The following is a 95,819-nucleotide window of genomic DNA, read 5'->3' as shown; positions in this document are numbered from 1 at the left end:
GGTCACAGGTTCGAGCCCTGTTAGTCCCACCATTCGCGGCCTGGTAGTTCAGCTGGTTAGAATGCCAGCCTGTCACGCTGGAGGTCGAGGGTTCGAGTCCCTTCCAGGTCGCCAACTTAATTAAATACGCGGGAATATGGCTCAGTTGGTAGAGCAATTGACTGTTAATCAATGGGTCACAGGTTCGAGTCCTGTTATTCCCGCCATTGTATCTGCGGGAATAGTTCAGTGGTAGAGCGTCACCTTGCCAAGGTGAAAGTCGCGAGTTCGAATCTCGTTTCCCGCTCCATAATAAAATATGGGTGCATAGCTCAGCTGGATAGAGCAACGCCCTTCTAAGGCGTGTGTCCGGGGTTCGAATCCCTGTGCGCTCACCATTTTAAAAGTTTCACATTAGTGAAACTTTTTTTTTATAAAATAAACTATATATTAAATAGTTTGTATATACTTAGATGAATATAGTATAATACATAGTGTAATAGTGCAAATTATTAATAAATCTCAAATAGGAGGAACAAATTGTGTTGGATATGAATTCCTTTTTCGGTGGATTTTTTGATATGATATTTAGTATGAGTCTAAATGATATTATAGATATATTAATAGTAGCGTACATATTTTATAAGATATTTATGTTCATTAAAGATACTAGAGCAGAACAGGTTTTAAAAGGAATTGTTTTGTTATTTGTAGCTACACAAATTAGTGAAATTTTAAAGCTACATACATTATATTGGCTATTAATAAAAGCTCTTGATTTAGGTTTTATAGCTGCATTGGTAATATTTCAACCAGAACTTAGAGCAGGGCTTGAACATATAGGAAGAACAAAATTTAATTTCTTTTCGAAGAATAGCATAAGTACATCAGAAGAAATTTTTAATAAAACAATAGAAGAGATCGTAGAAGCATTATATTCTTTATCTAGACAGAAAATAGGGGCTCTTATTATATTAGAGAGACAAACTAAAATAGGAGATATAATAAATACAGGTACAAGTATTGATGGTGCAATATCAAGACAATTATTGATAAATATTTTTATACCTAATACTCCTTTACATGATGGAGCAGTCGTTATAAGGGATGCTCAAATAAAAGCAGCGGCATGCTTTCTTCCGTTAACTCAATCGAAGGATTTGAGTAAGGATTTAGGTACTAGACATAGAGCAGCAGTAGGAGTAAGTGAAGTTTCTGATTGTATATCATTAATAGTATCAGAAGAAACTGGAGATGTATCTATAGCTAAATCAGGTAAACTATATAGAAATATATCAAAGGAAAGAATGATTAATATATTAAGAAGTAATCTAAAGGTTACTACTCAAGAAAAAGGCTTTTTTAAAGGTGGGATATTTAAATGATAAATAAATTGAAAAATAATTCTAAAATAAAGATTATATCCCTATTAAGCGCTATGGTACTATGGATGTATGTTATGGCAATTGTAGATCCAGAGGAAACTAAATTATTTGAAAATATACCTGTTACAATAACTAATAAAAATGAATTAAATGAAAGAGATCTTGTTATTTATCCAGAACAAGAACTTACAACTAATATATATGTTACTGGGAAATTATCCAATCTAAAAAAAGTAACAAAAGATGATATAAATGTATATGGACAAATAAATAATCCTCTGGAAGGAAATAATGAGATATATTTAAAAGTATCTACTTCTCAAAGAGTAAACTATGATTTTAAAAATCCAGTTATGATTGTTACTTTAGAAAAAATTATTAGTGAAGATAAAAGTATAAAAGTAGATATAACTGGTAGTGGAAAAAATAATGTAGACAATATTATGTTACAAGATAATATAGATAAAGTTAGTGTATCTGGACCAAGAAGTTTGGTTAATAAAGTAAAAAGAGTCGTAGGAACAGTTAAAGTTAATGGAGAACTTAATGATTTTTCACAGAGTATAAAGTTAGAGCCAGTAGATGCTAATGGTAAGGTTGTAGAAGGGATAGAATTAGAAAAAGATTCAGTTAACGTTAATATAACCTTATTAACTCAAAAGACTGTTCCAATAACATTAAAGTTACCTGATAATAGCGAATCAGGTGTAAATTATACAATGAGTCAGAATACAGTAACTATAAAAGGTAAAAAAGATATTGTAGATTCTATAAATGATATAGAAACTCAACCTGTAAAGTTATCTGAAATCTTACCTGGAACAAGTAAAGATATATACTTACAAGTTCCGAGTGGGATAACTATAGAAACAAAGTATATTACAATAAAAAAGAATTCTGAAGAGAATGCAGTAGCAGAATATACGTATACAGCTGAGAATATAGAAATAAGAAACAATACAGAAAATATAGATAAAAGCAAAATAAAATTTCCTAACAGTATTAATGTTAGTATAGAATACTTACAAAGTATAGGCTCAATAAATAAAGATGATATAAAGTTATATATTGATTTAAATGAAGTATCCTTAGAAGATAATACTTGTAAGATAAAATATGAATCTATATATGAAATAGAAAAAATAAATATAGATCCGGATATTGTAACTATAGAAGAGTCATAGACTTAGTAATAAGATGCAACAATAATCATAAATAATTATTGTTGCATCTTATTTATTATATATGCTATAAAATTGTATATTATAAAATAAAGTAATATAATATTAATCGTTTAACTTTAAAGTATATGAATTACTCTATAGTGTAGATTTTAAATAATTATATTGTTCTTTTTCCCTATCTGTATTAAAATGTCTTTATGGATTAAACTAAGAGAATAATACAATTTAAATATACATAATAATATACTTATACGTTTTTTCTTTTTGAAAGGAGATCTTTAATGAGAAAATATTTTGGAACAGATGGAGTAAGAGGGGTAGCAAATACAGAACTTACTTGTGATTTAGCATATAAATTAGGTAGAGCTGGTGGATATGTATTAGCTCAAGGAAAAGATAAAGTTAAAGTAATAGTTGGTAAAGATACTAGAGTTTCAGGGGATATGTTAGAAGCAGCATTAGTTGCAGGTCTTATGTCTGTAGGATGTGATGTTGTTATAGTTGGAGTAATACCAACTCCTGGTGTTGCATATTTAACTAAAAAATATGAAGCTGATTGTGGAGTTGTTATATCAGCATCTCATAATCCAGTTGAATACAACGGTATAAAGTTCTTTAATAAAGATGGATACAAACTAGATGATGCAGTTGAGTTAGAAATAGAAGGGTATATAGATAATATAGAAAAAGTAGATTATCATCCAGTTGGTGAAAAAGTTGGAAGAAAAATATTTGTTCATAACGCTCAAAGAGATTATATAGACTATTTAAAATCTATAGTAAATGTTGATTTTAAAGGATTAAAGGTAGTGCTAGATTGTGCTAATGGAGCAGCATATAAAGTTGCACCAACAATATTTAGCGAATTAGGAGCAAATGTAGTAACTATAAATAGTGAACCAGATGGAAATAATATAAATGATAAGTGTGGATCTACACATCCAGAAAAATTACAAGAGGCTGTTGTTAAGCATAAAGCTAACTTAGGTCTTGCATATGATGGAGATGCAGATAGATTAATTGCTGTTGATGAAAATGGAAACATTGTAGATGGAGATCATATAATGGTATTAAGTGCTATACATTTAAAAAATAAAGGTAAATTAGCACAAGATACTTTAGTAGTTACAGTCATGAGTAATATAGGACTTACTATAGCGGCAAAAGAGCATGGTATAAATCTAGCTACTACTGCTGTAGGAGATAGATATGTATTAGAAGAAATGAAAAATAGTGGATATAACCTTGGTGGAGAGCAATCAGGGCATATGATATTCTTAGACTATAATACAACTGGAGATGGAGTTTTAAGCTCTTTAGTATTAGCTCAAATAGTACTAGAAGAAGGCAAAAATTTATCAGAACTTGCAGCTGTAATGACTCAATACCCACAAGTATTAGTTAATGCTAGAATAAAAAATGAAAACAAGAATAGATATATGGAATATCCAGAGATAAAATCTGAGATAGAAAGAATAGAAAAATTACTAGATGGATGTGGAAGAGTCTTAATTAGACCATCAGGAACAGAGCCATTAGTAAGAGTTATGTTAGAAGGTAAAGAGGAAGGTCAAATAAAAGAATTAGCAACAAACTTAGCTAATCTTATACAAGAAAAATTATCATAATTTTTAAGGTGAGTACAAAAATAAAATTTGTGCTCATCAATAAGCGCCAGAACTTAGTTACTAGCGACAACGAATTGATATTATAAAACTAAGTTGACGAGGTCAGAGTTTATCGAATTGTCGGCGGATGCTCTGCGGTGAGTTCACCATCGAAAGAACTTTCTTAAAATATAGGAGTAATTCTATACACAAAGGGAAGCTTAAGTGAATAATATATGACCTAACTCTAAAAATATAAATAATAATATTTTTAGGAGGAATTTAATATGTGTGGAATAGTTGGATATTTAGGACACAGACAAGCAACAGAAGTTTTAGTAGAAGGACTTTCTAAATTAGAGTACAGAGGATATGATTCTGCAGGAGTTGCAGTTAATACTGGAAATGAATTAGAAATAAGAAAGTTTAAAGGAAGATTAGCAATACTTGCTGAAGATTTAGAAAAATCTCCAATATTAGGTGGATTAGGAATAGGACATACTAGATGGGCAACTCACGGAGAACCATCTGATGTAAACTCTCATCCTCATTTTAATATGGATAGAACAATAGCTGTTGTACACAATGGTATAATAGAAAACTACATGGAGTTAAAAGAAGAATTACAAGCTGAAGGTGTTGTATTCTTATCTCAAACAGATACAGAAGTTGTAGCTCATTTAGTAGATAAGTACTATGAAGGAAATTTACTAGATGCTGTTTATAAAGCAACTGAAAGATTAAGAGGAGCATATGCTTTAGGTGTTATATGCAAGGATAACAACAATGAATTAGTTGCAGTTAGAAAGGATAGTCCATTAGTTGTAGGTCTTGGAGAAGGTGAAAACTTTATAGCATCAGATATACCTGCTATATTAAAATATACAAGAAATGTATACTTTTTAGAAAATGGTGAATTTGTTCATATAGTTGGAGATAAGTTAACTATATTAGATGAGAATAGAAACGTTGTTGAAAAAGAAGTTACAGAGATAACATGGGACGTAGAAGCTGCATCTAAAGGTGGATATGAGCACTTCATGTTAAAAGAAATATACGAGCAACCAAACGGTGTTAAGGAAACATTAATAAGAAGATTAAATGATAATGGAGAAATACAATTAGATGATATAAAAATGACTAAGGAAGACTTAGATAAAATAAATAAAGTTTATATAGTTGCATGTGGTACTGCATATCATGCAGGTCTTGTTGGTAAATTTGCTATAGAAAAGTTTGCAAAAATACCAGTAATAACAGATATAGCATCTGAATTTAGATACAGAGATCCATTTGTTGACGAAAATACTTTATTAATATTAGTAAGTCAATCAGGTGAAACAGCAGATACTTTAGCATCTTTAAGATATGCTAAGGAAAGAGGAGCTAGAATATTATCAGTAACTAATGTTGTAGGATCTTCTATAGCTAGAGAATCAGATGATGTATTCTATACTTGGGCAGGTCCAGAAATATCTGTTGCATCTACTAAAGCTTATACAACTCAATTAGTATCATTCTATATGATAGCATTAGATTTTGCTATAAAGAAAGGTACTATAACAAGAGAATTCTACAATGAAATGATAGATAAGTTAAAAGAAATGCCAGAAAAGGTATCGAAAGCTTTAGAGCAAGAAGAATATATAAAAAATGATGTTGCAAAAACATTAAAAGATGCAAATAGTGCTTTCTACTTAGGTAGAGGATTAGATTACAACTTAGCTATGGAAGGTGCATTAAAGATAAAAGAAATATCTTATATACATGCAGAAGCTTTTGCTGCTGGTGAATTAAAGCACGGTACAATAGCATTAATAGAAAAAGGAACTCCAGTAATAGCGATAGCAACTCAAGAAGAGTTATTCGAAAAAATGGTATCTAACATGGAAGAAGTTAGAGCTAGAGGAGCGTATGTAATAGCTATAGCTCAAGAAAAGAATACAGAAGTTGAAAAAGCTGCTGATAAGGTAATATATATACCAAATGTAGATGATATAGTATCTAGTATATTAACAGTTTTACCACTTCAATTATTATCTTACTATGTTGCAGTTGAAAGAGGTTGTGATGTAGATAAACCAAGAAACTTAGCTAAATCAGTAACAGTTGAATAGATATAAAAATAATTTATAAAAGTATATCCTCCTTAAAGTTGTCAATAATTTAAGTATGAAATGATAATTTTAAGGGGGATTTTTAAATGAAAATAGTTAAAGTTATAGCTAGTTTTTTTATACTAATGTTAATAGGCATATTTATTTCATATGGGGACACTGATAATAGTGGATATGATAAATTTTTGGAAACATTTAATAATACACAAGCAGATTTTAAATTTTATAATATAAAAGCTAATGGATTAATAAATTATGATATAACTAAGAATGAAATAAAAGATATATGCATAGATATAATTAATGACTTGGGTTTAGAAGAAAGTGATATAAAGTGGGAAGAAAAATGGGGTGAAAAAGAAAAACAGATATATATTCAATCAAATAATTCTAATAAAAGCATTTCTATAATTGGGATTAAAAAAAATAGTAATGAATCATATATAATTGTTGACATATTGGACAATAAGGTATATAAAAATATAGTGGATATTTATACAATTCTTGAGAAATCACTATATAAATATTCAAATATCGTTGATATAAGTACATGTATATCGGGAGAGTTTTCTAAAAAATTACAATTTAGCAAATATGATGATATTTTCCAAGAAATATTATATAATATGAGTGCTGAAGAAATAGATAGAGTCGAAAGCGAGAACATGGTATCTATTACAGCATATAGTGAACTATTTGATGAAAATTATTTAGAGTATTTAGGAAATAAGATAAATTTAAATATAGGAATTAGGTATAGCGAGGATGATGATAAAACATTAATATACATAGCTACACCGATTATAAAACTAGATTATTGATAATGAGGAGAGAATAAAAATATGCCTAAGATATTAGTTAAAAAGAGTAATCCGCTTAAAGGAAGCGTTAAAATAGATGGAGCAAAAAATGCAGTATTACCTATAATAGCAGCAACATTATTAGCAAAGGGAAAGTCTACATTAAATGGAGTTCCAAATTTAAAAGATGTACATGTTATATCTGATTTATTAAGACATTTAGGAGCAGAGGTAGAGTATAATAATAATACTTTAACTGTAGATGCTACTAATATAACAACATGCGAAGCTCCATATGAGCTTGTAAGAAAGATGAGAGCATCTTTCTTAGTAATGGGACCATTACTTGCAAGATTTAATCATACAAAGATATCTATGCCAGGTGGATGTGCTATAGGAACTAGACCAATAGATTTACATCTAAAAGGATTTAAGCACTTAGGTGCTAAAGTTGATATGGATCATGGATTTGTAGAAGCTACAACTGAAAAATTAGTAGGTAATAAATTATACTTAGACTTCCCATCAGTTGGTGCAACTGAAAATATAATGATGGCAGCAGCACTTGCAGAGGGAACGACTATAATAGAAAACGCAGCAGAGGAACCAGAAATAGTAGATTTAGCAAACTTCTTAAATGAAATGGGTGCTAATGTAAAGGGTGCTGGAACAAACACGATAAAAATAAAAGGTGTAAAAGAATTAATAGGAACAGAGCATAATGTAATTCCTGATAGAATAGAAGCGGCAACATATATGGTTGCAGCAGCTATGACTAAAGGTGATATAACTATAGAAAACGTAATAATGGATCATTTAAAGCCTGTAACAGCTAAATTAATAGAAGCAGGTTGTGAAATTATCGAAATGGAAAATGCAGTTAGAGTAATAGGTCCAGAAGTTTTAAAACCTATTGATATAAAAACTTTACCACATCCAGGATTCCCAACAGATGTTCAAGCTCAATTTATGGCTATGCTTACTGTTGCAAATGGAAGTGGAACTGTAATAGAAACTGTATTTGAAAATAGATTTATGCACGTTGCAGAGTTCAATAGAATGGGTGCAGATATAAAAATAGAAGGTAGAAGTGCAATTGTTAAGGGTGTTAATCAACTATACGGTGCTAAAGTAAATGCTACAGATTTAAGAGCAGGTGCTGCACTTATATTATGTGGTCTTATAGCTGAAGGGGAAACTCAAATAGGTGAAATATACCACATACAAAGAGGATATGTAGATATAGATAAGAAGATAACTGCATTAGGTGGAAACATACAAATAATAGAAGATTAATAAATAAAATTTTATAGTAATATAATATAAAGGGTTATTCATATACTTTAAAGATAAGTAATCTAAGGAGGAAAAGTATATGAATAACCCTTTAAGAATTTTAGCAGGAGTAATAGTATGCTCAGTTACATTACCAATATTTTTAAGTGTAGTCTCTTATGATGATATAGAAACCAATACTCCTCAAAAACAAGAACAACTAATAGAAAAAAAATCATCCTCAAAATATATAAATTATGAAACGGTAGATAAAGATTCACCTAAAATTAATATATACAACCATAAAACAGGAAAAACACAACAAATGGATATAGAAGAGTATTTATATGGGGTACTTTCAGGAGAAATGCCTTCAGATTTTAATATAGAAGCATTAAAGGCACAAGCTGTTGCAGCTAGAACTTATGTTATGTATAATCAAGAAAATGAAACATCTAAGCACAAAGGTGCAGCTGTATGTACGGATTATACTCATTGTCAAGAATATAAAAGCTATGAAGAATTAAAAAAATCCAAAGGTGAAGATTGGATAAAAAACTCTTATCCTAAAGTAAAACAAGCAGTAAATGAAACAAAAGGACATATCATAACTTATAATGGAGAACCTATATTACCATTATATTTTTCAACATCATCAGGAAAAACTGAAAATAGTGAAGAGGTATTTTCAACTGAATATCCATATCTAAGATCGGTAGATAGTCCATATGATAAATATGCACCAAAATACGCATCTACATTAAAAATAAGTAATAAAGATTTTGTAAGTAAATTAAAAAGTACATATAGTGATATAAATATAACTCAAAATAATCTTAGCTCTCAAATTAAAATATTAAATAGAAGTGATGGGGGATCCGTTGAAAAAATAAAATTAGGGAATAAAGAACTTACAGGTAGAGATATAAGAAATATATTAAATTTAAACTCAGCAAACTTTGAAATAAAATTTGACACTAACTCTCTAGACTTTGTAGTAAAGGGATACGGACATGGAGTAGGAATGAGCCAGTGGGGGGCTAATGGAATGGCAGAAGAGGGATATAAATACTATGAAATACTATCTCATTACTATAAAGATACAACAATAAAGGATTTATATTAAAGTATTAAAAATAAATGTAAAAAAGTGATTAAATTGTATAAAATTAGAAAATAAGGCTAACAATACAGATACACAATATATTTGGAGGTGCTGTATGAAGAAAAAACTATTAGAAAAAGATGGTTTTTACTTGGCTTTATTTGTATGCATATGTTTAGTAGCTATTGGTGGGGTTTGGTTTACAAAAAATAATGTAGATGAGTTAACTTCAAATGATTTATTTGTAAATAAGACTAACGAAAATAGCAAAAGAGACGAAGATGAAGTACATTTAATAGAAAAAGAAGCAGAAAAAGACGACTCTATACCTACTTCAACTGAGTCAAAGGAAAACTTAGAAAAAGCCAAAGAAAAACAAGAAAATAAAAGTTCAAAATTAAGTTTCTTAGGGACTAAAGTTGTTAGAGAATACTCTGAAAAAGAACCAAGTTATTCAAAAACATTAGATTTATGGGAAATACATAAAGGTTTAGATATAAGTGCAGATAAAGGTTATGAAGTAAAATCTCTATTAGATGGAAAAGTAGTTAATGTATTTAAAGATGATAAACATGGAATATCAGTAAGAGTAGAAAGTGCTAATAACGTAGTAGTTGTATACTCTAACTTAGATGAAAAAACTAATGTTAAAAAAGGACAGGAAGTTACAGAAGGTCAAGTATTAGGTACAGTTGGAAATACTACTTCAGTTGAAAGTGAAGATGGAACACATGTACATGTAGAAGCTTTTAAAGGTGAAGAATCTATAGATCCTATGACGCTTCTTAAATAAAAATAACTTAGCTTATATTGTCAACAAATATACGTTACTAAAAAATATAACAGACTTTAATCAAAAATGATTGAGTCTGTTATATTTTTTGCTTAACTCACATATATATCATTAAGGTTAGTATGTGAGGAGGGAATGTAGTGAGGTCTCATATAGAGGAGCGAGCAATCGTTGTAGCAAAATATATACTAGAAAAGAATACTACAGTAAGACAAACCGCTAAGACATTTGGTGTGAGTAAAAGTACTATTCACAAGGATGTTACTGAACGATTAGAGGAAATAAACCCAACCCTTGCAAAAGAGGTTAAAATGGTTTTAGAAAAAAATAAATCTGAGAGACACATCAGAGGTGGAATGGCAACAAAACTTAAATATGAAAAAGAAACGAAAAAAGATGTAGGGTGATACCTACATCTTTTTCTTGACTTAAATAAAGTTTTTGTATATTTTGTATAATAGGAGTTAAAAATAAAAAAGGAGTTGAAGAAATGTCTAGAGCAGATATAGGTATAGATTTAGGTACGGCAAATGTACTTGTATATGTTAGTGGAAAAGGAATTGTTCTAGAAGAACCCTCTGTTGTAGCAATAGATAAGAAAGATAATTCTGTATTAGCAGTAGGTGAAGAAGCTAGGAGAATGATAGGAAGAACGCCAGGGAATATAGTTGCAATAAGACCTTTAAGAGATGGTGTTATATCAGATTATGATGTAACTGAAAACATGTTAAAGTATTTTATAGATAAAGTCGTAGATAAAAAAGGATTTGGTAGATTCTTTATGCCTAGAATAATGGTATGTGTGCCTACTGGAGTTACAGAAGTTGAAAAAAGAGCTGTAGAAGAAGCAACAAGACAGGCTGGTGCAAGAGAGGTATATATAATAGAAGAGCCTATAGCGGCTGCAATAGGGGCAGGAATAGATATATCTCAACCTCATGGAAATATGGTTATAGATATAGGAGGAGGAACAGCAGATGTAGCTGTAATATCTCTAGGTGGAGCTGTAGTAAGTGAGTCTATAAAAATAGGTGGAGATAAATTTGATGAGGCAATAGTAAGGTATATGAAGAAACAACATAACCTTCTAATAGGAGAAAGAACTGCAGAAAAAATAAAAATAGAAATAGGTTGTGCATATAAAAGAGAAGAAGAGAAAACTATGAGAGTAACAGGTAGAAACTTAATTACTGGATTACCTTATGCCATAGAAGTATCTTCTTCAGAAATGTTAGAAGCTTTGGATGAGTGCGTTGAGCAGATAGTGGTTACGGCACATGTAGTACTAGAAAAAACACCTCCAGAATTAGCGGCAGATATAAGTGATAGAGGTATAATTATGACAGGTGGAGGATCATTATTATACGGATTAGATAAAAGAATAGAGGAAAGAACAGGTATAAAGGTAATAGTTGCTAATGAGCCATTATCTTGTGTAGCTGCGGGAACAGGAAAGGCACTTAGTTCAATAGATTTATTAAAATCGGGTGGAACATTTAATAAAAAATAAAATATAAATAAAAAATCCTGCTCTAAATGGAATAAACTATTTAAAGTAGGATTTTTTATTTTTGTATTTAAGTTACGTTGAAAGTAAAAGTGATAAAGAAATAATCTCGGCTAATTCTAGAATGAAACTAAGTCTGATACTATTAAATGAAAATCTATTATTTTCATCTATTTTATCTACTATACCTACTATTGAATAGTTTCCTATTTGAGGTAATTTTTTACCTACTCCTTTTCCGGGCAAGATAGGGCCTTCTCTTATTTGTATATTGCCTATACTGGTTTTTGAACCTAAACACGCATCTATAGCTAGAAAGTTACCTTTAGGATGGGATTTTTTTATATGTTCAATAGATTCATATATATTTAAAGCATGGATAGGGTTATCTAATGTACCGTAGACAGGGTATTTGAAGTCGCTGTTTTTTAACATTGTTCCAACTAAAGGTCCAAGTGCATCACCTATAGCTCTATCTGTTCCTATACAAACTATAACTGTATTTTCATCAATTACATCTTTAATAATTGAGCTTAACACCTGTACTACATTTTCTTTTTTATAATTTATTTTGGCTAAATACATAGGAACCCCCTTTCCAAAAAAATATATGAAAAATTTATATAAAAAATACCTATCTTTAAGGTTTAATAAAGTAAATTTGAGAGTTAAATTTATATATAATCAATTTGCAATAGATTAAGAATTAACTAGTTTTATAGTATAAAACTAAAATATATAAAACTAAAAAATAAATTATTATATAATATATTGACATTAGAATAAAAAGGTAGTAAAATTTATTATATTAACATAAAAAATAAATATTTCTTGATTACCTTATCAAGAGAGGCGGAGGGACAGGCCCTATGAAGCCCAGCAACCACCCATTAGGGAAACGGTGCTAAATCCTACAAGATTTTATATCTTGAAAGATGAGGTTAGTTAATTAATGTATTTATATACGAAAATTAACCTCTTCTTACTAAGAAGAGGTTTTTTTATTTTCAAGATACGTATGAAACTAACCACCTTGTGATAATAAATATATGTGAAAAATTTTAGGAGGATGGATNAACCTCTTCTTAGTAAGAAGAGGTTAATTTTCGTATATAAATACATTAATTAACTAACCTCATCTTTCAAGATATAAAATCTTGTAGGATTTAGCACCGTTTCCCTAATGGGTGGTTGCTGGGCTTCATAGGGCCTGTCCCTCCGCCTCTCTTGATAAGGTAATCAAGAGAGGCGGAGGGACAGGCCCTATGAAGCCCAGCAACCACCCATTAGGGAAACGGTGCTAAATCCTACAAGATTTTATATCTTGAAAGATGAGGTTAGTTAATTAATGTATTTATATACGAAAATTAACCTCTTCTTACTAAGAAGAGGTTTTTTTATTTTCAAGATACGTATGAAACTAACCACCTTGTGATAATAAATATATGTGAAAAATTTTAGGAGGATGGATTATGGCAAGACATTTATTTACATCAGAATCAGTAACAGAAGGGCATCCAGATAAGATATGTGACCAAATATCTGACTCAATATTAGATGCATTATTAGAAAATGACCCACATGCTAGAGTTGCTTGTGAGACAACAGTAACAACAGGATTAGTATTAGTAGCAGGAGAAATAAGTACTAATACTTATGTTGATATACCAAAGTTAGTAAGAAAAACAGTAAAAGAAATCGGATACGATAGAGCTAAGTATGGATTTGACTGTGACACTTGTGCTGTTATAACTTCTATAGATGAGCAATCAGGAGATATAGCAATGGGTGTGGATGAAGCTTTAGAAAATAAAAAAGGTGAAGTAACTGAAGATGAAATAGAAAAAATAGGAGCTGGGGACCAAGGTATAATGTTCGGTTTTGCTTGTAATGAAACAGAAGAATTAATGCCTCTTCCAATATCATTAGCTCATAAGCTATCTAGAAGATTAACAGAAGTTAGAAAAAATGGAACTTTAGAATACTTAAGACCAGATGGGAAAACTCAAGTTACAGTTGAATATGATGGAAATAAAGTAGTTAGAGTTCATACTATACTTATATCAACTCAACATGGAGAAGAAGTTGATAATGAAACAATAAGAAGAGATTTAATAGAGCATGTAATAAAAGCTGTTATACCTGCAGAATTACTTGATGAAGAGACTATAATATATATAAATCCAACAGGAAGATTCGTTATAGGAGGTCCTCAAGGAGATACAGGTCTTACAGGTAGAAAAATAATAATAGATACTTATGGAGGATACTCTAGACATGGTGGTGGAGCATTCTCAGGAAAAGACCCTACAAAGGTTGATAGATCAGCTGCTTATGCTGCAAGATACGTAGCTAAAAATATAGTTGCTGCAGGACTTGCAGATAAGTGTGAGATAGAATTAGCTTATGCAATCGGTGTTGCTAGACCATTATCAGTATTTATAGATACTTTTGGAACAGGAAAAGTTTCTGAAGAGAAATTAGTTGAATTAGTTAATAAGAACTTTGACTTAAGACCAGGTGCAATAATAAGAGATCTAGATTTAAGAAAGCCAATATACAAGCAAGTTGCTGCGTATGGACACTTTGGAAGAAATGATTTAGACTTACCATGGGAAAGAACAGATAAAGCAGAAATATTAAGAAAAGAAGCATTAGGAGAATAATTTAAATAAATCCTAATTTATACACCCCTTAGAGTAAATTTACTTTAAGGGGTGATTTTATTTATTATAATAAGGTATAATAATTACAACTTAAAACAAGTATAGAAATAGTAATTATTGTAGGAGAATAAATATGGAAAGAATAGAAGGAATGATAAGTGATATAGTATTTAAAAATGAAGATAACGGATATACTATAGCTCACTTAGCTAATTCAGATAATGAGATTGTTATAGTAGGATGTATGCCTACTTTATCTGTAGGAGAAAGTATTGAAGTAGAAGGAAAATGGGTAAATCATAAGACATATGGAACACAATTTGAAGTAGAAAAATTTATGCCTATAACTCCATCTTCCTTAGAAGGAATATATGTATATTTATCATCGGGAATGATACATGGTATCGGAGAGAAAATGGCAAAACGGATAGTAGATAAATTTGGAGTTGATACTTTAAATGTAATACAAAATGCTCCCGAAAGATTAAAGGAAGTAGAAGGTATTGGAAGTAAAAAAATAGACCAAATAGTAAAAAGCTATGAGGAAAATAGAGAACTTAGAAATATAATAATTGAACTATCTCCATATGGAATTACTCCAAATTACTGTATGAGAATATATAAAAAATATAAAAATAAAGCAATTAAAATAATAAATGAAAATCCATATAAATTAGCAGAAGATATAAGGGGAATTGGATTTAAAATAGCAGATAATATTGCTAATAAAATAGGTATTGAAAAAGACTCTAAAGATAGAGTATCACAAGGAATTTTGTACACACTAAATCAATCGTTAGGAAATGGGCACACCTATCTACCAAAGCATATTCTTTTACAAGAAGCATCAAAGTTACTAGAAGTAAAATCTACAATAATAGAAGAATGTATAATTTCATTAGCATATGATCAAAAAGTTCATATAGAAAATGTTAATGGAGAACAATTAATTTATTTAATACCATATTATTTATCAGAAAATGGAGTTTGCAAACAAATAATAAAGTTATCACAGTTTGAATTTGAAAACTTAAATATAGATATAGATGAAGAAATTAAGTATGTAGAAGAAGAAAATAGTATAAAACTGGCTAAAAATCAATCATTGGCGGTAAAAGAAGCTATAGAAAATGGAGTAGTTATAATTACAGGTGGACCAGGAACTGGTAAAACTACAACTATAAACACAATAATAAAAATATTCGAAAATAATAAAAAAGAAGTTATATTAGCGGCACCAACGGGAAGAGCTGCTAAGAGAATGAGTGAAACATCAGGAAGAGAAGCAAAAACTATACATAGACTACTAGAAATGGGATATGCAACAGATAGTGAAGAGCTTCAATTTATGAAAAATGAGGAAGACCCTATAACTGCAGATGTAATAATTATAGATGAAGTATCTATGGTAGATGTTTTACTTATGTATAGTTTACTTAGAGCGATAAAGCCAGGAACAAGACTTATATTAGTTGGAGATAGCGACCAGTTACCATCAGTAGGTGCAGGAAATGTTTTAAAGGATATGATTGATTCAAATGTAATAAATGTAGTTAGATTAAATGAAATATTTAGACAAGCTAGAGAAAGTATGATAGTAGTGAATGCTCATAAAATAAATAAAGGAGAGCCATTATTTTTAAATAGTAAAGGTAAAGATTTTTTCTTTTTAAGAAAAGGAACTAATGAAGAAGTTATAGAGGAAATTGTAGGGTTAGTAAGTGAGAGGCTTCCAAAGTTTTATAAATTAGATAAACTAAAAGATATACAAATACTTTCGTCTATGAGAAAAGGTGATTTAGGAGTAATAAACTTAAATAATGAATTACAAAAATATCTAAATCCACCACATAAGTTTAAAGTAGAAGAAAGTTTTCAAAAGCGTATATTTAGAGTTGGCGATAAAGTTATGCAAATAAAAAATAACTATACTAAAAAATGGGAAAATGAAGATAAAAGTGAGAGTGGTGAAGGTATATACAACGGGGATATAGGATATATTTATCATATTGATAAAGAGAATAAAAAAATATATGTCTTATTCGATCAAGTAAAAATCGTATCCTATGGATATGATGAATTAGATGAACTAGACCATAGCTTTTGTACAACTATACATAAAAGTCAAGGAAGTGAGTTTCCAGTAGTAGTTATACCTATAACATGGGCTCCACCAATGTTACTTAGTAGAAATTTATTATACACAGCTGTAACAAGAGCTAAAAAGTTAGTTGTACTAGTTGGGGATGTAAAATATTTAGAATATATGATAAAAAATAATAGAACTAATGATAGATATTCTAATTTATCGTATAAATTAAATAAATTTAGGGAAGAAGGATTATTGATAAAATAAATATGATACAAAATATTTTTTTGAATTTGATTACTAATTTAATTAATGTATTTTTAGATTTTTTATACCCTGAAAATATAAGTTGCATATTATGTAATTGTTCCATAAGCAAAAATACTACATACTCTATGTGCAAGGATTGTTTTAGTAATATAAATTTTATATTAGACGGATGTATTAAATGTGGTAAGCCTATAATTAATTATTCTTTAGAAGAACAAAGTATAGATGGTTGTAGTTATTGTTTAAATAAGAGTTTTTACTTTGATAAAGTAATATCTTGTGTAGAATATACAGAAATTAGTAAAAAAATAGTTTTTGGACTAAAATATAATAATAAGACTTATTTGAGTAAATATATTGCAACTATAATGAAAGAGAAATTAGATTTAGAAAATATTAAATTTGATTATATATTATTTGTTCCATTACATAAAAAAAGATTAAGACAAAGAGGGTTTAATCAAGCTGAAAAGATAGCTATGGATTTAAGTAAGATAGTAGATATACCTACTGTAGATAATATATCAAGAAAATATAATACAAAAAGATTATATAAATTAGGTAAAGAAGAGCGAATTAATGAATTAAAAAATGCATTTATGATAAAAGATAATAGAATTGATTTAAAAAATAAAAATGTATTACTTGTAGATGATATATTTACGACAGGTTCAACGGTTAATGAAATATCAAAGATTTTAAAAATAAATGGAGTAAATAAAGTTTTTGTATCTACTTTCTTAACTAGAACAGATACATTTTATGTTAAGGCATAATTTTCTATTGACATAATTCATTTAAAATATTAAAATAAGTTAGTAATATTTAGGTCTGTGGTTGAAAGTCCAAGCCAGTCGCAGGCAAAGGGATCCACGTAAGTCAACACTAAAAATGGGGTTGATGATCATGGTGCGGCTTAGAAGTAAGACCTACCGGTATAAAATCGAGAGAGCTAGTAGTGCGGCAAACCCAAGCGAACCCTCCAGTAGGCGAGTGTGGGGTCAAAAACCAGGTCAGCTAAATATTCAAAAGTACCTTTTTAGGTGCTTTTTTTTTACAAAAAATTTGATTATATATTATAAAATTTGACATAAATACATAAATTAGTAACAACTTAAGTTGAAATTTGTGGATATATATAATGTTAAAAATAGCTAGAAATACACAAAAGTAAGACTTATTAACAATTTTATCCACATTATCAACAGGTATATTAGTGGATAATAATCCACATTGTTAACAGTTATTATTAAATTAAATAAATCTTTATTTAGTTGAATATATTAAATTATAAAAGCTAACAATAAAATAAAGGGTTTTATAACAGATATATAGAATATAAAAATAAAGTATAAATATTTATACTGGTATAACTGAAGGGAGATGTTCTTATGAATATAATAATATCTGGAAAACAAATGGATTTAACAGATGGAATAAAAAATGCCATAGAAGAGAAATTAGGAAGATTGGATTTCTACCTTCATCCAGCAACAGATGTAAAGGTTACAGTGAGTGCTAAAAAAGCAAGACAAAAAGTAGAGGTTACAATAATACCTATAAGTGGTCCGATAATAAGAGCAGAAGATATAGAGGAAAATTTATATGCAGCTATAGATGTTGTATATGACAAATTAAATAAGCAGTTAAGAAAATATAAAAAGAGACTACAAGATAGACATCAATCAAATGAAAGTATAAGATTTGATGCGATAGAGGATATAGAAGAAAATGATTATTCTTCAAATGAAGATAATTTAGATATAGTAATAAAAAGAACTAAGAAATTTGGTGTAAAACCAATGAGTCCGGAAGAAGCTGTTTTACAAATGGATTTATCAGAACATGATTTTTATATGTTTAGGAATTCTGAGTCAAATGGTATATCTATAGTATATAGACGTAAAAATGGTGGATATGGATTAATAGAATCGGAATAATATAGTATAAATAATTATAAGAGCTATTGATAAATTTAAATGTCGATAGCTTTTTTTGAGCAAATAATATTACATATAGTATTTTTATGGTAAAATATATAGATATTATATAAATGTACGAGGAGAGATTTTAAACATGGGTTTTTTAGATAATTTATTTAATATGGCAGATAAAAAAGAGCTAAAAAAATTCAACAAGATAGTTGATAGCATAGATTCATTAGAGCCAAAATTTGAATCTATGTCAGATAAAGAGCTTAAAGACATGACAAATGTATTTAAAGAGAGATTGGCAAATGGAGAAACATTAGATGATATACTACCAGAAGCTTTTGCCGTTGTAAGAGAAGCCTCTAAAAGAGTATTAGGAATGAGACACTATAGAGTTCAACTTATAGGTGGAATAGTTCTTCATCAAGGTAGAATATCTGAGATGAAAACAGGAGAAGGTAAAACTTTAGTTGGAACAGCTCCAGTTTATTTAAATGCTCTTACAGGTAAGGGTGTACATGTTGTTACAGTAAATGATTACTTAGCAAAGCGTGACAAAGAGCAAATGGGAAAAGTATATGAGTTCTTAGGAATGACTGTTGGGGTAATAGTTCATGGACAAGATCCACAAACAAGACGTGCACAATATCAATGTGATATAACTTACGGAACAAATAACGAATATGGATTTGACTACTTAAAAGATAATATGGTAATTCATAAAGAGCAAATGGTTCAAAGAGAATTAAACTATGCTATAGTGGATGAGGTTGACTCAATACTTGTTGATGAAGCAAGAACACCACTTATAATATCTGGACCTGGAGATAAATCTACTCATTTATATTCAGATGCTAATACATTTATATTAACATTAAAGCCAGATGATTATGAAATTGATGAAAAGCAAAAATCAGTTGCGTTAACTGAGTCAGGTATACAAAAAGCAGAAGTTTACTTTAATGTTGAAAATATAACAGATATAGCTCATATGGAATTATATCATCACATAAATCAAGCATTAAAGGCTCATACAAATATGAAAAAAGATGTTGATTATGTAGTAAAAGATGGAGAGATAATAATAGTTGATGAATTTACAGGAAGACTTATGTTTGGTAGAAGATATTCAGAAGGATTGCATCAAGCTATAGAAGCTAAAGAAGGATTAAGAATACAAAGAGAGTCTAAAACTTTAGCTACTGTAACATTCCAAAACTATTTTAGAATGTATAATAAACTTGCAGGAATGACAGGTACTGCTAAAACTGAGGAAGAAGAGTTTAAGGCTATATACAAAATGGATGTAGTTCAAATTCCTACAAATAAGCCAGTACAAAGACAAGATTTATCAGATGCAGTTTATAAAAATGTAGTTGGTAAATTTAATGCAGTTGTTGAAGATATAATAGAAAGACATAAAAATAAGCAACCTATACTTGTAGGTACTGTATCAATAGAAAACTCTGAATTAATATCTCAATTATTAAAGAGAAGGGGAGTGAAGCATGAAGTATTAAATGCTAAATACCATGATAAAGAAGCTGAAATAATAGCTCAAGCTGGTAGATTAGGTGCTGTAACTATAGCAACTAATATGGCAGGTCGTGGTACAGATATAGTACTAGGAGGTAACCCAACATTCTTAACTAAAAAAGAAATGAAGAAGTTAGGATATGATGAAAGTGTAATAAATAAAGTAGATGCTTCTTTAGAAGGTATAGATCGAGAAGGTAACGAAGAGTTATTTGCAGCTAGAGAAAAATACGAAGAATTATATAAAAAATATAAAGAAGAAACAAAAGCTGAGCAAGAAGAAGTTATGAAAGCTGGAGGGCTTGCTATAATAGGTACAGAAAGACATGAATCTAGAAGAATAGATAATCAGTTAAGAGGACGTGCTGGTCGTCAAGGAGACCCAGGTAGCTCAAGATTCTATATATCTTTAGAAGATGATCTTATGAGATTATTTGGAAGTGAAAGAATATCTAGTGTAGTAGAAAAAATAGGTCTTGAAGAAGATATGCCTATAGAACATAAAATGTTAACTAAATCTATAGAAGGCGCTCAAAAGAAAGTAGAAGGTAGAAACTTTGGAATAAGAAAGCACGTACTTCAATATGATGATGTTATGAATAAACAAAGAGAAATAATATATGCTGAAAGAAGACGTGTTCTTGAAGGTGAAAACTTACAAGAGCAAATAGAAAATATGATTCATTCTTTAATAGAAGAAGGTGTTATGTCATACTCTCAAGATGGATTTGATGCAGAAAGATTTGTAGAGTATATGTATAATTTATTCATGCCAAGAGGAAGCATAGAAGTTTCTGATATAGAAAATCTTAAAACAGAACAAGTTATAGAAAAAGTATTTGAAATAGCTATGAAGATATACAATGGAAAAGAAGAAAGAATAGGATCAGATAGAATGAGAGAAGTGGAAAGAGTTGTACTTCTTCAAGCAGTTGATAGCCATTGGATAGATCATATAGATGCTATGGATCAATTACGTCAAGGTATAGGTCTTCGTGCAATAGGTCAACAAGACCCTGTAATAGCATATACTGATGAAGGATTTAATATGTTCAATGAAATGAATGCTCATATAAAAGAAGACACTATAAAATACTTATTCAATATAACTATAGAAGAACCAGTTGAAAGAAAGCAAGTTATAGATGTTGACCATTTATCATCTAATGTAGATGAAGATGCTAACAGTAAAACAGTTAGAAAAGAAGATACTACAGGAAGAAATGATGACTGTCCATGTGGAAGTGGTAAAAAGTATAAAAAATGTTGTGGAAGATAATTTTGGAGGACCAAAATGTTAAATATACAAGAGTATAGAAGTAGTATGGAGTGTATGACTTCAAATATAGAAGAATTGAGGGATTCTCTTTGACATTGCTTCATTATTAATTAAGATACAAGAAAATGAAGAGAAAATGAATCATCAAGATTTCTGGAATGATAATGAGTTAGCTCAAAAAGTGCTACAAGAAAACAAAGGTTTAAAAGAAACTGTAGAAGAGTACAATCAATTAAAAGAATCTTTAGAAGAGATAGAAGTATTAATTGAAATAGGCTTAGAAGAAAGTGATGATTCAATAGAAAAAGAAATAGAAAAATCTATATCAAATCTTGAAAAAGAAATTGATAGGGTTAGAATAAAAACTCTTTTAAGTGGAGATTATGACAAGAATAATGCGATACTATCTATAAATGCAGGAACAGGTGGACTTGATGCTCAAGATTGGGCTCAAATGTTACTTAGAATGTATATAAGATGGGCAGAAGCTAAAGGATATAAAGTTAAAACATTGGATTTACTATCAGATCCAGAAGCAGGAATTAAAAGTGCAACACTTCATATAGAAGGGCTTAATGCTTATGGATACTTAAAAAGTGAAAAAGGAGTTCATCGTATTGTTAGGATATCTCCTTTTGACCCTTCTGGAAAAAGACATACATCTTTTGCATCTATAGATGTTATACCAGAATTAGATGATAGTATAAATATTGATATAAATCCAGCAGATTTAAAAATAGATACCTATAGAGCATCTGGAGCAGGAGGTCAGCATGTAAATACTACAGACTCAGCTGTAAGGATAACTCATATACCTACAGGTGTAGTTGTACAGTGTCAAAATGAAAGATCTCAACATAAAAATAAAGATACTGCTATGAAGATGCTTATGGCTAAACTTATAGAATTAAAAGAGCTTGAACAAAAAGAGAAAATTGAGGATATACAAGGAAAGTATTCTCAAATAACTTGGGGAAGCCAAATAAGATCATATGTATTCCAACCATATAAGCTTGTAAAAGATCATAGAACAAACGCTGAAATTGGAAATGTAGATAGTGTTATGGATGGAAACTTAGATTTATTTATAAATGAGTATTTAAAAATGAATAAGTCTAAAAATAGTTAAAATAGGGGCTTGAGAATTTAATTCTCAAGCCTTATTTAAAAGTATAAATTTAAACGAAAGAAGAGTGGGTTTTATGAATATAAATGATATTCTAAAAAAGGAATTTAATCTTAGAGATGAACAAATAAATAATACAATAAAACTTATAGATGAAGGAAATACTATTCCTTTTATAGCTAGATATAGAAAAGAAATGACTGGAGAAATGAGTGACGTTACTCTGAGAGCTTTTTATGATAAATTAATATATTTAAGAAATCTTCAAAATAGAAAAGATGATGTAATAAGAATAATTGAAGAACAAGGAAAGCTTACATCAGAAATAAAAGTAAGTATAGAAAAGGCGAATACTCTTCAAGAAGTAGAAGATATATATGCGCCATATAAACAAAAGAAAAGAACTAGAGCAACTATAGCAAAAGAAAGAGGATTAGAACAACTAGCATTAGATATATTAAATAAAAATATATCTAATATAAATGAAGAAGTATCTAAGTATATAAATCCAGAAAAAGATGTAAATTCAGTTGAAGATGCTATTAAAGGAGCTAATGATATAATAGCTGAAATAGTTTCTGATGATGCTAAAATAAGAAAATATATAAGAGAGCTTGCATTAAGAGAAGGTGTAATAGTAACAAAAAATTCAAATGAAGAAAAATCAGTTTATGATATGTATTATGATTACAGTGAGTCAGTAAAAACTATAGCACCACATAGAGTATTAGCAATAAACAGAGGAGAAAAGGAAGATTTCTTAAAAGTAAAAGTAGAAATCAATAATGAAAAAGTAATAAACTATATAATAAATGAATATGTAAATGATAAGAATTTAAAAAATAAAGAAGTAATAGTTAGTGCAATAGAAGATTCATACAAGAGATTAATTTTCCCATCAATTGAAAGAGAAATAAGAAATACTCTTACTGAAAATGCACAAGAAAGAGCGATAAGTGTATTTGGAAAAAATGTAAAAAGTTTATTACTTCAAGCACCAGTAAAAGATAAGGTTGTTATGGGATTTGACCCTGCATTTAGAACAGGATGTAAGATAGCTGTAGTTGATAAAAATGGTAAATTATTAGATACTACAACTGTTTATCCAACAGAGCCACAAAATAAAGTAGAAGAATCAAAAAAAGAATTAAAAGCATTAATTGAAAAATACAATATAGATATAATCGCTATAGGAAATGGTACAGCTTCAAGAGAATCAGAAAAGTTTGTATCAGATATGATAAAAGAAATAGATAGAGAAGTTCAATACATAATAGTTAGTGAGGCTGGTGCATCAGTTTACTCTGCATCAGAGCTTGCAAATGAAGAACACCCAGACATAAACGTATCTTTAAGAGGAGCCATATCTATAGCAAGAAGACTACAAGATCCATTAGCTGAACTTGTAAAAATAGACCCTAAAAGTATAGGTGTAGGTCAATATCAACACGACTTAAACCAAAAGAAATTAGAGGGAGTATTAGACGGAGTTGTAGAAGATTCCGTAAATAGCGTTGGTGTAGACTTAAATACAGCGTCATACTCTTTATTAGAGCACATAGCAGGTATAAGTAAAACTATAGCTAAAAACATAGTAGCTTATAGAGAAGAAAATGGAGATTTTACTTCAAGAGCTCAAATTAAGAAAGTAAAAAGACTTGGACCACAGGCATTTACTCAATGTGCAGGATTTATGAGAATAGAAGGTGCTAAAAATCCTCTAGATAATACAGGTGTACATCCAGAAAGCTACGATATATGTAAAAATATGTTAGATATGCTTGGATATTCATTATCTGATGTTGAAAATAAAAATATATCAGATATAGATTCTAAAGTTGAAGCTATAGGTATAAAAGAACTAAGTGATAAACTTCAAGTAGGAGAAGTTACTTTAAAAGATATAATAGCTGAAATTAAAAAGCCAGGAAGAGACCCTAGAGAAGAAGGAATAAAGCCTATACTTAGAACAGATGTATTAAAGATAGAAGATATAACAGAAGGTATGATACTAAAAGGAACTGTAAGAAATGTAGTTGATTTTGGTGCATTTGTAGATATAGGTATAAAAAATGATGGATTAGTGCACAAATCTGAGATGAGTAAAGGATTTGTAAAAGACCCTATGACAGTTGTAACTGTAGGAGATATAGTTGATGTAAAAGTTATAGGTGTTGATATGAATAAAAAGAGAGTAGCTTTATCTATGAAAATGTAGTTAAAGCAGAGGAGATTAAGATGATATTTATAAAAAATGGAACAATAAATACAATCACTAATGGAATTATCAAAGGTGATATTTTAGTAGAAAATAAAAAAATAAAAGCAATAGGAGAAAATTTAGAAGTACCTCAAGATGCAAAAATAATAGATGCAGAAGGAAAACTAGTTTTTCCGGGATTTATAGATGCACATACTCATTTAGGTTTATGGGAAGATGGTATGGGATTTGAAGGTGCTGATGGTAATGAAGAAACAGATCCTATAACACCTCATCTTAATCCTATAGATGGTATAAATCCTATGGATAATACATTTAAAGAAGCTAGAGAAGGTGGAATTACATCAGTATGCACAACACCTGGAAGTGCAAATGTAATGGGTGGAGAATGTATAGCTATAAAAACATATGGAAAAAGAATAGATAAAATGGTTATAAAAAATCCTGTTGCATCAAAAATAGCTTTTGGAGAAAATCCAAAATCATGTTATGGTAGAGATGAAAAAATGCCACAAACTAGAATGGCAATAGCAGCTCTTTTAAGGGAGCATTTAAAAAAAGCTGAAGAATACCTAGAGCAAATTGAGTTATATATGGAACATGAGGATCATGATAAACCAGAATATGATATGAAAATGGAAAGTTTATTACCTGTTTTAAGACGAGAAATACCTTTTAAAGTTCATGCACATAGAGCAGATGATATTTTTACAGCTATAAGAATAGCAAAAGAATTTGATCTAAAGCTTACATTAGACCACTGTACAGAAGGACATTTAATAGTTGATGAACTTGTAGAAGAAGGATATCCAGTAATTGTTGGACCATCTTTATCAGAAAGATCTAAAATAGAATTAAGAAATTTAACTTTTGATACTCCAGCAATACTTTCCAATGAAGGTTTACAGGTATCTTTAATGACAGATCACCCAGTAATACCAGTACAATATTTGCCTGTATGTGCAGGAATAGCTGTAAAACATGGTATGAAAAAAGAAAAAGCACTAGAAGCAATAACTATAAATCCAGCTAAAATTCTAGGTATAGATGAAAAAGTTGGATCTATAGAAATTGGTAAAGATGCAGATATAGTTATATGGGATAATGATCCATTTGAATTACAAAGTAACGTATTAGTTACTATCATAGATGGAAAAGTTGTATACGAAAAATAATTTTCGAAGTGTAGATATATACTAGATATTTTATTAATTTGAGATTAAGGATATATTTTGATTATATTAAGTATTTTACCAATACACTTTTTAATATAAGAAAAGTTTATATTGAAAATTTTGTATTACTTTATTATTATATAAATATAAGGAAAATTAAATAGCGAGAAAGATCTTCGGGGCAGGGTGTAATTCCCTACCGGCGGTACAGCCCGCGAGCTACTTATGTAGCATGATTTGGTGAAATTCCAAAGCCGACAGTATAGTCTGGATGAGAGAAGAAAAGTTAATTTTTTGTAATGGATATTTCTATACATTTTTATGTATATTATATAACTTGTACTCAAAAAATAAGCTCGAAGATAGATCTCTTCGAGCTTTTATTTTTCCCTAATAAATTAAAATTAGGAGGAGTACAAAATGCAACAAACTATGAAAAGAACTAAATTTTTATCAACATCAACGCTTGTAAAGATATCAATACTTTCAGCAATTGGATATATACTTATGTTTATATCAATTCCATTACCAATGTTATTTCCAGATTTTCTAAAAATAGATATATCAGATTTGACAGCATTATTAGGTGGAATATCACTAGGACCTATGGCAGGGGTTACTATAGCATTTCTTAAAAATTTACTTCAATTTATAACTGGAATGTCAAATACAGGTGGAGTAGGAGAATTTGCTAACTTTTTAATAGGTGGATCTTTTGTTTTTACAGTTTCATATATATACTCTAAAAAAAGAGAGTTATCAGGAGTAGTTATAGGTCTTATAAGTGGAATGGTAATAATGACTATAGTAGGATGTATATCTAACTACTTTATAATATTACCTTTTTATGAAACAATAGGATGGCCAATAGAAACCGTAGTTGCAATGGGTGCAGCTATAAACCCAGTTATAGATAGTAAAATGAGTTTTGTAATATGGATGATAGCTCCATTTAATATATTAAAGTCTGGGTTAATCTCTCTATTAACATTACCGATGTACAAGAAAACAGAAAAAGTTTTAAATAGAGTTAAGTAATAAAAAATACCAAGTACTTTTATAAGTACTTGGTATTTTTAAATTAGAAGGGGATTATGATGCCTTAAAAATTGTGAAAATATAAGAAATGGATATATTAAATATAAATGTTTAGAATGCAAAGAAGAGTATATTTATGGACTCACATGTAAAACTGTAGTAAATGTGCAAGATTGTATTATTTAAAATGGCCAGATAAGCAAATAGATAATATGTTAAATGTAGCTCATAGACATGCTGTATATGGAGTGGTATCAAGTTATTATCAAGGAAGTTATGAAGTAGGATTAATAGCTGTAGTTCATACTTTTGAATCTGATTTAAAATCGAATTCACATATACATGCATTATTTACCGAAGGTGGAATAGGTAAAAATAACAAGGGGTTTAAGAAAGTATCCTATTATATATTATAAATTTATGAGAAAGTTTTGGCAGTAATTAGTGTTAGATATAATAAAAAAGAATTTTACAGATATAAGGACTAAAAGATTGGTAAATAAGTTATATAAAAAATATAATGAAGGTTTTTATGTAGATGCAAAAAGAGATTTAACTAATATAAAACAAGCTACAACATATATAGGTAGATATCTAGCAAGACCAGCTATCGTTGAATATAGAGAAAGTAGATATAATGATAAATCAGTTACATTCTGGTATGAAAATAAGAAAACTAGAAAGAAGATAACTGTAATTATAGATGTTTTAGAATTTATAGGTAAATTAACACAACATATACATCAGAAGGGGTTTAGAGTTATAAGAAGATACGGATTTTTTACATGCATATCGGTCTCTCCATTTTGTTCAATTTGCAATCTCGTTTACAATAATATCCAGATAACTCTATTTAACAATAAATTTACGCATAGATATATATTTTTTGAGGATTTTATGATACACTAAAGAGGATTTTATGATACACTAAAAAGGTAATTTATTACAATTTAAAATTTAAATACTAATATATAAAATAAGGGGGAATTTTATGTCTAAAAATTTTAAATCATTTATTATATCTTGTTTAATTTCTATATCAACTATAGGAGTTATGGGTACTACCTCATTTGCAGATGATATAGAAGGTACAGAAAGATTTATACCTATAGGGGAGGGAGAAATCAGTATGCCTTCAGAAAAGGAAAAAACAAGTGGGACTTTAAGTAGTCCTCATAAATCATCATTAAGTATGGGGAATCAGTTAATAGAAGGTAAATATAGGTCTTTTCCTGCGGGACTGCATACAATAAGTATGACAGTAACAGATAAATCTTCACCAAATTCAGGCATGCCAAATTATTGTAAAGTAACTTTATAAAAATCTAAATTAGGTGGAGTAACTTCTTTAAGTAGCAAAAAAATTGATTTACATAATGTTGGAAAAACATATTCAGCTTCTTTTACAAATCAAAGTGCAGGAACGTATAGATATGTATTTGATAATAGAGCTAGCACAATAGGAAATTGGGACCATATAGATTGGTTTGAATGTAATCCTGTAAAAATGTATGTTAAATAATACAAAATTAAAATATGTAACTATAAATCATTATAGGTACATATTTTTTTAATAAGGAGATAGAAAATGATAAACATATCATTAAGAAATATAAATAAATATTATAAAGATAAAATTATTTTAGATAATATTAATTTAGATATAGAAAGTTCTAATATTTATATGATTTTAGGAAAATCTGGAGCTGGTAAATCGACATTGTTGAATATAATAGGACTTCTAGATACACCTAATTCTGGAAATATATCTATCAAAGGTAAAGTTATTAAAAATTTAAGTGATAATGATAAAGCAGAAATACGTATGAAAGAGTTAGGCTTTGTATTTCAAGGATTTTTTTTAAATCCTAAATTAAAAGCATATGAAAATGTAACTATTCCAATGTATATAAATAGCCTATACAAAAATATAGATTTAAAAAATAAGTCTATAGAATTACTTAGAATATTTGGTTTAGAAGATAAATATAATAGTTTTCCAAATGAACTTTCAGGTGGAGAACAACAAAGAGTAGCCATAGCACGTGCAATAGCTAATGATGCCTCAATAATAGTTGCAGATGAACCTACTGGAAATTTAGATAAAGAAAATGAGCAAAAAGTTATGGAATATTTCCAATACCTATCCAGTATTGGGAAATCTATTGTAATGGTTACTCATAATGAAAATTTATTGGAATATTCAGATAAAGCTTTTTATTTAAGAAATGGTAAACTGGAGGAATTTATATTATGATATTAAAAAACTATATAAATATCTCTATAAAAAACATAGTTCGTAATAAAAAAAATACTCTTAAGATTTTTTCTATTACTCTTTTTTCATTTATATTATTTATTTTAACTACATCACTATCAGGTTCTTTAAATGATTTCATAAAAAATTCTATACTAAACACTATTGAACATAGAACCATAATGATAGATTATAGCTCTGTTCAAAATATAAATATTGAAAATAAAATAAATAATTTATTAAAAAATGACAGTTCGATAGTTGAATTTTATGAATATGAGCCACCAATTGCAGGAGATATAAAAAATTCTAAAGAACTTTTTAATAATAATAACAATAATGCTATATCTTTAATATCTGGATTTGAACAAAAAATGCCAGATATAATTGAAGGAAATCTTTTTAATAATAATGACCAAAATGTTGGTATAATACCTAAAAATTTCGATCCAACTGGAACTAATCAAGTTGAATTTAAAAAAGAAAGTATAAATTATTTAGATGGAAAAGATTTTTTAGGAAAAACTATGACTATAGAATTTAAAAATCCAATAGATGAACTATCAGGTTTTGAGTATAGTTTCAAAGTAATAGGGGTTTATGATTCAATAAATAATAACGACTTTCCGAGTGATGTGTATATACCCTATAATGATCTAAAAATAATTAATGAAAAGTACAACAATATGATTGATGAACATTATATAGATAATTCTAATGACTTTAAAACATTGATAGCTCTAGTAGATAATCATACGTCTGTTAAAAATGTAGTAAATAAATTAAGAGGAGAAGGAATAGATGCATTTCCAAAATCAACTGTAGGTTTATTAAATGAGTTATATAAAACAATCATTTATATAGGTACTATTATTTCTATTGTTATATTTATAATATCTATAATTAATATATCTCTAAACCATGTAAATGATTTAAAGAAGAGACAAAGTGAATTAGGAATGTTAAAAGCTTTTGGATATAAAAATAGACAATTAAAAAAGATAATCATTTATGAATCTACAATTATAAATATATTTAGTTTATTTATAGGATTAGTTGTTTGTAAGTTTATATTCTTGTTATTAAATACTATAGTAAAAAACTATTTAAGTATATATATGAGTGATCTTAACTTTGAAATTAATTTTATTTCTATTATAATTGGAATTTTTATAATGATTTTTAGTATTATATTGTCAAATTTAAAAAGTATTTCATATATAACAAATTTAGATCCAATACGTTCTATAAAAAGTAAATATTAATTATAGAGAATAGTATATGAAAAATATAATAAATTTATCATTATTGAATATTAAAAGAGATAAATCCAAAATAAAGATATATATTATTATAATGACTATCTTTATATCTTTAATTAATATTTTATTAAATACATCTATAATTTTAAATGAGAGTATTAACAGCATTTATATAAATAAAAAAAATATATATGTAGATTATGAAATGATAACTACTGTAAAAGATATAATTAATTCACTTATTTTATTAATAATTTTACTTACATTTATATTAATAAATATTTTATTAAAACAATCTATAAATGACAAATTTTTTGATATAGCAATTTATAAAAGTATTGGATATAAAGATAAATATATATTTCAATTACTTTTTTATGAATTATTTCTAATAACTACGCTTAGTTATTTATTTTCAATTGTTCCCTCATTTATAGGTATAAATTCTATTAATTTAATATTTTCAAAATTTAATATTCATAATAATTTTATTAATATAATGTGTGTATATCTAGCACCATTAATAAATATATATTTCATAATATATATTTCTTCATTTAATGCCTTTAGAAAATTAAAAAAAATACAGATTAGTACACTTTTTAGAGAAAAATAAAATTAATAATCTAAAATATAAAAAAGACTTTAAAAAATCCAAAAATATATCTAAAAGTTTTTAACTATATTGTAAAAGTAATTACAAATTTTATGTAACAACAATAAATAAAAAATTTACTTTGATTAATCGACACGCAATTGAAATATATCATGTTACCAAAAACTTCGTCAGTTGATAAGAAAAGAACTCTAAATATTTAGAGTTCTTTTCTTAATTATAAGTGGATTAGAGTGATTTTAACTCTGTGACAAAATTATAAAAAAATATTATAAAATAATAAGGTCATAATTGTTATATTTTTTTAAATAAAGTAAAAGGGGTTGGTATAAAATAAAGGAATCAAGGAAAAATAAAGATTAATATTAAAATGATAATTATAGGTGTATTTTCTGTAATTATTAATTTTATATTATCAAGATTATTTGTTGGGTATATTGATGAATTATTAAGGTCTAATTGGCAATATCACTTATTTGAAAATGAAAATTCATATATAGTATTTGCCAATTGTATTATGTTCTTAAATATATTATTAGAAATATTCTCAATGTATATTTATATTAAAATTAGAAAAATCTAATTTTAATATAAGGACAGTTTTAAGAAAATACGTTTTAAATAAGTTAAAAAATTTTAAATATATTAGAACATAAAATACTAATGCTTATATGGAAGCGATTAAATGGAGTTCAATCCATTGATAGGTATATCACTTAATAATACAATAATTTTTGTTTTAATTTTAATTGCAATATGTTATGAAGCAATAAAATTTATAAAAAATATATTAAAATAATAATTAAGCATCTATAATTGAGATGCTTTTTTTGCGTACAAGGAAATTATGATATGGAATTTTTTTAAGGATAATCTATAAATATAAATTAAAAAGCACTTACTTTCCGATAGTAAGTGCTTTAGGGGGAATAAGGAATATTTTAATTTGGGGGAGTAAATATCCCTTGTATCTTAAGTATGGTCACATAAATAAAATTATATACATAATTTAATAAAAATTTTTAAAAGTATATAATTAACAGCAGAAAGTATATATTATTGAATAAATAGTAGTCAATTGATATCAAAAAGTCAACAATAGCATGAACATAAACTAGAAGTACTTTATAATAATAAAATGTTATACTATAATAATATCTAGTTGATAATTATATTAAAGAAGACTCGTAATTTAATGGAGATGAAAATAATGGTTAAAATATATTTAGAAGATGAAAATAAAACTAAAGAAATTGGATATAAATTAGGAAATTTACTTACGCCAGGAAGTGTAATATGTTTAATTGGAGATTTAGGTGCAGGAAAAACTACAATGACTCAAAGTCTTGCTAAAGCACTAGAAGTAGATGATTACATAACAAGCCCGACATTTACAATAGTGAATGAATATGAAGGAAAAATGCCTTTATATCATTTTGATGTATATAGAATTGGTAGTAGTGATGAAATGTATGATATAGGGTATGAAGAGTATATAAATGGTGAAGGTGTATGCATCATAGAATGGGCAAACTTAATAGAAGATATACTTCCAGATGAATATTTACACATAGAGTTAAAATATAAAGATATGTCAAGAGAAATGATATTAAATCCAGTTGGAGAAAAATACGAAAAAATAGTTGAGGAGTTGACAAAATAATGAAGGTTTTAGGTATAGATACATCTTCACTGGCTACAAGTGTAGCAGTTATAGAAGATAATAAGTTAATATGTGAATATACAATAAATACTAAAAAAACACATTCTCAAAAGCTTATGCCAATGATAGAGAATATGCTAAATATAAGTGATTTAAATATAAATGAAATAGATTTAATAGCAGTATGTGAAGGTCCAGGATCATTTACAGGATTAAGAATAGCTATGGCTACTGCTAAAGCCATAGCACATGTAAATAATCTACCTATAGTAGGAGTAAATTCAGTAGAGTTATTAGCAGGAAATATGAATTTATGTGATAAAAAGATATGCTCTATATTAGATGCTCAAAGAACTCAAGTTTATATGGGGCAATATAAATTTAAAAATAATAGGTTAGTTGAGTTAAAAGGTGTAGATGTAATTGAAATAGATGAACTTATAGAAGAATTAAAAAATACTAATGAAGAATGGATTATAGTTGGAGAAGCCGTATATAAATACGAAGATAAAATTAAAGATATAGCTAATATACATGTACCAGCACCATCTCACAATGTAAGCAAGGCTAGTAGCTTATGCTCAATAGCTATAGAAAAATACAATAACAATATAGATGTTTATGATTGCTATAGCATAAACCCATTATATATAAGAAAATCTCAAGCAGAAGTCCAATATGATGAAAAAATGAAGAGGTTAAATGATGGAAAATAATATACTGATAGAGCAAATGACATCTAAAGATATTGATGGAGTTTTTGAAGTTGAAAAAAATTGTTTTGAACATCACTGGTCTAAAGATGCATTTAAAAAAGAATTAAATAATGAGGTTGCAAGATATTTAGTAGCTAAATTAGATGGGAAAGTTGTTGGATATGTTGGTATATGGTTTGTAATGGATGAAGGTCATATTACAAATGTAGCAGTTCATAGTGATTATAGAGGAAGAAAAATCGGAGATAAATTAGTACAAGCTTTAGTAGAGCTTTGTAGAGAAAATAATATAGTATCAATGACATTAGAAGTTAGAGTTTCTAATATAGTGGCACAAAATCTTTATAAAAAATATGGATTTAAGCTAGCTGGAATTAGAAAAGAATATTATAGTGATAACAAAGAAGATGCCATGATAATGTGGAATGATATAAAGGTGGTGTAAATATGAAAGACATAATAACATTAGCTGTAGAAAGTAGCTGTGATGAAACATCTGTTGCAGTTTTAAAAAATGGTAGAGAAGTTTTATCAAATATAATAAATACTCAAGTTGATTTACATAAGAAATTTGGAGGAGTAGTACCAGAGGTTGCATCAAGAAAACATATAGAAAATATAGATGTTGTATTACAAGAAGCTTTAGATAAAGCTAATATAGAATTAAATGATATAGATCATATAGCAGTAACTTATGGACCAGGACTTGTTGGTGCATTATTAGTTGGATTATCACATGCAAAAGCACTTGCATTTACCTTAAATAAGCCTTTAGTAGGAGTTAACCATATAGAAGGTCATGTAAGCGCAAACTATATAGAACATAAAGATTTAAAACCACCATTTATAACTTTAATAGTATCTGGAGGGCATACTCATTTAGTAGAGGTTAAAGATTATGGAGAGTATGAAATACTAGGAAGAACAAGAGATGATGCATCAGGAGAGGCATTTGATAAAATAGCTAGAGCTATGGGACTTGGATATCCAGGTGGACCGATAGTAGATAGATTAGCTAAAGAAGGTAATAAAAATGCAATAGACTTCCCAAGAGCATACTTAGATGAAGGATATGATTTTAGTTTTAGTGGATTAAAATCAGCAGTTTTAAATTATTTAAACGCTAAGAAAATGAAAAATGAAGAAATAGTTGTTGAAGATGTTTGTGCATCTTTCCAAGAAGCAGTTGTTGAAGTATTATCTCAAAAAGCTATAAAAGCAGCTAAGGAAAAAGGATATAACACTATAACACTTGCTGGTGGAGTTGCATGTAATTCAGCACTTAGAGATAAACTTACTGAATTAGGAAAAACAAATAATATAGATATAAAATATCCATCTCCAGTTTTATGTACAGATAATGCAGCAATGATAGGTTGTGCAGGATATTATAGTTACATTAATGGAAGAAGAGATGATATGAGTTTAAATGCGGTTCCAAATTTAAGAATAGGACAAAAATAAACTTATATATTAGATTTTATAAAAAGTTATAATACTCATACATTAAAAGCTAGATGAAAATATACATATTTCGTCTAGTTTTTTTATTATATTAAATTCCAATATAATAAATCTACGTTACTATAATTAAATGTCAAAATATGTAGAAAAATGTATTATTTTACTTTTAAAAATAGTATAATTATATAAAAACAAATTAGGAGGAAGAATATATGAGTTTATTACAAAAAATAGAAGAAAAAAGAAATAGACAAATAAAAAAAGATAAAAACAAAAAAATAGCTATAGCAACTGCAGGTGTGGCAACAGGAGCTGTAGTAGGAACAATAGCAGGTGTATTAATAGCACCTAAATCAGGAAAAGAAACTATAGAAGATGTAAAAGAAAAATCAAATCAAGTAAAAAATAAAATAAATGAAAATATAGAAGATACTAAATTTAAGGTAAAAGAGTCTAAAGATAAAATAAAAGAGTATTTAGCAAAAAGAAAAAATGAGAAAAGTGAAAATGAAATAGTTGAAATAGAGCCATTACAACTAATAGAAAATACTGAAGTAGCTGAAGAAAATACAGAGGTTTAAAATGTATATAGATTTAAAGATAATATATTTTATACTAGCTACATTAGGCTGTATAGCTCTTATATACATAATAATAACTTTATCTAATTTAAATAAACTTATTAAAAATTCTAATGAATTAGTAATAGATAATAAAAATAATATAAGAAATTCGTTATTAAAATTACCAGAAGTAATATCTAATTTTAATGATGTTAGTGAAAATATGAAGGATATAACTGAGGTAGCAACTGATGTTACAGCAGATTTTATTGTAACTAAAGAAAATATGAAATCAAATATTGAAGTAGTGACAGAAATACTTAATATTCTTAAAAGTATATTTGGAAAATAAAAATTGAAATATATTTAAGATTAATTTTAAAGATATCGTAAAAATATAATTAGTAGATTAAATAAGAATTATAAAACCTATACAGTAAATTTATATAATTTTACCGTATAGGTTTTATTTAATATTTTTAATTCATTTCTTTAACTATATTATTAGCCCATTTTTTAGATAAAGCTCTTGGTACACCAAATATAAACTTAACTATCTCTTCAGAATAGCTAAGAAGTACTAAAATATATATAGGAGCACCTTTGAAAGCTGCTACAAAAGTAAGTGGAATAGAAGCAAACCACATACATCCTAACTCTAGATATAAAGAATACTTTGTATCTCCACCGCTTCTTAATATACCTATTACAATAAGAGTATTAAATGCTCTTAAAGCTAACATTATACCCATTATAAAGAATATTTTTGTCATATCAGGGGCTAAATCACTTGATACACTAAACATTTTTAATAATATAGGAATATTTAATATTAATAATCCACCACAAATTAGTCCTACTATAACTACTAGTTTAGAAAACTTTTTAGCATAAATTATAGCAGTATCTATTCTATCAGCACCTAGTTCATTACCTAACATAATAGATGCACCAATACCGATACAAACAGAAGTTATAATAAAGAAATTACCTGTACTTGTAGCTATTTGGCTAGCGGCTATTGCTGAAGTACCAGCCTGTGAATAAGCTACAGAATATAGAATTGTACCAACTGCCCATGTAGTATCATTTATAAATACAGGTAAAGTTTTTGATATAAATGTATTTATAAAATCTTTGTCTATAAGTTTAAAGTCTTTTAAATTAAATTTTAATATATAATCCTTTTTTATAAAGTATACATAGCTAATTATTAGAGTAAATTCTACAATTCTAGCTATTACAGTAGCTAAAGCTGCACCTTTAACACCTAAAGCTGGTAAACCTAAATTACCAAATATTAAACAATAGTTTAATATGATATTAACTACTAGAGCTATAGAACTACAAATCATACCAAGCTTAGGATTTCTAACACTTCTAGAACCCATACTAAATACAGTACTAATAGCTATAAGTGGATAACAAAATACTATTATACTAAAATATTCTCTACATAATTTAATGACTTCAGGGTCTTTAGAGAAAATATTTATAATATTAGTTGGAAACAGAGTAGCTAAAAGTACAAATATGGCACTAAGTCCAACAGATAATAAAGTAGTAAAGCTAGTAGTCTTTTTTATATTAATTCTATCATTTTTTCCATAGAATTGAGAGATAAATACTCCAGACCCTCCAACAATACCTGATAATGCCATGTTAAATAAAAAGAAATATTGATTAGCAACCCCTATTGAGGCTACAGAAGTTTCGCCTAAACTACTTATCATAACTGTATCTATTATATTTACAGATGTAGATATAAGTTGTTGTATTATTATGGGAATACATAAGGAAATAAGTAATTTATAAAACTTTTTATTATTATCACTTAATGTAAATAATCCTTCCATTTCGTCACCTCTTTATATAAATTTTTATGATATAAATCATAACATAATAATGGTTTTATGTAACTATATAAAGACTATAATTAAAAAGAATCTCGGAACAATAATTTAATATTGTTCTGAGATTCTTTTTACTACATTAGGGACTCCCATTCTTCGTAAAGAGCTGATAATTTTTCTTCTAGACTAGCTTTTTGCAGGCTAACATCTTTAGATTTTTCAGGATTAGAGTAAACTTCTTCTTGACATAAAAGAACATCCATCTCTTCTATCTTAGCTTCAGTTTCTTCTATTTCTTTTTCTATATTTTGTCGTTTAACTCTATTTTTTTTCTCAGCTTCTCTTTGTTCTCTTTCTTTTCTTTTTTCTTCTTTAAGTTGAGTTTTTGTTTTTTCTTCTATTACTTCAACTGTATTCATTTCTTGAACTTGTTTTTTCTTTTCTATATAGTAATCATAATTTCCAAGATATTCAGTAATTCCATTTTCATCTAAAACCAATACTTTATCAACAACAGTATTTAAGAAATATCTATCATGAGAGATTGTAAATATAGTTCCTGTATAACTAGATAGGGCTTCTTCAAGAACTTCTTTAGAATCTATATCTAAGTGGTTTGTAGGTTCGTCTAGCAATAATAAGTTTGCATTAGATAATATAAGCTTAAGTATAGCTACTCTAGCTCTTTCACCACCACTTAAAGTTGATATCTTTTTAAATACTTCTTCACCTTCAAATAAAAATGCACCAAGCATAGTTCTTAAAGATGTTTGAGTTAATTGTTTGTTATCTTCCCAAATTTCATCAATAATAGTATTATCTAGATTAAGTGTTTTTTGCTCTTGGTGGAAATAAGATACGTTAACATTAGTTCCGAACTTTATGTCTCCAGATAAAGGAGTAATCTCATTCATAATTATCTTAAATAAAGTTGATTTTCCAATACCATTAGCACCGATAAGAGCAACCTTTTCTCCTCGGTATATATCTAAATTAAGATCTTTAAATAAAATTCTTTCTCCATACCCCATAGATATATCTCTTAATTGTAGAACATCATTTCCACTAGTAACAGAAGGGTTAAACTCTATTTTAGCTTTTTTTCTATAAGCCTCAGGTTTATCTAATACATCAACTTTTGCTAAAGCTTTTTCTTTACTTCTAGCTCTCTTTAAATGTTTTTCTCGACCGAAAGCTTTAAGTCTTTCTATTGATTCTTCTTGTTTCTTTATATCCTTTTGTTGATCTTCAAACTTCTTTAACTCTAGTTCTTTTTCTATAGCTGAAGCTTTAATAAAATCAGAATAATTACCATTGTAAGTTTTTAATTTTTTATTATGAATTTCGAAAATTCTATTTACAACTTGATCTAAGAAATATCTATCATGGGAAATTAATATTACAGTCCCTTTATATTGCTTTAAGAAAACTTCTAACCATTCTATAGCTTCCGAATCAAGGTGGTTAGTAGGCTCATCTAATAAAAGTAAAGTAGGTTTCTTTAAAAGAAGTTTACCTAATAAAACTCTAGTTTTTTCCCCTCCGGAAAGAATACTAATAGGTTTATCCATATCTTCATCGCTAAAACCTAATCCTTTTAAGACACCCTTTGCTTCTGATTTATATCCGTACCCATTCATATCAGAAAATGCCTCTAATTTATTAGAATACTCATTCATAAGCTTTTCTAGAGTGGTAGAGTTTGTATTTGAGCTTTCTTCAGAAATTTTGTGTTCTAAATCCCTTAGGTATTTTTCCATTTCTATTACATCTTTGAAAACTTCAAGAACTTCTTCAAGGATTGTATTTTCAGAATGGAAATTTGTATTTTGCTCTAAATAGCCAATTTCACAATCTTTAGAAGTATATATATCTCCGCTATCATAACCATATATTCCAGAAATTATTTTAAATAGAGTAGTTTTTCCCGTACCATTAACTCCAATTATACCGATTTTATCGTACTCATTTACTGTGAAATTTACGTTTTCTAATATAGAATCTATTCCAAAACTTTTATTTAAGTTATTACATGACAAAACAATCATAAATTTCTACCTCCTTAAACTACCTAAAATTATAATGTTTTGGTATAATATAATCAAGGATATATATTTTTTGTTTGGGAAACATAAAAAAAATGTTAAAAGTTAACTATCGGGAGGTGACAATATGGCAGAAAAAAACATATCTATGGCAGTAATAAGAAGATTACCTAAATACCATAGATACTTAGGTGATTTATTAGATAAAGATGTTCAAAGAATATCTTCTAAAGAATTAAGTGATATAATAGGATTCACAGCATCTCAAATAAGACAAGATTTAAATAATTTTGGAGGCTTTGGGCAACAAGGATATGGATATAATGTAGAAGCCTTACATAATGAGATTGGAAATATATTAGGTCTTAACAAAATATACAATGCAGTACTTATAGGAGCTGGAAATCTTGGTCAAGCTATAGCTAACTATGCTGGATTTAGAAAATCAGGATTTGAAATTAAAGCACTATTTGATGCAAACCCTAGAATGATCGGACTAAAAATAAGGGACTTTGAAGTATTAGACTCAGAAAATTTAGAATCTTTTGTTGAAGAGAATAATATTGATATAGCAATATTATGTATACCTAAAAATGGAGCACAAGATGTTGTTGATAGATTAGTAAATGTAGGAGTAAAAGGTATTTGGAATTTTGCACCTATAGATTTAGATGTTCCTAAAGGTGTGATAGTAGAAAATGTAAATCTAACAGAGAGTTTATTTACATTATCATACTTAATGAAAGAAAATGAATAAATAAAAAAGCTATCTTTATGTATAAATATACATCTAAGATAGCTTTTTATTTTTATTACTCTGGTTGAGGAGCGTCAACTGGACAAACTCCTGCACAAGAACCACATTCTATACAAGTGTTTGCATCTATAACGTATTTGTCATCTCCTGAAGATATACATTCAACTGGACATTCAGCTTCGCAAGCACCACAGCTTATACAAGCATCGTTTATCATGTAAGCCATTGTAAAATCCCCCTTATCATAAATTTAATATAATTATAGCAAAAAAAATATTTGTTTACAATTAATTTGTTGAATGTATGAAAGCTATTTATTATTATAGCGTTGGTATTTCATTAAATTAATAAAAATTATTATAAATAACTCATTGTGCTAGTTAAATTTTACAATAATAAAACTCTAACAAATATAGACCCGTAAGGTTAGCAGCATTAATCTAAATGTGGGTTAATATAATGATGGAGCTTAATAATTATTATATCTAAGAAATTGAAAATTTAATTTACTTATTTACTATAATTTATACATAAGAAGTATAAGTCAAAACTTAAATCAATAAAATAATGATTATTTAGTTATTCTTGATTTGTTAACAAATAGCATATTTTCCAAAATGTAAAGGATGCTATATTTATATAATTGATTAAAAAAATATATATATTATGTATATGAACGATATTTAACAGATACAGTTAAAAAAACTTAAAGTTTTTTAGAAAGTTTTTAAAATTAGTTTATAATATTAAGGAGTATTTTCTATTTTAAAATGAATTAATTTTCGACATAAAAAAACACATAAATGTGGAATTTATGTTATTAAATGACTTGAGACCCATAAATATCTTTACTTATAGGCATAATTGATATATAATATTAATTAAAGAATGTATTTTTAGGTGATACATTGGATAAAATAATTAATTTAATTAATTACAAATATTATATTTATACAAGATGTAAATTTAAAAATTATTATTAAAAATAGTCAGTTAATTTGTTAATATAAGAATACTATAGAAATTAAAAAGATAGATTACAAAAAAGTTACAAAAAATGTTACATATTAAAAATTTACAAAAGTCTTGTGTATTAGTATTTTATCCTAAATGATAATAGCACCTATAAAAATAACACATAAGGATATTATTTATGGTTAATTTTTGGAGGGAGAAATATTATGAAGAGAAAAATATTAGTACCAATGTTTGCATCAGTAATGGCATTATCAATGAATACAGTAGCAAACGCAGATCAAGTAGAAAACAATAACGAAAATGATAAAAATTCAGATAGAACTTTAGATTTAGGAGAATACCAAGAAACTACATATAAAACAGCAGTTGTTAAAGATGGAGTTGCTGTAAAGATAAGAAATAGTGGAGATGTTAAAACTGTTGCTTATACAGGAGATGAATTTAAAGTTATAGGAACTCAAGGAGAATGGGTTAAAGTTTCTTTAGAAGATGGAGAAGGATGGTTAGCTACTAGATACGTAGACATAAAAGAATCAATTGGATACGTTACAGGAGAAAAGGTAAACTTCAGAAAAGAAGCAAATACTGAATCTGAGGTAATAAAAGAGTTAGAGATAGGTTCTACAGTAAAGGTATTAGAAGCTAATGAAAACTGGTTGAAGGTTAAAAAAGGTGAAGATGAAGGATATATAAGAGCATTATATGTATCTGAAGAAGCACCAGTTATAGAAGTAGAAGAACCAGTTGTTGTTAATGAAACTCAAACTTCTAACACTCAAAGTAATAGAACTCAATCTTCAACAAGTTCATCGAACTCATCAAGTTCTAATAACTCTACAAATAGCAGTAATGGACAAGCTCAAAAGCCTGCTAAAAAACCTGCGCAAAATAACAATAGCTCATATAATCCACCAGCATCAAGTACATCATCTGTACAAGCTGTTTTAAATTTAGCGTACTCTAAAATAGGATGCCCATATGTTTGGGGAGCAGAAGGTCCAAACTCATTTGATTGTTCTGGATTCACATCTTATGTATTTAGAAATGCAGCTGGAGTAAGTTTACCAAGAACATCTAGCGCTCAGTCAGGATACGGAAGAACTGTAAGTAAGTCAAACTTACAACCAGGAGATTTAGTATTCTTCAATACTAGTGGTAAAGGAGTTAGCCACGTTGGTATATATGTGGGTGGAGGAAACATGATACATTCACCTTCATCAGGAAAAACAGTTAGTGTAACTAGTATAAACTCATCTTACTATAGTGCGAGATTTGTTACAGCGAAGAGAGTTTTATAATAATATGATATTACAGCCACCTATTTTTATAGGTGGCTTTTTTATATAACAATGAGAGATTATATATATTTATAAAGTGTTAATATATAAATATTAATAGAAATAATTTAATAATATGATTATAGAAATATTTATCTAAAATACTAATATAGAGAGATATTTTATTGGAATGAATTGGAATTAAATATATTGACTTTATAAAAAAAAGGTGTTAAGCTACTATCAGAATATAAAATTACATTAAAAAAAAACTTTTAAATTTAGTCCAGAGAGGCTAAAAAAGGAGGCTATAATATGTTATTAAAAGGAAGAAATTTAGTCAAGTCAGAAGACTTTTCTGTTGAAGAAATAGATCAAATATTATCACTATCTCAAAATATAATTGAGAACCCATCAAAATATTCTCGTGTGTGTGAAGGTAAATTATTGGCTACATTATTTTATGAGCCATCAACAAGAACAAGATTAAGCTTTGAATCAGCAATGTGCAGATTAGGTGGAAGCGTAGTAGGTTTTTCAGAACCTAATTCATCATCTGTGTCAAAAGGAGAATCATTAGGAGATACTATAAGAACAGTATCATGCTATGCAGATGCAATAGTAATGAGACATCCAGTAGCAGGTTCAGCTGAAGAAGCGACAAAATATACAGAAGTACCTTTTATAAATGCGGGAGATGGAGGAAATCAACATCCAACACAAACACTTACAGATCTACTTACTATAAAATCACTAAAAGGAAGTTTAGAAAATCATACAATCGGATTATGTGGAGACTTAAAAAATGGAAGAACAGTACATTCTTTAGTAAAATCTATGTCTAGATATAAAGGAATTAAGTTTATATTTATATCTCCAGATGAATTAAAGATGCCAAAGTATATAAAAGATGCTATACAAGAGCAAGGACACGCTTATTATGAAACAGATAACTTAGATGAAGTTCTAGGTAGTTTAGATATTTTATATATGACAAGAGTACAAAGAGAAAGATTTGAAAATCAAGAGCAATATGAGAAATTAAAAAATTACTATATACTAAACAAATCGAAAATGCAAAATGCTAGAAAAGATATGCTTGTTATGCATCCATTACCAAGAGTAAATGAAATAGATGTAGATGTAGATGATGATAAAAGGGCAGTATATTTCAAGCAAGCTAAATATGGAATGTTTGTAAGAATGGCATTGATAATGAAGCTTTTAGGAATTAAAGAAGTTCAAAATGATTTAGAAGAAGTAGCAATAGATTAAATATAAATTTAGACAAAACGTATGATGACAAGGGGAGAATGAATATGTATAAAGTGATTGAAAATAGATACATAGGGGAAGATATGTATCTTATGAGGGTTGAAGGTAAGTTTGAAGGAAAAATGGGTCAATTTTATATGTTAAGAGCATGGGATAAGTTTCCACTTCTTTCAAGACCAATAAGTATACATGATATAGATGAGAATAGTATAAGTTTTTTATATAAAGTTGTAGGAGAAGGTACTCAAATACTAAGCAAAGTAAAAGTAAATGAAACTATAAAACTAGAAGGTCCATATGGAAATGGATACGAAAAGGTTAAAGGTAAGGTTGCTTTAGTAGGTGGAGGAATCGGAGTGGCGCCACTTTACTTAGTTGCTAAAAATATAGAAAATTGTGATGCATATTTAGGATTTAGAAAAGAAGCTATATTAGAAGAAGAATATAAAGAAGTTTGTAAAGAAGTTCATATAGCTACGGGGGATAAATTTGTAACGGATATTTTAGATATTGAAAAATATGATTATATATTAACTTGTGGTCCGACACCTATGATGGAAAAGTTAGTTAAGATGACAGAAGGAACTAATACGAAGATAATGGTATCTTTAGAAAATCATATGGCATGTGGAGTTGGGGCATGTTTAGTATGTACTTGTAAGACACAATTTGGAAATAAGAAAACATGTAAAGATGGACCTGTATTCTGGGGAGAGGACGTGATATTTAATGGCTAATTTAGGTGTAAAATTCGGGAACATCGATTTTAAAAATCCAGTTGTTATGGCTTCGGGAACTTTTGGATTCGGCAAAGAGTATAATGAAATTTATGATATACAAAAATTAGGTGGAGTAAGTAGTAAAGGTCTTACTTTAGAAAAAAGAGATGGAAATAAAGGAATGAGAGTATGGGAGACTCCATCTGGAATGATGAACAGCGTAGGACTTGAAAACCCAGGTGTTCAAGGATTCATAGATAATGAACTACAATTTTTCAAAGATTTAGATTTAGTAAGAATAGCTAATTTAGGTGGATCAACATTAGATGATTATGTAAAAGGGGCAGAACTTTTAAATAATCAACCTATAGATATGATAGAGTTAAACATATCGTGTCCAAATGTAAAAGCTGGTGGAATGGCATTTGGTATAAAAAATGAAGTTGCAAGAGAAGTTGTAAGGGCAGTTAGAAAAGTTACAGATTTACCTCTTGTAGTTAAATTATCACCTAATGCTGAAGATATAGTTGGTATGGCTAAAGTTTGTGAAGAAGAAGGTGCAGATGGTATATCTTTAGTAAATACATTTAAAGCAATGGCTATAGATATACATAAGAGAAAACCAGTATTTGAAAATATATATGCAGGTTTATCAGGTCCTGCAATAAAGCCAATAGCTCTTAGAATGGTTCATGAGGTATGTAAAAATGTAAGCATACCAGTTATGGGAATGGGCGGAATAACTACAGCTCAAGATGCTATAGAGTTTATAATGGCTGGGGCGATGTGTATTCAAGTTGGAACTGCCAACTTCATGAATCCTAAAATAGGTCTTGAAATAATAGATGGAATAGAAGAATTCATGAAAAAAGAAGGAATAAAAAGTTTAGACGAAATTAGAGGTATATTATAATAATTAAAATAAACATATGAAAATTTTGGAGGACGTAAATATGAGTAAAGTTGATGTAGTAGAAATATTAAAGAAAAGTGATGCATTATTAGAAGGACACTTCTTGCTATCTTCAGGAAAGCATAGTAATAGATACGTTCAATGTGCAAAAGTATTAAGATTTCCTCAATATGCAGAGCAAGTATTAAGTACGGTAGTTGAGCAAATAAAAGATTTAGATATAGATTTAGTAGTAGGACCTGCAATGGGTGGAGTTATAGTTTCTTATGAATTAGGAAGACAATTAAACAAGGAGACTGTATTCACTGAGAGAAAAGATGGAGTAATGGAACTTAGAAGAGGATTTGAAGTTAAGCCAGGAGCTAAAATAATAATAGCTGAAGATGTTGTTACTACTGGAAAATCAACAATAGAAACTAAAGAAGCTTTAGAAAAATTAGGTGGAGAAGTTATAGGGGTAGCTTGCATAGCAAATAGAACTTCTAAAGATATAGGTATGCCTATATATAGTGCAATAAAGTTAGATATACAAGTTCATGATGCTGATGAGTGTCCTTTATGTAAAGAAGGAAATATAGAGTTAGTTAAACCTGGTAGTAGGGAGTTTAAAGAGCTAGGAATGTAATTAAATACAAAATGATAAAAGGACTTAGCAATTGCTAAGTCCTTATTTTTATTAAATAATATGTTTAAATTATTAAAAATATATCTATACAATTAATAAATTTACTTAGTAATGGTTAATAAATAGTTTTTAAATTCTTGTAAAAATATTTCAGTAGCTTTTGTAACATTTATATTTTTAGGTAAAATATAAGAGAAATTACGATTATAAGATTTGTCCAATTCTATAGTAATTAACTCTTTATTTTTAGCTGCAGGAGCAGCTACAAAATTAGATATTAAAGTTATACCAAGACCATTTCTAACAGCCTCTTTAACGGCATAATTGCTACCTAAAATCATTAAATTTTTTGGAAGTATTTTATTTGAGTTTAAAAATAGATTTAAGTATTCTCTAGTTCCAGAACCTTCTTCACGAGCTACCCAATTTTGATTTTGTAACAAATTAAAGGTAAATTTGTTATTAATCCAGTGAGGGTCATAAGGAACTGCTAAAACCATTTTATCTTCTGATAGATATTCTTGATTTAAATTGGGGTAAGAGGATACACCTTCTATGAATCCGATATCTAAAGTTAAATCTTTTAAATTCTCAGCAATTAAAGTCGTATTCTCGATAAGTAGATCAACTTCTATATCTGGGTATTTTTTACGAAAAATAGTCAGAAATCCAGGAAGAATATACTCTCCAATAGTTAAGCTAGCACCAACTTTTATAATACCTTTAATAGAATCTGAAATATCTCGAACTTCCATATATGTAGTATCTAAGATATGTAGAATTTCTTTTGCCCTGTTATAAAGTTTATAACCATTTTCAGTTATAACAATTGATTTATGTTTTATAGATCTATTAATCAAAGTAACACCATAGTAACTTTCTAAATTTTTTATATGTGTACTGACACTGGGCTGAGATAAATTTAAATATTCACCAGCCTTTGTGAAGTTTTTATGCTCTACTACAGCAACAAAAGTTTTTAACTCTTCAAACAATATAATACCTCCCAAACTTGATTTAATGATTATATCTATATTATACATATAGTCATTAAAAATATTAATAATTATCATATATTTTATCTATTTTACTTATAATAAGTAAACTTATATAATAATATGTGCTTAGTTTTAGAATTTATATTTATTTGATAATAATATGGAATGAATACAAACACAAATAACATTTTAAGAGGTGAGTCAGAATTTATGAGGAAAAACAATAAAATATTAAATGAAATAAAAGATATATTACCAGGACTTATAGTATCTATATCAATATCTTTAATTAGTATGGGATTATCAAAGTTTGCTCCGAGTTTAGGTGCAGGAACTATAGCAATATTTTTAGGTATGTTAGTAGGAAACTTATTCCTAGGGCAAAAAGTGTTCCAAAAAGGATATAAATTTTCTGAAACTAACCTATTATCATACTCAATAGTATTGCTTGGAGGAACTTTAAGTGTAACAAAATTAATGGAACTAGGATTTAACGGAATATTTTTTGTTATTATACAAATGACAATTACAATAGTTGGAGCGATGTATATAGGTAAAAAGTTAGGCTTTAGTCAGAACTTTAGAATGCTTATGGCAAGTGGAAATGCAGTATGTGGTTCATCTGCAATAGCTGCAACAGCTCCAGTTATAGATGCAAGCGATGAGGATAAAGGAATAGCTATTACAGTAGTAAATATAACTGGAATATTTTTAATGTTTTTACTTCCGGTTTTATCTGGATATTTATATAACCATGAAGTTGTAAGAACATCAGCTATGATAGGTGGAACACTTCAATCAGTAGGACAAGTTGTTGCTAGTGGAGAGATGGTTAATGAGCATGTTAAGGAATTAGCTACGATATTCAAAATTGTAAGAGTTATATTATTAGTTGGAGTAATATTTGTTCTTGGCCATATAAAACAAAAAACTAACCATGAAATAGTAGAAGAAGAAATATCAGATGTTAAAAAAGGTAAAATAAAAATACCATGGTATGTTATAGGGTTCTTTATAACATGTGCATTATTTACTTTAAATATAATATCACCAGAAGTATCATACTTATTTAAGGCTATAAGTAATAAACTAGAAATAATAGCATTAGCTGCAATAGGCCTTAGAGTTAATTTAAGAGAATTAATAAAACAAGGTAAATCAGTATCATTATATGCTTTATTTGTAGGTTCATTACAAGTAGTTACTGCTATAGCATTAATATCTATATTCTTATAATAATTAAAAATAATGCAATAAAAAGTATTTATTAAAACTATATGTATAAAAAGAAATACTAGGAATGTATATATTTACATTCCTAGTATTTCTTTTATTTTTTCACATAACATATCTAAATGCTCTGGATTATTTATTAAATCAACTTCATTTATGTTAACATATAAAACTGGTGACTGGTCATATTCAGAAATCCATTTTTCATATCTATTATGAAGATTTTCCCAGTATTCTATATCAACTGTTTTCTCCATATCACGACCTCTAAGATTTATTCTATGGATTATAGAATCTAAAGATCCATCAAGATATATCATTAAGTCAGGTCTTCTTAAATAAGGAACCATATCATTAAATAAATCTCTATAAGTTATATAATCCCTTTTAGTCATTTTTTCATTATCATATAAATTTCTAGCGAATATTTCTACATCTTCATATATACTTCTATCTTGTATGTTATTTAATCCGTTACTGTCTATTTCTTTTTGCTGCTTAAATCTTTGAGCTAAGAAGTATAATTGTAGATGGAAGCCCCATTTTTCTTGATCCTTATAAAAGTCTTCTAAATATGGGTTACCATCAACTTTTTCATAATGAGCTTCAAAACCAAGTCTTTCTGCAACTAATTTAGTTAAAGTTGATTTACCAGCACCAACATTACCAGCTACTGTTATGAATAAATCTCTATTTAAAGGCTTATTGCATTGATTTACTAATTTGAACATGTCGTTTTTCCTCCTAAAGTTGAAATTGCTTCCTCTACTTTATCTATGATAAATTTTCTATCTTCTTCTTTATTTAAGAAGTCTAAATTCGAATTATCAATTTCTATTATTATAGGTTCTTTACCCATAAAATTGTGTTTTATAGATAATGGGTTGAAATAATATTTATATTCCGTGCGTAATCCATCAATATAGTTTCTATCCATTTGTCTTTCAAAGCTTCTATCTCTCATTGCTATTCTTTTCATCAGAACATCTGTATTAGAATTTAAATATATTATAATATCTGGTTGAGGTAAGTCATTAACAAATATGTTGTATACCTGTTTATATCTATGGAATTGCATCTTATCAAGTGTTATACCTGCAAATATAAGGTTTTTTATTATATGATAATCACTTACAACTCCTTTAGATTTACTTAACACATTTTTTTCAGTATCTTCTAATTGTTTAAATCTATTAAATAGAAAAAATGCTTCTGTTTGCAAAGCATATTCTTTAATATCTGTATAAAATTTTGATAAAAAAGGATTTTCTTCGACTATTTCTCTTAAAAGAGTATAGCCAAAATGCTGGTTAAGTATATTAGCTAATGTAGTTTTTCCTACACCGATAGGACCTTCAACAGCTATAAATATACCTCTGTTATTCATATAAAATCACCCTCTAAAAATAATGTCTTATGTATTTTAGCAGAAAAGAAATTAAAATACTACTCTAGACTTTTTATTTTGCAGCATAATTTAAATTAATTCATTTAATTTATGAAAAATATGGGTAAATTAAAGATATAATAAATTTATAATAATTTTATAATAATTTACATTGAGGAGTATCAATTTATGAAGGTTTATGAACAAGATAATACAGTTATATTAGAAGATATAAAAGATTTTAATCCAAAGCACATATTTGAATGTGGTCAGTGTTTTAGATGGATTAAAGAAGATGATGAATCATATACAGGTGTAGCAAAAGGAAGAGTTATAAATGTTTCAAAACAAGGAGATAAAGTTTTTTTAAAAAATACTAATTTAGATGATTTTAATAATATTTGGTTTGAATACTTTGATTTAGGAACAGACTATGGAAAGATAAAAGATATATTAAGAAATATGGATGAACATTTAGAGAAAGCGACAGAATTTGGCGAGGGTATAAGAATTCTTAAACAAGATGGATGGGAAATGCTTATATCGTTCATAATATCATCAAACAATAGAATACCGATGATACAAAAAGCCATAAATAATTTATCTAGAGAATTTGGGACATATATTGGTGAATATAATGGAAAAGAATATTATGCTTTTCCAACTCCAGAACAATTAAGTAAGGCTAGCCAGGAACAAATAAGGGCATGCCAAACAGGATTTAGAGATAAATATATAAAGAGTACAACAGACAGTGTTATTCTAAACAATAAAAATATATCTGAATATACTAAGTTAAATACAGAAGAGTGCCTAAAGGAATTATTAAAATTTAATGGAGTTGGTCCTAAAGTAGGGGATTGTATAGCACTATTTGGAATGCAAAAGTATGATACTTTCCCTGTAGACGTATGGGTTAAAAGAGTTATGCAAGAATTCTATGTAGAAGAGGACCTAAGTTTACCTAAAATAAGAGCATATGCTATAGATAAATTTAAAGAATTATCTGGATTTGCACAACAGTACTTATTCTATTATGCAAGAGAGCTTGGTATAGGAAGATAATAAAAGGAGAATTTTTATGAGTGTTGGAGGTGTTTTGTTTTTAAGCTATTTAATTATATCTTATATCGCTGGTGCACTAATATCTATGACTATAATACTTGAAAATAGGGACCCTGCTAAAACTATGACTTGGCTATTAATATTTATATTATTGCCAGGCATAGGAATTGTGATATATGCGATATTTGGTAGAAATATAAGAAAAATAAAGATGCTTAGAACTCAAAAACTAGCAACAGATATAAAGGATAAAAATTTATTTGAGAACTTAGAGGAAATAGAAGAATTAGTAACATTAGAACAAAACTCTATAAGGAATAATATAATACTTAGCGATGTAGATGAGGAAGATTCTGCTAAGAAAAGAGTTATAAGTTTGTTATTAAATACAGGGGTATTTCCATTTACAACTAATAATAATATAGAAGTTTATACTGATGGAAATCAAAAATTTGAAAGACTTCTTAAAGATATAGAAAATGCTAAAGAATATATACACTTAGAATATTTTATAATAAAAGAAAGTGAAATAGGAACAAAGATAAAAAATGCATTAATTAAAAAAGCAAAGCAAGGCGTGAAGGTGAGAATTTTATATGATGATGTAGGATGCTGGAGATTTTGGTTTCATAGAAATTTCTTTAATGAAATGAGAAAGCATAATATACAAATTGAACCATTTATACCAAATAAATTTCCTATACTAGGAGGAAAGTTAAACTATAGAAATCATAGAAAGATAGTAGTAATAGATGGTTATATAGGATACACAGGTGGCATAAATATAGGTGATGAGTATTTAGGAATGAATAAAAAGTTTGGTTATTGGAGAGACACTCATATAAGAGTAGAAGGTACTTCAGTATATATGCTTCAAATGATTTTCTTAACAGATTGGTATTATACAACAAAAGAGATTCTCTTAACTAAAAGATTTTTCCCTAAAATAGGTCACTGCGGAAATAGTATGGTTCAAGTTGTAGCAAGTGGACCAGACAGTGATTGGGAGGCGATACATTATGCTTATTTTTCAGCTATATGTCAGGCTAAAAAAAGCATATATATAGAAACACCATATTTTATACCAGATGAAAGTTTATTAAAAGCTTTAAATAGTGCAGCTTTAAGTGGAGTAGATGTTAGAATTATATTCCCTAAAATAGCTGATCATAAAATTGTAAATACAGCATCTTATTCGTATTTTAGTGATATATTAAAATCTGGAGGTAAGGTTTATTTATACACGAAAGGATTTATACATTCTAAAGTTATAATTATAGATGATAAAATAACTTCAACTGGATCAGCTAATATGGATTTAAGAAGTTTTATGTTAAATTTTGAAATAAATGCATTTATATATGATAAAGAAGTAATAGATATTATGACTAAGGATTTTTTAGAAGATATGAAAAATAGTGAAGAGTTAAAATTAGAAGAGTTTAACAATAGAAGTATGATTAAAAAAGTTAAAGAATCAATAGCTAGGTTATTTTCACCTATATTATAAAAAAGTTATAAAAACTATTGAAAATTGGATATAATTAATATACTATAATAATTGTTAGCACTCTTAACTGGAGAGTGATAAAAAATATTATAGTATATTTTTATTTTTACATATAAATATTTACTAGGAGGTAAAATATGAAAATAAGACCATTAGCTGATAGAGTAGTTATAAAAAAATTAGAGGCTGAAGAAAAGACTGCAAGTGGTATAGTTTTACCAGGAACAGCTAAAGAACAACCACAAATGGCTGAAGTTATAGAAGTTGGTCCTGGTGGTATAGTAGACGGAAAAGAAATAACAATGGAGTTAAAAGTAGGAGATAAAGTTATATTCCAAAAGTATGCAGGTACTGAGGTTAAGATAGAAGGAAATGAATATACAATATTAAGACAAAGCGATATATTAGCAGTAGTTGAATAATTTAAGGGAGGGGTTAATCATGGCTAAAGAAATAAAATTTGCTCAAGATACTAGAAAAGCGTTAGAAACAGGCGTAAATAAATTAGCTGATACAGTAAAAGTTACTTTAGGACCAAAAGGAAGAAATGTTATATTAGATAAAAAATTTGGAGCACCTCTTATAACTAATGATGGTGTAACAATAGCTAAAGAAATAGAGTTAGAAGATAGATTTGAAAATATGGGAGCTCAATTAGTTAAGGAAGTTGCTACTAAAACTAATGATGTAGCTGGTGATGGTACTACAACTGCTACAGTTTTAGCTCAAGCTATAATAAGAGAAGGGCTAAAAAATGTAACAGCAGGAGCTAACCCAGTTTTAATAAGAAAAGGTATACAAAAAGCGGTTGAAGTAGCAGTAGAAGAATTAAAATCTCAATCTAGAACTATAGAAACTAAGGAATCTATATCTCAAGTTGCTTCTATATCTGCAGGAGATGAAGAAGTAGGAAAATTAATAGCAGAAGCTATGGAGATAGTAGGAAAAGACGGTGTAATAACTGTTGAAGAATCTAAGACTATGAATACTGAATTAGATGCTGTTGAAGGTATGCAATTTGATAGAGGATTTATTTCAGCATACATGGTTACAGATGTAGATAAAATGGAAGCAGTATTAAATGATCCATATATATTAATAACAGATAGAAAAATATCTAACATACAAGATATATTACCTATACTTGAGCAAATAGTTCAACAAGGTAAAAAATTATTAATAATAGCTGAGGATGTAGATGGAGAAGCATTATCTACATTAGTAGTTAATAAATTAAGAGGAACATTTGAAGTTGTTGCAGTTAAAGCTCCAGGATTTGGTGATAGAAGAAAAGCAATGCTTGAAGATATAGCAACACTTACTGGAGGAGTTGTAATATCTGAGGAATTAGGATATGACTTAAAAGAAGCAGATGTAACTATGTTAGGTAGAGCAGGTTCTATAAAAGTAACTAAAGAAGCTACTACAATAGTAGATGGATTTGGAGATAAAGTTGCTATAGAAAATAGAGTTAATCAAATAAAACATCAAGTAGAAGAGACTACTTCAGAATTTGATAAAGAAAAATTAATGGAGAGATTAGCTAAACTTGCTGGTGGGGTAGCTGTTATAAAAGTAGGAGCTGCTACAGAAGTTGAAATGAAAGAAAGAAAATTAAGAATAGAAGATGCACTTAATGCTACAAGAGCAGCTGTTGAAGAAGGTATAGTTGCTGGTGGTGGAACAGCTTTAGTTAGTGTAATACCAGCTTTAGATAAGTTAGTATTAGAACTAGAAGGAGAAGTTCAAATAGGTGCTAAGATAATAAGAAAAGCATTAGAAGAGCCATTAAGACAAATAGCTATAAATGCAGGTCTTGAAGGTGCTGTTATAACAGAAAGAGTAATTAATGCAGAGCCTGAGGTAGGATTTGATGCATTAAATGAAAGATATGTTAACATGATAGAGGTTGGTATAGTTGACCCAACTAAGGTTACTAGAAGTGCTTTACAAAATGCAGCGTCTATAGCTGGAGTATTCTTAACTACTGAAGCTGCAGTTGCAGATTTACCAGAAGCTGAACCTGCTATGCCAGGAATGGGCGGAGGAATGCCAGGAATGATGTAATAAAAAGAGTAGCGATTTGCTACTCTTTTTTATTTTTAAATTTTAAATAAAAACTTATTTAACTAAAATTAGATATTTCTTTAATGAAAGTTAGAATAATTGGAAGAGAATTTGCAAAATATATATTTGATATATTATAAATATCATAAAAGTTCACCTTAGGGAGGCATAAAATGAGCAAATTTGTTGATGAATTAAAAAAAGATATAGAAGGTATGGAAGCTCGTCATGAGCAACATAAAGAATTAAGACATGAAAAGCATGAAGAAAAGAAATTTGCTAGAGAGTTAAAGCATCAAATGAAACATGAAGAGCATGAAAAAGTTAAACAAGGTCGTAAGGTAGCTCATGAAGAAAAAAAAGAAGAAAGACACGCAAGACATGAAGAAAAGAAATTCGAAAAAGAGTTAAAACATCAGATGAAGCATGAAGAATAAAGGAAAAAAGATGGTTATACAAAATAGTAGAACCATCTTTTTCATTACATAAGATTATTTATTAAAGTATCTATAAGTAACTTTGTTAAATTCTTTAATTGGTTTATACAATTATTATTGAAATCTAACATATACTACTTTTAATCTAAACTAGTAGTGATATAATTTTAATATGTAATATATTGGGAATTTATTATTAGGAAAATTAACTAGTACAATGAATTAATTTTTTAATAATTAAACAAATACTGTAGAATATCAATAAGAGGGGAATTGTATATGGATTTAAGGAAATTATTACAAGATGTTAAAGATGGTTCTACTAATATAGACGATGCATTAAGTTCACTTAAGAACTTACCTTATGAAGATATTGGATATGCTAATATAGATCACCATAGAGAAATAAGAAATGGATATCCAGAAGTCATTTATTGTGAAGGTAAGAGCGATGAACATATACTGGGAATCATAAAACGAATGATGGAAAAGGGGTCGAATATATTAGGAACTAGATGTAGAAAAGAAACTTTTGAAAAAGTAAAAAGAGTTTATCCTAGTTCAGAATATGAAGAAATATCTAAAATATTAAAAATTAAGAATCATAAAATATCTAATATAGGTAAAGGAAAAATCGTAATTGTTAGCGGAGGAACATCTGATATACCTGTTGCAGACGAAGCTTACTATACGGCAAAATTTTTAGGTAATAATGTTGAAAGAGTTTATGATGTTGGGGTTGCTGGAATACATAGATTACTTAATAAAAAACATATATTACAAAGTGCTAGAGTAGTAATTGCAGTAGCGGGAATGGAAGGTGCATTACCAAGTGTTGTAGGTGGTCTTGTTGATGTACCTGTTATAGCAGTTCCTACGTCTGTTGGGTATGGAGCTAATTTTGGTGGCTTATCTGCACTTTTAACTATGTTAAATAGTTGTGCATCTGGTATATCAGTCGTTAATATAGATAATGGATTTGGAGCAGGATATTTAGCATCGATGATAAATAAATTAGATTAGACTTGAGATAGAATTAAGGGGGAATATATGGAAGAAAGAATACTTTATTTTGATATAGTTAATGGTATATCGGGTGATATGACTATAGCTACATTATTGGATTTAGGAATATCTAAAGAAGTTTTTCTAGAAGAAATAAATAAGTTAAATTTAGGTGATGAATTTAATATAAATATACAAGAGGAAAATGAAAATGGAATAGTAGGAACAAAGGTAGAAGTTATTACAAAGGAAGTAAATGCCCATAGACACTTATCCGATATATATGAGATTATAGATAAGTCTTCTCTTAATGAATATGTAAAAGAAAATGCTAAAAAGATATTTATGGTAATAGCTGAGGCAGAAGCTAAAGTTCATGGTACGACTATCGATAAAATACATTTTCATGAGGTTGGTGCAATAGATTCTATAGTAGATGTAGTAAGTGCATGTATATTAGTAGACTTACTATGTGTAGATAAGATATATGCAACAACAGTTCCAGTAGGGTCGGGATTTGTAAAATGTGATCATGGTATTATGCCAGTACCTGCACCTGCAACAATAGAAATTCTAAAAGATGTGCCTATAAAGTTAAATACAGTTAAAGGAGAGTGTACAACACCAACAGGGGCAGCTATAATAAAAACTCTATGTGATGATTTTGTAGATGTATTAGAACTTGAAGTTAAGCAAATTGGTTATGGAATAGGTCATAAGAAGTTTGAAATACCTAATATATTAAGAACTGTTTTAGGTGTAAAAAAAAAGAAGAATTTATATATGAGATAATCGCTAATATTGATGATATGTCTTCTGAAGTATATTCGTATATATACGAAAAATTTATAAATGATGGGGCACTAGATATTTACACTCAAAGTATATATATGAAAAAAAATAGACCTGCAATTAAATTATGTATTTTATGTAAGGAAGATGATTTAAATAAATTTATTGATTTAATGATATTACAAACTAGTACATTTGGAATAAGATATAGCAAGTATAATAGAGTAACATTAGATAGAAAGTTTACTAAAATAGAAACTGAATATGGTAAAATAACAGTTAAATTAGGCTACTATAATGGTAAACTAATCAGGATTACTCCTGAATATGAAGACTGCAAAAATATATCAATAAATAAGAATATTCCTTTAAATAGTTTAGTAAATAATATAAACTATTTGATAAATAAAAAATTTAATATAAATTATTGACATAAGGAATAATTTTTGATAAATTAATACTCAACTTAGTAAATACTTAATTAAATAAAGAATACGTCACTCGTATATACTCAGAAATAAGGTCTGAGAGTTTCTACCGAGATACCGTAAATATCTTGACTATGAGTGAAATTATTATAAATAGCATTAATTAAGTAAATATGTAGGCTGATGAATATCCCTATATATTGGCTACAAAAATGCTTAAAAAATCTGTATAGTAATTTCACTTTAAAAAAATGAAATTACTATGCAGATTTTTTTTATAACCACTTTAAAAACGAACGAAAATAATGTAATATTATAAATATATTCGTAAATTTAAGAAAAGGGGAGAAATAAAGATGGCTAAAATACTAAAAGAAGGCTTAACGTTTGATGATGTTTTATTGATACCACAAAAATCAGAGGTATTACCTAAGGATGTAGATATAACAACTTATTTAACAAAGAAAATAAAATTAAACATTCCCCTAATGAGTGCAGGGATGGATACTGTTACTGAATCTAAAATGGCAATATCTATGGCAAGACAAGGTGGAATAGGTATAATACATAAAAATATGTCTATAGAAGAACAAGCATTAGAAGTTGATAAGGTTAAGAGAAGCGAAAGTGGAGTTATAGTAGATCCTTTCTATTTGTTAAAAGACAATACTTTACAAGATGCAGATGATATAATGGCTAGATATAAAATATCAGGAGTGCCTATAGTAGATGAAAGTCATAAATTAATAGGGATAATAACTAATAGAGATATAAAGTTTGAAGATGACATGACAAAGAATATAGAAGATGTTATGACAAAAGAGAACTTAGTTACAGCTAAAGAAGGAGTAACTTTAGAAGGAGCTCAACAAATATTAAAAACTCATAAAATAGAGAAGTTACCTATAGTAGATGAAGAAGGACACTTAAAAGGATTAATAACTATAAAAGATATAGAAAAGAAAATACAATATCCTAATTCAGCAAAAGACGAACGTGGAAGATTATTATGTGGAGCTGCAGTTGGAATAGGTGCAGACCTTATGGATAGAGTAAGAGCTTTAGTTAAAGCTAATGTTGACGTTATAGTTTTAGACAGTGCACATGGTCATTCAAAAGGTGTTATGGATGCACTTATAAAAGTAAAAGAGACTTATCCGAACCTTCAAGTAATAGCAGGTAACGTAGCAACTCCAGAAGCAACAGAAGATTTAATAAAAGCAGGGGCTGATTGTGTAAAAGTTGGTATAGGACCAGGTTCTATATGTACAACGAGAGTTGTTGCTGGTATAGGGGTTCCTCAAGTTACAGCAGTTATGGACTGTGCAGAAGTTGGTAAAAAATATGGAGTACCTGTAATAGCAGATGGTGGAATCAAATATTCAGGAGATGTTGTTAAAGCATTAGCAGCAGGAGCTTCATTATGTATGATGGGATCATTGTTTGCTGGAACAGAAGAGAGTCCAGGAGAAATAGTACTATATAAAGGAAGATCTTATAAAACATACAGAGGTATGGGATCTATAGGAGCTATGGAAAAAGGTTCTAAAGATAGATATTTCCAAAATGATGCTAAAAAATTAGTACCTGAAGGCGTAGAAGGAATGGTTGCATACAAGGGAAAAGCTGAAGATATAATATTCCAAATGATAGGTGGAATAAGAGCTGGTATGGGTTACTGTGGAGCACCTACACTAGAAGATTTAATGGATAATGCAGCATTTATAAAAATAACAGCAGCATCTTTAAAAGAAAGTCATCCACATGATATAACAATAACTAAAGAAGCACCGAATTACAGCACACAAGGAGAAATATAGCATATGAAGCATGAGTTAGTATTAGTAGTTGACTTTGGAGGTCAATATAATCAATTAATAGCAAGAAGAGTAAGAGAAAATAACGTATATTGTGAAATAATACCTTATACTACAGATATAGAAAAAATAAAATCAATGAATCCTAAGGGGATAATATTCACAGGTGGACCTAACAGTGCATACTTAGAGGATTCACCTAAGATAGCTAAAGAAATATTTGAAATAGGAGTTCCTATACTTGGTATATGTTATGGAATACAAGTAATGTCTCATATATTAGGTGGTAACGTAAGAAAAGGAACAAATGCTGAAAAAGAATATGGAAAGACTGAAATAACATATAAAGAGTCTGCTATATTTGAAGGAATATCTACAAATATAGTATGGATGAGTCATACAGACTTAATAGATAAACTTCCAGAAGGATTTAAATCTATAGCACATACTAAAGATTGTCCTGTAGCAGCTATGGAAAATACAGAGAAAAAATTATATGGAGTACAATTCCACCCAGAAGTTGAACATTGTCAAGATGGAGATAAAGTACTTAGAAACTTCTTATACAATGTTTGTGGGGTAAGTGGAGATTGGACTACAGACTCATTTATAGCTGATAAGATAAAAGAATTAAAAGAAATAATAGGTGATAAAAAAGTACTTTGTGCTTTAAGTGGTGGAGTTGACTCATCAGTAGCAGCAGTACTTGTTCATAAAGCTATAGGTGATAACTTAACTTGCGTATTCGTAGACCATGGTTTACTTAGAAAAAATGAAGGTAACGATGTAGAAAGAATATTCAGAGATAAGTTTGATATGAACTTAATAAGAGTTAACTGTGAAGATAGATTCTTAGGTAAGTTAAAAGGAGTAACAGAACCTGAAGCTAAGAGAAAAATAATAGGTGAAGAGTTCATAAGAGTATTTGAAGAAGAATCAAATAAACTTGGAAAAATGGATTTCTTAGTTCAAGGAACTATATATCCAGATGTAGTTGAAAGTGGACATGGAGAAGCTGCAACTATAAAGTCTCATCATAACGTTGGTGGAATACCTGAAGATATAGAATTCCAAATAGTTGAACCTTTAAGAGAATTATTCAAAGATGAAGTAAGAAAAATAGGTTTAGAATTAGGAATAGATGAAGATTTAATATTTAGACATCCATTCCCAGGACCAGGACTTGGAATAAGAGTTATAGGTGAAGTAACTAAAGAAAAATGTGACATATTAAGAGAAGCAGATGCTATATACATGGATATATTAAAAGAACATGGTTTATACAAAGAGATATGGCAAGCATTTGCTACATTACCAGATGTAAAAACAGTTGGAGTTATGGGAGATGAAAGAACATATGCTTACTTAGTAGGTATAAGAGCTGTTACATCTTCTGACGGAATGACTTCTGATTGGTACAAGATGCCATATGATGTATTAGAAAAGATATCAAATAGAATAGTAAATGAAGTTGACGGAGCAAACAGAGTAGTTTACGATATAACTTCTAAACCACCAGGAACAATAGAGTGGGAATAAAAAATATACCGTATGATTCTAACTTAAATGTATTTTAATGAAGAATATAAAAAGAACTTTATAAAGTATTACTCGAAAAAATAGACAGTATTAGGAATATAAAATATGAATATTATGCAACCTATAATATATGAAATATTTAAAGACACTAGGAGGAAATTATGAAATTTAAAAAAATAGCAGCATTAAGTACTGCAGTAATAATGTCAGCATCTATGTTAGTTGGATGTGGTAATAATAAATCAAAAGAAAATACAGATAAAAGTTTTAAAATTGGAATGGTAGCTGATATCGGTGGTATAAATGATGAATCATTTAACCAAAGTGCATGGGAAGGTCTTCAAAAGGCTGAAAAAGATTTTGGAATAGAAGTAAAGGTAATAGAATCTAAGCAAGCATCAGAATATCTTCAAAATATGGAAAGTTTATTAGATGAAGACGTAGATATGGTAATAGGTGTAGGATACACTATGAAGGAAGATATAGAAAAACAAGCGAAAAACTATCCAGATAAGCAATTTGTATTAATTGATGAAACATATGATAGTATACCTGAAAATGTAACACCTATATTATTTAGAGAAAATGAAGCAGCGTACTTAACTGGACTTGTAGCTGGTAAAATGACAGAAAATAATAATGTAGGATTTATAGGAGGTATCCAAACTCCTGTTATATCTAGATTTGAATATGGATATAAAGCAGGTGTAAAAGAAGCAAATAAAGATTGCAATGTTAATGTACAATATGCAGGAACATTCTCAGATGCAGCAAAAGGTAAATCTATAGCTAATCAAATGTACGGAAATGGTTCAGATATAATACTTGCTGCAGCTGGAGGAACAGGATTAGGATCAATAGAATCTGCTAAAGAACAAAACAAGTATGCTATAGGTGTAGATAGAGATCAAAGTGACTTAGCACCAAAAAATGTATTAACATCAGCATTAAAGAAAGTTAATGTAGGTGTATATGATACAGTAAAAGAATTTGTAGAAGGTAAATTAACAGGTGGACAAGAAAAAGTTTATGGACTTAAGGAAGATGGTGTTGGTATACCAGAAACTACAAAGAATTTAGTACCACAATATATAATAGATTATGTTAACTCTATGATAGAAAAAATAAAGAATGATGAAATAAAAGTTCCAGCTACTGAAGAAGAGTATAAATCTATGTAAAAATAAATTAATAAGTGATATAAAAAAGCCCAATTAAGATTGGGCTTTTTTTATATGTAAAAATACGAACTATTTATAATTAATACATAAAAACATATATACAAATGTAAAAAAATGTTGAAAAATAATTTTTATTATAATATAATTATCCATGCGATTATAATAAAATACGAATTATATGACATATTAAAAATAAAATGTTAGGAGGATGACTATGCAAGCTACTCAAGTAACGAAGCAGAGTTTTCTAGATAAAACTTTCAAATTAAAAGAAAACAAGACAAATATAAGGACAGAGGTTTTAGCAGGAATAACAACATTCATGACAATGGCGTACATATTAGTTGTAAACTCTAATATACTTGCTGATGCAGGAATGGATAAAGGTGCAGCTTTTACTGCTACAGCGATAGGAGCATTTATAGGCTCATGTATAATGGGTATATTAGCAAATTATCCAGTAGCTCTAGCGCCTGGTATGGGGCTTAATGCATTTTTTGCATATACAGTAGTATTAAGTATGGGATATAGCTGGCAGTTTGCACTTTGCGCAGTATTTATAGAAGGTATAATATTTATATTAATGTCTGTAACAAATATTAGAGAGAAAATATTAGATTGTATACCTAATGTTTTAAAGGATTCAATAACGGCTGGTATAGGGCTTTTTATAGCTTTTGTAGGATTAGCAAATTGTGGACTTGTTACAAATGGAGCAACAATACTTCAATTAGGTAATTTACAAGATCCATTAGTGCTATTAACTATATTTGGTTTAATAGTAATATCTATATTACTTGCTAAAAATGTAAAAGGAGCATTCCTTATAGGAATGTTAATAGTATCAGCGGTGGGAATGGCTATCGGTTTAGTAGATGTGCCGAATGCAGTAGTATCTAGTGTACCTTCAATGAAGCCAGTATTCTTACAAGCATTATCAATTCCTTTTGATCAAATATTTAGTTTCGATATGTTTATGGTAGTACTTACATTCTTATTTATGGACTTATTTACTACAGTAGGATGTTTAGTAGGGGTAGCATCAAAAGGTAATATGTTAGATGAAGATGGAAAGTTACCTAGAGTTAAACAAGCACTACTTTCAGATTCGATAGCAACAACAGTTGGAGCATTACTTGGAACATCTACAGTAACATCATATGTTGAAAGTGCGGCAGGTATAGGAGAAGGTGGAAGAACAGGATTAACTGCAATAACAACAGGATTTATGTTCTTACTTGCATTATTCTTTGCACCAATATTTACATCAATACCAACACAAGCAACAGCTCCAGTACTTATATTAGTAGGAGTTATGATGGCAAGTTCACTTACAAAGATAGATTTTGATGATTTTACCAATGCAATACCAGCATTCTTAACATTTGCTATGATGCCACTTGCATACAATATAGCAGATGGAATAATATTTGGTATAATATCATTTACAATATTAAAATTAGTTACTAAGAAAAAAGAAGAAGTGAATATATACTTAATAATACTTTCTATTATATTTGTATTAAAGTTTATATTCTTAAATTAATAATTCAAGAGCTATCTCTATTGAGATAGCCTTTTTATATTTTATAAAGTTTTGATGTCATTATTTAAGTATTAAAAGATAATAGTAATATCGTTAAATGTCTAAAAACATATTTTAATTTATAATTCGTATTTTTAGATGATAATAAGTGATAAAGTTAATAAAATGATGAAAAATATAAAAAACAAATTATAATTACGAACTATAAGGTGAAAAAACAATAAAATACTTGCAAAAAATAGAACTATATAATATAATTACTAATGTAAGATTAGTTAACAAACGAACTATAAATTGGACGGAGGTAAAAATGCAGGCAATTCAAGAAAATAAAAAAAGTTGGTTAGATAAAACTTTTAAATTATCAGAGAATAACACTTCTGTAAAAACAGAAGTAATAGCAGGAATAACAACATTTATGACAATGGCATATATACTAGTTGTAAATGCTAACATACTTTCAGAAACAGGTATGGATAAGGGTGCGGTATTTGCTGCAACAGCAATAGCAGCATTTATAGGAAGTTGTGCAATGGGACTTTTAGCAAATTATCCAATAGCTTTAGCTCCGGGAATGGGACTTAATGCATTCTTTGCATATACAGTAGTTCTAGGAATGGGATATAGTTGGCAATTTGCTTTATGTGCAGTATTAATAGAAGGAATTATATTTATATTACTTACAATAACAAACGTTAGAGAAAAAATAATAGACTGTATACCACCTGTATTAAAACATGCGGTTACAGCTGGAATAGGATTATTTATAGCATTTATAGGATTAGCTAATGCAGGTATAGTAGTTAACGGAGCTACAATACTTCAATTAGGAAACTTAACAGATCCATTAGTATTATTAACTTTATTTGGTTTAATACTAGCTGGGATATTATTAGCTAAAAATGTTAAAGGAGCATTCCTTTTAGCTATGGTAGTTGTATCAGCAATAGGTATGGTAGCAGGACTTGTACAAATACCAAATGCAATAGTATCAGCTGTTCCATCAATAAAGCCGATATTTATGCAAGCTTTATCAGTTCCAATGGATCAAATATTTAGCTTTGATATGGTTGTGGTTGTATTTACATTCTTATTCGTTGATTTATTTGATACAGTAGGATGTTTAGTAGGAGTTGCTTCAAAAGGAGATATGTTAGATGAAAATGGTAAGCTTCCAAAAGCTAAGCAAGCATTATTTGCAGATGCTATAGGAACTACAATAGGAGCTTTAATTGGGACATCTACAGTAACTGCATATGTTGAAAGTGCATCAGGAATAGGTGAAGGTGGAAGAACAGGACTAACATCAATAACAACAGGAGTAATGTTCTTACTTGCATTATTCTTTGCACCGATATTTACATCAATACCAACGCAAGCAACAGCGCCAGTTCTTATATTAGTAGGAGTTATGATGGCAAGTTCGCTTACAAAGATAGATTTTAACGATTTTACAAATGCAATACCAGCATTTTTAACATTTGCTATGATGCCACTTGCTTATAGTATAGCTGATGGAATAATATTTGGTATAATATCTTTCACAGTTTTAAAATTAGCTACTAATAAGAAGAGTGAAGTAAACTTATCGTTAATATTACTTTCAATATTATTTATATTAAAATTTGTATTCTTAAAATAATAAACTAGCCTAGCACTAAAAAGTGCTAGGCTTTTTAATTTTTAAAGTTAATAATAATATACGAATTATTAATGAAGTTTTAAAGTTAAAGTTCGTAAAATACTTGATAATTTATGAAATATATAATAAAATATAAATATAATATTACGGAATACAAAGAATATTAAAACATTAATGGTTAATAATATTCGAATAGTTTTAACGAAAATGAATGACATATCATATTTATGGAGGGGTAAACATGAAAGTAGCTGTAATAATGGGGTCAAAGTCAGATTATCCTAAATTAGAAGATGGGATAAAGTTATTAGAAAGATTTGATGTAGAAGTTTCTGTAAGAGCACTGTCAGCACATAGAACACCAAAGCAATTAGTATCATTTTTAGAAGAAATAGAAAATGATACAGACGTAATAATAGGAGCAGCAGGAAAAGCAGCACATTTACCTGGAGTAATAGCTTCTCATACATTAATACCAGTAGTAGGCTTACCAATAAAATCATCGACAATGGATGGTTTAGATTCACTTTTATCAATAGTTCAAATGCCGCCAGGTATACCTGTAGCAACAGTAACAATAGATTCAGGTATAAATGCAGCATTAATGGCACTTCAAATTATGAGTATTAAATATCCAAAAGTAAAAGAAGATTTAGTTTTATATAGAAAAGAAATGGAAGAAAAAGTACTAGAAGATGATAAAAACTTAAGGGGGTAATTTATTATGTTATTATATGAAGGAAAGGCAAAAAAAGTATATTCTACAGAAAGTGAAAATGAGTTTATAGTTTATTTTAAAGATGATGCAACAGCATTCAATGGGGAGAAAAAAGCTCAAATATCATCAAAAGGTATTTTAAATAATAAAATTTCTACAATAATATTTGAAATGTTACACGAGAAACAAATCAAAACTCACTTCGTAAAAAAAATATCAGAAAGAGAAATGTTAGTTAAGAAAGTTGAAATACTACCACTTGAAGTAATAGTAAGAAATATAACAGCAGGATCATTCTGCAAGAGATATGGGGTAGAAGAAGGTATAGTTTTAGATGAGCCAATATTCGAATTATCTTACAAAAATGATGCATACGGAGATCCTATGTTAAATGATGACCATGCTGTAGCAATGAAATTAGCTACTAGAGAAGAATTACAATTCCTAAGAAATGAAGCCTTAAAAATAAATGAAATTATGAAGGAATTTTTCTTAAAAATGAACTTAAAGTTAGTAGACTTTAAATTAGAGTTTGGGAAAGATAGTGAAGGAAATATAATATTAGCGGATGAGGTATCTCCTGATACTTGTAGACTTTGGGATGTAGACACAAATGAAAAATTAGATAAAGACAGATTCAGAAGAGATCTTGGAGATTTAGTACAAGGTTATGAAGAAGTTCTTGCTAGAATGAGTAACTAGGAGGACATTTTATGTGTGGTATAGTAGGGATTTATTCAAATAAAGATATAGCTAAAGAATTATATTACTCTTTATATTCAATTCAACATAGAGGCCAAGAAAGTTGTGGAATGGCAATATCTAATGGTAACAATATAAATTATAAAAAAGATATGGGCTTAGTTGGAGATGTATTTAAAGAAAATGAACTAGCAAATTTAAAAGGAAATATAGGTATAGGGCATGTTAGATACTCAACAGCTGGAGGAAGCCATTTAGCAAACTGTCAACCCCTTGTTGGGAGATGTAGAAAAAGAGAATTAGCTTTAGCTCATAACGGAAATCTAGTAAATGCAAATTACTTAAGAGATATGCTAGAAGAAGATGGATATATGTTTCAAGCAAATTCTGACACAGAAGTGATTTTATATATATTAGCTAGATATTATAAAGGAGATATAGTAGAAAGTATAAAAATAACTATGGACTATATAAAGGGAGCATACTCTCTTGTAATAATGGGAGAAGATGAGTTAGTAGCAGTTAGAGATCCACATGGATTTAGACCTCTAGTATTAGGTAAAAAAGGTGATGAGTATATATTTGCTTCAGAAAATTGTGCAATAGATATACTTGGTGGAGAAGTAATAAGAGATGTTGAACCTGGTGAAATAATAGTTGCAAAAGATGGTAAACTTAAATCTTATTTCTACTCTGAAAATTATAAACCAGTTAAGAAAAGTTGTATATTTGAACATATTTACTTTGCAAGAAATGATGCAACTATAGATAATGTAAATGCATATGACTTTAGAGTTAAATGTGGAGAAGTATTAGCTAAAGATGAGGATATAAAAGCTGATATAGTAGTACCAGTTCCTGATTCAGGATGGGCAGGAGCAGTAGGTTATTCTAATGAAAGTAAACTTCCTTTAAGTGAAGGCCTAGTTAAAAATAGATATGTAGGTAGAACATTTATAAAACCTACTCAAGAAGAAAGAGAAATAGGGGTTAAGATAAAATTAAATCCATTATCAAATGTAGTAAAAGGTAAATCTATAGTTTTAGTCGATGATTCTGTAGTTAGAGGAACAACTTCTAAACTAATAGTAAAATCACTTAGAGATGCAGGTGCTAGTGAAATTCACTTAAGAATAACATCTCCTCCAGTACAGTACTCTTGTTACTATGGTATAGATACACCGCATCGCTCAAACCTAATAGCTTCAGGTAATGATGTAGAGTATATTAGAGAATATATAGGGTGTGATTCTTTAAAATTCTTAGATATAGATTTAATGATAGAAGCTACAGAAAATAAAGCTACTTTTTGCAAAGCTTGCTTTGATGGAGATTATCCAGTTAAGAAATTAGATAGGGAGGAACTACTTTCATGTTAACATACAAACAATCAGGTGTAGATATAGACGAGGGAAACAGAGCAGTAGATCTTATAAAAGGGAAAATAAAATCTACTTATGATAATAATGTAATAGGTGATTTAGGAAACTTTAGTGGACTATATAGCCTAAATGAATTTGTAGGCATGGAAGAACCAGTTTTACTTTCTTCTACTGATGGAGTTGGTACTAAATTAAGATTAGCTCAAATGATGGATAAACATGATACAGTAGGGATAGATTTAGTTGCAATGTGTGTCAATGATTTAATATGTCAAGGCGCTAAACCATTATTCTTTTTAGATTATATCGCTACTGGAAAACTAGTTGCAGAAAATATAGATCAAATAGTTGGTGGTATAGTAGATGGATGTAAAATGGCAGGATGTGCGTTAATAGGTGGAGAAACTGCTGAGATGCCAGGAATGTATGCTGAAGATGATTATGATTTAGCAGGATTTTCTGTTGGTATAGCAGATAAGGCGAAGATAGTTTCAGGTCAAAATGTTAAATCAGGGGATGTTTTAATAGGGATATCATCAAGTGGGGTACACAGTAACGGATACTCTTTCATAAGAAAAATATTCTTAGATACATATAACTATAACATAGATCAATATATAGAAGAATTAGGAATGACTTTAGGAGAAGTTTTATTAACTCCAACAAAAATATACGTTAAGTTAGTATTAGATTTATTAAAACGATATGATATAAAATCGATAGCTCATATAACTGGTGGTGGAGTTATAGAAAATATACCAAGAGTTATACCTAAAGGTTTAGGAATAGATATAAATAAAAATTCTTGGGAAAAGCCAGCAATATTTAAAGTAATAGAAAGCTTCAACGCTATAGATGAAAGAGAACTACATAAGAGTTTTAATATGGGAATCGGATTAGTTATGGTAGTTGAAAAAGATAAAGCTGAAGAAGTAGTTAATTTTATAAATAATAGAGAAGAAGAAATACATGTAGATGCAAAATATACTGAATTAATGAAAGACAGAGCTTATATAATAGGTGAAGTTGTTGATACTCATGAAGGAGTAAATTTATGTTAAACATTGGGGTTTTAATATCTGGTGGAGGTACAAATTTACAAGCTATTATAGATGAAACAAAATCAGGTGGAATAAATGGTACAGTAAAGCTTGTTATTTCAAATAAAGAAGACGCCTATGGTTTAGAAAGGGCTAGATTAAGTGGTATTAAAGCCATTTATGAAACTGATGAAGATAAAATAATAGGGCTATTAAAAGAAAATAACATAGATTTAATAGTTTTAGCAGGATATTTAAAAATAATAACTCCTAAATTTGTGGATGAATTTAGAAATAAAATAATAAATATTCATCCATCGTTAATACCTTCTTTCTGTGGAAAGGGGTATTACGGTGAAAAGGTACACCAAGGTGTTATAGATTATGGTGCGAAGGTAACTGGAGCTACAGTACATTTTGTAGATGAGGGAGCAGATACTGGAGCAATAATAATGCAAGAAACTGTAAATGTAGAACAAGATGATGATGCAAAGTCTCTTGCAAAAAGAGTTTTAGAAGTTGAACATAGGATTTTAAAAGAAAGTATAAGATTGTTCTGTGAAAATAAATTAAGTATTCAGGGTAGGAGAGTGTTTATAAATGAGTAAAAGAGCATTAATAAGTGTGACAGATAAAAGTGGAGTAGTCGAATTTGCTAGAGAATTAAACAATCTAGGATATGAAGTTATATCTACTGGTAATACATTTAAGATACTAAAAGAGAATGGGGTAAATGCAATAACAATTGACGAAGTTACAAAATTCCCAGAAATGCTAGACGGAAGAGTTAAGACATTAAATCCATATATACATGGTGGAATACTTTATAAAAGAGATGAAAAATCTCATGTGGATACTGTAAATGAATACAATATAGGTTCTATAGATTTAGTAGTAGTTAACTTATATGATTTTGAAGGAACTTTAAAGGCTGGAAAAAGCCATGAAGAAATGATAGAAAACATAGATATAGGTGGACCATCTATGATACGTTCTGCTGCTAAAAACTATAAAGATGTAACAATAATAGTTGATGTAGCTGATTATGACACTATAATAGAAAAACTAAAAAATAATGAGTTAACTTTAGAAGATAGAAAAAGGCTAGCTTATAAGGCATTCTCAACTACAGCAAGATATGATGCTCTTATATCTACTTATTTTGCTAATGAAGTAGGTGATAAGTACCCAGAAATACTTAATTTAACTTTCCAAAAGGAACAAACTTTAAGATATGGAGAAAATCCACATCAAGCAGGTATTTTATATAGCCAAACAAATACGAAAAATCCAATATTAAATTATGAACAATTAAACGGAAAAGAACTTTCTTTTAATAATATAAATGATTTACATGGATGCTTAGAAGTTATGAGAGAATTTAAAGATAGTGAAGAAGTTGTTTCAGTAGCTATAAAACATACCAATCCATGTGGAGTAGGAATTGGAGCTAATGCTTTAGAAGCTTATACAAAATGTTATGAAGCTGATACAGTTTCAATATTTGGTGGAATAGTAGGGATAACTTCAACAGTAGATGTTGAAACTGCTAAGAAGTTAAATGAAATATTCCTAGAAATAGTAGTAGCTTATGATTTTACAGAAGAAGCTTTAGATGTTTTAAGACAAAAGAAAAACTTAAGGGTATTAAAATTAGCTAAAATCGAAGAGAGTTTACAACCATACGATATGAAGTATTTAGATGGTAAGTTATTAATACAAGATAAAAACAATGTATTAGCTGATAAGTATGAAGCAGTAACAAAAGTGAAACCTTCTAAAGAGCAACTTAGAGATATGGAATTTAGTATGAAAATAGTTAAAAACATGAAATCAAATGCCATAGTTATAGTTAAAGATGGTCAAACTTTAGCATCAGGGTGTGGTCAAACATCAAGAATATGGGCACTTAAAAATGCTTTAGAAAATAACAAAGATAAAGATTTCAAAGGTGCAGTACTTGCTTCAGATGCATTCTTCCCATTTGATGATTGTGTAACATTAGCTAATGAGTATGGAATAAGTGCAGTGGTTCAACCAGGGGGTTCAATAAAAGACCAAGACTCAATAGATGCTTGTGATAAATATGAAATGACAATGGTGTTTACAGGAACAAGACACTTTAAACACTAGGGGGTAATTTATGAAAATATTAATTGTAGGCGGTGGTGGAAGGGAACATGCCATAGCTTGGAAATTAAGTAAAGAAAATAATGTTGAAAAAATCTATTGTGCTCCAGGTAATGCAGGGATAGCAAAAGTTGCACAATGTGTAAATATAAGTGATAGTGATATAGAAAATTTAGTAAAGTTTGCAAAAGAAAATAACATAGATTTAACTGTAGTTGGACCAGAGGTTCCCCTTGTAAATGGTATAGTAGATGAATTTGAAAAAGAAGGTCTTAAAATATTTGGACCAAACAAAGAATGCTCTACATTTGAGGGAAGTAAGGCATTTTCTAAAGACTTTATGATAAGACATAATATACCAACTGCTAAATATAAAGAATATACAAATTTAGATGAAGCTATAAGCGAAATCGATAGTTTTGGATATCCTGTAGTTATAAAAGCTGATGGGTTGGCAGCTGGAAAAGGTGTTGTAATACCAGAAAATAGAGAAGATGCTATAAATACTTTAAAGGAAATGATGAGTGATAAAAAGTTTGGAAGTGCTGGAGAAAAGATAGTAGTAGAAGAGTTTTTATCAGGTATTGAAACTTCTATATTAGCATTTGTAGATAACAATACAATAGTTCCTATGGTAAGTGCTAAAGATCACAAGAAAGTATACAACTTTGAAAAAGGTCCAAACACAGGAGGAATGGGTACTTTTTCTCCAAGTGAAATCTATACAGATGAGTTGTCTAAAGAAATAAGCGAGAAAGTATTAAATAGAACTTTAGAAGGTTTCAAAAAAGATAATTTAAATTATAAAGGAGTATTATTTATAGGACTTATGATAACTGAAGATGGTCCAAAGGTACTTGAATATAATGTAAGATTTGGAGATCCTGAAACTCAATCTGTTTTATTCAGATTAGAAACTGACTTACATAAAATAATGGAAGCTATATTAGATAATAAATTAAAAGATATAGAAATTAATTATAAAAAAGAAGAAGCTGTTTGTGTAATGCTTACATCAGGTGGATACCCAGAAGATTATGAAAAAGGTAAAGTGATAACTGGCCTTGAAGATTTAGATGAAGATATAGTTGTATTTCATAGTGGAACTAAGATGTTAGACGGAAACTTAGTTACTAATGGTGGTAGAGTTATAGGAATAACAACAAGTGCAGGCAGTGTAGAAGAAGCTGCTAAAAAGGTATATAAAAATATAGAGAAAATAAACTTTGAAGGAATGCATTATAGAACTGATATAGGGATTAAGTTTTGTGAAGAAATATCTTTTTAAGTATAAATCTTAAAATTAGATAAAATAGTTAGGGATTTAATTAAAAAATAGATTTTATGGCTTAAATAATAAAATTTAAGTCATAAAATCTGACTTATAATAAGTGACTCGTTACCAGGTTGTTTAAATCATATATTTGAGCAAGGTGTTAACGAGCTACCTAGTTAGTATTGTCATTTTAATTATATAAAAAGGGAGAAAAGATATGTTAAGTACTATAAGTTTAGAGTCAAGTGTTAGAAGAATATTAGTTGAAAAAAGACAAGGATTTGACCTTGAAGCTAAAGCTTTAAAAAAGGATTTAATAGAAAGTTTACACATAGATACTATAGAAAACGTAAGAATTTTAAATAGATATGACATAGAAGGAATAGATGGAGAAGTATATGAAAATGCAGCAAAAACAATATTTTCAGAGCCTAACTTAGATATTGTTTATCATGAAACACTAGAGTTTAATGAAGGGGAAAGAGTATTTGCTATAGAATATCTTCCAGGTCAATATGATCAAAGAGGAGATTGGGCAGCTCAATGTATACAAATAGTAAATGAAGGTAATAGACCAGAAATAAATACTGCTAAATTATATATATTAACAGGAAATATAACAGATGAACAGTTTGATAAAATAAAAGATTATATAATAAATCCAGTTGATAGTAGAGAAGCTTCTTTAGAAAAACCAGAAAGTTTAAAGATGGAAACAGAAATTCCTACAGAAGTAGAAATATTAGATGGATTTATAGATTTAAATGAAGAAGGGTTAAAAGTATTTTTAAAGAATAACGGACTTGCTATGACATTAGGTGATTTAGCTCATGTTCAAGGATATTTTAAAAATACTGAAAAGAGAAATCCTACAATAACAGAGATAAAAGTCTTAGATACTTATTGGTCAGATCACTGTAGACATACGACATTCATGACTGAAATAGAAGATGTAAAAATAGAAAGTGGTAAGTACACAGATATAATAAAAGAAGCTTATGATATGTATCTTGAATCAAGAAAAAATGTTTATATAGATAGACAAAAAGATATATGCTTAATGGATATAGCAACTATAGCTATGAAAGAATTAAGAAAACGAGGTAAATTAGAAGATTTAGATGTAAGTGAAGAAATAAATGCTTGTAGTATAAATGTTGATGTTGAAATAGATGGAGAAGTAGAACCATATTTAGTAATGTTTAAAAATGAAACGCACAACCATCCAACAGAAATAGAACCATTTGGTGGAGCTGCAACTTGTTTAGGTGGAGCAATAAGAGACCCATTATCAGGAAGAAGTTATGTATATCAAGCAATGAGAGTAACAGGAAGTGCAGATCCAAGAACAACTTTAGAAGATACATTGCCAGGTAAGCTTATGCAAAGAAAAATAACTACTGAGGCTGCTCATGGATATAGTTCATATGGTAACCAAATAGGACTTACAACTGGTCAAGTTGCAGAAGTTTATGATGAAGACTTCGTTGCAAAGAGAATGGAAATCGGTGCAGTAATAGCTGCAGCTCCTAAAGAAAATGTAGTAAGAGAAGTTCCACAAAATGGTGACATAGTTATACTTCTTGGAGGAAAAACAGGAAGAGATGGATGTGGAGGAGCTACAGGTTCATCTAAAGAGCATAGCGAAGAATCAATACTTACTTGTAGCGCAGAAGTTCAAAAAGGAGATGCACCAAATGAGAGAAAGATACAAAGATTCTTCAGAAATAAAGAAGTAGCACAAATGATAAAAAGATGTAATGACTTCGGAGCAGGTGGAGTATGTGTTGCTATAGGAGAAGTTGCAGATAGCTTAGATATAAATCTAGATTTAGTTCCTAAAAAATATGATGGACTTGATGGAACTGAAATAGCTATATCAGAATCGCAAGAACGTATGGCAGTAGTTATAAATGCTTCTAATAAAGATAAATTCATAGACTTAGCAAGACAAGAAAACTTAGAGGCAACTCATGTAGCTACAGTAACTGATACTGGATATATGAGAATGTTCTGGAATGGTAAAGCAATAGTTAATATGAGTAGAAATTTCATAGAAACAAATGGAGTTAAACAAACTACTAAAGTTCATGTTGATAAAGTTAACGAAGAAAGCACATTCTTTAAAAGTGAGTTAAAAGAAAGAGAAAGTGAATTAGCTATAGAAGAAGATATAAAAGATAAATTTATGGAAGTATTATCAGACTTAAATGTTTGTTCTAAAAAAGGATTAGTAGAAAGATTTGATAATACAATAGGTTCAAATACTGTACTTATGCCATTTGGTGGTAAGTATCAAGCAACAGAAGCTCAAGGTATGGTAGCAAAAATACCAGTACTTGGTGGAGAAACTAATACTTCAACAATAATGACATATGGATATAACCCTAAAATAGGAAAATGGAGCCCATTCCACGGTGCATTATATGCAGTAGTTGAATCTGTGTGTAAAGCTGTGGCTATTGGGGGTAAATATGATTCGATAAGACTTACTTTACAAGAGTATTTCGAAAAACTTGGGGATAACCCTACAAAATGGGGTAAACCATTTGCAGCACTTTTAGGTGCATATTATGCTCAAAATAGACTTGGTATACCTGCAATAGGTGGAAAAGACAGTATGTCAGGAACATTTAAAGATATAGATGTACCACCAACATTAGTATCATTTGCTGTGGATACTGTGGATGCAGAATATGTAGTATCACAAGAATTCAAGAAAACTAATTCACAAGTTGTAATGTTATCAACAGATAGATTAGAAAATGATGTAGTTGACTTTGAAATGTTAAAGAAAAACCTAGATAAAGTAACAGAACTTATACACAATAAACAGGTATTATCAACATATGCACTTGGATTTGGTGGTATAGGGGAAGCTATAAGTAAAATGGCATTTGGTAATAGAATAGGATTTAAGTTTAATGAAGGTGTAGAAGATTTATTTAAACCGAACTATGGAAATATAGTACTTGAATTAGCAAGTGAAGATTTAAGTTTATTAGATGGATATAACTATATAGTACTAGGATCTACAACAGAAGAACAAAGTATAATAATAGAAAATGAAGAAATATCATTAGAAGAATTATATAATGCTCATTGTGAAACACTAGAGCCTATATTCCCAACTAAGTCAGTAGATATAAAAGAAAAGATAGAGACTATAAACTTTATATCTCAAGGTGAGGCTAAAAAATCATCTATAACTATAGCAAAACCAAGAGTATTCATACCAACGTTCCCTGGAACAAACTGTGAATACGACTTACAAAGAGCTTTTGAAAAAGCAGGAGCAAACACAAATATAGAAGTGTTTAAGAACTTAACATATAAAGATATAGAAGACTCTATAGAAACTATAGTTAAACAAATACGTAAGTCACAAATAATAATGTTACCTGGAGGGTTCAGTGCAGGTGATGAGCCAGATGGTTCAGCTAAGTTTATGGCTACAGTATTTAGAAATCCTAAAGTCGCTGAAGCTGTTAATGAATTCTTAACTAAGCAAGATGGATTAATGCTAGGGATATGTAACGGATTCCAAGCACTTATAAAACTTGGATTAGTTCCATATGGTGAAATAAGAGAAACTACAGTTGATGCACCTACATTAACTTATAATAACATAGGTAGACATCAATCTAAGATAGTTAGAACAAGAATAGCGTCGAATAAATCTCCATGGCTTAAAGCTACAGAAGTTGGAGATACTCACAGTATAGCAATATCTCATGGAGAAGGTAAATTTGTTGCTAGTGAAGAAGTTATGAGACAGTTAATAGCTAATGGTCAAATAGCTACTCAGTATGTAGATTTCAATGATAATGCTACGTATGATATAGATTTTAATCCAAATGGTTCAACTTATGCAGTTGAAGGTATAACAAGTGCTGATGGTAGAATATTTGGTAAGATGGGCCACTCTGAGAGAATAGGAGAGCATGTTATAAAGAATATAATAGGTGAAAAGGATCAAAATATATTTGAATCTGGAGTAAATTACTTTAAATAAGATTTTATTAAAGAATAGTATATTGATTTGTCAGTATACTATTCTTTTTATATTTGCTAGCACTCTACACTTGACAGTGCTAACAAAAGTGATACAATAATACCTATAAAGGGAACTTAATTTTATCCCATAAATTTTTAATTAAAATTAGGAGGAGATAAAATGACAAATCAAAAGGGTAGTATATCAATACATGCGGAAAATATTTTTCCAATAATAAAGAAATGGTTATATTCAGACAAAGATATATTTATAAGAGAACTTATAAGCAATGGTTGCGATGCAGTAAATAAATACAAAAAACTAATTTCATTAGGTGAAGCTAAAGGTAATACTGATGAAAATTATAAAATAAAAGTATCTATAGATAAAGAAAATTCAGCACTTATATTTGAAGACAATGGTATAGGTATGACTGCTGAAGAAGTAGAAAAATATATAAATCAAGTTGCATTCTCAGGTGCAGAAGATTTCTTCAACACATATAAAGATAAAATGAATGAAGAAAATGATATAATAGGACACTTTGGATTAGGATTCTATTCTTCTTTTATGGTATCTAAAAAAGTACAAATAGATACACTATCGTATAAAGAAAATGCAACACCAGTAAGATGGGTAAGTGAAGATGGATTAGAATTTGAATTGACACAATCAGATAATAGAGAGACAAGAGGAACAACAATTACATTATTCTTAGCAGATGATAGTAAAGAGTTCCTAGAAGAATACACAGTAAGAAATATAATAGATAAATATTGTTCATTCTTGCCAGTTGATATATATTTAGAAACTATAAAAACAGAAGAAACAAAAGAAGATGAAGTAGTAGATACAACACCTATAAATGATACAAATCCATTATGGCTAAAAGCTCCAAAGGATTGTACGGATGAAGAATATAAAGAGTTCTATAGAAAAGTATTTAAGACTTTTGATGAACCGTTATTCTGGATACACTTAAATGTAGATTATCCATTTAATTTAAAAGGAATATTATATTTCCCTAAATTAAAAAATGAATTTGAGCTTATAGAAGGTAAGGTTAAATTATACAATAACCAAGTATTCGTAGCAGATAATATAAAAGAAGTTATACCAGAATTCTTACTATTATTAAAAGGTGTAATAGACTGCCCAGATTTACCTTTAAATGTTTCTAGAAGTTTCTTACAAAATGATAGAGATGTAAGTAAAATTTCTAAACATATAGTTAAAAAGGTTGCAGATAAATTAAAATCATTATATAAAAATGAAAGAGAAAATTATGAAAAGTTCTGGGATGATATACAAGTATTTATTAAGTTTGGATGCTTAAAAGATGAAAGCTTCTATGATAAGGTAAAAGATAGTATATTATTCAAAACTATAAACTCACAATATATAACTCTTAATGATTACTTAGAAAATTGTAAAGAAAAACATGAAAACAAGGTATTCTATGTAAGTAATGAAGAGCAACAATCACAATATATAAAGCTATTTAAAGATTATGGATTAGATGCAGTTATATTAGATTCTACAATAGATAATCATTTTATATCTATGATAGAATTTAAAAATCAAGGCGTACACTTTAATAGAATAGACGCAGATTTATCTGATATATTAAAGGAAAATGATAATGAAGATAATAAAGAAATAAAAACTGATATAGAAAACCTATTTAAAGATGTTATAGGCGATAGAATAAATAATTATTCAGTAGAAAGCCTAAAGAGTGAAGATACACCAGCTATTATATTAATTTCAGAACAATCTAGAAGAATGGCTGAAATGCGATCTCAATTCGCAGGAATGGACTTTGGTATGAGTTTTGAAGAAGAAAAGACTTTAGTTATAAATAATAATAGTTCTATAGTTAAAAAATTAGTTTCATTAAAAGATGATGAAAGTAAAAAAGAACAAATATCATTAATTTGTAATCAAATAGTAGATATAGCTTTATTATCTAATAAAGAATTAGATTCTAAACAATTAGATGAATTTATAAAGAGAAATAATCAACTTATGAGTATGGTAATTTCATTATAAAATATTATAAATTTATAGAATTAAATAGTAGGAATAAGATAAGATATGTGTTTATTTTGAAGTAATTTATAGTATAATATAAACATAAAGAAATAAAAAAAGAAATTACAGTCTTGTGGAATAGAGTGTGGTTTCTATATAAATAAAAAATTATTTTTTGATGAACTTAATCTTTACATCAAGTTCAAAACCACTCTTTCTATTGCGACTAGAAGAGTGGTTTTTTATTTTATCATATATGTAATTGGTAATTAAACCAATAGTACATATTATACCTAAGATAAATTTTATTGTCAGTTCCATATAGCTTACACCTCCTTCCTACTTACTGTAGGAACTTGGGTTATATGAAACCACCACTCTCAGACTGTAATTTCTATTGTATTATATCATAAGGTAAAAATTTATACTAATAAATTTAAGTTTATATAAATTTTTAATAATAAATGTATTGACCCTAACATTGTGTAATACCTTAATATAAACTCAGGAGGTGGAAATAATGTATAAAATAAATGAAGTATCAAAACTAACTGGTGTAAGTATAAGAATGTTACATCATTACGATAAAATAAGACTCTTAGAACCGAGTAAAAGAACAGATTCAAATTATAGAATGTATAATGATGATGACATAGCAAGACTTTATCAAATATTGCTGTTTAAAGAATTAGAATTTCCCCTTCAAGAAATAAAGCAAATATTAGATGATAAAGACTTTAATAGAGAGGAAGTTTTAAAAGCTCAACGTAATCTTATATTTGAAAAGAAACAAAGACTAGAGAGAATACTAGAATCAATAGATGATACTATTGAAAGTTTAGGAGGCAATGTTATGAGTAAAGATAATTTTAAAGCATTTGGTTATGAAGAAGTAAAAAAACATCAAGAAAAATACAAAGAAGAAACAGAAAAGAGATACGGAAATAGCGATGCTTATAAAGAAAGCCAAGAAAAAACATCAAAATATTCTAAAAATGATTGGGAAAATATCATGGGAGAAGCTAGTGTTATATATGAAGAACTAGCAAAGTTAAGGGACAAAGTCTATCAGATAAACTAGTTCAAGATTTAGTTGAACAGTGGAGAAATCATATAAGTGCTAATTTCTATAACTGTACTATAGAAATATTTAGAGGTCTTGCTCTTATGTATGTAGCGGATGAAAGATTTACTAAAAATATTGATAAGTATGGAGAAGGATTAGCTCAGTTTATGAGTGATGCAATGAATATATATTGTGATAATAATGGATAATAAATAATGGAAAAACCTCAGTAAATGAATTTATTGAGGTTTTTATAATTATAGAAATATGTAAAATTATGATATAATCTAGTTTAAAAGAAATTATAGTTTACTTATGTAGTAAAATAAAAAAGCAACTCTCGCCAAAGAGTAATTTTGAACTTGATATAAAAAATAAAGTTTAAAAAATCCAAATAATCAATGGGGAGTAATACCCTAAATACATAGACTGTAATTTCTTTTTATATTATTATTACATCAGAATATCAATTCAAATAAGCTAAATCCTATTTAATAAACTAAAGATAATTTCAAAAATATTAATAAATATACTAATTTAACTTAGTTTTATTAAAATTAGTATATAAAATATAACAAGGAGCTAAATAATGGGGAATATATTACTTTTAGAAGATGACAAATCTCTAAACAGAGGAATCAGTTTCAAGCTAAAAAAAGAAGGATATAATGTATGTACAGCTTTTAACATAAAAGAAGCTAAAGATGTTTTTGAAAATAATAAAGTAGATTTAATAATTTCAGATGTTGGACTTCCTGACGGAAGTGGATTTGATTTTTGTGAAGAAATAAGAAAAATCAGTAATGTACATATAATAATGCTAACTGCACTAGACCAAGAAATAGATATAGTAGCAGGATATGACATTGGAGCAGATGATTATATAACAAAACCATTTAGTTTAATAGTGCTAATATCAAAAGTTAATGCATTCATGAGAAGAATCGGAAATACAATAATAGAAAATATAATATTTTGTGATAAATTAAAATTTGATTATGTAGAAAATAAATTAACTAAAGATAAAGAAGAGATACTTCTAAGTAAAAATGAAGGAAAATTATTAAAATACTTAATGGAAAATTCAAGTCAAACGGTTACAAAGGAGAAATTAATGGAAGCTCTTTGGGATATTGATGGAAACTTTGTTGATGAAAATACAGTAGCAGTTAATATAAGAAGACTTAGACAAAAGGTAGAGGATAATCCATCTGAGCCAGAATATATAAAAAATATAAGAGGTGTGGGATATACCTTTGCAAAGAGGTGTATAAAAAAATGATAAATATAATAAGAAAAGAACCTGTAATAAAAAAATCAATATTTATAATGATGATGAGCATAATAGTTATATTTAGCATTTTCACAGTATTTCAATACAATAACTTAAAGAATATATATTTAGAGCAAGAAAATATAAACAAAAGAGTAGTAGGAATACTAGTAAATAAATATCCTCAACAAGAGGTAGATATAGTTAAATCCATATATAAACAAGATAATCGATATTTAGACTTAGGAGCAAAAACTTTAGACAAGTATGGATATGATAATAACTATAATATGTATGAAAATGTAAATTTCAAAGAACATTTGAAATATTTCCTGGTAAATAATTTAACTGTTTTTGTAATAATAATTATTCTAGTGTCATTTATAGTATTTAACTTTACTAAATATATGTATAACCGATTATTAAAAGTAAATAGTGATATAGAAAATATAATAAATAATAAATATATAGCACAGGAAGAATTTAAAGAAGAGGGTGTAGTTAACAGAATATATACAGATTTAAATAAGTTATCAAGAAGTTTGAATTTGAAAATAAGTAGTTTAGATAAAGAAAAGGAAAGCATAAAAGAATTAGTAACAGATATATCACATCAATTAAAAACACCACTAGCATCATTAAAATTATATAATACATTATTAATAGAAGAAGAACTTGATGATGAGGATAGAATTGAGTTTTTAAAGACGAATGAAATGTCTATTAATAAATTACATAATCTCATAGATTCATTAGTTAATATATCTAGGCTAGAAGCAAGCATGATAAACATTAAAATAGAAAATAAAAGTATAAAACAAACTTTGATAAAAGCTATAAATAGCACAGTACCCAAAGCTAATCAAAAAAATATAAATATAAATATAGAGGATTTTGAAGATATAGAAATTCCTCATGATACAAAATGGACAGAAGAAAGTATATTCAATGTATTAGAAAATGCAGTTAAATATAGCTCTGAAAATAAAGATATAAATGTACAAGTTTCAGAAACTATAAACTTTATAAGGATAGATATTAAAGATAATGGTATTGGAATTGATAAGTCGGAGTACAACAATATATTTAAAAGATTTTATAGAAGTGAAAAAGTTGATGATATTGAAGGTTCAGGGATAGGTCTTTATTTAAGTAGGAAGATACTAGAGAAACAAGGTGGAAACATTATAGTATCATCACAAAAAGAACAAGGAAGTAAATTTTCTTTATTCCTTACAAAAGTGTAAGACTAGTTGTAAGTGATTTGAAAGACTTAGGTTGTATTATTAAAGTATAAATAATACAGATAAGGGGAAAAGAAAAATGAATATATTAAAAACTAGTAATTTAAAGAAATATTATGGAAATGGTGAAAATTTAGTTAAAGCAATAGACAATGCCAATATAGATATAAAAGAAGGTGAGTTTGTAGCTATAGTTGGTAAATCAGGATCTGGAAAAAGTACATTACTTCATATGATGGGTGGACTTGATAATCCAACAGAAGGAAAGGTATACATAAACGATAAAGATATATTCTCTCTGAAAGAAGAGGAACTAGCTATATTTAGAAGAAGAAATATAGGGTTTATATTCCAAAATTTCAATCTAATACCATCACTTAATGTATGGGAGAATATAACGCTTCCTGTAGGGCTTGATGGAAAAGAAATTAATAAGCCATTTGTAACTGATATTATAAATTCTTTAGGTTTAGAAAGTAAAGTAGATGCACTACCGAATACATTATCAGGTGGGCAACAACAAAGAGTTGCTATAGCTCGTGCATTAGTAGCAAGACCTGCAATAATACTTGCAGATGAGCCAACAGGAAATCTAGATTCTAAAACTTCTGATGAAGTTATGAGCTTATTAAAAACTATGATAAAAAAATACAATCAAACATTAGTAATGATAACTCATGATGAAACAATTGCTCAAATGGCTGATAGAGTAATATATATAGAAGATGGTAAAGTAGTAAAGGGTGGTGTTACAAATGATTAATATCACTAAAATAGCTAAAAATAATATAAAATACAACAAATCAAAAAGTATATTAATTATTTTAACTATATTTTTAGCAACTACATTATTATCATCAGTAGCAATGGTTGGATTAGATTGGACTGAAGTAAATAAAAGAAATGTAATACAGTATTATGGAAGTTATCATGGATTGTATGGAAGAGTTGATGAAACTAAATATGAAAAAATCAAATCTCATGCAGATATAGATTCAACAGGAATAATAAATGGAATTGGTTCTATGAAAGAATATGAAGATGAAACTAAAATAGCATTAGCTTATGTTGATGAAAATGCATTTAAATTTAATGCATTTAAATTAGTAGATGGTAAGCTACCTGTTAATAAAAATGAAATAGCTATAGATGATATGGCTCTAAAAAAATTGGGATATGAAGAAAAATTAAATCAAACAATAGAAATAGAATATGAAGATTATGCAAGTGGCGAAATAGTAATAAAAGATTTTATAGTAACAGGAATAACCAAATCAAGTGAAAGTGCACAAGTAAAAAAATCATACTCAATAATAGTATCTAATGACTATATGAACAGTACTAGAGATATGTCTAAAGAAAACTTTAATGTATTCTTCACTTTAAAAAATGGAGATAACATGTATGCTGATGATATGGAAATGATGATAGGCGAAATTGGAGAAAACTTTGGTATAAAAAAAGTTTACACAGCAGTAAATGAAAATTACATAAATTTATCAAAGCCAGATCCTTCTGTTATAACATCAATTGTAGTTATATGCTTAGTTATAATACTTTCTAGTATACTTGTAATATACAATATATTCTATTTATCAATAATAACTAAAGTTCAAGAATTTGGGAAGTTAAGAGCGATAGGTACTACTAAAAAACAAATTAAAAAAATAATTTTAAAAGAAGGTATGTATCTATCTGTAATAGCTATACCTCTTGGGTTAGTGGCAGGGTACATTATAAGTGAAGTAATAGCAAAATATTTATTATTATCAGATGTTAGTGTATCCAAATGGTTAACAGCTTTAGCAATAGGATTAATAAGTATAATAACTGTATATGTATCTTTAATAAAGCCTATGAAAGTAGCATCTAAAGTATCTATAGTAGAAGCGGTAAAATATAACGGAGAGTCAACTACTAAGAAAAAAACTAGAAAAGGTTATGATTATATAAATGTATCAAGACTTACAAAAGCCAACTTATCATCTAATAAAAAACGTACTTATGTGACACTCTTATCACTTACATTAAGTGGAATACTATATATAGTGGTATCTTGTGCATTGAGTAGTATGGACGCAGAAAAAATGGCAAAACTTCATTCCTCGCATGATATAGTGATAAGATTAGATAATTATACTTTTGGAGATAAAACTAGTCCAAATACAGAGCTTAATATATTACAAAAGAAAAATTTACTGAGTGATGAATTTATAAATGAATTAAAAAAAATTAATGGTGTAAAGGATGTAGAAGTCACATCAAATATGATAAAATCAGAAATTCTAAATCTAGAACTAGAAGAAGATTTTTATGATATTATTGGAATAGATGAAAGTGCTGAAAATGATTTGGAAGATATGGAGTTATATCTACAAGATGGAGAAATAGACTTAGAAAAATTAAAATCTGGCGAAGAAATGATATTAAACTTTTCAATGTATGCAGATATGTATGATATAAAAGTAGGAGATATTTTATCTTTTGAATTGTATGATGGAGAAGATATTATAAAAAAAGATTTTAAAATTCAAGCTATAACAGATGGACCGGGAGTATTCGTAATACATAATAATATAATGGATAAGCTAGTTAAAACAAATACAAGACATAGTATTGGATTGACTATAGAGAAAAATGCTTATAATGAAGTAAAAGCATATGTAGAATCCCTTGTAAAAGCAAATGAAAATTTAAATGGTAGCTATATAGATGTAGAAATAGCATCTAGTGAATTAGCTATAAAAATAACTAAGATTATGGGATATAGCTTAGTTGTATTAATAGGAGTTATAGGATTTATAAATCTAATAAACTCTATGATAACAAGTATAATAACAAGAAAAAAAGAATTAGGTATGTTACAAGCAATAGGGCTTACTAATAAACAATTAGTACAAATGCTAAATAAAGAAGCAATGTTTTACACATCATTTATGTTAATAGGCTCATTAACAATAGGAAATATAATAGGATATAGTGCAGTTCAAGCTATGAGAAAATCAGGAATGTCTTATGCAGTATATGTTCTTCCTATTAATCAAATGATAATAATGATTGTATGTATAGTATTAGCCCAATTTATTTTAACTTATTTAATAAGTAAAAACTTTAATAAAGAATCTCTAATAGATAGAGTTAGATATAGTGAATAAAATTATATTTACTTAATAAATGCCTACAAGTACTGATTGTATTTGTAGGCATTTTATTTATTTTATACTAATAAAAAGTTTATATGTAAAAATCCTTCTTTAACTCCATCAATTTGAACTTCTGTTATTTTACAATTTCTAACTTCTCCATTTAGATTAACTTCAACTATCTTATCTCCACCATTGGCATCTAAATATCTTTGAAATTCAGTTTTATGAATTTCTATAGGTATACTATTATCTAATTTATTTCCATAAATAACAGCAGGTATATAACCTCTGCTTCTTATAGCTTTAGTTTTTTCATTTAAATCTCTGTTTAGTGCGTTTAGCATATTTTTTATCCCCCTTATAATCTATAAAAATTTAAGGCTTGTTTACCCATAATAAATAATATTTAAATAAGCATCTAATTATTCATAAAAAATAAAAATAATTTATCTGATAGGCTATGTTAGCTAACTTTGTGTTATAAATGCTAGTAATAATGTTTATCTTATAAATTAATTTTTAATGTAATTATAAAGATATTGAAATTACTATATTTAAAAATCAACTATCACAGACAAAGCTAACAGCGCCATCTGATAATTTTAACTTAGTATAGATAGATTAAAAATGAATAAAATAACAACGATATATACATTTTAAAAAAAGGATGTGGGATAATGTTCAAGCCTAAACGAGTTTTATTTGAAAAGGGTACTTTAGATACAGAAGTTGGACAAAATATATATAATATGATAAAAGATGATAAGAACATAGAAGTAATAAAGTTAACATCAAATAAAATTAAAGGAAATATACCTGGAGAAAATTTATTTGAACAGTATCGAGAAGGAAAAGAAACAATGGTAGTAAGTTATAAAAAAAGCTTAAAATTTCAGACATGTAAGCCTTCAGCTAATTATCAATTACCATTAGTTTCTGGTTGTATGGGAAGATGTGAATACTGTTATTTAAATACACAACTAGGAGATAAGCCGTTTGTGAGGGTTTTTGTTAATACTGATGATATTTTAGAACAAGCAAAAAAATATATAGATGAAAGGTCTCCACATATTACAATATTTGAAGGTGCAGCCACATCAGACCCTATACCTATAGAACCATATACACATTCATTAAAAAAGACTATAGAGTTTTTGGGTAAAGAAGAAAAAGGAAGATTTAGGTTTGTAACTAAATTTAATGATATAGATACGTTGCTTGATGCAAAACATAATAATCATACGGAAATAAGATTTAGTATAAATACACAAAGAGTTATTGATGAGTATGAACATCACACTGCATCAGCTAATAAAAGAATAGAAGCAGCTGTTAAAGTAGGCAAAGCTGGATATCAGATAGGATTTATAATAGCACCAGTATTTTTATATGAAAATTGGAAAGAGGAATATAAACATTTAATACAAAGTATAAAAGAAAAATTACCAGAAGATTTTAATGAAAAAATCATATTTGAAGTTATATCACATAGGTATACAAGTAGGGCAAAAAATAGAATACTAGAAATATTTCCAGAAACAACATTACCTATGAATGATGAAGATAGAAAGTTTAAATATGGTCAATTTGGATATGGAAAATACTTATATAATAAAGAAGATTTAACAGATATGAAGGAATTTTTTATGGAGAATTTAAAAAGTATATTTCCAAATAGTATAGTGAAATACATAATTTAATATCCATAATCAAAAGTGGAAAAATTAAAACTATAGTAATAATATATTAAAATTTATATATACTTTATTGATATGATTAAATCAATATTGGAGGAATATAAATGATAATGTATTTAAGAAATAATGGATATAAAAAAGGTAATCAAAGTAATATTCCTAATGTTTTTGCATTTACTATGATAAGAAACTTTTTAAATGATAAAAGCTATGAAGAAATGAGAAGGGAGTATTTTATTAGAGACCTAACTCCAAACGAAGTAAATCAAAGTATGAGAGATATAAAATGGCTATTTAGAGAATATAAAGGACTAGATGTTATAACAATTGAAAATAAAAAAGGTGACATAACGAAGTTTATATTATAAATGAGACCCTCTTGATGAGGGTCTTTATTTATAGTAATTTACAATATAATTGTATAAATAGAATATGGAAATTATAATATTATTTGCTTAAAATAAAAATTATCTGGAAACAATTATATAAACAAAATTGTAAATTGTAGGAGAGTTTATAATGATAGGATTAATATCGGATACACATGGTTTACTAAGAGAAGAAGTAGTGTATAATTTAAGTAACTGTAACTTAATAATACATACAGGTGATATAGGTAAATTTGAAGTTATAGAAAATTTAGAGAAAATAGCTAAGGTAGAATTCATAAGAGGAAATTGCGATAAAGATAAAAATATAGCAAAAGAAGATAAAATAATAGACGTATATAATATAAGAATATACTTAGTTCATGATATATCAAAAGTGAATATAGACTTAAAAGAAGAAAATGTAGATATTGTTGTATATGGTCATTCTCATAAAAGTAATATATATGAGGATAAAGGTATACTTTATATAAATCCTGGGTCAGTTGGACCACGAAGATTTAATCTACCTATATCTATGGCAAAGCTTAAGATATTAGATAATGAACGCTATTATGACTCATTAAAATTAATTGATAAAAATATTTATAGATATAAATGCTATGAAGTAGAATTTATACCTATAGTAATATAAATATTATATTTATATACTAGAAAGGAATGTTTATGTTTGGATATGTAAAAATAAACAAAATGGATTTAACTTTTAGAGAATATGAACATTATAGAGGTTATTATTGTGGTTTATGTAAGTATTTAAAAGATAATCATGGTGAAATATCTAGATTATCTTTAAATTATGATATAACATTCTTGATATTAATATTAACAGCAGTATATAAACCAAAATCTACTATAATAGAGGAAGGGTGTATAACAAATCCATTTAAAAAGAAAAAAAAGATAATAAATGAAATAACCGAATATGCAGCAAGTATGAATGTACTTTTAACATATTATAAATTAGAAGATAATTTAAAAGATGATAATGGATTAAAAGATAAAGTTGCATATACTATATACAAAGGAAGATTAAAATCTGCTTATGAAAAATATCCTAAAAAAGCTGAATTTATAAAAGGTCAATTAGAAACACTATATAATCTAGAACAAGAAAACAATACTAATATTGATTTAGTGTCAAATACATTTGGAAACTTAATGGCAGAGATATTTGCATATAAAGAAGATGAATTTGAAAAGGACTTAAGGCAGATTGGATTTAACATAGGCAAATATATATACTTATTAGATGCCTATGAGGATTTAGAGAAAGATTATAAAAAAGGTAGGTATAATCCTTTTATAGGGTACATAGACAGAAGAGAAGAGTTAAAAGTACGAGTAGATAAATTAATAAGTATGACATTGGGAATGGTAGGTAGAAGAATCGATAACTTAAATCTAAAAACTAATACAGCAATAATAGAGAATATCGTATATTCAGGAGTATACCTAAGATATCAAAATATATTAGAGGAGGGTATTAAATAAATGTATAGTAATGTATATGATAATAAATTTATAAATATAAAGGAACTTATTGATAATAGTGAGTTTGAGAAAGCTTACAATGCTTTAAAAAGTATAAGTGAAAGATGTTCTAAATGGTACTATCTAAATTCATTATCTGCTATGAATTTGGGATATTATGAAGAAGGTGAAGAGAGTATAACAAAAGCTTCAGAGATGGATCCTGAAAATAAGGACTATAAAGCTCTTTTAGAAAGTTATAACTTTTATAGAGATGATTATAGGGATAGATCTTATAACTATAATAGAAGAAGACGTTCTGACTTAGGTGGATGTTGTTGCTGCTGTTGTGATGATTGTTGTTGTTGCTTAGGTGATGATTGTTGTGATGATTTTATGACACTATGGTGTTTAGATTCATGTTGTGAATGCTTCGGTGGAGATTTAGTGAGTTGTTTCTAAGGGTGATTTAATGAGTAGAAAAATAGCCTATAGTGGGATACTATTAGCGATAAACTTGATTTTATTGTTACTAATAAATGTTATACCGATTAACACATTATTTCTTATGGGCTTAGCATCACTTCCAATAGCTATAATAATAATGGAATATGGTCCTAAGAGTGGTTTTGTTTTTTATATAGCATCAGTTATTTTAGGTTTTATAGTAATTAATAGTAAATTTCAATGGGTATTAAACACTTTTACATTTGGAATATACGGTTTGATAAAATATATTATTGAAAGAGATAGACCTGTATATATAGAGTATTTTCTTAAAATATTATTTGCTAATGTAGCAATTTTAATAGTGTACTTTATATTAAAGCCATTTGTTTATATACCTGTAAATTTATTTACAGTATTAATTTTTGAAGTATTATTCATTGTATATGATAATATATATAGTTTATTTATAGAATATTACAACACAAGACTAAGAAAAATAATAAAACAAATATAATAAAAAGAGATATGAGTTATTATTTATATGTTATAATTCATATCTCTTTTTATTATTTATTTTAATTTAAAGTAATCTTTTTGTTGATTGCTTATAGCTTTCTCACATTTACCACATGCGTAGTAAGTCTCTCCTAAATCAAATTTATTTGAGTCTTTATTATAAATTAAGTTTCTTTTATCTATTATACCTGTACTTCTTAGGTCATTTTTACAGTTTATACAAGTAGTGATATTACATAAAGCCTCTAAGTCCTTAGGAGTAGTATTTTCAATTAAAGAGTTACAGTTGCAACAAATTACAGAATTAAGGTCTTCTTTAGCGATTTCTACTGGTTTATTTTCCTCAGGTGAAAACTTAAATATCTTGTTTTCACAAACTATATAACCAACTTCAAAAATATTTGATTTACACTTTTTACATATTACAGAAGGTATATTAATATCTTTATTTTTTGTTTTTATATTCGTTTTATCATTTTTGTTATTTTTAGATATTTCTTTATTTGGATTTTTTAAATTACTAAAGTAATCAGAAAGATCTTTATAGTTGTTTTGTCTTGCTACGTAAACCAGATGGTCATAAATAGTAGCAAATTCTTTATTTCTAGACTTCGCGTTGATATCTATAAGGTTATTGTCTATAGCATATTTTACTATAGAAATATAGTTGTATTTAGTTGCAAAAAACAGAACGAGTTCATCAAATATTCCTGAATTAACTTTATCTAAAAACTCTATCCATAAATCCGGTGATTCTAAATATAAATTTTTACTTAAAGTATCTAAATCTTTTTTTACACTAGATTTCATTATACATCCCTCCATTAGTAATTAAAAAAGGAGTACCTCAAGGTAATTAATTTAAATGAGATAATCCTTTTTATTATAATTATATGTCAAGTATATCTACATTTGGTGATAAAGAATAAATGATATCTTTTCTTTCAACTATTATTTGACTAGTTTTTGAAATAACAGGATCACTTGCAATATGAGATAAAAGTTCTTTAGTTGGATTTATAGCAATTGGATTCCCAACTCTTCTTAACATATTAATATCTCCATTAGTGTCACCATATGCATAGGATTTATTTAAATCAATATCATACTTTTCTACAAAACTATCTATAGCAGTATTCTTACTTCTTGAATCCCACATAGGTATAACCGTACCATTGAACATTTCATTTTCAAAAAGATAGTTACTTCCGATACAATCAGTTACATTATATTTTTTAGCCATTTTTTCGACTAAAAAACCTGGACTTCCAGATATGAAAATTACAATATGATTATTATCTAAATGCCATTTTATTCTTGAACGAGTATATTTATATACTCTATCAGATTTTAACTTTATTACTTGATCGCTAGTAAAATCTATACAAGTTTTATCTAATCCGATTAAGGATTTTACATATAGATCACATATTTCATCTAAGTAATCATCATAGTGGCCTTGTCTCTTATCCCAGTCCATAAAAGTATCTCTAGCATGCTCAAACCATGCTTTTTGGTCGATTATATCATATTTAATTAATTTTTTAAAATGTTCAACCATAAGAGAATCTCTATAAAGAGTACCGTCTATATCAAAAAAAGCTGCTATTTTTCCCATAAAATCACCTCGATTAACCGTTTATTTTATTATATTATAAAAAATGGATGAGTTGTAAAATTATATAAAATAATTTAGAATTATTTTTATTATTTAATGAAAGTATAGTTAGTTTATAGTATATTCAAAAACATGTGTCTTAATTATGATTAATTCGTTAAATTGAAGAAAATAATAAAGGTATATATGATAATAAGGATGTGATTTAATGAAATTTAATTTTGCAAAGGTTACAAACTCAAGGCTTATGGGGACAATGGGACTTTTAATAAATTGGGAAGATAAACAGGATAAAATAGTACAGTACTTTTTACTAGATGCAGAAGGTCTTGGATTAGCTGATTATGTTAGCTTAAAAAATCCTACAAAAGATGAAGCACATAGAGAAGAAGAAAGACTTATGGGTGGATTAGGATCAGATAGAATAAGAATATCTGAAGATGAGGCCTTATTTTTGGTTAAATATTTTGGTAATAAAAATTCATATTATGAAAAACCTCTTCCAGGTGAAGTTGAGGAGTACATAGATATTATAAATAAATATGAAACTAACTTAAATATAGAAGATATATATATGAAGATATGTAAACCTATAAAAGATGAGGTAGAATTTATAAACTATATGACTATGAGGTTTATAGCTTGGGATAGAGAAAGCCTAAGATATTTCTCTAGTAGTGAAGAAATAGCAAACATGCATATAACAAATATAAATGGAACATTATTAAAAAATACTGTAATACCTAAAGGTAATAAAAGATATATAAGTGAAGCTTTATATGAAGATAATGATGGATATTATACATCTAAGATAGCTTTTAGTATAGAAGAAAATCAAGATAGATTTAAAATAAGCTCTATGGTTGTAACTGATAAAGAGCCTATATTTGATTTTGAGGTTTTTGATGAGATATCTAAGCCTGAGTTTGTAAGTATTTACTCTATAAATAGAGTAGATGAATTTCTAGATATATTTTATAAAGATAATCCATTTGTATTAAAAAGTGATATGGAAAATGGTACATTCTTTACAAGGTTTAATTTTAATAATGATCATGTTAAGGAGAATGTATATGTAATTAATAATGATATTAAAGCGATATACTATCAAATGGAAAATGAATTTTTCGTAGGAACTTATAGTGATAAAGATAGAAAGTATATAAATAAGATATTGCAGTGTAATTATAAAGAATATCTAGATATTAAAGAAGAGTTATACTTTGAAGAAAATGTATTATATGATTTTGTTGAATCAGAATCAAATGACTTCTATGATTTTTTAGATTAAGGTAAATTAAATAAAGCCATGAATGATTATTCATGGCTTTATTTTGTATTTATAATATTGGGGGAATATTATGAGGAATACATTTATATTATAGACAGACATAAATTTCTTATACTATCTATTATAAAAAAATTACATTTCTTCCTCATCAAATTCCTCCATATTTATAGGAGTCATTCCAGGCATCATCATATAAGGTGTCATAGGAGTCATTCCAGGCATCATCATGCAAGGCATAGGTTGCATTTGTCCACTCATCATCATCTGCATCATCATTTGCATCATATTAGGTGGAATTATTCCAGGCATCATAGGTTGCATTTGTTGTTGCATAATATCAATATACATATCGTCTTGATTATATTCCTCATCATACTCCTCGGAATCGATAGGATTTGGATACATAAAAGGATTATACATAAAAGGGTTCATATAAGTCATATATCCGCCCATTGTATTTGGATTCATTTGCATACCACTGGAGTTTACATACATCATAGGATCTATATAAGGTCTAGGGTATATATAGCTAGCATCCAAATCATCATTATATTGCTTATTTGAATACATATCAAAATTCATATTAAATTACACCTCCCAAAAGAATATACATAAATACTATAAATTTGCTTTAATAATATATATATTAGAAAAAATATTAATATGTGCATTTTATCTATTAATTAAAAAAACTCTATGTTAAATGGAAGAAAATAAATGACTTATTGAATATGAATATATAGTTTTATATGTATAATTAATAATATGAGGTGTATAGAAACTTATAAAAGCGTGATTCACACATAGTTATGAATCACGCTTTTATAAGTTTGATAGGTATACTATATTACATACTTAAATACACATAAAAAGTGAGTTAGAGTACCGAGCATTATAAATATATGGAATATTTCATGGAAACCTAAATATTTAGACTTTAGAAAATTTGGTTTAGTAGCATAAATTACAGCTCCTATAGTATAGAACACACCTCCGATTATAAGTAGTGATAAACCTTGTGTAGATAGAGCTATTTTTAGTGGACCCATTAGGAATACAGCTATCCATCCCATTAGTACATAAATACTTGTAGAAAGCCACCTAGGGCAATTAAACCAAATTAATTTAAAACTTATTCCAACTATGGCGATAGTTATTATTATACTGAATAAAACCCATCCGGTAACACCTTTAAGTGCAATTAAACAAAAAGGAGTATACGATCCAGCTATTAAAAGAAAAATCATAGCATGGTCTAACCTTCTTAAGAAACTAATAACCTTATCACTAGAAACGACTAAGTGATAAGTAGCAGAAGCAGCATATAAAAGAATCATGCTTATTCCGAAAATTATTACTGCTGTTAAAGCTATAGTAGAATGACCTTGTAAAGCTGTTTTTATTACTAATGCAAGTAATCCTATAAATGATAATATTGCACCAGCTAAGTGGGTAAAACCATTTACGGGTTCCCTAAGATAATTGTTCATAAAAGACCTCCCAAAATAAAATAAGTAAAGTATGTTTTTAGTTATTATTAAAAAAGTTTGAGTTTTTGAATAGTATTATACTAATATTATACTCTCTATGTACAAAATCAGATATATTCTTAAAGAAAATTTAACAATTATTTTTATTTATATTATTATGAATAAAATATAAAATTATAAACATAGAATATAAACTTATTAATCAATAGTAAGCCAGGATATATGAAGTACTTTACTTTATTTATTAAAAAAATAAAAAAATAATTTAAAAAAGTGTTGACGATATAATTTTTAGATGGTATAGTTATACTTGTCCTTAAGGAAAGGGCAAAACAAAAGAAAAAACTTTAAAAAATAAGTTGACAAAGAAAAATAACTTTGATAAACTTAAGAAAGTTAAAAAATAGCGTCGACACAGTCGCTTAAGAAATGAACTTTGAAAATTAAACAGTAGGTTAATTTATAGAATTGAAACTAACAAACCAAGCCAGATATTCAGATAATGATAGTCTGAGCAGGTAACAACTTTTATTTGAGAGTTTGATCCTGGCTCAGGATGAACGCTGGCGGCGTGCCTAACACATGCAAGTCGAGCGATCTTCTTCGGAAGAGAGCGGCGGACGGGTGAGTAACGCGTGGGTAACCTGCCCTGTACACACGGATAACATACCGAAAGGTATGCTAATACGAGATAATATGCTTTTATCGCATGGTAGAAGTATCAAAGCTCCGGCGGTACAGGATGGACCCGCGTCTGATTAGCTAGTTGGTAAGGTAACGGCTTACCAAGGCGACGATCAGTAGCCGACCTGAGAGGGTGATCGGCCACATTGGAACTGAGACACGGTCCAAACTCCTACGGGAGGCAGCAGTGGGGAATATTGCACAATGGGCGAAAGCCTGATGCAGCAACGCCGCGTGAGCGATGAAGGCCTTCGGGTCGTAAAGCTCTGTCCTCAAGGAAGATAATGACGGTACTTGAGGAGGAAGCCCCGGCTAACTACGTGCCAGCAGCCGCGGTAATACGTAGGGGGCTAGCGTTATCCGGAATTACTGGGCGTAAAGGGTGCGTAGGTGGTTTCTTAAGTCAGAGGTGAAAGGCTACGGCTCAACCGTAGTAAGCCTTTGAAACTGGGAAACTTGAGTGCAGGAGAGGAGAGTGGAATTCCTAGTGTAGCGGTGAAATGCGTAGATATTAGGAGGAACACCAGTTGCGAAGGCGGCTCTCTGGACTGTAACTGACACTGAGGCACGAAAGCGTGGGGAGCAAACAGGATTAGATACCCTGGTAGTCCACGCCGTAAACGATGAGTACTAGCTGTCGGAGGTTACCCCCTTCGGTGGCGCAGCTAACGCATTAAGTACTCCGCCTGGGAAGTACGCTCGCAAGAGTGAAACTCAAAGGAATTGACGGGGACCCGCACAAGTAGCGGAGCATGTGGTTTAATTCGAAGCAACGCGAAGAACCTTACCTAAGCTTGACATCCTTTTGACCGATGCCTAATCGCATCTTTCCCTTCGGGGACAGAAGTGACAGGTGGTGCATGGTTGTCGTCAGCTCGTGTCGTGAGATGTTGGGTTAAGTCCCGCAACGAGCGCAACCCTTGCCTTTAGTTGCCAGCATTAAGTTGGGCACTCTAGAGGGACTGCCAGGGATAACCTGGAGGAAGGTGGGGATGACGTCAAATCATCATGCCCCTTATGCTTAGGGCTACACACGTGCTACAATGGGTGGTACAGAGGGCAGCCAAGTCGTGAGGCGGAGCTAATCCCTTAAAGCCATTCTCAGTTCGGATTGTAGGCTGAAACTCGCCTACATGAAGCTGGAGTTACTAGTAATCGCAGATCAGAATGCTGCGGTGAATGCGTTCCCGGGTCTTGTACACACCGCCCGTCACACCACGGGAGTTGGGGGCGCCCGAAGCCGGATTGCTAACCTTTTGGAAGCGTCCGTCGAAGGTGAAATCAATAACTGGGGTGAAGTCGTAACAAGGTAGCCGTATCGGAAGGTGCGGCTGGATCACCTCCTTTCTAAGGAGAATTGCCTACTGTTTAATTTTGAGGGTTCATTCCTCAATGTTAGTACCTTGAAAACTGCATAACATTTAGTGATATGACATCATTTTAAACATATACAGACAAGAAAAGTCTTTAAAATAACAACTTTAAGCACA

At 28.5% G+C, this 95,819-nt stretch carries 82 protein-coding genes, 4 tRNA genes, 1 rRNA gene, 2 pseudogenes and 5 riboswitches; of the genes and pseudogenes, 77 read left to right on the top strand and 12 right to left on the bottom strand.

The window, feature by feature from the left end; all coding sequences use genetic code 11:
• The first annotated feature begins 37 nt into the window (after window positions 1-37).
• The 14 genes from BN7997_RS14735 (at window position 38) to mreB (ending at window position 11,755) form a co-directional block, all read left to right on the top strand.
• A tRNA-Asp gene (locus BN7997_RS14735) sits at window positions 38-114 on the top strand.
• A gap of 16 nt (window positions 115-130) precedes the next feature.
• Window positions 131-206 (top strand) — tRNA-Asn (locus tag BN7997_RS14730).
• 8 nt (window positions 207-214) lie between these two features.
• Window positions 215-289: transfer RNA gene (locus BN7997_RS14725), tRNA-Gly, on the top strand.
• 11 nt (window positions 290-300) lie between these two features.
• Window positions 301-377, top strand: a tRNA-Arg gene (locus tag BN7997_RS14720).
• 144 nt (window positions 378-521) lie between these two features.
• Window positions 522-1,364: a diadenylate cyclase CdaA gene (gene cdaA, locus BN7997_RS14715; RefSeq protein WP_143023251.1), complete on the top strand. Its 843-nt coding sequence runs from the start codon at window positions 522-524 to the stop codon at window positions 1,362-1,364.
• Window positions 1,361-2,548, top strand: coding sequence for a CdaR family protein (locus BN7997_RS14710; protein WP_071121579.1), 1,188 nt, complete (start codon window positions 1,361-1,363; stop codon window positions 2,546-2,548). Before cdaA ends, BN7997_RS14710 begins: the two co-directional genes overlap by 4 nt.
• Window positions 2,549-2,829: 281 nt before the next feature.
• Window positions 2,830-4,176: a phosphoglucosamine mutase gene (gene glmM / locus BN7997_RS14705; protein ID WP_071121578.1), complete on the top strand. Its 1,347-nt coding sequence runs from the start codon at window positions 2,830-2,832 to the stop codon at window positions 4,174-4,176.
• Between the two features lie 266 nt (window positions 4,177-4,442).
• Window positions 4,443-6,272: a glutamine--fructose-6-phosphate transaminase (isomerizing) gene (gene glmS, locus BN7997_RS14700; protein ID WP_071121577.1), complete on the top strand. Its 1,830-nt coding sequence runs from the start codon at window positions 4,443-4,445 to the stop codon at window positions 6,270-6,272.
• Window positions 6,273-6,358: 86 nt separating this feature from the next.
• A complete protein-coding gene (locus BN7997_RS14695) occupies window positions 6,359-7,093 on the top strand; it encodes a YwmB family TATA-box binding protein (RefSeq protein ID WP_071121576.1) in 735 nt (244 codons plus the stop codon).
• A gap of 21 nt (window positions 7,094-7,114) precedes the next feature.
• Window positions 7,115-8,368, top strand: a complete 1,254-nt coding sequence (gene murA, locus BN7997_RS14690) for a UDP-N-acetylglucosamine 1-carboxyvinyltransferase (RefSeq protein WP_071121575.1) — start codon at window positions 7,115-7,117, stop codon at window positions 8,366-8,368.
• A gap of 79 nt (window positions 8,369-8,447) precedes the next feature.
• Window positions 8,448-9,473 (top strand): stage II sporulation protein D, encoded by a 1,026-nt coding sequence (spoIID, locus tag BN7997_RS14685; protein WP_071121574.1) that lies wholly within the window; start codon window positions 8,448-8,450, stop codon window positions 9,471-9,473.
• A gap of 94 nt (window positions 9,474-9,567) precedes the next feature.
• Window positions 9,568-10,245: a M23 family metallopeptidase gene (locus tag BN7997_RS14680; RefSeq protein WP_071121573.1), complete on the top strand. Its 678-nt coding sequence runs from the start codon at window positions 9,568-9,570 to the stop codon at window positions 10,243-10,245.
• Between the two features lie 140 nt (window positions 10,246-10,385).
• The gene (gene spoIIID / locus BN7997_RS14675; protein ID WP_071121572.1) at window positions 10,386-10,652 is read left to right on the top strand and encodes a sporulation transcriptional regulator SpoIIID; all 267 of its coding nucleotides are present in this window, start codon (window positions 10,386-10,388) and stop codon (window positions 10,650-10,652) included.
• Window positions 10,653-10,735: 83 nt separating this feature from the next.
• Window positions 10,736-11,755, top strand: coding sequence for a rod shape-determining protein (gene mreB, locus BN7997_RS14670; RefSeq protein ID WP_071121571.1), 1,020 nt, complete (start codon window positions 10,736-10,738; stop codon window positions 11,753-11,755).
• 72 nt (window positions 11,756-11,827) lie between these two features.
• On the opposite strand, the gene yyaC is transcribed toward mreB, so the two are convergent.
• The gene (gene yyaC / locus BN7997_RS14665) at window positions 11,828-12,337 is read right to left on the bottom strand and encodes a spore protease YyaC (protein WP_071121570.1); all 510 of its coding nucleotides are present in this window, start codon (window positions 12,335-12,337) and stop codon (window positions 11,828-11,830) included.
• Window positions 12,338-12,589: 252 nt separating this feature from the next.
• Window positions 12,590-12,694: riboswitch (SAM riboswitch) on the top strand.
• Between the two features lie 190 nt (window positions 12,695-12,884).
• Window positions 12,885-12,989, bottom strand: a riboswitch (SAM riboswitch).
• A riboswitch (SAM riboswitch) is annotated at window positions 12,986-13,090 on the top strand. Its footprint overlaps the riboswitch before it by 4 nt.
• A 134-nt stretch (window positions 13,091-13,224) precedes the next feature.
• Between yyaC and metK the strand changes: the two genes are divergently transcribed.
• The 22 genes from metK (at window position 13,225) to BN7997_RS14555 (ending at window position 35,976) form a co-directional block, all read left to right on the top strand.
• Window positions 13,225-14,418 carry a methionine adenosyltransferase gene (gene metK, locus BN7997_RS14660; RefSeq protein WP_071121569.1) on the top strand — a complete coding sequence of 398 codons (1,194 nt, stop codon included), beginning with the start codon at window positions 13,225-13,227 and terminating at the stop codon, window positions 14,416-14,418.
• 133 nt (window positions 14,419-14,551) lie between these two features.
• Window positions 14,552-16,774 carry an SF1B family DNA helicase RecD2 gene (recD2, locus tag BN7997_RS14655; protein ID WP_071121568.1) on the top strand — a complete coding sequence of 741 codons (2,223 nt, stop codon included), beginning with the start codon at window positions 14,552-14,554 and terminating at the stop codon, window positions 16,772-16,774.
• A gap of 2 nt (window positions 16,775-16,776) precedes the next feature.
• Complete coding sequence (locus BN7997_RS14650; protein ID WP_083335155.1) at window positions 16,777-17,553, top strand: ComF family protein; 777 nt, start codon at window positions 16,777-16,779, stop codon at window positions 17,551-17,553.
• Between the two features lie 615 nt (window positions 17,554-18,168).
• Window positions 18,169-18,717 carry a ribosome hibernation-promoting factor, HPF/YfiA family gene (hpf, locus tag BN7997_RS14645; protein WP_071121566.1) on the top strand — a complete coding sequence of 183 codons (549 nt, stop codon included), beginning with the start codon at window positions 18,169-18,171 and terminating at the stop codon, window positions 18,715-18,717.
• Between the two features lie 136 nt (window positions 18,718-18,853).
• A complete protein-coding gene (gene secA, locus BN7997_RS14640; protein WP_071121565.1) occupies window positions 18,854-21,523 on the top strand; it encodes a preprotein translocase subunit SecA in 2,670 nt (889 codons plus the stop codon).
• Between the two features lie 15 nt (window positions 21,524-21,538).
• Window positions 21,539-22,652, top strand: a protein-coding gene (gene prfB / locus BN7997_RS14635) for a peptide chain release factor 2 (protein ID WP_195906836.1) whose coding sequence is annotated in 2 segments (ribosomal slippage) — window positions 21,539-21,601 and window positions 21,603-22,652 — 1,113 coding nt in all. Because the reading frame shifts where the segments join, the coding sequence is not laid out codon by codon here.
• A 73-nt stretch (window positions 22,653-22,725) separates the two neighbouring features.
• A complete protein-coding gene (locus BN7997_RS14630) occupies window positions 22,726-24,867 on the top strand; it encodes a Tex family protein (RefSeq protein ID WP_071121563.1) in 2,142 nt (713 codons plus the stop codon).
• A 20-nt stretch (window positions 24,868-24,887) separates the two neighbouring features.
• Complete coding sequence (locus BN7997_RS14625) at window positions 24,888-26,045, top strand: amidohydrolase (RefSeq protein WP_071121562.1); 1,158 nt, start codon at window positions 24,888-24,890, stop codon at window positions 26,043-26,045.
• Window positions 26,046-26,213: 168 nt separating this feature from the next.
• Window positions 26,214-26,332, top strand: a riboswitch (FMN riboswitch).
• A gap of 133 nt (window positions 26,333-26,465) precedes the next feature.
• Complete coding sequence (locus BN7997_RS14620; RefSeq protein ID WP_195906835.1) at window positions 26,466-27,083, top strand: ECF transporter S component; 618 nt, start codon at window positions 26,466-26,468, stop codon at window positions 27,081-27,083.
• Window positions 27,084-27,256: 173 nt separating this feature from the next.
• Complete coding sequence (locus BN7997_RS16265; protein WP_071121561.1) at window positions 27,257-27,499, top strand: transposase; 243 nt, start codon at window positions 27,257-27,259, stop codon at window positions 27,497-27,499.
• A 28-nt stretch (window positions 27,500-27,527) separates the two neighbouring features.
• Window positions 27,528-27,992, top strand: a complete 465-nt coding sequence (locus BN7997_RS14610) for a transposase (RefSeq protein WP_071121560.1) — start codon at window positions 27,528-27,530, stop codon at window positions 27,990-27,992.
• Between the two features lie 82 nt (window positions 27,993-28,074).
• The gene (locus BN7997_RS14605; RefSeq protein WP_071121559.1) at window positions 28,075-28,404 is read left to right on the top strand and encodes a hypothetical protein; all 330 of its coding nucleotides are present in this window, start codon (window positions 28,075-28,077) and stop codon (window positions 28,402-28,404) included.
• Window positions 28,405-28,671: 267 nt separating this feature from the next.
• Window positions 28,672-29,340, top strand: a complete 669-nt coding sequence (locus BN7997_RS14600) for an ABC transporter ATP-binding protein (protein ID WP_071121558.1) — start codon at window positions 28,672-28,674, stop codon at window positions 29,338-29,340.
• A complete protein-coding gene (locus BN7997_RS14595) occupies window positions 29,337-30,605 on the top strand; it encodes an FtsX-like permease family protein (protein ID WP_071121557.1) in 1,269 nt (422 codons plus the stop codon). The genes BN7997_RS14600 and BN7997_RS14595 overlap by 4 nt, the downstream gene beginning before the upstream one ends.
• A 16-nt stretch (window positions 30,606-30,621) precedes the next feature.
• A complete protein-coding gene (locus BN7997_RS16420) occupies window positions 30,622-31,218 on the top strand; it encodes an FtsX-like permease family protein (protein WP_071121556.1) in 597 nt (198 codons plus the stop codon).
• Window positions 31,219-31,588: 370 nt separating this feature from the next.
• Entirely contained in the window at window positions 31,589-31,801 is a 213-nt protein-coding gene (locus BN7997_RS14585; RefSeq protein ID WP_071121555.1) for a hypothetical protein, read from the top strand.
• 627 nt (window positions 31,802-32,428) lie between these two features.
• Window positions 32,429-32,881, top strand: a complete 453-nt coding sequence (tsaE, locus tag BN7997_RS14580; RefSeq protein WP_071121554.1) for a tRNA (adenosine(37)-N6)-threonylcarbamoyltransferase complex ATPase subunit type 1 TsaE — start codon at window positions 32,429-32,431, stop codon at window positions 32,879-32,881.
• Entirely contained in the window at window positions 32,881-33,597 is a 717-nt protein-coding gene (gene tsaB, locus BN7997_RS14575; protein ID WP_071121553.1) for a tRNA (adenosine(37)-N6)-threonylcarbamoyltransferase complex dimerization subunit type 1 TsaB, read from the top strand. Before tsaE ends, tsaB begins: the two co-directional genes overlap by 1 nt.
• Window positions 33,587-34,042, top strand: a complete 456-nt coding sequence (gene rimI / locus BN7997_RS14570; protein WP_071121552.1) for a ribosomal protein S18-alanine N-acetyltransferase — start codon at window positions 33,587-33,589, stop codon at window positions 34,040-34,042. The genes tsaB and rimI overlap by 11 nt, the downstream gene beginning before the upstream one ends.
• Window positions 34,043-34,044: 2 nt before the next feature.
• The gene (gene tsaD, locus BN7997_RS14565; RefSeq protein ID WP_071121551.1) at window positions 34,045-35,061 is read left to right on the top strand and encodes a tRNA (adenosine(37)-N6)-threonylcarbamoyltransferase complex transferase subunit TsaD; all 1,017 of its coding nucleotides are present in this window, start codon (window positions 34,045-34,047) and stop codon (window positions 35,059-35,061) included.
• A 212-nt stretch (window positions 35,062-35,273) separates the two neighbouring features.
• Window positions 35,274-35,642, top strand: coding sequence for a YtxH domain-containing protein (locus tag BN7997_RS14560; protein WP_071121550.1), 369 nt, complete (start codon window positions 35,274-35,276; stop codon window positions 35,640-35,642).
• 1 nt (window position 35,643) lies between these two features.
• A complete protein-coding gene (locus BN7997_RS14555) occupies window positions 35,644-35,976 on the top strand; it encodes a hypothetical protein (protein WP_071121549.1) in 333 nt (110 codons plus the stop codon).
• A 127-nt stretch (window positions 35,977-36,103) separates the two neighbouring features.
• Here the strand turns inward: BN7997_RS14555 and BN7997_RS14550 are convergent, their stop codons facing one another.
• Window positions 36,104-37,480 carry an MATE family efflux transporter gene (locus tag BN7997_RS14550; RefSeq protein WP_071121548.1) on the bottom strand — a complete coding sequence of 459 codons (1,377 nt, stop codon included), beginning with the start codon at window positions 37,478-37,480 and terminating at the stop codon, window positions 36,104-36,106.
• Between the two features lie 131 nt (window positions 37,481-37,611).
• Entirely contained in the window at window positions 37,612-39,525 is a 1,914-nt protein-coding gene (locus BN7997_RS14545) for an ABC-F family ATP-binding cassette domain-containing protein (protein WP_071121547.1), read from the bottom strand.
• A 124-nt stretch (window positions 39,526-39,649) separates the two neighbouring features.
• Here BN7997_RS14545 and BN7997_RS14540 point away from each other — a divergent pair, with 124 nt between their 5' ends.
• Window positions 39,650-40,279: a redox-sensing transcriptional repressor Rex gene (locus tag BN7997_RS14540; protein WP_071121546.1), complete on the top strand. Its 630-nt coding sequence runs from the start codon at window positions 39,650-39,652 to the stop codon at window positions 40,277-40,279.
• A gap of 55 nt (window positions 40,280-40,334) precedes the next feature.
• On the opposite strand, the gene BN7997_RS14535 is transcribed toward BN7997_RS14540, so the two are convergent.
• Entirely contained in the window at window positions 40,335-40,505 is a 171-nt protein-coding gene (locus BN7997_RS14535) for a DUF362 domain-containing protein (protein WP_071121545.1), read from the bottom strand.
• A 955-nt stretch (window positions 40,506-41,460) separates the two neighbouring features.
• On the opposite strand from BN7997_RS14535, the gene BN7997_RS14530 reads away from it, so the two are divergent.
• From BN7997_RS14530 to pyrE, 5 genes are all read left to right on the top strand, one after another.
• On the top strand, window positions 41,461-42,555 hold the full coding sequence (locus BN7997_RS14530) for a C40 family peptidase (protein WP_071121544.1): 1,095 nt from the start codon (window positions 41,461-41,463) through the stop codon (window positions 42,553-42,555).
• Between the two features lie 294 nt (window positions 42,556-42,849).
• Window positions 42,850-43,809 carry an aspartate carbamoyltransferase gene (pyrB, locus tag BN7997_RS14525; RefSeq protein ID WP_071121543.1) on the top strand — a complete coding sequence of 320 codons (960 nt, stop codon included), beginning with the start codon at window positions 42,850-42,852 and terminating at the stop codon, window positions 43,807-43,809.
• Between the two features lie 44 nt (window positions 43,810-43,853).
• Entirely contained in the window at window positions 43,854-44,546 is a 693-nt protein-coding gene (locus tag BN7997_RS14520) for a dihydroorotate dehydrogenase electron transfer subunit (protein ID WP_071121542.1), read from the top strand.
• Window positions 44,539-45,441, top strand: a complete 903-nt coding sequence (locus tag BN7997_RS14515) for a dihydroorotate dehydrogenase (RefSeq protein ID WP_071121541.1) — start codon at window positions 44,539-44,541, stop codon at window positions 45,439-45,441. Before BN7997_RS14520 ends, BN7997_RS14515 begins: the two co-directional genes overlap by 8 nt.
• Before the next feature lie 40 nt (window positions 45,442-45,481).
• Window positions 45,482-46,066 carry an orotate phosphoribosyltransferase gene (gene pyrE, locus BN7997_RS14510; RefSeq protein WP_071121540.1) on the top strand — a complete coding sequence of 195 codons (585 nt, stop codon included), beginning with the start codon at window positions 45,482-45,484 and terminating at the stop codon, window positions 46,064-46,066.
• 101 nt (window positions 46,067-46,167) lie between these two features.
• On the opposite strand, the gene BN7997_RS14505 is transcribed toward pyrE, so the two are convergent.
• Window positions 46,168-47,061: a LysR family transcriptional regulator gene (locus BN7997_RS14505; protein ID WP_071121539.1), complete on the bottom strand. Its 894-nt coding sequence runs from the start codon at window positions 47,059-47,061 to the stop codon at window positions 46,168-46,170.
• 213 nt (window positions 47,062-47,274) lie between these two features.
• On the opposite strand from BN7997_RS14505, the gene BN7997_RS14500 reads away from it, so the two are divergent.
• Window positions 47,275-48,300 carry a YeiH family protein gene (locus tag BN7997_RS14500; protein WP_071121538.1) on the top strand — a complete coding sequence of 342 codons (1,026 nt, stop codon included), beginning with the start codon at window positions 47,275-47,277 and terminating at the stop codon, window positions 48,298-48,300.
• Between the two features lie 74 nt (window positions 48,301-48,374).
• Here the strand turns inward: BN7997_RS14500 and BN7997_RS14495 are convergent, their stop codons facing one another.
• Both BN7997_RS14495 and BN7997_RS14490 read right to left on the bottom strand, forming a co-directional pair.
• On the bottom strand, window positions 48,375-49,028 hold the full coding sequence (locus BN7997_RS14495; RefSeq protein WP_071121537.1) for a deoxynucleoside kinase: 654 nt from the start codon (window positions 49,026-49,028) through the stop codon (window positions 48,375-48,377).
• Window positions 49,016-49,684: a deoxynucleoside kinase gene (locus BN7997_RS14490; protein WP_071121536.1), complete on the bottom strand. Its 669-nt coding sequence runs from the start codon at window positions 49,682-49,684 to the stop codon at window positions 49,016-49,018. The genes BN7997_RS14495 and BN7997_RS14490 overlap by 13 nt, the downstream gene beginning before the upstream one ends.
• A 189-nt stretch (window positions 49,685-49,873) precedes the next feature.
• Between BN7997_RS14490 and BN7997_RS14485 the strand changes: the two genes are divergently transcribed.
• The 26 genes and pseudogenes from BN7997_RS14485 (at window position 49,874) to BN7997_RS14355 (ending at window position 84,730) form a co-directional block, all read left to right on the top strand.
• Window positions 49,874-50,749: a DNA-3-methyladenine glycosylase family protein gene (locus tag BN7997_RS14485; protein WP_071121535.1), complete on the top strand. Its 876-nt coding sequence runs from the start codon at window positions 49,874-49,876 to the stop codon at window positions 50,747-50,749.
• Window positions 50,750-50,765: 16 nt separating this feature from the next.
• Window positions 50,766-52,259, top strand: coding sequence for a cardiolipin synthase (gene cls, locus BN7997_RS14480; protein WP_071121534.1), 1,494 nt, complete (start codon window positions 50,766-50,768; stop codon window positions 52,257-52,259).
• Window positions 52,260-52,396: 137 nt separating this feature from the next.
• The gene (gene groES, locus BN7997_RS14475) at window positions 52,397-52,681 is read left to right on the top strand and encodes a co-chaperone GroES (RefSeq protein WP_071121533.1); all 285 of its coding nucleotides are present in this window, start codon (window positions 52,397-52,399) and stop codon (window positions 52,679-52,681) included.
• Window positions 52,682-52,700: 19 nt separating this feature from the next.
• A complete protein-coding gene (groL, locus tag BN7997_RS14470) occupies window positions 52,701-54,326 on the top strand; it encodes a chaperonin GroEL (RefSeq protein WP_071121532.1) in 1,626 nt (541 codons plus the stop codon).
• Between the two features lie 173 nt (window positions 54,327-54,499).
• Window positions 54,500-54,763, top strand: coding sequence for a hypothetical protein (locus BN7997_RS14465; protein ID WP_071121531.1), 264 nt, complete (start codon window positions 54,500-54,502; stop codon window positions 54,761-54,763).
• A 279-nt stretch (window positions 54,764-55,042) separates the two neighbouring features.
• Window positions 55,043-55,786 (top strand): nickel pincer cofactor biosynthesis protein LarB, encoded by a 744-nt coding sequence (larB, locus tag BN7997_RS14460; RefSeq protein ID WP_071121530.1) that lies wholly within the window; start codon window positions 55,043-55,045, stop codon window positions 55,784-55,786.
• Window positions 55,787-55,813: 27 nt separating this feature from the next.
• Window positions 55,814-56,991 (top strand): annotated as a pseudogene (gene larC / locus BN7997_RS16125) (nickel pincer cofactor biosynthesis protein LarC).
• A gap of 50 nt (window positions 56,992-57,041) precedes the next feature.
• Window positions 57,042-57,143: riboswitch (purine riboswitch) on the top strand.
• A gap of 201 nt (window positions 57,144-57,344) precedes the next feature.
• Window positions 57,345-58,808 carry an IMP dehydrogenase gene (gene guaB, locus BN7997_RS14445; RefSeq protein ID WP_071121527.1) on the top strand — a complete coding sequence of 488 codons (1,464 nt, stop codon included), beginning with the start codon at window positions 57,345-57,347 and terminating at the stop codon, window positions 58,806-58,808.
• A gap of 3 nt (window positions 58,809-58,811) precedes the next feature.
• A complete protein-coding gene (guaA, locus tag BN7997_RS14440) occupies window positions 58,812-60,344 on the top strand; it encodes a glutamine-hydrolyzing GMP synthase (RefSeq protein ID WP_071121526.1) in 1,533 nt (510 codons plus the stop codon).
• A gap of 161 nt (window positions 60,345-60,505) precedes the next feature.
• The gene (locus BN7997_RS14435; protein ID WP_071121525.1) at window positions 60,506-61,525 is read left to right on the top strand and encodes a BMP family lipoprotein; all 1,020 of its coding nucleotides are present in this window, start codon (window positions 60,506-60,508) and stop codon (window positions 61,523-61,525) included.
• A gap of 214 nt (window positions 61,526-61,739) precedes the next feature.
• Complete coding sequence (locus BN7997_RS14430) at window positions 61,740-63,071, top strand: NCS2 family permease (RefSeq protein WP_071121524.1); 1,332 nt, start codon at window positions 61,740-61,742, stop codon at window positions 63,069-63,071.
• Window positions 63,072-63,381: 310 nt separating this feature from the next.
• Window positions 63,382-64,713 (top strand): NCS2 family permease, encoded by a 1,332-nt coding sequence (locus tag BN7997_RS14425; protein ID WP_071121523.1) that lies wholly within the window; start codon window positions 63,382-63,384, stop codon window positions 64,711-64,713.
• Between the two features lie 241 nt (window positions 64,714-64,954).
• Window positions 64,955-65,431 carry a 5-(carboxyamino)imidazole ribonucleotide mutase gene (gene purE / locus BN7997_RS14420; RefSeq protein ID WP_071121522.1) on the top strand — a complete coding sequence of 159 codons (477 nt, stop codon included), beginning with the start codon at window positions 64,955-64,957 and terminating at the stop codon, window positions 65,429-65,431.
• Window positions 65,432-65,437: 6 nt separating this feature from the next.
• Window positions 65,438-66,133: a phosphoribosylaminoimidazolesuccinocarboxamide synthase gene (gene purC, locus BN7997_RS14415; RefSeq protein WP_071121521.1), complete on the top strand. Its 696-nt coding sequence runs from the start codon at window positions 65,438-65,440 to the stop codon at window positions 66,131-66,133.
• Between the two features lie 11 nt (window positions 66,134-66,144).
• On the top strand, window positions 66,145-67,512 hold the full coding sequence (gene purF / locus BN7997_RS14410; RefSeq protein WP_071121520.1) for an amidophosphoribosyltransferase: 1,368 nt from the start codon (window positions 66,145-66,147) through the stop codon (window positions 67,510-67,512).
• Complete coding sequence (purM, locus tag BN7997_RS14405) at window positions 67,506-68,576, top strand: phosphoribosylformylglycinamidine cyclo-ligase (RefSeq protein ID WP_071121519.1); 1,071 nt, start codon at window positions 67,506-67,508, stop codon at window positions 68,574-68,576. The genes purF and purM overlap by 7 nt, the downstream gene beginning before the upstream one ends.
• On the top strand, window positions 68,570-69,163 hold the full coding sequence (gene purN, locus BN7997_RS14400) for a phosphoribosylglycinamide formyltransferase (protein ID WP_071121518.1): 594 nt from the start codon (window positions 68,570-68,572) through the stop codon (window positions 69,161-69,163). The genes purM and purN overlap by 7 nt, the downstream gene beginning before the upstream one ends.
• Window positions 69,156-70,688: a bifunctional phosphoribosylaminoimidazolecarboxamide formyltransferase/IMP cyclohydrolase gene (gene purH, locus BN7997_RS14395; RefSeq protein ID WP_071121517.1), complete on the top strand. Its 1,533-nt coding sequence runs from the start codon at window positions 69,156-69,158 to the stop codon at window positions 70,686-70,688. The genes purN and purH overlap by 8 nt, the downstream gene beginning before the upstream one ends.
• 10 nt (window positions 70,689-70,698) lie before the next feature.
• Window positions 70,699-71,973 carry a phosphoribosylamine--glycine ligase gene (gene purD, locus BN7997_RS14390; protein ID WP_071121516.1) on the top strand — a complete coding sequence of 425 codons (1,275 nt, stop codon included), beginning with the start codon at window positions 70,699-70,701 and terminating at the stop codon, window positions 71,971-71,973.
• A gap of 205 nt (window positions 71,974-72,178) precedes the next feature.
• Window positions 72,179-75,976, top strand: a complete 3,798-nt coding sequence (locus tag BN7997_RS14385) for a phosphoribosylformylglycinamidine synthase (RefSeq protein ID WP_071121515.1) — start codon at window positions 72,179-72,181, stop codon at window positions 75,974-75,976.
• 162 nt (window positions 75,977-76,138) lie between these two features.
• Complete coding sequence (htpG, locus tag BN7997_RS14380) at window positions 76,139-78,010, top strand: molecular chaperone HtpG (RefSeq protein WP_071121514.1); 1,872 nt, start codon at window positions 76,139-76,141, stop codon at window positions 78,008-78,010.
• Between the two features lie 502 nt (window positions 78,011-78,512).
• A pseudogene (locus BN7997_RS14375) lies at window positions 78,513-79,267 on the top strand (MerR family transcriptional regulator).
• 380 nt (window positions 79,268-79,647) lie between these two features.
• The gene (locus BN7997_RS14370) at window positions 79,648-80,340 is read left to right on the top strand and encodes a response regulator transcription factor (protein ID WP_071121513.1); all 693 of its coding nucleotides are present in this window, start codon (window positions 79,648-79,650) and stop codon (window positions 80,338-80,340) included.
• Window positions 80,337-81,578: a sensor histidine kinase gene (locus tag BN7997_RS14365; protein WP_071121512.1), complete on the top strand. Its 1,242-nt coding sequence runs from the start codon at window positions 80,337-80,339 to the stop codon at window positions 81,576-81,578. The genes BN7997_RS14370 and BN7997_RS14365 overlap by 4 nt, the downstream gene beginning before the upstream one ends.
• 76 nt (window positions 81,579-81,654) lie before the next feature.
• Window positions 81,655-82,338 carry an ABC transporter ATP-binding protein gene (locus tag BN7997_RS14360; protein WP_071121511.1) on the top strand — a complete coding sequence of 228 codons (684 nt, stop codon included), beginning with the start codon at window positions 81,655-81,657 and terminating at the stop codon, window positions 82,336-82,338.
• Window positions 82,331-84,730, top strand: coding sequence for an ABC transporter permease (locus tag BN7997_RS14355; protein ID WP_071121510.1), 2,400 nt, complete (start codon window positions 82,331-82,333; stop codon window positions 84,728-84,730). The genes BN7997_RS14360 and BN7997_RS14355 overlap by 8 nt, the downstream gene beginning before the upstream one ends.
• Before the next feature lie 62 nt (window positions 84,731-84,792).
• On the opposite strand, the gene BN7997_RS14350 is transcribed toward BN7997_RS14355, so the two are convergent.
• On the bottom strand, window positions 84,793-85,065 hold the full coding sequence (locus tag BN7997_RS14350; protein WP_071121509.1) for a hypothetical protein: 273 nt from the start codon (window positions 85,063-85,065) through the stop codon (window positions 84,793-84,795).
• A gap of 333 nt (window positions 85,066-85,398) precedes the next feature.
• Here BN7997_RS14350 and splB point away from each other — a divergent pair, with 333 nt between their 5' ends.
• From splB to BN7997_RS14320, 6 genes are all read left to right on the top strand, one after another.
• Window positions 85,399-86,421, top strand: a complete 1,023-nt coding sequence (splB, locus tag BN7997_RS14345; protein WP_071121508.1) for a spore photoproduct lyase — start codon at window positions 85,399-85,401, stop codon at window positions 86,419-86,421.
• Window positions 86,422-86,522: 101 nt separating this feature from the next.
• Window positions 86,523-86,786, top strand: a complete 264-nt coding sequence (locus tag BN7997_RS14340) for a hypothetical protein (RefSeq protein WP_071121507.1) — start codon at window positions 86,523-86,525, stop codon at window positions 86,784-86,786.
• Between the two features lie 151 nt (window positions 86,787-86,937).
• Entirely contained in the window at window positions 86,938-87,441 is a 504-nt protein-coding gene (locus BN7997_RS14335) for a metallophosphoesterase family protein (protein WP_071121506.1), read from the top strand.
• Between the two features lie 32 nt (window positions 87,442-87,473).
• A complete protein-coding gene (locus tag BN7997_RS14330) occupies window positions 87,474-88,301 on the top strand; it encodes a DUF5685 family protein (protein ID WP_071121505.1) in 828 nt (275 codons plus the stop codon).
• Window positions 88,302-88,742: a hypothetical protein gene (locus BN7997_RS14325; RefSeq protein WP_071121504.1), complete on the top strand. Its 441-nt coding sequence runs from the start codon at window positions 88,302-88,304 to the stop codon at window positions 88,740-88,742. It abuts the gene before it with no gap.
• A gap of 10 nt (window positions 88,743-88,752) precedes the next feature.
• Window positions 88,753-89,244, top strand: a complete 492-nt coding sequence (locus BN7997_RS14320; RefSeq protein ID WP_071121503.1) for a hypothetical protein — start codon at window positions 88,753-88,755, stop codon at window positions 89,242-89,244.
• Window positions 89,245-89,300: 56 nt separating this feature from the next.
• On the opposite strand, the gene BN7997_RS14315 is transcribed toward BN7997_RS14320, so the two are convergent.
• Both BN7997_RS14315 and BN7997_RS14310 read right to left on the bottom strand, forming a co-directional pair.
• Entirely contained in the window at window positions 89,301-90,056 is a 756-nt protein-coding gene (locus BN7997_RS14315; protein ID WP_071121502.1) for a hypothetical protein, read from the bottom strand.
• A 79-nt stretch (window positions 90,057-90,135) separates the two neighbouring features.
• The gene (locus BN7997_RS14310; protein WP_071121501.1) at window positions 90,136-90,864 is read right to left on the bottom strand and encodes an HAD family hydrolase; all 729 of its coding nucleotides are present in this window, start codon (window positions 90,862-90,864) and stop codon (window positions 90,136-90,138) included.
• 208 nt (window positions 90,865-91,072) lie between these two features.
• Between BN7997_RS14310 and BN7997_RS14305 the strand changes: the two genes are divergently transcribed.
• Window positions 91,073-92,155, top strand: coding sequence for a hypothetical protein (locus BN7997_RS14305; RefSeq protein WP_071121500.1), 1,083 nt, complete (start codon window positions 91,073-91,075; stop codon window positions 92,153-92,155).
• Between the two features lie 132 nt (window positions 92,156-92,287).
• Here the strand turns inward: BN7997_RS14305 and BN7997_RS14300 are convergent, their stop codons facing one another.
• Together BN7997_RS14300 and trhA are read right to left on the bottom strand one after the other, a co-directional pair.
• Window positions 92,288-92,737 (bottom strand): hypothetical protein, encoded by a 450-nt coding sequence (locus BN7997_RS14300; RefSeq protein ID WP_071121499.1) that lies wholly within the window; start codon window positions 92,735-92,737, stop codon window positions 92,288-92,290.
• 260 nt (window positions 92,738-92,997) lie between these two features.
• Window positions 92,998-93,645 (bottom strand): PAQR family membrane homeostasis protein TrhA, encoded by a 648-nt coding sequence (gene trhA / locus BN7997_RS14295; protein WP_071121498.1) that lies wholly within the window; start codon window positions 93,643-93,645, stop codon window positions 92,998-93,000.
• Between the two features lie 528 nt (window positions 93,646-94,173).
• Between trhA and BN7997_RS14290 the strand changes: the two genes are divergently transcribed.
• A 16S ribosomal RNA gene (locus BN7997_RS14290) occupies window positions 94,174-95,676 on the top strand.
• Window positions 95,677-95,819: the final 143 nt, after the last annotated feature.

This window comes from Romboutsia timonensis (assembly GCF_900106845.1).
GTDB lineage: Bacteria > Bacillota > Clostridia > Peptostreptococcales > Peptostreptococcaceae > Romboutsia > Romboutsia timonensis.
This window is presented reverse-complemented; position numbering and strand designations above follow the sequence as displayed.

What these genes read in the sequence shown, in the direction of transcription:
- BN7997_RS14520 (WP_071121542.1), top strand. Translation starts at nt 43,854, where the DNA reads ATGTATAAAGTGATTGAAAATAGATACATAGGGGAAGATATGTATCTT.
- pyrB (WP_071121543.1), top strand. Translation starts at nt 42,850, where the DNA reads ATGTTATTAAAAGGAAGAAATTTAGTCAAGTCAGAAGACTTTTCTGTT.
- secA (WP_071121565.1), top strand. Translation starts at nt 18,854, where the DNA reads ATGGGTTTTTTAGATAATTTATTTAATATGGCAGATAAAAAAGAGCTA.
- BN7997_RS14530 (WP_071121544.1), top strand. Translation starts at nt 41,461, where the DNA reads ATGAAGAGAAAAATATTAGTACCAATGTTTGCATCAGTAATGGCATTA.
- recD2 (WP_071121568.1), top strand. Translation starts at nt 14,552, where the DNA reads ATGGAAAGAATAGAAGGAATGATAAGTGATATAGTATTTAAAAATGAA.
- hpf (WP_071121566.1), top strand. Translation starts at nt 18,169, where the DNA reads ATGAATATAATAATATCTGGAAAACAAATGGATTTAACAGATGGAATA.
- BN7997_RS14385 (WP_071121515.1), top strand. Translation starts at nt 72,179, where the DNA reads ATGTTAAGTACTATAAGTTTAGAGTCAAGTGTTAGAAGAATATTAGTT.
- BN7997_RS14535 (WP_071121545.1), bottom strand. Translation starts at nt 40,505, where the DNA reads ATGGCTTACATGATAAACGATGCTTGTATAAGCTGTGGTGCTTGCGAA.
- BN7997_RS14680 (WP_071121573.1), top strand. Translation starts at nt 9,568, where the DNA reads ATGAAGAAAAAACTATTAGAAAAAGATGGTTTTTACTTGGCTTTATTT.
- cls (WP_071121534.1), top strand. Translation starts at nt 50,766, where the DNA reads ATGAGTGTTGGAGGTGTTTTGTTTTTAAGCTATTTAATTATATCTTAT.
- BN7997_RS14425 (WP_071121523.1), top strand. Translation starts at nt 63,382, where the DNA reads ATGCAGGCAATTCAAGAAAATAAAAAAAGTTGGTTAGATAAAACTTTT.
- BN7997_RS14490 (WP_071121536.1), bottom strand. Translation starts at nt 49,684, where the DNA reads ATGAATAACAGAGGTATATTTATAGCTGTTGAAGGTCCTATCGGTGTA.
- BN7997_RS14695 (WP_071121576.1), top strand. Translation starts at nt 6,359, where the DNA reads ATGAAAATAGTTAAAGTTATAGCTAGTTTTTTTATACTAATGTTAATA.
- purH (WP_071121517.1), top strand. Translation starts at nt 69,156, where the DNA reads ATGAGTAAAAGAGCATTAATAAGTGTGACAGATAAAAGTGGAGTAGTC.
- BN7997_RS14600 (WP_071121558.1), top strand. Translation starts at nt 28,672, where the DNA reads ATGATAAACATATCATTAAGAAATATAAATAAATATTATAAAGATAAA.
- spoIID (WP_071121574.1), top strand. Translation starts at nt 8,448, where the DNA reads ATGAATAACCCTTTAAGAATTTTAGCAGGAGTAATAGTATGCTCAGTT.
- BN7997_RS14320 (WP_071121503.1), top strand. Translation starts at nt 88,753, where the DNA reads ATGAGTAGAAAAATAGCCTATAGTGGGATACTATTAGCGATAAACTTG.
- BN7997_RS14465 (WP_071121531.1), top strand. Translation starts at nt 54,500, where the DNA reads ATGAGCAAATTTGTTGATGAATTAAAAAAAGATATAGAAGGTATGGAA.
- glmM (WP_071121578.1), top strand. Translation starts at nt 2,830, where the DNA reads ATGAGAAAATATTTTGGAACAGATGGAGTAAGAGGGGTAGCAAATACA.
- BN7997_RS14310 (WP_071121501.1), bottom strand. Translation starts at nt 90,864, where the DNA reads ATGGGAAAAATAGCAGCTTTTTTTGATATAGACGGTACTCTTTATAGA.
- BN7997_RS14515 (WP_071121541.1), top strand. Translation starts at nt 44,539, where the DNA reads ATGGCTAATTTAGGTGTAAAATTCGGGAACATCGATTTTAAAAATCCA.
- BN7997_RS14605 (WP_071121559.1), top strand. Translation starts at nt 28,075, where the DNA reads ATGTCTAAAAATTTTAAATCATTTATTATATCTTGTTTAATTTCTATA.
- trhA (WP_071121498.1), bottom strand. Translation starts at nt 93,645, where the DNA reads ATGAACAATTATCTTAGGGAACCCGTAAATGGTTTTACCCACTTAGCT.
- BN7997_RS14545 (WP_071121547.1), bottom strand. Translation starts at nt 39,525, where the DNA reads ATGATTGTTTTGTCATGTAATAACTTAAATAAAAGTTTTGGAATAGAT.
- groES (WP_071121533.1), top strand. Translation starts at nt 52,397, where the DNA reads ATGAAAATAAGACCATTAGCTGATAGAGTAGTTATAAAAAAATTAGAG.
- BN7997_RS14305 (WP_071121500.1), top strand. Translation starts at nt 91,073, where the DNA reads ATGAAATTTAATTTTGCAAAGGTTACAAACTCAAGGCTTATGGGGACA.
- murA (WP_071121575.1), top strand. Translation starts at nt 7,115, where the DNA reads ATGCCTAAGATATTAGTTAAAAAGAGTAATCCGCTTAAAGGAAGCGTT.
- BN7997_RS14370 (WP_071121513.1), top strand. Translation starts at nt 79,648, where the DNA reads ATGGGGAATATATTACTTTTAGAAGATGACAAATCTCTAAACAGAGGA.
- groL (WP_071121532.1), top strand. Translation starts at nt 52,701, where the DNA reads ATGGCTAAAGAAATAAAATTTGCTCAAGATACTAGAAAAGCGTTAGAA.
- purE (WP_071121522.1), top strand. Translation starts at nt 64,955, where the DNA reads ATGAAAGTAGCTGTAATAATGGGGTCAAAGTCAGATTATCCTAAATTA.
- BN7997_RS16420 (WP_071121556.1), top strand. Translation starts at nt 30,622, where the DNA reads ATGAAAAATATAATAAATTTATCATTATTGAATATTAAAAGAGATAAA.
- BN7997_RS14560 (WP_071121550.1), top strand. Translation starts at nt 35,274, where the DNA reads ATGAGTTTATTACAAAAAATAGAAGAAAAAAGAAATAGACAAATAAAA.
- BN7997_RS14710 (WP_071121579.1), top strand. Translation starts at nt 1,361, where the DNA reads ATGATAAATAAATTGAAAAATAATTCTAAAATAAAGATTATATCCCTA.
- BN7997_RS14350 (WP_071121509.1), bottom strand. Translation starts at nt 85,065, where the DNA reads ATGCTAAACGCACTAAACAGAGATTTAAATGAAAAAACTAAAGCTATA.
- rimI (WP_071121552.1), top strand. Translation starts at nt 33,587, where the DNA reads ATGGAAAATAATATACTGATAGAGCAAATGACATCTAAAGATATTGAT.
- purD (WP_071121516.1), top strand. Translation starts at nt 70,699, where the DNA reads ATGAAAATATTAATTGTAGGCGGTGGTGGAAGGGAACATGCCATAGCT.
- guaA (WP_071121526.1), top strand. Translation starts at nt 58,812, where the DNA reads ATGAAGCATGAGTTAGTATTAGTAGTTGACTTTGGAGGTCAATATAAT.
- BN7997_RS14500 (WP_071121538.1), top strand. Translation starts at nt 47,275, where the DNA reads ATGAGGAAAAACAATAAAATATTAAATGAAATAAAAGATATATTACCA.
- BN7997_RS14335 (WP_071121506.1), top strand. Translation starts at nt 86,938, where the DNA reads ATGATAGGATTAATATCGGATACACATGGTTTACTAAGAGAAGAAGTA.
- BN7997_RS14555 (WP_071121549.1), top strand. Translation starts at nt 35,644, where the DNA reads ATGTATATAGATTTAAAGATAATATATTTTATACTAGCTACATTAGGC.
- purM (WP_071121519.1), top strand. Translation starts at nt 67,506, where the DNA reads ATGTTAACATACAAACAATCAGGTGTAGATATAGACGAGGGAAACAGA.
- BN7997_RS14360 (WP_071121511.1), top strand. Translation starts at nt 81,655, where the DNA reads ATGAATATATTAAAAACTAGTAATTTAAAGAAATATTATGGAAATGGT.
- BN7997_RS14550 (WP_071121548.1), bottom strand. Translation starts at nt 37,480, where the DNA reads ATGGAAGGATTATTTACATTAAGTGATAATAATAAAAAGTTTTATAAA.
- guaB (WP_071121527.1), top strand. Translation starts at nt 57,345, where the DNA reads ATGGCTAAAATACTAAAAGAAGGCTTAACGTTTGATGATGTTTTATTG.
- BN7997_RS14540 (WP_071121546.1), top strand. Translation starts at nt 39,650, where the DNA reads ATGGCAGAAAAAAACATATCTATGGCAGTAATAAGAAGATTACCTAAA.
- purC (WP_071121521.1), top strand. Translation starts at nt 65,438, where the DNA reads ATGTTATTATATGAAGGAAAGGCAAAAAAAGTATATTCTACAGAAAGT.
- BN7997_RS14650 (WP_083335155.1), top strand. Translation starts at nt 16,777, where the DNA reads ATGATACAAAATATTTTTTTGAATTTGATTACTAATTTAATTAATGTA.
- BN7997_RS14340 (WP_071121507.1), top strand. Translation starts at nt 86,523, where the DNA reads ATGATAATGTATTTAAGAAATAATGGATATAAAAAAGGTAATCAAAGT.
- larB (WP_071121530.1), top strand. Translation starts at nt 55,043, where the DNA reads ATGGATTTAAGGAAATTATTACAAGATGTTAAAGATGGTTCTACTAAT.
- glmS (WP_071121577.1), top strand. Translation starts at nt 4,443, where the DNA reads ATGTGTGGAATAGTTGGATATTTAGGACACAGACAAGCAACAGAAGTT.
- BN7997_RS14585 (WP_071121555.1), top strand. Translation starts at nt 31,589, where the DNA reads ATGATAATTATAGGTGTATTTTCTGTAATTATTAATTTTATATTATCA.
- BN7997_RS14300 (WP_071121499.1), bottom strand. Translation starts at nt 92,737, where the DNA reads ATGAATTTTGATATGTATTCAAATAAGCAATATAATGATGATTTGGAT.
- htpG (WP_071121514.1), top strand. Translation starts at nt 76,139, where the DNA reads ATGACAAATCAAAAGGGTAGTATATCAATACATGCGGAAAATATTTTT.
- BN7997_RS14365 (WP_071121512.1), top strand. Translation starts at nt 80,337, where the DNA reads ATGATAAATATAATAAGAAAAGAACCTGTAATAAAAAAATCAATATTT.
- BN7997_RS14355 (WP_071121510.1), top strand. Translation starts at nt 82,331, where the DNA reads ATGATTAATATCACTAAAATAGCTAAAAATAATATAAAATACAACAAA.
- BN7997_RS14330 (WP_071121505.1), top strand. Translation starts at nt 87,474, where the DNA reads ATGTTTGGATATGTAAAAATAAACAAAATGGATTTAACTTTTAGAGAA.
- BN7997_RS14430 (WP_071121524.1), top strand. Translation starts at nt 61,740, where the DNA reads ATGCAAGCTACTCAAGTAACGAAGCAGAGTTTTCTAGATAAAACTTTC.
- BN7997_RS14625 (WP_071121562.1), top strand. Translation starts at nt 24,888, where the DNA reads ATGATATTTATAAAAAATGGAACAATAAATACAATCACTAATGGAATT.
- tsaE (WP_071121554.1), top strand. Translation starts at nt 32,429, where the DNA reads ATGGTTAAAATATATTTAGAAGATGAAAATAAAACTAAAGAAATTGGA.
- BN7997_RS14325 (WP_071121504.1), top strand. Translation starts at nt 88,302, where the DNA reads ATGTATAGTAATGTATATGATAATAAATTTATAAATATAAAGGAACTT.
- BN7997_RS14495 (WP_071121537.1), bottom strand. Translation starts at nt 49,028, where the DNA reads ATGTTCAAATTAGTAAATCAATGCAATAAGCCTTTAAATAGAGATTTA.
- BN7997_RS14435 (WP_071121525.1), top strand. Translation starts at nt 60,506, where the DNA reads ATGAAATTTAAAAAAATAGCAGCATTAAGTACTGCAGTAATAATGTCA.
- BN7997_RS14595 (WP_071121557.1), top strand. Translation starts at nt 29,337, where the DNA reads ATGATATTAAAAAACTATATAAATATCTCTATAAAAAACATAGTTCGT.
- purF (WP_071121520.1), top strand. Translation starts at nt 66,145, where the DNA reads ATGTGTGGTATAGTAGGGATTTATTCAAATAAAGATATAGCTAAAGAA.
- metK (WP_071121569.1), top strand. Translation starts at nt 13,225, where the DNA reads ATGGCAAGACATTTATTTACATCAGAATCAGTAACAGAAGGGCATCCA.
- splB (WP_071121508.1), top strand. Translation starts at nt 85,399, where the DNA reads ATGTTCAAGCCTAAACGAGTTTTATTTGAAAAGGGTACTTTAGATACA.
- tsaB (WP_071121553.1), top strand. Translation starts at nt 32,881, where the DNA reads ATGAAGGTTTTAGGTATAGATACATCTTCACTGGCTACAAGTGTAGCA.
- BN7997_RS14630 (WP_071121563.1), top strand. Translation starts at nt 22,726, where the DNA reads ATGAATATAAATGATATTCTAAAAAAGGAATTTAATCTTAGAGATGAA.
- pyrE (WP_071121540.1), top strand. Translation starts at nt 45,482, where the DNA reads ATGAGTAAAGTTGATGTAGTAGAAATATTAAAGAAAAGTGATGCATTA.
- tsaD (WP_071121551.1), top strand. Translation starts at nt 34,045, where the DNA reads ATGAAAGACATAATAACATTAGCTGTAGAAAGTAGCTGTGATGAAACA.
- purN (WP_071121518.1), top strand. Translation starts at nt 68,570, where the DNA reads ATGTTAAACATTGGGGTTTTAATATCTGGTGGAGGTACAAATTTACAA.
- BN7997_RS14620 (WP_195906835.1), top strand. Translation starts at nt 26,466, where the DNA reads ATGCAACAAACTATGAAAAGAACTAAATTTTTATCAACATCAACGCTT.
- BN7997_RS14485 (WP_071121535.1), top strand. Translation starts at nt 49,874, where the DNA reads ATGAAGGTTTATGAACAAGATAATACAGTTATATTAGAAGATATAAAA.
- BN7997_RS14315 (WP_071121502.1), bottom strand. Translation starts at nt 90,056, where the DNA reads ATGAAATCTAGTGTAAAAAAAGATTTAGATACTTTAAGTAAAAATTTA.
- yyaC (WP_071121570.1), bottom strand. Translation starts at nt 12,337, where the DNA reads ATGTATTTAGCCAAAATAAATTATAAAAAAGAAAATGTAGTACAGGTG.
- mreB (WP_071121571.1), top strand. Translation starts at nt 10,736, where the DNA reads ATGTCTAGAGCAGATATAGGTATAGATTTAGGTACGGCAAATGTACTT.